The organism is Allobosea sp. LjRoot237 (assembly GCF_964253285.1).
GTDB lineage: Bacteria > Pseudomonadota > Alphaproteobacteria > Rhizobiales > Beijerinckiaceae > Allobosea.
Genome location: NZ_CAXUQP020000001.1, coordinates 57672 through 170313, shown reverse-complemented (window position 1 = coordinate 170313; position 112642 = coordinate 57672). Strand labels below are relative to the sequence as shown.

General features: G+C 66.5%; 104 protein-coding genes and 2 tRNA genes (2 of these 106 only partly in view). 47 read left to right on the top strand and 59 right to left on the bottom strand.

Features of this window, described 5'->3' with window-relative positions; translation table 11 throughout:
* Nucleotides 1-333: the 5' portion of an ROK family protein gene (locus tag ACSQ24_RS00780; RefSeq protein ID WP_436092847.1), read on the bottom strand. It extends 771 nt beyond the left edge of the window; 333 of the gene's 1104 nt are visible here — the first part of the coding sequence; the start codon lies at nt 331-333; its stop codon lies off the left edge, out of view.
* A 181-nt stretch (nt 334-514) separates the two neighbouring features.
* On the opposite strand from ACSQ24_RS00780, the gene ACSQ24_RS00775 reads away from it, so the two are divergent.
* Genes ACSQ24_RS00775 through ACSQ24_RS00765 form a run of 3 tightly spaced genes read left to right on the top strand, consistent with a single transcriptional unit; the run spans nt 515 to nt 3002 of the window.
* The gene (locus ACSQ24_RS00775) at nt 515-994 is read left to right on the top strand and encodes a DUF2938 domain-containing protein (protein WP_436092846.1); all 480 of its coding nucleotides are present in this window, start codon (nt 515-517) and stop codon (nt 992-994) included.
* Between the two features lie 39 nt (nt 995-1033).
* The gene (locus ACSQ24_RS00770; protein WP_436092845.1) at nt 1034-2269 is read left to right on the top strand and encodes an amidohydrolase family protein; all 1236 of its coding nucleotides are present in this window, start codon (nt 1034-1036) and stop codon (nt 2267-2269) included.
* A 7-nt stretch (nt 2270-2276) separates the two neighbouring features.
* Nucleotides 2277-3002 carry a hypothetical protein gene (locus tag ACSQ24_RS00765; RefSeq protein WP_436092844.1) on the top strand — a complete coding sequence of 242 codons (726 nt, stop codon included), beginning with the start codon at nt 2277-2279 and terminating at the stop codon, nt 3000-3002.
* Here ACSQ24_RS00765 and ACSQ24_RS00760 read toward each other — a convergent pair.
* On the bottom strand, nt 2999-3742 hold the full coding sequence (locus ACSQ24_RS00760; RefSeq protein ID WP_436092843.1) for an aspartate/glutamate racemase family protein: 744 nt from the start codon (nt 3740-3742) through the stop codon (nt 2999-3001). The genes ACSQ24_RS00765 and ACSQ24_RS00760 overlap by 4 nt on opposite strands.
* Nucleotides 3743-3966: 224 nt before the next feature.
* Between ACSQ24_RS00760 and ACSQ24_RS00755 the strand changes: the two genes are divergently transcribed.
* Complete coding sequence (locus ACSQ24_RS00755) at nt 3967-4155, top strand: DUF3008 family protein (RefSeq protein WP_436092842.1); 189 nt, start codon at nt 3967-3969, stop codon at nt 4153-4155.
* A gap of 54 nt (nt 4156-4209) precedes the next feature.
* Here ACSQ24_RS00755 and ACSQ24_RS00750 read toward each other — a convergent pair whose 3' ends face one another.
* From ACSQ24_RS00750 to ACSQ24_RS00740, 3 genes are all read right to left on the bottom strand, one after another.
* The gene (locus ACSQ24_RS00750) at nt 4210-4467 is read right to left on the bottom strand and encodes a hypothetical protein (protein WP_436092841.1); all 258 of its coding nucleotides are present in this window, start codon (nt 4465-4467) and stop codon (nt 4210-4212) included.
* Nucleotides 4468-4475: 8 nt separating this feature from the next.
* Nucleotides 4476-4703 (bottom strand): helix-turn-helix domain-containing protein, encoded by a 228-nt coding sequence (locus ACSQ24_RS00745; protein ID WP_436092840.1) that lies wholly within the window; start codon nt 4701-4703, stop codon nt 4476-4478.
* Between the two features lie 212 nt (nt 4704-4915).
* Nucleotides 4916-4992: transfer RNA gene (locus ACSQ24_RS00740), tRNA-Arg, on the bottom strand.
* Nucleotides 4993-5020: 28 nt separating this feature from the next.
* Here ACSQ24_RS00740 and ACSQ24_RS00735 point away from each other — a divergent pair.
* From ACSQ24_RS00735 to ACSQ24_RS00725, 3 genes are all read left to right on the top strand, one after another.
* Nucleotides 5021-5854, top strand: coding sequence for a hypothetical protein (locus tag ACSQ24_RS00735; RefSeq protein ID WP_436092839.1), 834 nt, complete (start codon nt 5021-5023; stop codon nt 5852-5854).
* 6 nt (nt 5855-5860) lie between these two features.
* A complete protein-coding gene (locus ACSQ24_RS00730) occupies nt 5861-7336 on the top strand; it encodes a M48 family metalloprotease (protein WP_436092838.1) in 1476 nt (491 codons plus the stop codon).
* Between the two features lie 74 nt (nt 7337-7410).
* A complete protein-coding gene (locus ACSQ24_RS00725) occupies nt 7411-8280 on the top strand; it encodes a dienelactone hydrolase family protein (protein ID WP_436092837.1) in 870 nt (289 codons plus the stop codon).
* Between the two features lie 63 nt (nt 8281-8343).
* Here ACSQ24_RS00725 and ACSQ24_RS00720 read toward each other — a convergent pair whose 3' ends face one another.
* The 5 genes from ACSQ24_RS00720 to ACSQ24_RS00700 all read right to left on the bottom strand — a co-directional run bounded on the left by ACSQ24_RS00720 (nt 8344) and on the right by ACSQ24_RS00700 (nt 14697).
* The gene (locus ACSQ24_RS00720; RefSeq protein ID WP_126115114.1) at nt 8344-8940 is read right to left on the bottom strand and encodes a CarD family transcriptional regulator; all 597 of its coding nucleotides are present in this window, start codon (nt 8938-8940) and stop codon (nt 8344-8346) included.
* Nucleotides 8941-9332: 392 nt separating this feature from the next.
* Nucleotides 9333-9668, bottom strand: a complete 336-nt coding sequence (gene fdxA / locus ACSQ24_RS00715; RefSeq protein WP_126115113.1) for a ferredoxin FdxA — start codon at nt 9666-9668, stop codon at nt 9333-9335.
* Nucleotides 9669-9827: 159 nt separating this feature from the next.
* A complete protein-coding gene (locus tag ACSQ24_RS00710; protein WP_436092836.1) occupies nt 9828-10139 on the bottom strand; it encodes an RNA-binding S4 domain-containing protein in 312 nt (103 codons plus the stop codon).
* Between the two features lie 24 nt (nt 10140-10163).
* A complete protein-coding gene (locus tag ACSQ24_RS00705) occupies nt 10164-13499 on the bottom strand; it encodes a helicase-related protein (RefSeq protein WP_436097795.1) in 3336 nt (1111 codons plus the stop codon).
* A gap of 307 nt (nt 13500-13806) precedes the next feature.
* Nucleotides 13807-14697 (bottom strand): alpha/beta fold hydrolase, encoded by an 891-nt coding sequence (locus tag ACSQ24_RS00700; RefSeq protein WP_436092835.1) that lies wholly within the window; start codon nt 14695-14697, stop codon nt 13807-13809.
* Nucleotides 14698-14887: 190 nt separating this feature from the next.
* Between ACSQ24_RS00700 and ACSQ24_RS00695 the strand changes: the two genes are divergently transcribed.
* Nucleotides 14888-16081 (top strand): hypothetical protein, encoded by a 1194-nt coding sequence (locus ACSQ24_RS00695; RefSeq protein ID WP_436092834.1) that lies wholly within the window; start codon nt 14888-14890, stop codon nt 16079-16081.
* The gene (locus ACSQ24_RS00690; protein WP_436092833.1) at nt 16078-16740 is read left to right on the top strand and encodes a hypothetical protein; all 663 of its coding nucleotides are present in this window, start codon (nt 16078-16080) and stop codon (nt 16738-16740) included. The genes ACSQ24_RS00695 and ACSQ24_RS00690 overlap by 4 nt, the downstream gene beginning before the upstream one ends.
* A 2-nt stretch (nt 16741-16742) precedes the next feature.
* Here the strand turns inward: ACSQ24_RS00690 and ACSQ24_RS00685 are convergent, their stop codons facing one another.
* Nucleotides 16743-17573 (bottom strand): DUF3108 domain-containing protein, encoded by an 831-nt coding sequence (locus ACSQ24_RS00685; RefSeq protein ID WP_436092832.1) that lies wholly within the window; start codon nt 17571-17573, stop codon nt 16743-16745.
* 253 nt (nt 17574-17826) lie between these two features.
* Between ACSQ24_RS00685 and rpmB the strand changes: the two genes are divergently transcribed.
* Entirely contained in the window at nt 17827-18114 is a 288-nt protein-coding gene (gene rpmB / locus ACSQ24_RS00680) for a 50S ribosomal protein L28 (protein ID WP_129157511.1), read from the top strand.
* Between the two features lie 258 nt (nt 18115-18372).
* On the opposite strand, the gene ACSQ24_RS00675 is transcribed toward rpmB, so the two are convergent.
* From ACSQ24_RS00675 to ACSQ24_RS00620, 12 genes are all read right to left on the bottom strand, one after another.
* Nucleotides 18373-19392, bottom strand: a complete 1020-nt coding sequence (locus ACSQ24_RS00675) for an esterase-like activity of phytase family protein (RefSeq protein WP_436092831.1) — start codon at nt 19390-19392, stop codon at nt 18373-18375.
* 181 nt (nt 19393-19573) lie between these two features.
* The gene (gene cobT, locus ACSQ24_RS00670; RefSeq protein ID WP_436092830.1) at nt 19574-21469 is read right to left on the bottom strand and encodes a cobaltochelatase subunit CobT; all 1896 of its coding nucleotides are present in this window, start codon (nt 21467-21469) and stop codon (nt 19574-19576) included.
* 25 nt (nt 21470-21494) lie between these two features.
* A complete protein-coding gene (locus ACSQ24_RS00665) occupies nt 21495-21977 on the bottom strand; it encodes a GNAT family N-acetyltransferase (RefSeq protein ID WP_436092829.1) in 483 nt (160 codons plus the stop codon).
* Nucleotides 21974-22414, bottom strand: coding sequence for a GNAT family N-acetyltransferase (locus tag ACSQ24_RS00660; RefSeq protein ID WP_436092828.1), 441 nt, complete (start codon nt 22412-22414; stop codon nt 21974-21976). Before ACSQ24_RS00660 ends, ACSQ24_RS00665 begins: the two co-directional genes overlap by 4 nt.
* A 12-nt stretch (nt 22415-22426) precedes the next feature.
* Nucleotides 22427-22777, bottom strand: coding sequence for a GFA family protein (locus ACSQ24_RS00655; protein ID WP_436092827.1), 351 nt, complete (start codon nt 22775-22777; stop codon nt 22427-22429).
* Between the two features lie 67 nt (nt 22778-22844).
* Nucleotides 22845-23834, bottom strand: coding sequence for a cobaltochelatase subunit CobS (cobS, locus tag ACSQ24_RS00650; protein WP_436092826.1), 990 nt, complete (start codon nt 23832-23834; stop codon nt 22845-22847).
* 157 nt (nt 23835-23991) lie between these two features.
* The gene (locus tag ACSQ24_RS00645) at nt 23992-25131 is read right to left on the bottom strand and encodes a glycosyltransferase family protein (RefSeq protein ID WP_436092825.1); all 1140 of its coding nucleotides are present in this window, start codon (nt 25129-25131) and stop codon (nt 23992-23994) included.
* On the bottom strand, nt 25128-26399 hold the full coding sequence (locus ACSQ24_RS00640) for a glycosyltransferase family 4 protein (RefSeq protein ID WP_436092824.1): 1272 nt from the start codon (nt 26397-26399) through the stop codon (nt 25128-25130). The genes ACSQ24_RS00645 and ACSQ24_RS00640 overlap by 4 nt, the downstream gene beginning before the upstream one ends.
* Nucleotides 26396-27061 carry a class I SAM-dependent methyltransferase gene (locus ACSQ24_RS00635; protein WP_436092823.1) on the bottom strand — a complete coding sequence of 222 codons (666 nt, stop codon included), beginning with the start codon at nt 27059-27061 and terminating at the stop codon, nt 26396-26398. The genes ACSQ24_RS00640 and ACSQ24_RS00635 overlap by 4 nt, the downstream gene beginning before the upstream one ends.
* Before the next feature lie 89 nt (nt 27062-27150).
* The gene (locus ACSQ24_RS00630; protein ID WP_436092822.1) at nt 27151-28890 is read right to left on the bottom strand and encodes an adenylate/guanylate cyclase domain-containing protein; all 1740 of its coding nucleotides are present in this window, start codon (nt 28888-28890) and stop codon (nt 27151-27153) included.
* 76 nt (nt 28891-28966) lie between these two features.
* Nucleotides 28967-29416, bottom strand: a complete 450-nt coding sequence (locus ACSQ24_RS00625; RefSeq protein WP_284172448.1) for a cyclic nucleotide-binding domain-containing protein — start codon at nt 29414-29416, stop codon at nt 28967-28969.
* The gene (locus ACSQ24_RS00620; RefSeq protein WP_436092821.1) at nt 29413-32151 is read right to left on the bottom strand and encodes an ABC transporter transmembrane domain-containing protein; all 2739 of its coding nucleotides are present in this window, start codon (nt 32149-32151) and stop codon (nt 29413-29415) included. The genes ACSQ24_RS00625 and ACSQ24_RS00620 overlap by 4 nt, the downstream gene beginning before the upstream one ends.
* Before the next feature lie 320 nt (nt 32152-32471).
* On the opposite strand from ACSQ24_RS00620, the gene ACSQ24_RS00615 reads away from it, so the two are divergent.
* From ACSQ24_RS00615 to maiA, 15 genes are all read left to right on the top strand, one after another.
* Nucleotides 32472-34355 (top strand): ABC transporter ATP-binding protein, encoded by a 1884-nt coding sequence (locus tag ACSQ24_RS00615; protein ID WP_436092820.1) that lies wholly within the window; start codon nt 32472-32474, stop codon nt 34353-34355.
* Entirely contained in the window at nt 34355-36268 is a 1914-nt protein-coding gene (locus ACSQ24_RS00610) for an ABC transporter substrate-binding protein (RefSeq protein ID WP_436092819.1), read from the top strand. Before ACSQ24_RS00615 ends, ACSQ24_RS00610 begins: the two co-directional genes overlap by 1 nt.
* 5 nt (nt 36269-36273) lie before the next feature.
* Nucleotides 36274-37272: an ABC transporter permease gene (locus tag ACSQ24_RS00605; protein ID WP_436097794.1), complete on the top strand. Its 999-nt coding sequence runs from the start codon at nt 36274-36276 to the stop codon at nt 37270-37272.
* A gap of 2 nt (nt 37273-37274) precedes the next feature.
* On the top strand, nt 37275-38447 hold the full coding sequence (locus ACSQ24_RS00600; protein ID WP_436097793.1) for an ABC transporter permease: 1173 nt from the start codon (nt 37275-37277) through the stop codon (nt 38445-38447).
* Nucleotides 38448-38475: 28 nt separating this feature from the next.
* Entirely contained in the window at nt 38476-39822 is a 1347-nt protein-coding gene (locus ACSQ24_RS00595; protein WP_436092818.1) for a glycosyltransferase family 4 protein, read from the top strand.
* On the top strand, nt 39819-40610 hold the full coding sequence (locus tag ACSQ24_RS00590; protein ID WP_436092817.1) for a polysaccharide deacetylase family protein: 792 nt from the start codon (nt 39819-39821) through the stop codon (nt 40608-40610). The genes ACSQ24_RS00595 and ACSQ24_RS00590 overlap by 4 nt, the downstream gene beginning before the upstream one ends.
* 93 nt (nt 40611-40703) lie before the next feature.
* Nucleotides 40704-41984: a glycosyltransferase family protein gene (locus ACSQ24_RS00585; RefSeq protein WP_436092816.1), complete on the top strand. Its 1281-nt coding sequence runs from the start codon at nt 40704-40706 to the stop codon at nt 41982-41984.
* 99 nt (nt 41985-42083) lie between these two features.
* Nucleotides 42084-43319, top strand: a complete 1236-nt coding sequence (locus tag ACSQ24_RS00580) for an amidohydrolase family protein (protein ID WP_436092815.1) — start codon at nt 42084-42086, stop codon at nt 43317-43319.
* A 48-nt stretch (nt 43320-43367) separates the two neighbouring features.
* Complete coding sequence (locus ACSQ24_RS00575; protein WP_436092814.1) at nt 43368-44168, top strand: ABC transporter permease; 801 nt, start codon at nt 43368-43370, stop codon at nt 44166-44168.
* Nucleotides 44168-45223: an ABC transporter ATP-binding protein gene (locus ACSQ24_RS00570; RefSeq protein WP_436092813.1), complete on the top strand. Its 1056-nt coding sequence runs from the start codon at nt 44168-44170 to the stop codon at nt 45221-45223. Before ACSQ24_RS00575 ends, ACSQ24_RS00570 begins: the two co-directional genes overlap by 1 nt.
* Nucleotides 45224-45257: 34 nt before the next feature.
* Nucleotides 45258-46316: an ABC transporter substrate-binding protein gene (locus ACSQ24_RS00565; RefSeq protein ID WP_436092812.1), complete on the top strand. Its 1059-nt coding sequence runs from the start codon at nt 45258-45260 to the stop codon at nt 46314-46316.
* The gene (locus ACSQ24_RS00560) at nt 46313-47182 is read left to right on the top strand and encodes an ABC transporter permease (RefSeq protein ID WP_436092811.1); all 870 of its coding nucleotides are present in this window, start codon (nt 46313-46315) and stop codon (nt 47180-47182) included. The genes ACSQ24_RS00565 and ACSQ24_RS00560 overlap by 4 nt, the downstream gene beginning before the upstream one ends.
* Nucleotides 47183-47261: 79 nt before the next feature.
* Complete coding sequence (locus ACSQ24_RS00555) at nt 47262-47450, top strand: twin transmembrane helix small protein (RefSeq protein ID WP_436092810.1); 189 nt, start codon at nt 47262-47264, stop codon at nt 47448-47450.
* Between the two features lie 101 nt (nt 47451-47551).
* Nucleotides 47552-48157 carry an acyloxyacyl hydrolase gene (locus ACSQ24_RS00550; RefSeq protein ID WP_436092809.1) on the top strand — a complete coding sequence of 202 codons (606 nt, stop codon included), beginning with the start codon at nt 47552-47554 and terminating at the stop codon, nt 48155-48157.
* A 38-nt stretch (nt 48158-48195) separates the two neighbouring features.
* The gene (gene maiA, locus ACSQ24_RS00545) at nt 48196-48828 is read left to right on the top strand and encodes a maleylacetoacetate isomerase (protein WP_436097792.1); all 633 of its coding nucleotides are present in this window, start codon (nt 48196-48198) and stop codon (nt 48826-48828) included.
* Between the two features lie 6 nt (nt 48829-48834).
* Here the strand turns inward: maiA and ACSQ24_RS00540 are convergent, their stop codons facing one another.
* The gene (locus ACSQ24_RS00540) at nt 48835-49086 is read right to left on the bottom strand and encodes a hypothetical protein (protein ID WP_436097791.1); all 252 of its coding nucleotides are present in this window, start codon (nt 49084-49086) and stop codon (nt 48835-48837) included.
* A 111-nt stretch (nt 49087-49197) separates the two neighbouring features.
* On the bottom strand, nt 49198-50067 hold the full coding sequence (gene bla / locus ACSQ24_RS00535; protein ID WP_436092808.1) for a class A beta-lactamase: 870 nt from the start codon (nt 50065-50067) through the stop codon (nt 49198-49200).
* A gap of 189 nt (nt 50068-50256) precedes the next feature.
* Between bla and ACSQ24_RS00530 the strand changes: the two genes are divergently transcribed.
* Entirely contained in the window at nt 50257-51147 is an 891-nt protein-coding gene (locus ACSQ24_RS00530; RefSeq protein ID WP_436092807.1) for a LysR substrate-binding domain-containing protein, read from the top strand.
* An 80-nt stretch (nt 51148-51227) separates the two neighbouring features.
* Here ACSQ24_RS00530 and ACSQ24_RS00525 read toward each other — a convergent pair.
* Both ACSQ24_RS00525 and cpdR read right to left on the bottom strand, forming a co-directional pair.
* Nucleotides 51228-51302 (bottom strand) — tRNA-Val (locus ACSQ24_RS00525).
* Nucleotides 51303-51437: 135 nt separating this feature from the next.
* A complete protein-coding gene (cpdR, locus tag ACSQ24_RS00520; protein ID WP_038363805.1) occupies nt 51438-51797 on the bottom strand; it encodes a cell cycle two-component system response regulator CpdR in 360 nt (119 codons plus the stop codon).
* Nucleotides 51798-52084: 287 nt separating this feature from the next.
* On the opposite strand from cpdR, the gene ACSQ24_RS00515 reads away from it, so the two are divergent.
* Together ACSQ24_RS00515 and hisN are read left to right on the top strand one after the other, a co-directional pair.
* Nucleotides 52085-53002, top strand: coding sequence for an N-formylglutamate amidohydrolase (locus ACSQ24_RS00515; protein ID WP_436092806.1), 918 nt, complete (start codon nt 52085-52087; stop codon nt 53000-53002).
* Nucleotides 53003-53356: 354 nt separating this feature from the next.
* Nucleotides 53357-54139, top strand: a complete 783-nt coding sequence (gene hisN / locus ACSQ24_RS00510) for a histidinol-phosphatase (protein ID WP_436092805.1) — start codon at nt 53357-53359, stop codon at nt 54137-54139.
* Here the strand turns inward: hisN and ACSQ24_RS00505 are convergent.
* On the bottom strand, nt 54044-55114 hold the full coding sequence (locus ACSQ24_RS00505; RefSeq protein ID WP_436092804.1) for an alpha/beta fold hydrolase: 1071 nt from the start codon (nt 55112-55114) through the stop codon (nt 54044-54046). The two genes, hisN and ACSQ24_RS00505, sit on opposite strands and share 96 nt — an antisense overlap.
* 176 nt (nt 55115-55290) lie before the next feature.
* On the opposite strand from ACSQ24_RS00505, the gene ACSQ24_RS00500 reads away from it, so the two are divergent.
* Nucleotides 55291-55749 carry an Hsp20 family protein gene (locus ACSQ24_RS00500; protein WP_436092803.1) on the top strand — a complete coding sequence of 153 codons (459 nt, stop codon included), beginning with the start codon at nt 55291-55293 and terminating at the stop codon, nt 55747-55749.
* A gap of 207 nt (nt 55750-55956) precedes the next feature.
* On the opposite strand, the gene ACSQ24_RS00495 is transcribed toward ACSQ24_RS00500, so the two are convergent.
* Both ACSQ24_RS00495 and ACSQ24_RS00490 read right to left on the bottom strand, forming a co-directional pair.
* Nucleotides 55957-56760 (bottom strand): hypothetical protein, encoded by an 804-nt coding sequence (locus ACSQ24_RS00495; RefSeq protein WP_436092802.1) that lies wholly within the window; start codon nt 56758-56760, stop codon nt 55957-55959.
* 100 nt (nt 56761-56860) lie between these two features.
* A complete protein-coding gene (locus ACSQ24_RS00490; RefSeq protein ID WP_436092801.1) occupies nt 56861-57919 on the bottom strand; it encodes a threonine aldolase family protein in 1059 nt (352 codons plus the stop codon).
* Between the two features lie 677 nt (nt 57920-58596).
* Here ACSQ24_RS00490 and gltB point away from each other — a divergent pair.
* Together gltB and ACSQ24_RS00480 are read left to right on the top strand one after the other, a co-directional pair.
* The gene (gene gltB / locus ACSQ24_RS00485; RefSeq protein WP_436092800.1) at nt 58597-63348 is read left to right on the top strand and encodes a glutamate synthase large subunit; all 4752 of its coding nucleotides are present in this window, start codon (nt 58597-58599) and stop codon (nt 63346-63348) included.
* Between the two features lie 4 nt (nt 63349-63352).
* Nucleotides 63353-64777 (top strand): glutamate synthase subunit beta, encoded by a 1425-nt coding sequence (locus ACSQ24_RS00480; protein WP_436092799.1) that lies wholly within the window; start codon nt 63353-63355, stop codon nt 64775-64777.
* Nucleotides 64778-64974: 197 nt separating this feature from the next.
* Here the strand turns inward: ACSQ24_RS00480 and mutT are convergent, their stop codons facing one another.
* The 5 genes from mutT to ACSQ24_RS00455 form a co-directional block, all read right to left on the bottom strand.
* On the bottom strand, nt 64975-65379 hold the full coding sequence (gene mutT / locus ACSQ24_RS00475) for an 8-oxo-dGTP diphosphatase MutT (RefSeq protein ID WP_436092798.1): 405 nt from the start codon (nt 65377-65379) through the stop codon (nt 64975-64977).
* A gap of 8 nt (nt 65380-65387) precedes the next feature.
* Nucleotides 65388-65894 carry a carboxypeptidase regulatory-like domain-containing protein gene (locus ACSQ24_RS00470; RefSeq protein ID WP_436092797.1) on the bottom strand — a complete coding sequence of 169 codons (507 nt, stop codon included), beginning with the start codon at nt 65892-65894 and terminating at the stop codon, nt 65388-65390.
* Complete coding sequence (locus ACSQ24_RS00465; protein WP_436092796.1) at nt 65891-66832, bottom strand: DMT family transporter; 942 nt, start codon at nt 66830-66832, stop codon at nt 65891-65893. The genes ACSQ24_RS00470 and ACSQ24_RS00465 overlap by 4 nt, the downstream gene beginning before the upstream one ends.
* Complete coding sequence (argJ, locus tag ACSQ24_RS00460) at nt 66801-68051, bottom strand: bifunctional glutamate N-acetyltransferase/amino-acid acetyltransferase ArgJ (RefSeq protein ID WP_436092795.1); 1251 nt, start codon at nt 68049-68051, stop codon at nt 66801-66803. The genes ACSQ24_RS00465 and argJ overlap by 32 nt, the downstream gene beginning before the upstream one ends.
* 241 nt (nt 68052-68292) lie before the next feature.
* The gene (locus tag ACSQ24_RS00455) at nt 68293-69132 is read right to left on the bottom strand and encodes a peptidylprolyl isomerase (RefSeq protein WP_436092794.1); all 840 of its coding nucleotides are present in this window, start codon (nt 69130-69132) and stop codon (nt 68293-68295) included.
* A 308-nt stretch (nt 69133-69440) separates the two neighbouring features.
* On the opposite strand from ACSQ24_RS00455, the gene secA reads away from it, so the two are divergent.
* Nucleotides 69441-72287 carry a preprotein translocase subunit SecA gene (gene secA, locus ACSQ24_RS00450; protein ID WP_436092793.1) on the top strand — a complete coding sequence of 949 codons (2847 nt, stop codon included), beginning with the start codon at nt 69441-69443 and terminating at the stop codon, nt 72285-72287.
* 102 nt (nt 72288-72389) lie between these two features.
* On the opposite strand, the gene ACSQ24_RS00445 is transcribed toward secA, so the two are convergent.
* Nucleotides 72390-73595, bottom strand: coding sequence for an MFS transporter (locus tag ACSQ24_RS00445; protein WP_436092792.1), 1206 nt, complete (start codon nt 73593-73595; stop codon nt 72390-72392).
* Between ACSQ24_RS00445 and ACSQ24_RS00440 the strand changes: the two genes are divergently transcribed.
* Complete coding sequence (locus ACSQ24_RS00440) at nt 73594-74520, top strand: AraC family transcriptional regulator (protein WP_436092791.1); 927 nt, start codon at nt 73594-73596, stop codon at nt 74518-74520. The two genes, ACSQ24_RS00445 and ACSQ24_RS00440, sit on opposite strands and share 2 nt — an antisense overlap.
* 90 nt (nt 74521-74610) lie before the next feature.
* Here the strand turns inward: ACSQ24_RS00440 and ACSQ24_RS00435 are convergent, their stop codons facing one another.
* From ACSQ24_RS00435 to ACSQ24_RS00420, 4 genes are all read right to left on the bottom strand, one after another.
* Nucleotides 74611-75522, bottom strand: coding sequence for a TorF family putative porin (locus ACSQ24_RS00435; protein ID WP_436092790.1), 912 nt, complete (start codon nt 75520-75522; stop codon nt 74611-74613).
* Nucleotides 75523-75736: 214 nt separating this feature from the next.
* Nucleotides 75737-77158, bottom strand: a complete 1422-nt coding sequence (locus ACSQ24_RS00430; RefSeq protein WP_436092789.1) for a L,D-transpeptidase family protein — start codon at nt 77156-77158, stop codon at nt 75737-75739.
* 198 nt (nt 77159-77356) lie between these two features.
* Complete coding sequence (locus ACSQ24_RS00425) at nt 77357-78310, bottom strand: acetyl-CoA carboxylase carboxyltransferase subunit alpha (RefSeq protein WP_436097790.1); 954 nt, start codon at nt 78308-78310, stop codon at nt 77357-77359.
* Nucleotides 78311-78419: 109 nt separating this feature from the next.
* Nucleotides 78420-79190, bottom strand: a complete 771-nt coding sequence (locus ACSQ24_RS00420) for a class I SAM-dependent methyltransferase (RefSeq protein ID WP_436092788.1) — start codon at nt 79188-79190, stop codon at nt 78420-78422.
* 174 nt (nt 79191-79364) lie between these two features.
* Between ACSQ24_RS00420 and gloB the strand changes: the two genes are divergently transcribed.
* From gloB to ACSQ24_RS00405, 3 genes are all read left to right on the top strand, one after another.
* Nucleotides 79365-80129: a hydroxyacylglutathione hydrolase gene (gene gloB / locus ACSQ24_RS00415; protein ID WP_436092787.1), complete on the top strand. Its 765-nt coding sequence runs from the start codon at nt 79365-79367 to the stop codon at nt 80127-80129.
* Nucleotides 80130-80289: 160 nt separating this feature from the next.
* The gene (locus ACSQ24_RS00410; protein WP_436092786.1) at nt 80290-80748 is read left to right on the top strand and encodes a cupin domain-containing protein; all 459 of its coding nucleotides are present in this window, start codon (nt 80290-80292) and stop codon (nt 80746-80748) included.
* A 2-nt stretch (nt 80749-80750) separates the two neighbouring features.
* Nucleotides 80751-81527 carry a GNAT family N-acetyltransferase gene (locus ACSQ24_RS00405; RefSeq protein WP_436092785.1) on the top strand — a complete coding sequence of 259 codons (777 nt, stop codon included), beginning with the start codon at nt 80751-80753 and terminating at the stop codon, nt 81525-81527.
* A gap of 4 nt (nt 81528-81531) precedes the next feature.
* Here ACSQ24_RS00405 and yddG read toward each other — a convergent pair whose 3' ends face one another.
* From yddG to ACSQ24_RS00390, 3 genes are read right to left on the bottom strand one after another with little or no spacing between them, the layout of a single operon-like run.
* The gene (gene yddG / locus ACSQ24_RS00400) at nt 81532-82419 is read right to left on the bottom strand and encodes an aromatic amino acid exporter YddG (protein WP_436092784.1); all 888 of its coding nucleotides are present in this window, start codon (nt 82417-82419) and stop codon (nt 81532-81534) included.
* 52 nt (nt 82420-82471) lie between these two features.
* Nucleotides 82472-83488: a dipeptidase gene (locus ACSQ24_RS00395; protein WP_436092783.1), complete on the bottom strand. Its 1017-nt coding sequence runs from the start codon at nt 83486-83488 to the stop codon at nt 82472-82474.
* 10 nt (nt 83489-83498) lie between these two features.
* A complete protein-coding gene (locus tag ACSQ24_RS00390; RefSeq protein WP_436092782.1) occupies nt 83499-84665 on the bottom strand; it encodes a pyridoxal phosphate-dependent aminotransferase in 1167 nt (388 codons plus the stop codon).
* Nucleotides 84666-84709: 44 nt separating this feature from the next.
* Here ACSQ24_RS00390 and ACSQ24_RS00385 point away from each other — a divergent pair, with 44 nt between their 5' ends.
* Both ACSQ24_RS00385 and ACSQ24_RS00380 read left to right on the top strand, forming a co-directional pair.
* Nucleotides 84710-85381 (top strand): GntR family transcriptional regulator, encoded by a 672-nt coding sequence (locus ACSQ24_RS00385; RefSeq protein ID WP_436092781.1) that lies wholly within the window; start codon nt 84710-84712, stop codon nt 85379-85381.
* 106 nt (nt 85382-85487) lie between these two features.
* Nucleotides 85488-86684 carry an MFS transporter gene (locus ACSQ24_RS00380; protein ID WP_436092780.1) on the top strand — a complete coding sequence of 399 codons (1197 nt, stop codon included), beginning with the start codon at nt 85488-85490 and terminating at the stop codon, nt 86682-86684.
* 27 nt (nt 86685-86711) lie between these two features.
* Here ACSQ24_RS00380 and ACSQ24_RS00375 read toward each other — a convergent pair whose 3' ends face one another.
* The 4 genes from ACSQ24_RS00375 to ACSQ24_RS00360 form a co-directional block, all read right to left on the bottom strand.
* The gene (locus ACSQ24_RS00375) at nt 86712-89849 is read right to left on the bottom strand and encodes an autotransporter outer membrane beta-barrel domain-containing protein (RefSeq protein WP_436092779.1); all 3138 of its coding nucleotides are present in this window, start codon (nt 89847-89849) and stop codon (nt 86712-86714) included.
* A gap of 387 nt (nt 89850-90236) precedes the next feature.
* A complete protein-coding gene (gene phbB, locus ACSQ24_RS00370) occupies nt 90237-90959 on the bottom strand; it encodes an acetoacetyl-CoA reductase (RefSeq protein ID WP_436092778.1) in 723 nt (240 codons plus the stop codon).
* 39 nt (nt 90960-90998) lie between these two features.
* On the bottom strand, nt 90999-91214 hold the full coding sequence (locus ACSQ24_RS00365) for a DUF1737 domain-containing protein (RefSeq protein ID WP_436092777.1): 216 nt from the start codon (nt 91212-91214) through the stop codon (nt 90999-91001).
* A gap of 13 nt (nt 91215-91227) precedes the next feature.
* The gene (locus ACSQ24_RS00360; RefSeq protein ID WP_436092776.1) at nt 91228-92406 is read right to left on the bottom strand and encodes an acetyl-CoA C-acetyltransferase; all 1179 of its coding nucleotides are present in this window, start codon (nt 92404-92406) and stop codon (nt 91228-91230) included.
* 250 nt (nt 92407-92656) lie between these two features.
* Here ACSQ24_RS00360 and phaR point away from each other — a divergent pair, with 250 nt between their 5' ends.
* Nucleotides 92657-93235, top strand: a complete 579-nt coding sequence (gene phaR, locus ACSQ24_RS00355) for a polyhydroxyalkanoate synthesis repressor PhaR (RefSeq protein ID WP_436092775.1) — start codon at nt 92657-92659, stop codon at nt 93233-93235.
* Nucleotides 93236-93287: 52 nt separating this feature from the next.
* On the opposite strand, the gene ACSQ24_RS00350 is transcribed toward phaR, so the two are convergent.
* On the bottom strand, nt 93288-94982 hold the full coding sequence (locus ACSQ24_RS00350; RefSeq protein ID WP_436092774.1) for an EAL domain-containing protein: 1695 nt from the start codon (nt 94980-94982) through the stop codon (nt 93288-93290).
* Between the two features lie 166 nt (nt 94983-95148).
* Between ACSQ24_RS00350 and ACSQ24_RS00345 the strand changes: the two genes are divergently transcribed.
* A complete protein-coding gene (locus ACSQ24_RS00345; RefSeq protein ID WP_436092773.1) occupies nt 95149-95364 on the top strand; it encodes a hypothetical protein in 216 nt (71 codons plus the stop codon).
* A gap of 76 nt (nt 95365-95440) precedes the next feature.
* On the opposite strand, the gene rpmF is transcribed toward ACSQ24_RS00345, so the two are convergent.
* Both rpmF and mtgA read right to left on the bottom strand, forming a co-directional pair.
* Nucleotides 95441-95626, bottom strand: coding sequence for a 50S ribosomal protein L32 (rpmF, locus tag ACSQ24_RS00340; RefSeq protein WP_057189713.1), 186 nt, complete (start codon nt 95624-95626; stop codon nt 95441-95443).
* Nucleotides 95627-95778: 152 nt separating this feature from the next.
* Entirely contained in the window at nt 95779-96480 is a 702-nt protein-coding gene (gene mtgA, locus ACSQ24_RS00335; protein WP_436092772.1) for a monofunctional biosynthetic peptidoglycan transglycosylase, read from the bottom strand.
* Nucleotides 96481-96567: 87 nt separating this feature from the next.
* Between mtgA and ACSQ24_RS00330 the strand changes: the two genes are divergently transcribed.
* Nucleotides 96568-97521, top strand: a complete 954-nt coding sequence (locus ACSQ24_RS00330) for a polyprenyl synthetase family protein (protein WP_436092771.1) — start codon at nt 96568-96570, stop codon at nt 97519-97521.
* Nucleotides 97522-97770: 249 nt separating this feature from the next.
* Here ACSQ24_RS00330 and ACSQ24_RS00325 read toward each other — a convergent pair whose 3' ends face one another.
* From ACSQ24_RS00325 to ACSQ24_RS00315, 3 genes are all read right to left on the bottom strand, one after another.
* On the bottom strand, nt 97771-99753 hold the full coding sequence (locus ACSQ24_RS00325) for a potassium transporter Kup (protein WP_436092770.1): 1983 nt from the start codon (nt 99751-99753) through the stop codon (nt 97771-97773).
* Nucleotides 99754-99905: 152 nt separating this feature from the next.
* Complete coding sequence (gene ispG / locus ACSQ24_RS00320) at nt 99906-101183, bottom strand: flavodoxin-dependent (E)-4-hydroxy-3-methylbut-2-enyl-diphosphate synthase (RefSeq protein ID WP_436092769.1); 1278 nt, start codon at nt 101181-101183, stop codon at nt 99906-99908.
* Nucleotides 101184-101250: 67 nt separating this feature from the next.
* Nucleotides 101251-101784, bottom strand: coding sequence for a transcriptional repressor (locus ACSQ24_RS00315; protein ID WP_436092768.1), 534 nt, complete (start codon nt 101782-101784; stop codon nt 101251-101253).
* 117 nt (nt 101785-101901) lie between these two features.
* Here ACSQ24_RS00315 and ACSQ24_RS00310 point away from each other — a divergent pair, with 117 nt between their 5' ends.
* The 4 genes from ACSQ24_RS00310 to ACSQ24_RS00295 all read left to right on the top strand — a co-directional run bounded on the left by ACSQ24_RS00310 (nt 101902) and on the right by ACSQ24_RS00295 (nt 105042).
* Entirely contained in the window at nt 101902-102687 is a 786-nt protein-coding gene (locus ACSQ24_RS00310; RefSeq protein ID WP_436092767.1) for a 3-hydroxybutyrate dehydrogenase, read from the top strand.
* Complete coding sequence (locus ACSQ24_RS00305; protein WP_436092766.1) at nt 102684-103751, top strand: patatin-like phospholipase family protein; 1068 nt, start codon at nt 102684-102686, stop codon at nt 103749-103751. The genes ACSQ24_RS00310 and ACSQ24_RS00305 overlap by 4 nt, the downstream gene beginning before the upstream one ends.
* A gap of 138 nt (nt 103752-103889) precedes the next feature.
* Complete coding sequence (locus ACSQ24_RS00300; protein ID WP_436092765.1) at nt 103890-104600, top strand: L,D-transpeptidase; 711 nt, start codon at nt 103890-103892, stop codon at nt 104598-104600.
* 226 nt (nt 104601-104826) lie between these two features.
* A complete protein-coding gene (locus ACSQ24_RS00295) occupies nt 104827-105042 on the top strand; it encodes a DUF1059 domain-containing protein (RefSeq protein WP_436092764.1) in 216 nt (71 codons plus the stop codon).
* Nucleotides 105043-105059: 17 nt separating this feature from the next.
* On the opposite strand, the gene ACSQ24_RS00290 is transcribed toward ACSQ24_RS00295, so the two are convergent.
* Both ACSQ24_RS00290 and ACSQ24_RS00285 read right to left on the bottom strand, forming a co-directional pair.
* Nucleotides 105060-105731, bottom strand: coding sequence for a class I SAM-dependent methyltransferase (locus ACSQ24_RS00290; protein ID WP_436092763.1), 672 nt, complete (start codon nt 105729-105731; stop codon nt 105060-105062).
* Nucleotides 105728-106891, bottom strand: coding sequence for a glycosyltransferase family 4 protein (locus tag ACSQ24_RS00285; RefSeq protein ID WP_436097789.1), 1164 nt, complete (start codon nt 106889-106891; stop codon nt 105728-105730). Before ACSQ24_RS00285 ends, ACSQ24_RS00290 begins: the two co-directional genes overlap by 4 nt.
* Nucleotides 106892-107023: 132 nt before the next feature.
* Here ACSQ24_RS00285 and ACSQ24_RS00280 point away from each other — a divergent pair, with 132 nt between their 5' ends.
* A complete protein-coding gene (locus ACSQ24_RS00280; RefSeq protein WP_436092762.1) occupies nt 107024-108448 on the top strand; it encodes a M20 family metallopeptidase in 1425 nt (474 codons plus the stop codon).
* An 82-nt stretch (nt 108449-108530) separates the two neighbouring features.
* On the opposite strand, the gene ACSQ24_RS00275 is transcribed toward ACSQ24_RS00280, so the two are convergent.
* On the bottom strand, nt 108531-108839 hold the full coding sequence (locus tag ACSQ24_RS00275) for a hypothetical protein (RefSeq protein WP_436092761.1): 309 nt from the start codon (nt 108837-108839) through the stop codon (nt 108531-108533).
* A 199-nt stretch (nt 108840-109038) separates the two neighbouring features.
* Between ACSQ24_RS00275 and ACSQ24_RS00270 the strand changes: the two genes are divergently transcribed.
* The gene (locus ACSQ24_RS00270; RefSeq protein WP_436092760.1) at nt 109039-109566 is read left to right on the top strand and encodes a hypothetical protein; all 528 of its coding nucleotides are present in this window, start codon (nt 109039-109041) and stop codon (nt 109564-109566) included.
* Nucleotides 109567-109570: 4 nt separating this feature from the next.
* Here ACSQ24_RS00270 and ACSQ24_RS00265 read toward each other — a convergent pair whose 3' ends face one another.
* From ACSQ24_RS00265 to ACSQ24_RS00255, 3 genes are all read right to left on the bottom strand, one after another.
* A complete protein-coding gene (locus ACSQ24_RS00265; RefSeq protein WP_436097788.1) occupies nt 109571-110890 on the bottom strand; it encodes a TRAP transporter large permease in 1320 nt (439 codons plus the stop codon).
* An 8-nt stretch (nt 110891-110898) separates the two neighbouring features.
* Nucleotides 110899-111492: a TRAP transporter small permease subunit gene (locus ACSQ24_RS00260; RefSeq protein WP_436092759.1), complete on the bottom strand. Its 594-nt coding sequence runs from the start codon at nt 111490-111492 to the stop codon at nt 110899-110901.
* 83 nt (nt 111493-111575) lie between these two features.
* Nucleotides 111576-112642: the 3' portion of a TRAP transporter substrate-binding protein gene (locus tag ACSQ24_RS00255; protein ID WP_436092758.1), read on the bottom strand. 49 nt of this gene lie beyond the right edge of the window; the window shows 1067 of its 1116 coding nt (coding positions 50-1116); its start codon lies beyond the right edge, outside the window; its stop codon occupies nt 111576-111578.

Below are 112642 nucleotides of genomic sequence, written 5' to 3'. Positions count from 1 at the left end.
GCGGCGGATCACGAAGGCGAGGGACTGGGCAAAACGCTCGACCGCCGAGAGCACCAGCGCCGCCTCGCGGGCCGACCCCTCGGTGATGAGCTTGTCGAGCTCCGACTTGCTCGGCGTCTTGCCGGCGTCCGCCAGCGGATCCTCTCCCGCCTCGGCGAGATGGCCGCGCAATTCGGCGAGATGGTCCATGAAGGCACTGCGACTCGCCTTGTCGCCAAGGAAGCCGTCGGCATCGCGGATTTCGAGATTGTAGCTGGTGACGACGACGGAGGGCAGCTCCTGCGCCCCATGAGGCCCGTTCGCGCTCGCCTTGCTCGCCGTCGCCACTGCCATCGCTTCGCCCCAGCCTTGAAAGCACGCGGAGAGAACGAGCAAGCGCCCCAGCGGTTCCTGCGCCGCACCGCCGCATGGCCCGCCTGCGCTACGGGCAGGCGAATTCAACCTGCTGGCGATTGACCGCGCCTAGCCGTTTCGCCTCCATAGCCGTGGTCGGTTCGCGGCCGGGGGGACAGATATGCTCGAAGTGATCAGCCGCTCGCTCGTGATCGGCATCGGCGCAACCGCGCTGCTCGACCTCTGGGCGCTGTTCCTCAATCGCGCTTTCGGCATACCGCTCGCGAACTGGGCTGCGGTCGGGCGCTGGTTCGCCTATCTGCCGCGCGGCCGCTTCGCGCATGACACCATCGCTGAGACGCCGCCGGTGCAAGGCGAGCTCGCCACCGGCTGGATCATGCACTACCTGATCGGCGTCCTCTTCGCCGCGATCGTGCTGCTGCTCTGGGGCCTGGACTGGGCGCGCAACCCGACGCTGCTGCCCGCCCTGATCGTTGGTGTCGTCACCGTCGGCTGCGGCTGGTTCATCCTGCAGCCCGGCATGGGCTTCGGCCTCGCCGCGAGCAAGCGGCCCAACGCCAATCAGGTCCGGCTGATCGGCTTGATCAACCACATCGTCTTCGGCTTCGGGCTCTGGCTCATAGCGTTCCTGACCCGCTGAACCCCAACGATCAAAATTTCATACGCAAGGACCTGACCGATGGCCGCGACCCTGTTCCACAACGCCCGCATCGTCGACGGCACCGCGCCCGAGCCCGCAGCGCCGGTCTCCGTCCTGGTCGAGGGCGGGCTGATTCGCGAGGTCGGCAAGACCGTTCGCTCCGACAAGGCCCGGGCGATCGACCTCAAGGGCCGCACGCTGATGCCCGGGCTGATCGATGCCCATGTCCACGTCATCGCGGGCCTTGCCGATCTCGGCCGCAACGCCGCCCTGCCCGATTCCCTCGTCACCGTGCGCTCGCTGGTGATCATGCGCGAGATGCTGCTGCGCGGCTTCACCACGGTGCGCGATGTCGGCGGCGCCGATTTCGGCCTGAAGCAGGCGACCGAGGAGAACGACTTCCCGACACCGCGCCTCGTCATCTCGGGCAAGGCGCTCAGCCAGACCGGCGGCCATGCCGATTTCCGCGGCCGCTACGAAGACAGGCTCGCGCCCGGCACGCGCCATCGCCTCGGCGCGCTCGGCCGCATCTGCGACGGCGAGGCCGAGGTTCGTCGCGCCGCCCGCGAGGAACTCAAGGGCGGCGCCGATTTCATCAAGATCATGGCCAATGGCGGCTGCGCCTCGCCGACCGACCCGATCCATTTCCTCGGCTTCTCGATCGGCGAGCTCGAAGCGGTGGTGGAAGAGGCCCGCATGGCCGGCACCTACGTCTCCGCCCATGTCTATACCGACGAGGCGATCCGCCGCTGCGTCGAGGCCGGCGTCCACTCGCTCGAGCATTGCAACCTGATCCAGGCGGAGACCGCAAAGCTCGCGGCCAAGAATGGCGCCGTCGCGGTGCCGACGCTCGTTACCTATGACAAGCTCGCCAGCGAAGGCGGCAAGCTCGGCTTCCCGCCCGATTCCGTCGCCAAGGTCGAATATGTTCGCGCCGCCGGCATGGAATCTCTTGCCATCATGAAGAAGGCCGGGCTCGCCATGGCCTATGGCAGCGACCTGCTCGGCGAGATGCATCGCCACCAGTCCGAGGAATTCGTGATCCGCGGCCGGGCCCTGCCGGCGCATGAGGTGATCGGCGCCGCCACCCATGTCGCAGCCAAGCTGCTGAAGCTCGAAGGCAAGATCGGCACGGTCGCACCCGGCGCCTTTGCCGACCTGATCGTTGTCGATGGCGATCCGCTGAAGGATCTGGCGCTGCTGACCCGCCAGGGCCGGCACATGCCTGTCATCATGAGGGCCGGCGCCTTCATCAAGCGCGGCCGGCTGGATTGACGCGTCGATGAAGCCATGGACGCAGCTCGACGCCGCGCAGATTCCTGGCGGCGGCACCCTCAAGCTCATGCGCCGCGGCGAGAACGAGTTCTCGATCACGCTCGGCCATAACGAGCTGATGAACTCGCGCCTCAAGGGCTCGGAGGAGGCGCTGGCGACGCTCGCCATCGAGAGGATCGGGCAGCGCCCAAAGCCGCGCCTCCTGATCGGCGGGCTCGGCATGGGCTTCACGCTCCGGGCTGCGCTCGCCGCGCTTCCGGCAGATGCCGAGATCGTCGTTGCCGAGCTGATCCCGGCGGTGGTCGCCTGGGCGCGCGGTCCGCTCGCCGCGCTCTTCGCCGGCTGCCTCGACGATCCCCGCGCCAGCGTGCAGGAAGCCGACGTCGCGGCGGTCATTCGCGAAGGGCGCGACCGCTACGACGCGATCCTGCTCGATGTCGACAACGGGCCGGATGGGCTGATGGTCGAGGCCAATGACCGCCTCTACGACCATGCCGGCCTGTCCTATGCGAAAGCCGCCTTACGGCCGGGTGGCGTGCTCGCCATCTGGTCGGCCGGACCGGACCGCAACTTCACCCAGCGCCTGCGCCAGGCCGGCTTTATGGTCGAGGAGAAGACGGTGCGCGCCCGCGCCGGAGCCGGCGGCGCCAAGCATGTGATCTGGTTGGCGAACGCAGCCGGCACCACTTCGACCGCGCGGCCTCCGCGGCCTCCGTCGAAGCGGCGCCGTTAAGGCTCGCCCAGCAAACGCGCCAGGCTGGGCGAGAGCCCGACATTCGGAACGGCCGCTGGCAAGGCGAGATCGCCCCGGCTCGGCTTTGGCGGCGGGTTGCGTGCCGCTTCGAGCACGGCGGCGAAGCCGGCTTCAGTCGAGCAGATCACCGGTACGCCGACATGAGGCTGGACTCGGATTGCGAGACCCGCAAGCCCGGCGCCGCCCAGGATCACCGCCTGCGCCCCATCGCGCATGGCCGTTCGCCGGCAGGCGTCCGTCAGCAGCGCGAGCGAGCCATCCGGATCGGCGGCGATGTCGCCGCCGGTCGGCGCCACCGTCTCGATGGCGGCGAGCCGGCCGTCCAGCCCGAGCGCAGCAGTGAACTCGGTCAGGATCGGCCCCCAGCGCTCACCGCCCGTCACGATCGAAAAGCGCCCGCCCTGCGAAGCCGCCTGGTGGCAGGCGGCCTCGGCCATGCCGATGACAGGCACGCCGGCGAGTTCCTTCAGAGCCATCAGTCCGGGATCGCCGAAGCAGGCGAGGTAGACCGCATCGCAATCGGCGCCGTGCTCGGCAAAGGCGTCGAGCGCCGCATGGCCGGCGATGGCGCCGGCGCTGCGGCTGGAAATATAGCGCGCCCCAAAGCGACCGGTGGCCGGCTTCAGCGTCACGCCGGCGGGCGTCAACGGCGCCAGCACGCGCAGGACCAGCTCGGTCATCTCGGAACTGGTGTTCGGATTGAGGACGAGGATGCGCAAGATGATCCCGAGACGAGTTGGCTGACGCTGGCGGCCTTCACCCAGCCGCGTTCGTCGAGCTTTGCCGTGCCCGGCGCTCCACGGCAAGAGAGAGCGACACGCATCCATGGCATGATCGCTACACGACGCCGGCTGTCCTTTAAGCCATCGGGCTCCCCCGCCCGGAACCATCGCGCTCCGATCGGGTTGCAGGCTCAACCGACCTCACATCGGGAGACTGGACGATGCCAGCCAAATCGAAGGCACAGCAGAAGGCAGCCGGAGCCGCGCTCGCCGCAAAACGTGGCGACATCCCCAAGAGCGAGCTCAAGGGCGCTTCGAAATCGATGGTCAAGTCGATGAGTGAGAAAGAGCTCGACGAGTTGGCCTCAACCAAGCGCAAGGGCAAGCCGGAACACGCGGCGAAGGATTAAGAAAGAACCGGCCTCGCCGGACGGTGCCGCCCGACTTGCCTGTCGCTCCGATTGTCAGGTTTCGCCACCGTCCCGGGACTGCATGCATAGCAGGCCCTGCTCGATCGCGGCGCGCGCCGCTTCAAACGCAGCCGTATCGCCGGGCAGCTCGCCCTGTTGCTGTTCGAGCAGCAGCAGCGCGGTCTCGTAGAGCTCGCGGACATCGCCCGCCCGCAGGACCCGCTTCTGGACCAGACTGCGCAACAGGGCCGCCATCGTGGCCGACAGGATGAGGTCGCTGGCAGCCGTTCTACCGCCTGCGGGGAGTGCCATCGGCCTACTCACGTGACGGGCGATGACGGCGGCTCGGGAATATCATGACCATCCGCCGCATAAGCGTTGATCTTGTTGCGCAGCGTCCGGATGGCGACACCGAGAATGGCTGCGGCGTGCGTCCGGTTGCCGCCGGTCTCCCGCAAGGTCGCCAGGATGAGATCGCGCTCGACCTCGGCGATCGGCAGACCGACGAGTTGGTCCAGAGCGGCTTGCTCAGGTTGTGGCTCGATCATGGCCAGTGGTCCTCTCCGTGCCCCCTAATGGCCCCGGTGGACAGCGACCAGAGAACCTCCTCAAGGTTAATGAAAGGTAAAGCGCCGGTCACGATGGCGGATCGCGCCGGCACCACGGAGGCCGAAGACCGGGATAGGCGAGGGCTGGCAAGCGGCGGTCCCACCACTCGTGCGCCAAACGATTCGCACAGTGGCGATCGATGGAGCCCCGATGGCGTCCCGGAAGGGATTCGAACCCCTGACCTACGGTTTAGGAAACCGTTGCTCTATCCTGCTGAGCTACCGGGACGCACGTTCTTGCGTTTAGCATAAAGCCGATGCGGGTGAAGCCTTCGTTTGCAGCGATCGTATCGTTCCTTGCCGGCATGGCAGCGTCGATCGCTGTGACACAGGCCGCGGATGACGTTTGCGCGACGCCAGACGCAACTGAAGCGGTCAGCCTCGCTGGTCTCGATCGGCATGGCGACGTGCTGCTCGCCGACGGTCGGAGCGTCAGGCTGGCCGGTCTCGCGCCACGGCAGAACGATGCCGAACGCGAGCGCTTCGCTGCGCAGCTGACGCGTTGGCAGGGTCACGCGTTCCGGTTGGCGCAGCTCGGCGGTGCGGATCGCTGGGGCCGTCTCCCCGCCCGCCTGCTCGCAGCAGAGGACGCCACCAATCCATTCGCCGGCCAGCCCGACCTGACCGCTGCCCTCCTCGCCGGAGGCGCCGCACTGCGCCTTGCCGAGCCGGGCCTTGCCGCTTGCAACGAACTCTGGCGGAAGGCCGAACCGCGGCAGATGGTGACGGGTAAGCCGGGCAGTCCTCCGCTAGCGGCAGCGCAGGGAGGTTTTGCCGCAGTGGCGTTCCCGGTCGTCGACGGTCATGATGCCGCCGCGATGAAAGCGCAGGCGGGCCGGATCGTTGTGGTCGAGGGGCGTATCGCTGCTGTCGGAGAGCGGGCGCAGCGAACCTATCTCAATTTCGAGCGGCGCCGCGGCACCGGCGGCAGCATCGTCCTGTCGCGCGCGCTGTGGCGTGAATTGCAGCGCAGCGGCTGGACCGCCGCGACGCTGACGGGTAAACGCGTGCGCGTACGCGGCGTGATCGAGGGGCGCGATGGCCTCCTGATCGAGGCCGAGACACGCAGCGCACTGGAATTGATCGACTAGGGGCAGATGCGGAGACTTCAGCGACATCGTCAGCCGTTCCGGGGGCGTCTCGCCGCCGCGGTGCTACCGGCCCTGTTGCTGGCGGCCTGTTTCGGTGACCAGAACTCCGTATTGGCGCCGCTCAACCAGCCCGGCGGCGAGCCGGCGCCGCGGGTTGCCAGCCTGCAGCGCGGCACCGATCGCGAGCATCAACGCCTGCTCGCGGCTTTCGGCGGCGAATATCGCGCACCGCAGGTCAAGGCTGTGCTCGAGGAGATCATCGCCCGCCTCGCCAAGGCCGGTGAAGGCCAGATCGGCACCTATGAGGTGACGATCCTGAATTCGCCGATCGTCAACGCCTTCGCCTTGCCGACGGGGCGGCTCTACGTCACGCGCGGCCTGCTCGCTCTGGCGAACGACTCGGCCGAGATCGCCTCGGTGATGGCGCACGAGATCGCCCATGTCACCGCGCGCCACGCCGTCGAGCGCGCCGAAATGGAGGCGGAATCGGCGCTGGTCAGCCGGGTCGTGGCACAGGTGCTCAACGACCCGACGACCGGGGCGGCGGTGCAGCAGAGTTCGAAGCTCTCGCTCGCCCGCTTCTCGCGACAGCAGGAGCTCACCGCCGACCAGATCAGCGTGCGCAACATCGCCCGCGCCGGCTACGATCCCTATGGTGCCGGCCGCTTCCTGGTCTCGCTCGGCCGCAACACCAGCTTCCGCGCCGGCCGGCAGAGCAGCGGCGACAAGAAGCTCGACATCCTCTCGAGCCATCCCTCGACACCAGAGCGCGTCGCCGCCGTCACCAACGGCGCCCGTCAGATCGGGGCCCCGGGCATCGGCGAGCGCGAGGCCTCGCGTTGGCTCGCTGCGATCGATGGCGTCGCCTTCGGCGACGACCCGGCCGACGGCGTGGTGCGTGGCCGCCGCTATCTCAACAGCGCGCTGCGCATCGCCTTCACAGCGCCTGATGGCTTCGAGCTCGAGGCGGCACGCGAGATGGTCGTCGGCGTCAGCAGTGACGGCACGCAGGCGCTGCGCTTCGACTCGGTCGCGCTGAAAGCCGGTCAGACGCTCGAATCCTATGTCGCATCGGGCTGGATCGACGGCGTCGCCACCGCCGAGGTCCAGTCGCTCACGGTCAGCGACCTGCCTGCGGCCGTGACCTCGGGCAAAGGCGCCGACTGGACCTTCCGCCTCGCCGCGATCCAGGCCGGGCCGCGCGTCTATCGCTTCATCCTGGCGGCCAAGGGACAGAACGATCCCGAACGCGCCATGCGTGCCCTGCTCGACAGCTTCCGCAGTCTGAGCGCCAGCGATGCGCAATCGGTCAGCCCGCTGCGGATCAGGCTGGTCACCGCCAGCGCCGGCGACACGCCCGTCAGCCTCGCCGAGCGCATGGCCTCGACCGACCGGCCGCTCGAGCAATTCCTGATCCTGAACGGGGTGGAGCGCAGTACGAAGCTGACGCCCGGACAGCGTTACAAGATCGTGAGCGAATAGCCCGCCTCGCCGGTCTGACCCGCCTTCGCGCCTTGTGCTAGCCTGCCGCCATCCGTCAGGACAGGGAGGCAGCCATGGCGCTCGATCGCCGCATCGTCGAACTCTACGACGAATACACCCACAAGCCGCTCGACCGGCGCAGCTTCATGAACCGGCTGGTCGCCATCGCCGGTTCCGCGGCGGCGGCCGAGGCCGCGCTCTCGCTCCTGGAGCCCAACTATGCCCAGGCCCAGCAGGTCACGGCGGACGACGCCCGCATCGAAGGCAAGCGCATCGACGAGACTATCGGTGGCGTGAAGCTCAAGGGCTATCTCGTCACACCGAAGACGCAGGCCAGGCGCGGGGGTGTCCTGGTCATTCATGAGAATCGCGGGCTCAACCCGCATATCGAGGACGTCACCCGGCGCGCGGCGCTGGCCGGTTTCAGCGCGCTCGGGGTCGATTTCCTCACCCCGCTCGGCGGTACGCCGGCCGATGCCGACGCGGCGCGTGCGCTGTTCCCGCAGCTCAAGCCGGAGGATGTCATCGCGCAAGGGCGCGCGGCACTGGCCTTCTTGAAGGCGCGGCCGGACGCCACCGGCAAGGTCGGCGCCGTCGGCTTCTGCTGGGGTGGCGGCGCGGTCAACGACCTCGCCGTCAGTGCGCCGGAGCTCAATGCCGGCGTCGTCTTCTACGGTCGCTCGCCCGACCTCGCCAAGGTGCCGCAGATCAAGGCGCGGTTGCTGATCCAGCACGCTGCGCGCGACACTCGCCTTGTCGAGGGACTACCCGCTTATGAGGCCGCGCTGAAAGCGGCCGGCGTCAATTACCAGGCGATCGTCTACCCTGACGTCGACCACGCCTTCCTCAACGACACCAGCGCCGAACGCTACAACGCCGCTGCGGCCAAGCTCGCCTGGGAGCGGACGGTGGCCTTCCTCGCGGCCGAGACAGGGGCCGCCTGAAACAAAAAAGCCCGGCGGAGCGATCCGCCGGGCTTTGTGTAGCTTGTTCTGGAAAAGGCGCCCTCAGGCAGCCTCCTCCTGAAGATCTTCGTCGCCCTCTTCGGCCTCGGCCGCCTCGGCGGCCTCACCCTTGCCGGCGCGGCGCGGCGACTTGGCGAGCTGGCCCTCGATCTTCTTCAGCGCTTCGGTCTCGGTGATCTCCTCGACCACCGCGATCTCGCGGGTCATCCGGTCGATCGCCGCCTCATAGAGCTGGCGCTCGGAATAGGACTGCTCGGGCTGCGCTTCGGAGCGATAGAGATCGCGTACCACCTCGGCGATGGCGACGAGATCACCCGAATTGATCTTGGCTTCGTATTCCTGGGCCCGGCGCGACCACATGGTGCGCTTGACCCGGGCGCGGCCGGTCAGCGTCGCCAGCGCCTTGCCGACGATCTCGGCATCAGCGAGCTTGCGCAGACCAACGCTCGCCGCCTTGGCGGTGGGCACGCGCAGGGTCATCTTGTCCTTGGCGAAGCTGACGACGAAAAGCTCGAGCTTGAAGCCAGCGACTTCCTGCTCCTCGATCGCCGTGATCTGACCGACGCCATGGGACGGGTAGACGACGAACTCGCCCGTCCTGAAGCCCTGGCGCACAACAGTCTTCTTCGCAGTGGACATGCCGTTTCGACTCCTGATTTCCCCGCGGGACGCGGAGACGCGACTTTTCGCCGCTGGTCGGAATGACCGGCGGCTCTCTGCCTGACACGACGGGAACGACCTTCTGGTCTTCTTTCCCCGACGCAACACGCTCCCTCAGTCGATCGTTTCTTGCGAACCACCAGACACGAAGACAGCGACACGCCGGACATTCTGACCGGTGTGCGTTGCTGCCGTCTCAGGGGGTGCCCCGTTTGTGTGACCTCGCAGGGGCAGGCGGAACGAACTCGACTGTGGCTTGTGGATACCACAAAAATCGCGCCGAATCAAAGGTAAACGGAATGCAAACCCCGCCGGACCGCGCGGCGGCCGGTTATGGTTGACCTAAATCCGGTTCTGACGAAGCGTAAGCTTCAGTCGCCCTCGCCGGGCTCCGGCGACAAAAGCTCAAGCTTGCCCGGCACGCCGTCGAACTCCTTGGCGTCCGCGGGCGAATCCTTCTTCTGCGTGATATTGGGCCAGCTCGCGGCAAACTTCGCATTGAGCTGCAGCCAGTTGTCGAGACCTGGCTCGGTGTCGGGCTTGATCGCCTCGGCCGGGCATTCCGGCTCGCAGACGCCGCAGTCGATGCACTCGTCCGGGTGGATGACGAGGAAGTTTTCGCCTTCATAGAAGCAGTCGACCGGACAAACCTCGACGCAGTCCATGTATTTGCACTTGATGCAGTTCTCGGTGACCACATAGGTCATGACGCTGTCCTTCCGATCGGCCGGCGCTTTTTAGAGCCGGTCGAGAGAATGTTTCAAGGCCCTGTCACGACCGGAAACGAGATCGAACTTCCGTCGAAACCAGCGTTTCGAGAAGATTTTTCGCGGGCGGGCCAGCGCTCGCCACATCTGTCACGCGCTCTATCCCGCAGGCTCGTCGGGCGCAAGCGGCGCATCGCCGCGCTCGGGGCCACCCAGGACCTCGTATAACGTCTGCGCCTGTTCATAGGAGCCCCGCCGGGCTGCGAACGCGATCGCACGCACCACCAGCGTCGCATGCGGCAAAGCGAGCGTCAGCACATCGCCGAGCTTGAGGCCGAGAGCCGGATTCTCGACGCGCTTGCCTGCGACCCGGACATGCCCGTCCTCCACCAGCCGCACGGCAGCCGGGCGAGTCCGCGCGAAGCGCGCGAACCAGAGCCATTTGTCGAGGCGTTGCCGATCGTCCCGCAAGCGGAAACCGCGCCTTTCTCGCTATCAGTTCTTGCGCCCGTCGTTGCCTTCGAGCTGTGCCTTGAGGGCCAGGAGCTTGGCGAAGGGCGAATCCGGATCGGGCTGGCGTTCGGCCGGGCGCGGCCGGGCCGGCTGCTGGAAGCGCTGCTCCTTGCCGCCGCGCTCGTCGCGACGCGGGCCGCCGCCGGGGCGACCGCCATCGCGCTTGAACTCCGGCCTCGGGCCACGGTCCGGGCGTCCGTCGCGGCCCTGCTGGGTATTGCGGCCAGCTGCCTCTTGCGTCGCAGGCTTGGCCTCGCCGCCGCCAGCCGGGCGCGGGCCGTTCCAGCCGCCTTCGCGCCAGCGATTGCGGTTCGGCCGCTGACCACCCGGCTTGCCCTCGCCGCCTTCCGCAGGAGCAGCCTCGGCGCCGGCACGTCGCTCGGGCCGCCGGCCGCGCTGGCCCTGCTCGGGACGCCGCCCACCCTGATGGCGATGCGGCCGCCAGATCTCGATCAGCTCCGGTTCCGCCGGCGGAGCCGTTTCGACTGCCACGGCAGGCTCGGCCGCCGCGGTGTCGATCTCGGCCTGAGGCGCGGCTTCCGTCGCGGGCTCGTCGCTCGGCAATGCCAGGGTCGACATCGCATCGGCCGGCACCGGTTCAACCGGGTTGACCGGCTCTTCATCGATTGCGGGCGCGGCAGCGAGTTCCGCGTCGGTCAGGACCGGAACATCAGCCGTTTCGCTTGCTGGCGTTACGACTTCAGCGCCTTCGCTCGCGACCTCGCCATCGGACGATGGCGCTTCGTTCAACGCGTCGACCTGCTCGGTCGCCAGGACCGTGCCAGCTGCGGGCGCCTCCACGTCCGGCGCAACGGCGACGACAGGCGCTGGCGCGACGGCGAGCGCCGCGGTGATCGCAGGTCCGGGCCGCTTCTGCGAGACATAGCCGAGCGAGCGCAGGATCGAGGCGAAGTCCTCGCCGGCGCAGCCGACGAGCGAGGTCATCGCCCCGGTGGCGACGAAGCCATCCTGGTCGGCGGCGCCCGCCGGCGGCTGGCCGAGCGTCAGGCCCGGACGATAGGCGATCGCGGGCCGGATCAGGTCCGCCAGCCGCTCCAGAATATCGACGCGCACGGCACGCTCGCCGCAGACGCGGTAGCCGGCAGCGCGGTAGAGCCCCTTGGGCACGTCCTTGTTGGCGGGAAACGAAGTCCGGCCGGACGAGGCGAGATGGGAGATGTCGTCGAGCCCGGCTGCCTCGGGATTGCCGTGCTTCAGCGCCCAGAGCTGGGCGGCAAGCGCGCGCGGCGCCGGCTTCAGCAGGGCCGGGACATAGAGGTGGAACGCGCCGAAGCGGATGCCGAGCTGGCGCAGCGCCGCCCGGCCTTCCTGGTCGAGCGTCTTCATCTCCTCGGCGACCTTGGCGCGCTCGAGCACGCCGAGCGCCTCGGCCGCCTGATAGGCGATGCCGCGGGCAATGCCGGCAGCGCTCTCGGCGTTCTCCAGGATCTGGAGCGGGCCGAGCAGCCTAGTGATGTGGTGCTTCAGCCAGGCCAAAAGCCTAGTCTCGATCTGCTCGCGGGCCTGTGCCGGCAGATGGTCGTCGACCATCAGGCGCAGGCGCGGCTCCAGCACCTTCTCGCCGGCGGTCAGGCGCGCCACCGGCTCGCCGATCCAGCGCACCAGCCCGTCATGCGAGAGCACGAAGGCGTCGTCGCCGGCCAGCACGACGCGCGAGGCGCGCGCCTCGAGCTCGCCGGCCAGCGCCTTCAGCGCCGCCGCGTTCAGCGCCTTCGCTTCCGGCCCACCCGCCTTGGGATCGGCCGTGAAGCGAAAGCCTTGCAGCAATCCGACATGCTGACCCTCGACCAGGACATCGCCGGTCGCGGTGACTTCGGCCTCCAACATTGCATTCTCCCGCAGGCGACGCATCAACACGCTCGTACGCCGATCGACGAATCGGCTGGCAAGCCGTTCGTGCAAAGCGTCCGACAGCCTGTCCTCTACAAGACGCGCCACCCCCTGCCAATGCTCAGGATCGGGCAACCAGTCCGGCCGGTTGGCAACATAGGTCCAGGTCCGGACCTGGGAGATGCGGGCCGAGAGCGTATCGATCTCGCCATCGACGCGGTCGAGGGCAGCCAATTGGCCGGCATACCAGTCCGGATCGAGCCGGCCATGACGCATCAGACGCAGATACAAAGTCGTCGCCAGCTCGGCATGCTGCATCGGCGCAATCTTACGGTAATCCGGCAGCCCGCAGACTTCCCAGAGCCGCGATACGGCCGGTTTGCCTTGCGCCAGTCGCGACACATCCTGATCGCGCGCCAGGATTTCCAGCGTCGTCATGTCCTCGGCGATCAGGGCGCGGGTCAGCCCTTGCTCCTGCGGCTGGATGTTGAGGCTATCGATCAGCCCGGGAATCGAACGCTGATCGAGATCAGAATTGCGCCATTGCACCTGCCGAACCGATTCGAAGCGATGGTCCTCGATCGCCTCGACCAGCTCCTGCTCGAAGGGCGGCGAGCGCCCGGTCGTGCCGAAGGTGCCGTCGCGCAGATGCCGGCCGGCGCGGCCGGCGATCTGGCCGAACTCGGCCGGGTTGAGCTTGCGATAGTGATGGCCGTCGAACTTGCTGTCACCGGCGAAGGCGATGTGGTCGACGTCGAGGTTGAGCCCCATGCCGATCGCATCGGTGGCGACGAGATAGTCGACATCGCCCGACTGGTAGATCTCGACCTGGGCATTGCGCGTGCGCGGGCTGAGCGCACCGAGCACCACCGCCGCCCCGCCCTTCTGCCGGCGGATCAGCTCGGCGATGGCGTAGACCTCCTCGGCCGAGAAGGCGACGATCGCCGAGCGCCGCGGCAGGCGGGTGATCTTGCGGTCGCCGGCGAAGGAGAGCTTCGACAGGCGCGGGCGAGAAACGACGTTGACGCCGGGGATGAGCTGCTCGATCAGCGGCCTCATCGTGCCAGCGCCGATCAGCATCGTCTCCTCGCGGCCGCGATGATTGAGGAGGCGATCGGCGAAGACATGGCCGCGATCGAGATCGGCGGCGAGCTGGATCTCGTCGATGGCGACGAAATCAACGGCGAGATCGCGCGGCATCGCCTCGACCGTGCAGACCCAAAACCTCGGCCGCTCCGGCTTGATCTTCTCCTCGCCGGTGATCAGCGCGACCGCCTGCGGCCCGACCTTGTCGACCACGCGCTGATAGACCTCGCGCGCCAGCAGGCGCAGCGGCAGGCCGATCATCCCCGTCGGATGTGCGACCATGCGCTCGATGGCGAGATGGGTCTTGCCGGTATTGGTCGGGCCGAGCACCGCCGTGACACCGCGGGCGCGGATCGAAGGCGGAAGGGAACGGGGCTGGATCAAGACGCTGGAGCTTTCCTGCAGTCCGGGCGGGGCAAGCCCTACTGGTTCAGGCCGCCCAAAGGCAACCCGATCCGTGAACAGAACGAGTCCGGAACGAAGCGGGGGCGAATCGCTGACTCCCACAGAATCAGGTTTCGTTCACGGCGAGATATTGCGGCAAGCGATTCAAAAACCACAAGATTTTGAATCGTCTTCATTGTCCATCCTTCGCCGACTTGCGCGCGCGAGGGCCGCTTTCGCCTATGTAGGCCGTCATGGCGACAGAACGAGGGGCAAGGCGACGATTGCTGCAGGCGGACTTCGGTCAGTCGCCGAAGACCTCGGCCAGGACCTGCGCCGCTTCGCCCGGCGCCTCGACATGGACGAAATGGCCGGCGCTCTCGCAGAAGCTGACTTCCACATCGTCGAAATAATGCGACAGGAAGGCGGACCATTCGGACTTCAGGATCGGGTCGTGCCGGCCCCAATGCACCCGGGTGCGCTGATGGATCGGCACGGATGGCGCCGGATGGCCGTCGATCGCGGCGATCCGCGCGGCGTTCTGGCTGCGATACCAGTCGAAGCCGCCGCGCAGATTGCCGGGCTTCATGAAATTCTCGACCCATAGGTCGAAGACCGGCGCGAAGGCCTCCTTGCGGTGGCACCAATGCGTCAGGAAATGCCCGAGATAGAGGGCGCAGGCTTCGCGGCTCGATCCGATCAGCTGCTCGGCCAGCGGCAATTGCTGGAAGGACTGGTACCAGATCTCGTTGACATGGCCGTCCCGGACCCAGGCCGAACCGACGCTCGGCGTCGGGCAGTTGAAGAACAGGAGCTTCTCGACCCGCTGCGGATGGCGCCGGGCCAGCCCCTGCGCGACATAGGCGCCGACATCGTGTCCGACGACGCCGACCGGGCCGAGACCGAGCGCCTCCAGCAGCGCCGCCATGTCGTCGGCATGGCTGTTGGCGCCGACATCGCTGCGTGGCGCCGAGGATTTACCGCTGTCGCCGAAGCCGCGCAGATCAGGCGCGATCAATCGGAACTCGCCATGCAGCCGGTTCATCAGCGGCAGCCAGCTCATCCAGAATTCCGGCCAGCCATGAAGCAGCAGCACCGCCGGCCCGTCGCCGACCTCGGCGACATGCAGGACGGTGTCACGCACGACGACCTGGCGATGCCTGAGGCCGGGAGGCAAGGCAAAATCGCTGGACATGACGGCTCCGGAGGCGAATCGCCGGGAAGGCTACCCCGTCGCCCGGAGATCCCGCAATTCGTCGAACGGCAAAGCCTCCATGCGGTGCTGGTCGGATCGTGGCTGAAACGCAGGCGGGGATAGAGAACGATCTTATCCCCGGCGGTTCCGGCGGCCTCAGAATGGCGCACTTCAAACCAGGGAGCACGCCATGCCGGATCTGCCGCATCGTTCAGCCAGTGACAGTGCGCGTTGGCGCGAAATCGTGCTTCTGCGTCGTAGGCTCGTCTCGCTGAAGGCGCAGACACGGCTGCTTCGGCACGAACTCGCCCGCAAATACAATCCCGACCAGCCGCGCGTGCCGGCCGGCAGTGCAGGTGGTGGGCAATGGACCAGCGGCGGAGGCGGCGGCGATCCGACGCTGACGGGCACCGACTGGCTGGGCGATCTCGGCAATGCCCTGTCGACAGCACTGAGCTTCAGCGACGTCGTCGCCGATACCAGCGGCGAGGAGAGCTGGGCCTTCTATCAGGACGCCACCCGCCCTGACGGCTCGTTGGCCGAACGCGCCGTAGTCAATCGCGACGGCTCGACCATCCAGTCCGAATTCGCCGAGCCTGACAAGCCGAGCGACTGGGACGAGCGCCACACCGTCACTGTGCCCGAAGGCGGCAAGACCACCTTCGAGACCGCGGGCAGCACCCAGACGATCCGGGCCGGAGGCCCGGATGGCGAAGTCGTCTCGCGCTCGACCTGGACCGAGCGCGGGCCGGAGCGGGATGCGACGGTGCAGCAGGCGTTTGCTCCGGCGATCGTGCTCGCTCCGGCCGCCGCGGAGATCACAATCACGACCGCGCTGACACTCTTCACTTGGCTGTCGGCGCGAAACAAGATCGATGGGCTACAGGCCGTCGCCGGCTTTAGCGCGCGGGAATTCCAGGAGGGTGCAAGCAGTTCACCAAGGCTGGATTTCGTCGCCAACTTGACCGAGCAAGAAGCCGACCGAGCTTGCAACCGCCGGAATACGGTCCAAGAGCTATTGGACGAAGCAGCTCGCGACGCCGGAAGCCCAAGCAACTACCCGAATCCTGGAGCTTACGGATCCGCCGTCCATACCCGTGTCAAACGAGGAGTCGACAAGGAAAACGACCCTGATTTTCGAGCCGAGATTTCTGCGTTTAGAGAGGAGGTGGCTGGTGATGGCGCGAGACGCTACGGTCTCAAAGACACACTGCGGGCCGACGTCGTCGAAAGGGCCAGCGAGACGACTGCTTGTGGCTACGATCTTAAGACCGGCAACGCTATACTTGGGCCAAAGCGCGCCGCTGAATTAGTCGCTTTGATGAAACGCCTCTATCCGAGCGCCCAACGATTCATCATCATGCAAATGAAGCCACGCAAATGACGACAGCCCGGCAGATTCGCCAACTCTTTGCGCCGTTGCTCGCCGAAAACTCAGACATCGTCTTTCATAAGAACTATATCTACCTCAAGCCGGTGAGACACATGCACCGGTGCATCGGCATCGGTCGATCAGGCGGCCGCGACGCTTTCATCGTCACAGCCGCAGTCAATTTTACATTCAATTTGTCGGGCGTGATCTGGGAATGGCCACTCGGCATTCGAGGTCATGGCTGGTGCTGGAGCGATCCGGATATGCCAGATTTGTTCAAGCGGTTGGTTGGGCAGGCTCTTTCGCAGCTGCATGCCATCGTCACGCTGGAGGATTTTGCCGCGTTTGCTTCGCGCGACAGAACTTTCATCACGAGCCCGCTTTACGCGCACAAGGATTGCCAACTCCGCGTCGACATCGCCCTAGGCAATCTCAGCAAGGCGCTTGCCGATTGTCGCGAGCTCGATCGGCTACGCGGCCCGCCACCCCACACGGAATATTTCGCGCGGCTCTGGAGCAGGGTCGTAGACCCTGTTCTGCCTCTGCTTGAACGGGGGGATGTCGCCGGCCTGACTGGCCTACTGCGCGAATGGCAAGCGACCTATATCAAGGCTGAAGGTCTGGAGCCTTCTTTCGAACCCACGCCCTTCCCGCTCGAACTCGCAGCCTGACCTCAATTCCGCGTCGTCGTCGCTGTCACGCCGGGATCGACCTTGAAGCTCGAGGCCTCGATCACCGCGGTGCCGATCATCGTCTTCACCGAGATGCGCACCGGCAGCATCATGTTCGTCCCGGCGACGGGGGCGAGCCAGGTCGAGATTTCCTTGTTCTCGGCCATGAACTTGGTCGAGGGGCGCAAGCTTCGATGGCCGGCGATCGGGACATAGCGCGCCTGGCAGACCGAGACCGGGCCGCTATAGCCGTCGATCTTGACCTCGCGGGTGCCGGAATAGCTCAGCTTGATGTCGTAACGCGCCGCGCCGTCGAAGATCGCCAGCGTGCGGTTGCAGGCGGCCGCGCCGCTGCCGCGGCCCGAGACCTCGACCGGCATCAGGAAGGCGCTGAGCGGGTCCATGATGTTGCGCTGGTGCTCGTCCTTGAGCGGGACGCGGTCGGGCTTGGCGTCGATCGGCGGCTCGATCGCCAGCGCCTGCACGGCGTTGCGGTCGAGCGCCATGCGCACGGTGCGGCTTTCGCTGGAATTGGCCGAGGAGACGGCGAAGGTCGCCGGCGACAGCCTGCCGCCGTTGAGGTTGCCGGTGGCGGCGCCCGAACCGCGCCCGCCGGTGAAGCTGCCGACGAGCCCGGTCAGCTTGGCGTTGGCGTCGAGCTTGTAGCTGGCGCCGTCGACACCACCGGACAGATTGGCCTTGCCAAGCGACAGGCCGAGCAGCGTGACGTCATAGGTCGCGTCCAGCGACGCCGCATGCGTAGCCGGCGCCGACAATGCGAGCATCAGCGCTGCGAGGCGCGCACTGCTGGCGGACGACGGAGAGAGCTTCATCGGGAGGCTCCGGGCGCGAGTGATGCTCGTCGCATGCACTGGGATTCGGTCCGAATCGTGACTGGCTTTGCACCAGCTTGGCGGGATAATGGTTACCGAGATGTTTCCGGCAGCAATCTGCGCTGTCGCCTTGACGGGCCGCCAGCCGGCGGCTATAGACCCGCCACTTCAATTTGACTTCCGGTGCTTGCCTGCCGGCACGTCGCGTGTCGGCAATTTGCGTTGAGCATTCGGAGATTTTGGGAACACGATCATGGCCCGCCGTTGCGAACTGACCGGGAAAGCCACCCAGACCGGCCACCTCGTCAGCCACTCGAACCGCAAGACCAAGACGGTCTTCCGGCCGAACCTGGTCAACGTCACGCTGCAGTCCGATGCGCTCGGCCGCTCGGTCCGCCTGCGCGTCTCGGCCAACGCCCTGCGCACCGTCGATCATCGCGGCGGCCTCGACGCCTTCCTGGTCAAGGCTCCGGCCGGAGAGCTCTCGCCGGGCGCGCTGACGCTGAAGCGCGACATCGAGAAGAAGCTCGCCGCCAACTGAGCGGACTTTCCCCTCGGGACTGAACGAAGCGGCCGCAAGGCCGCTTTTTTCGTTTGGGCTCTTGTCAGCGGAGCATGCGCAACCTGCCCCCTCTCCCCTGCGGGAGGGGGCCGGGGTGAGGGGTCGCGCGACGCCTATCGCTGGCTCATTGCTCCTTCGTTCTCAGAGCCTTCCAGACCTGAACGACCCCTCATCCGGCCCTTCTGGCCACCTGCTCCCGCAAGGGGAGAAGGGAAGGGTCGAGCATGACGCGTACTGTTATTGCGCCAGCTCGAATTCCAGCAGCACCGTGCGCTGCAGGAAGGTCGAGAAATTATCGTCAGAGATCAGGGTGATGACCGTCCGCCCGTTCTCCTGATGGACCGCCATCCCCTCCATGTTGTCGATCTCCTGGCCGAGATCGGCCTCGATCAGGAGCGGTCCGTCCAGCTTCGCGCCCAACCGGATCGTGCCGCCGGCGATGCGGCGGATGCGCAGGCCGACGCCGCGCAGCGGCTTGTACCAACGCTCCAGCAGCAACATGTCGCCGCCCGGCAGGAAGGCGAGGTCGGTGATGTCGTAGCCGTCGCGGCGGGCTACCTGCAGCGTGCCCGGCTGGCGCCCGCCGATGATGAAGCCCGTGGTCGGCTCGTCCTCGCGGCCGGAGCGCTCCGAGATCGCGATCAGCGCCCCGGCGAGCGGGTGGCCCGCCGGCAGCACGCCGAGCGCCTCCACTCCGCGATTGCTCGGCAGGCGCTTCAGCGCCGGCGTCGTCGGCACGAGTTGCGCTCGCGCCTCGACGCCATAGCGGGCGAAATCGAAGCGCAGGATGTCATGGGCGCGCTCGACGCCGATGAAGGCGATGCCGCCCTGCATGGCGAGCGATTCGGTGTCGTAATAGCGCGAGCGGTGCAGTGGCTTGCCGGACGCCCCAAGAATCGGCGCGAGCTCGGCCTCTTCCAGCCCGCTAAGCTTGCCAGCACTGCGTGCGAGCCTGGCTGTCAGCCAGAAGCCGTTGTCGGTGATGGCGACGATCCGCGCCCCATCGGGCGAACGCCACAGCCCCGAGAAGCCGCCGAAGCGGGGATGACTGCCCGAGAGCTGGAGTCCGCCGCGGAAGACCAGCTGGCCGAAGCGGGTCTTCGCGGCATTGCCGGGCTCGAAGCTCGTGATCCGCCGCGCCGAGACGCTGACCGGAACGCGCGCCGGCTCGAGGCTCTGCGCTCGCGCAGGCAGACTGAGCGCTGTTGCGCCAAGTCCGGCAACGAGCCCGCGGCGCGTAAAAGACGTCGATGTCATGCGCAAGCGGCGAAGGACAAGCGCGGGAGCCCTCCCCCCTTGTGGGGGAGGGTTGGGAGGGGGGTGACCGGGTGAGCGTTGAATAATCGCCGGCGATCAACCTCACGGCTGACTACCCCCCTCTCTAACTCTCCCCCACAAGGGGGGAGAGGACGGGTCGCGGTTCCATCGCTCACAAGGCTCATTGCAGGCGGCGCGAGCCCCGCGAGCTGGTCCCGGCGGCGTCCTCCTCAAACAGCTCCGCCAGCTTCTCGGTCATCACGCCGCCGAGCTCCTCGGCATCGACGATGGTGACGGCGCGGCGATAATAGCGCGTGACGTCGTGGCCGATGCCGATCGCGATCAGCTCGACCGGCGAGCGCGTCTCAATCTCGGCGATGATGTGGCGCAGATGGCGTTCGAGATAGCTGCCGGCATTGACCGAGAGCGTCGAATCGTCGACCGGCGCGCCGTCCGAGATCACCATCAGGATCTTGCGCTGCTCCGGCCGGCCGAGCAGGCGCTTATGCGCCCAGTCCAGCGCCTCGCCGTCGATGTTCTCCTTGAGCAGCCCCTCGCGCATCATCAACCCTAGATTCTTGCGCGCCCGGCGCCAGGGCGCGTCGGCGGCCTTGTAGATGATGTGCCTGAGATCGTTGAGGCGGCCGGGATTGGCCGGCTTGCCCGATTGCAGCCAGCTCTCGCGCGACAGCCCGCCCTTCCAGGCGCGCGTAGTGAAGCCGAGCAGCTCGACCTTGACGCCGCAGCGCTCCAGCGTCCGCGCCAGGATGTCGGCGCAGGTCGCCGCGACCGTGATCGGCCGGCCGCGCATCGAGCCGGAATTGTCGATCAGCAGCGTCACCACCGTGTCGCGGAAATTCGTATCCGATTCCTGCCGGAAGGAAAGCGGCTGGAACGGGTCGATGATGATGCGCGGCAGCCGCGAGGGATCGAGCGCGCCCTCCTCCAGGTCGAACTGCCAGGAGCGGTTCTGCTGCGCCATCAGACGTCGCTGCAGGCGGTTCGCCAGCCGGGCGACGACGCCCTGCAGATGCGCCAGCTGCTTGTCGAGATAGGCGCGCAGCCGCGTCAGCTCCTCGGCGTCGCAGAGTTCCTCGGCGGTGACGATCTCGTCGAACTTCTGGGTATAGGCCTTGTAGTCGGTCTGCGGCCGGTCGTTGGCGCGGCTGTCGCGCGGGCGCGGCGCCTCGCCGGCTTCTTCGGCCTCGGAGTTCTCGTCTTCCTCGTCCCAGTCGCCGGCTGGCGCGTCGGCAGCCTCGGAGGCGCCCTCCTGCAGCTCCTCGGCCGCGTCCTCGCTGGTCTCGGTCTCGGAGCGCTCGCCCTGGCTCTGCTGCTCGGCCTCGCCCTCTTCCTGCTGCTGCTCCTCGGAGGACTCGTCCTGATTGTCCTCATCCTCGTCGGATTCGTCGCCCTGGCTCGATTGCTCGGCCATGTCGAGCGAGGCCAGCATGTCGCGCACGGTGCGGGCGAAACCGCGCTGGTCCTCGATCGACTTCGACAGCCGGTCGAGATCGCCGCCGGCCTTGGCCTCGATCTGCTCGCGCCAGAGCTCGACCAGCTTCTCGGCCGCCTTGGGCGGCTTCAGGCCGGTCAGCCGCTCGCGCACCATCAGGGCGAGCGCATCCTCAAGCGGCGCATCGGCCCGGTCGGTGATCTCCTCGTAGCGGCCGCCGCGATGATAGCGGTCTTCCAGCATCGCCGAGATATTGCTGGAAACACCGCTCATCCGGCGTGAGCCGACGCTCTCGACCCTGGCCTGCTCGACCGCGTCGAAGACGGCGCGGGCCGCATCGCCCTCGGGCGCGGCACGGCGATGGATCGCGGAATCGTGGCAGGCAAGGCGCAGCGCCATCGAATCGGCATGGCCGCGCAGGATCGCGACATCCTGGATCGTGAGCTTGCGCGGTGGCTCCGGCAGGCGGGCGCGCTCGCCGACCAGAGAGGGTTTGTCGGCGGCGAAGACAATCTCCATCTCCGGCTTGCGCGCGATCGCCTTCATCGCGCCGGAAACCGCGCGCTTCAGCGGCTCGGCCGGCGCTTCCTTCGGGGTCCCGGGCTTGCGGTTGGAGATGCTCACGACTGATCCTCGACGCGCTGCATGGTCAAAGCACCTTCCTGAAACGGAACCACGTCATGCCCGCTTCAGGACAGTCTTCGATCTGCCCATACGCAAAATAACCGTGCATCTTATAGAAGGCCGGCGCCTGGAACGAAAACGTATCGACGAGGACGCCCCTGGCCCCACGGCTTCTCGCCTCCGTTTCCGCCCGCTTCAGCAACGCCGTGCCGAGTCCACTTCGGCGGAACCGCTCATCCACCCAGAGCAGGCTGATGTGCATCCACTCGCCGATCGCCTCCGCCATCAGCCCGCCGCGCACGCTTCCATCAACATTCGCGGTGGCGGCAAATGCCTTGGGTGAGCGGCCGTGCATATGCTCCCGATTGAAGCCCTCGAGGCCTGCTGCAATGATTTTTTTTGCGGCGCCATAGGTGGTCTCGATCTGGACGAAAACAGCGTCGGACATGGCGCGCTGCTCGGCCGGCGCCTGCTCGATCTGCCTCAGCTCGCGATCGGGGATGCTCATAGCGCCTTCATGAAGTGATGGAAGGTCTGGCCGGCCACCGGATAGTCGTCCATGCGGCCGCATTCGCGATAGCCCATGCGGGGATAGAAGTCCGGCGCCTGGATGCTCATCGTGCCGAGATAGACGCCGCGCGCGCCGAAATCGCGTGCCGCCTGCTCGGCCATCGCCAGCAGTGCCTCGCCATGGCCGGCGCCGCGATGACCTTCGTCGATCCAGAACAGATCGACATAGAGCCACTGCCATTTGAGCTCGCCGACGAGGCCGCCGACCATGGTGCCGCTTTCGTCGCGCAAGCTGAGCGCGAGCGGCTGCGTGTTGCGCGGCCCGACCCTGGACTCGTTATGCGCGGCAAGACCGCGCAAGACGACCTCGCGCGTCGCGGCAAAATCCGCCTCGCGCTGGATCGTGGCTCGCTTGCTCTCGGCGGCGATGCTCACTGGCGTGCTCCTTCAGCGCGACCGCCCGTCATACATCGTCGAATTGAGCTCGGTCGGCTCGACTCCGGCGAGGCAGCGCGCGTTGATCGCGACCATCGGCGTGCCGTCCGGCAGGCCGGCGCGCGCGAAGGATTCGATGCCGCAGCTCTCGCAGAACAGGTGCTGGATTGTCTGCTTGTTGAAGCGATACTCGGACAGCGCATCCTCGCCCTTGGTCAACGTGAAGTTCGTCGCCGGAGAGAAGGCCAGCACCGAGCCGCGGCGCTGGCAGTAGGAGCAGTTGCAGGTGATCGTCTTGGCGAGGTCGACCTCGACCTCGTAGGCGACCCGTCCGCAGTGACAGCTTCCTTCGTACCGGGCCATGCTCGGCCTCCTGCTAATTGAGCAAGTTCTGATCGCAAAAGTGGTTTCCACTTTTGCGGAACGTGCTTCAGCTCAGAACGACGTTGACCGCGCTCTCCGGCAGCTCCTTGCCGAAGGAGCGCTGGAAGAACTCCGCCACCAGCGCACGCTCCATCTCGTCGCACTTGTTGAGGAAGGTGACGCGGAAGGCGAAACCGATATCGCCGAAGATCGCCGCGTTCTCCGCCCAGGTGATGACCGTACGCGGGCTCATCACGGTCGAGAGGTCGCCGTTCATGAAGGCGTTGCGGGTCAGGTCGGCGACACGGACCATCTTGTTGACGATGTCCTTGCCCTCCGGCGAAGCCTGATAGTGCTTCGACTTGGCGAGCACGATCGCGACCTCGTTGTCGTGAGGCAGGTAGTTCAGCGTGGTGACGATCGACCAGCGGTCCATCTGGCCCTGGTTGATCTGCTGGGTGCCGTGATAGAGGCCCGAGGTGTCGCCGAGGCCGACCGTGTTGGCGGTGGCGAACAGGCGGAAGGCGGGGTGAGGACGGATGACGCGCTTCTGGTCGAGCAGCGTCAGCTTGCCGGACTGCTCGAGCACGCGCTGGATCACGAACATCACGTCGGGGCGGCCGGCATCGTATTCGTCGAAGACGAGTGCGATGTTGTTCTGCAGCGCCCAGGGCAGGATGCCGTCCTGGAACTCGGTGATCTGCTTGCCTTCCTTCAGCACGATCGCGTCCTTGCCGACGAGGTCGAGGCGCGAGACATGGCTGTCGAGGTTGACGCGGACGCAGGGCCAGTTGAGGCGAGCCGCGACCTGCTCGATATGGGTCGACTTGCCGGTGCCGTGATAGCCCGAGATCATCACGCGGCGGTTATGGGCGAAGCCGGCGAGGATCGCGATCGTGGTGTCGCGGTCGAACCGGTAATCCGCGTCGAAGTCGGGGACATGCGCCTCGGGCTTGGAATAGGCCGGCACCTCCAGATCGCTGTCGATCCCGAAGACCTGACGCACGGACAACTTCATGTCCGGCATTCCGGGGGCGGAGGCAGTCGTCGTTGTCATCGTTCTTCTCCGGGCGCAGGACAGGGGCCGGCAGAAGATCCGGTGTCCTGGAGCCGACCGAAAGGGAGGCGTGTGGAACTTCCTTAGATCGAAAGCGGCGGAGCGGCAATTCGCAAGAGGCATGCCGTCCCTTCGCCGGCATGCATACGCGCACGGCTCAGGCGCGGTTCGCGAGCAGCCGTGTAACTGCCGCGACACTCCCTGCCGCCCCATCGAGATCGACCCGCGCCGCCGGCGGAGCGCCTCGCGCCAGCGCCGTTTCGATCGCAGCGGCCAGAGCCTGCTGCCCCTCAGCGAGGTTCACAACGCGCGCCAGCCCGGCCTGTGCGAGCGCGGCGGCACGCAGCGCCTGCTCGGTTTCATTGCCGGCGTCGAACGGAACGAGCAAGGCCGGCCGCCCGGCCTGCACCAGATCGAGCGCCGTGTTGTAGCCGGCCTGGCTGATGGAGAGGGCGCAGCTGGCGAGCAGCGCCGGGAAATCCGGCCGCGCCCGCTCGACCTGGGCATTGGCCGGAGCCGATTGTCGCAGCCTGGCAAAATCGGTCTCGGCAACGCCACGACCGATGAGGAGATGGAAGGAATGCTGCGGCAGGAGTTGCGCGGCCGCGAGAACGGTCTCGAACAGTGGCAGCGCCGCCGCCGAGCTACCACCGGAGACGAGGATCGCACCCGACGGACCTGAGACCGCCACCGGCAAGGCGGGCCTCTCCGCCAGATAGCCCGTATAGACCAGCTTGCCCGCAATCTCCGGCGTCACCGGCCAGGAGGCTTTGAGCGGCAGGACAAGCGGGTCGCCATGCACCAGGACGGCATCGAACAGCGTAGAGATCCGCTCGGCCGCCTCGGCGAGCCGCTCCGGCCGCTGCGGCGCGACCAGCACATCGCGGATCGACGACAGGACGAGCGCGCGCGGATTTGCCATCCGCGCCGCCTCGATCAGCGCCAGGAACTCGCCCGCAAGCTGGCGCCGGCCGAAGGGAAAATGCTCGGTGACGACGATATCGGGCGACAACTCCTGCGCCAAGGTCGCGAGTTGCTCACGGCGCGCGGCAAGCCGCTCCGGCGTCGCAGTGTGGCCGTTCTCGTCGAGCAGGTTGCGGAAATCCGTTCCTTCGGTGCGCACCGACGGCAACTGCGCGAAGCGATAGCCCGCCGCAGCCTTGCCGTCGGGCATGCCGCCGCTGGCGAGCGTGACCTCATATCCCGTCCCGGCCAGAGCCCGCGCCAGCTGCCGCGCCCGCACCAGATGGCCGATGCCGAGCAGATGCGTGACCGCGATCAGGATGCGCGCGCTCATGGCGCGCCGCCGCTCTTGCCCGCGACCGCCGCCAGCAGCGCCCGGTGGATCCGTTCCAAGCCGGCCTGCGCCGAGAACTCCGCTCCGAGCCGTGCGAAGGCGGCCGCGCCCAGCTTGGCGCGCCACTGCGGATCGCGGGAGAGCCCGTCCAGCGCCTTGGCCAAAGCCGTGACATCGCCCGGCCGCAACAGCAGCCCCTCGCGCCCATGCCGAACGAATTCCGGGATGCCAGCGAAATCGGTCGTGACGATCGGCAGAGCCTGGCTCGCCGCCTCCATCACCACATTCGGCAAGCCGTCGCGGTCACCGTTCTCCGCCTGTTTCGACGGCAGCACGAAGAGATCGGCCTCACGCAACGCCGCGATCACCGCATCCTGAGCCTGCGGCCCGCGCCAGTCGATCCGCGCGGCGAGGCCGAGCGTTTCGGCCTGCGCCTTCAACGCTGCGAGCATCTCGCCACCGCCGATATGGACGAGCCGCCAGTTCAGATCCGCCGGCAGGATCGCGAGCGCCGCGAGCAGGTCGTCGAAGCCCTTCTTCGCCACCGCCCGCCCGATCGTGACGAAGCACAGCGGATTGGCCCGATCGGAACCATCACGCTCCGTTCGTACTTCGGGCGGCGGCGGAAAACGCGCCAGATCGAGCCCGTGATAGAGCAGCGCGATCTTGTCCGGCCTGTCCGCGAGACGCGTGAGCTCGGCATGGCCGTCGCGGGTGCAAGTCACGGCCCAGCGCGCGTCGGCGATCTTCTCGCGCTTCTCCCAGTCGGGCGTCGTCCAGATGTCCTTGGCATGTGCGGAAAACGACCAGGAGAGGCCCCGGCTCAGCGCCGCATAGCGGATCACCGAGGCCGGCGTGTGCAGGTAATGGACATGGAGATGGCGGGTACTGGCCGGCAGTTCGCGAGCCATCACACAGGCCTGGCCGAAGCGGCGCAAGCGGTTGCGCGTGCGGTCGCGGGCGAGGTCCCGCAGGAAGACACCGAGCAGCCTGACGATACTCGGCCGTGCGAAGGCGCGCGCCATGCCACGCAGGACGCGCGGCCAGTCGTCGTGCAGATATTCCGGCAGATAATGCAGCGGCGCCGTGATCTCGCGATGCATCAGGTGCCGCGCGCCATCGGTGGGATGACGCAGCGACCAGATCGCGAAGGACAGGCCGAGCCGCTGCAGGCCGAGCAGCTCCTGGGCGATGAAGGTCTCCGACAGGCGCGGATAGCCCTTCATCGCGATCGCGACCGCCGGCCCGGCGGGCTCCTCGCTGCTCATCTGCGGCCGATCAACATGAAACGGGTGTAGTTCCTGGTGGGCAGCGCGCCGGCGAACCACAGTTCCGAAAGCCCGGCCTGCGCCTTGAACGCGTCGAGCGAAGGCACGCAGCTGCGATGATCCGGCTCGCGGACATAATCGTTGGATTGCAGGAGCAGCGGCAGCCCGGCGGGAAGGCCGGCAATCCAGCCCGGTACGTCGTCGAGATGCTCGCAGCTGGTGTTGATCACCAGCCCAGGGCGGCCGCCCTCCACCCGCTCGAAATCGAGCCCCATCATGTCTGCCGTCACCGCCCGGAAACGGCCGGAAGCGACATGGCGGTGATTGAGCGTCTCGGCCACGGGCGCGCAGTCCGGATCGATGTCGAGGCTCTCCACACGCGAGATCGCGAGGCGCTGATCCGCCAACAGCATGGCGCCAAGCACGCCATGCCAGGCCCCGAGCACCCAGACCGGCCCGTCCGGCTTCGGCAGAACTTTGGCAAGCGTCTCGACCAGCCAGCGCTTCGAAGCGATCTGCTTCGGATTGAAGGCGATCGAGATGTCGGCGCGCACGCCCTTGCCGACCAGCCGGGCGAGGTCGGCGACGATCGCATCGCCGGTCAGCGCCGCGACGCCGCGCAGGATGTCGTGCAGCGCCTCGCGGGAAATCTCGTCGGTCATCGAAGCTCTGGGCTGTCAGGCAGATTGTGAGGCGGCCGGACCATAGGCAGGAGCCCTGGCAATTGCCAGCGCCGGCTCGCGGCGCCCGGCTAGCTGGAGCTGCTCCCATCTGTAGTTGTCGGGGCCTTCTCTTTCGCCACTGGGGGCGCGCCTTCAGCCTTTTGCGGCGTGGCCTTGCTGTCAGATTCCCCGTCCGGCTTGGGCTCGCCGGCCGGCGTGCTGCCGAAGCCGTAGACCTGCATCGGCTTGTCGCGCCCCTTGACCGCGATCTTGTGCGGGACGGTGTCGCGATAGCTGCGCCCCGTCGCGCTCACCGTCTCGGCCGAGACGACGATGTCGGACAAAAGGCGCCGGGTCGCCGCTTCAAGCTGGCTGGCGATCATCACCGTCTCGCCGACCGTGATCTCGCGCCGCCCCATGCTTTCGTTCTCGACCGCTCCGACGATCGTCTGGCCGCCATGGATGCCGATGCCGATGCGCAGCGGCAATGGCAGGGCGTTGGCATATTCGCGGTTGAGCGCCTCGACGGCGCGGACCATGTCCCCAGCCGCTGCGATCGCCGCCGCCCCCGCACGCGCCGGTGTGGTCTCAAGGCCGAACACGGCCATCAACCCGTCGCCATAGATCGCCTCGATGCGCCCGCCATGCGCCGCGATCGCCTGGGACATCTCGTCATAGAAGCGGTTTAGCAGGCTCATCAGCTCATGCGGCAACTGCCGCTCGGAGAGCGCGGTGAAGGCTCTGAGATCCGCGACCATCACTGTCAGGCCCTTCTTGCCGATGCGGTCATCGGAATCGAGAGCGCCGGAGGGACCGGCACCGCGCTGCTTGGCGGCGAGCAGGATCTGGACCTGGAGATCGCGCTTCGGCCGGATCTGGCAAGCGAGCCGGACATGATCGCCGGCCGAGATCCGGCGCAGGAGCCGGGCCTCGTTCGGGCCGGGCGGTGGCAGGTCATCGGCACCGTCCAGCACCAGCACGCGGCAGGTGGCGCAGCGCGCCCGCCCGCCGCAGAGCGCGGCATGCGGAATGCCGAAGCGGCGGAAGATCTCGAGCAGGGTCGGGCCGGGAATGACGCGACGCACGCCATGCCCGACGAAGCGCACCGCGATGGCGCCGAGCGCCCGCGCCCTGAGCTCGCGCAGCACGACGAAGCCGGCAAAGCCGCCGATCAGGCCAAAGAAGCCGCGCTTGGCCCAGGTCACATGCAGGTTGAACGCATCGACCTGACGGGCCGTGTAGAGTTCCGGCGGCAGCGCCATCATCTGCGCCTCCCGTCCGGCCACCGAGAAGCCGATGATGGCCAGCAGCGGCACCAGGATCGCGACCAGCAGGAACGGATCGCGCCAGCGCGCATAGGCGTCACGCGCCCGGAAGGTGAAGTGCAGGCCGATCACGCCATGCGTCCAGACCAACAGCAGCAGCAGGCTCTGTGACAGGGCAAGACCAGGCCAGAGTCGGCGCAGGACAGCATGGTAGCTCTCGTCCTGGCCGAACAGTGATCCCTGCACCCGGGTGCCGACGATATGGTCGATCAGGAAGATCGGGATCGCGACGCCGAGCACGATCTGGATCACTTCGCGCGCCGGCATGCGGAAAGTGCGCCGCTGCGCCACGCGCAGCAGGGCGAAGACGGGATGGACGACGAGCGCTCCGTAAAGCAAAACCGTGCCGATCCAGCTGTGCCAGAACCAGTAGCGCCAGTCCTGCACCGCCTCCATCGTCGCGACGCCGAAGATACCGAGCGCGTGATTGAGGAAATGCGTGGTCGCGAAGACCATCAGGATGCAGCCGGAGGCGAAGCGCACGTCGCGGCTCAAGGACGACATCTGGTCGAAACCAGAACTGACGGGCCTGCCCCCGGCTGGCGTGCTCGGAACCGCTGTCATCGGCGCACCCGGCGCTTCAATGTGTCTTCTCGCCGTGCAGGACGGAATCCGCCAGGCGATAGAGCCGCCCGGCGAGATCGCGCGACAGCGCGACGGAGAATTCCGGAATGTTGTCGAGCAGCTCGAAGAACAGCGCCCGCGGCAGCCGCAGCGCGACCACATCAGTCTTGGCGGCGGCGCGGGCGGCATTGGTCTGATTGCAGAGCAGCGGCACGTCGCCGATGATGCTGCCGGTCGCGAGCCGGAAGGATTTTTGCCTGCCGTCGGAGAAATCGTGCGAGAGCTCGACCTCCCCTTCCAGGATGCAATAGACCTCCTCGGGCTTTGCGCCTTCCTCGGTAATGACCGTTCCGGCCGGAAAATAGAGCCGTTCGCCCATCAGGGCGAGCAGCTTCAGCCGCGGCCCCGGCAACCCGCGGAACAGGGGGATCGATTTCAGGCAGCCGATATCGCTTTCGAGCGTCATGTCCTCGCCTCGATCGGAACCGCCCCATTGGAGGGCAGCATCTCGTCCTGCGGCTCATCCGCCTCGTCGATGGCTCTGCCCTTGCTATTCACCCGGGCCACGGCTCCGTTGAATACAATCTTCTCAGGGATATCGGCAGCCAACCCCTGGTCGGTCAAGAGCAGGAACACTGTCTTGTCATCGCAATAGCTCCCGATCCGCCTGATCAGGTCGCCCGGATCAGCGCAGGTGACGGCAAAGGCGTCGAGATCGAGCACCAGGATATCCGGCTGTTTGATCAGCGCCTGGGCCAGCGGCACCATGAGGCGCAGGCGCAGCGGCAGCAGCCGGCCGCGCAGGCCGACATCGGTGTTGAGCCCCAGACGATAGGCCGCCGCGTCGAGCCCGGCGCGCGACAGCGCCGCCCGGGCGATCTCCGCCACCTTGCGTCCGGCGTCGGGAACGCCGAAGCCAATGCGCCCGAACAGCAGATTGTCGCGCACGCTCGCGCCATGGATCACATCGGCCGGATCGTAGAATTCGATCTCGTCGGCCTTCTCGCCGGGAAGATAGGTCTTGAAGGAGTTCCTGGCGCGCAGCACCCGTCGCTGCAGGGCGATGTCGAGCAGATTGAGCCGGTGCTTTGGCTCGACATAGCCGAGCGCGAGCGCGACCAGCTCGCGCTGCACAGTCGGGTCGAGCGGGCTGCGCCTGTCGTGTCGGCGCAGGGCCTCGGCCAATTCGCCGAGCTTCTCCAGATCGACCTCGCCGCCGAAGGCATAGCGCTCGAACAGGACATGGCCCTGCGGCAGGCCGGCGAAGATCTCGACCAGTGTCGAGGCGATGCGTCCGCCAATCTCGGCCAGCGGCTCATCGAGCGCCTCGGCCTGCAGCACCGAGCGGGCGTAAGGATCATCGAGCAGGAAATCGGCCGGTTGACGGCCATTGCGCATGGCGCCGAAGACCAGGTTCTCGGCGATCGTCACGTTGGCGTTGTAGCGCTCGAGATCGAAGGTCTCGATCAGCCCGGCGAGCTTGGTCTTGGTCAGTTCGGCCGCCACCACCTCGCGCGCTTCGATGATGCGTTCGGCCGCGCCCTCCGGCAACGGAGCGATCACCTTCGCATCGAGGCCGAGCTCGTAGATCTCGTCGGCGCAGCCGAGCGTGTCGAGTATCGAAAGGAGGCGCTCCTCGAGTGCCTCCTCTCCATCGAGGCCCGCGCCTGCATAGTCGTTCCAGTCCGCCGCGAAGGGCAGCGGCGTGTTCCCGGCGCGCAATGCCTCGATGAAGCGGCGGTGCTCCTCGTGGTCGACAACCTCGTCCGGCTTCACAACCGGGCGCCTGCGCTTCAGCGGCAGCAGGATGTTGTCGCGCAGGGAGCCGTTGATGATCTCGACCTCGGGGCCGGCATAGCCGATGAAATGGCTCGCGCGCTCGACGCTGATGGCGGAGAGCGGCTCCTTGTCGATCATGACGCGCCCGCCATAGCTCATGGTCTGCCGGCCGAGGATGCGGCCGAGCGTGTCGCGGCCGCCGCCAGCCCCCCCGATCAGCGCAACCACTCCCGGCCGGCGCAGGGTCAGGCTTAAGGGCGCCAGGAGTGGCTGACCGCGATTGTCGACCATCTCGACCTTGTCGAGCCGTATCTCGCCGCGGGACGGCAGCCGCGCGATCTCGCCCTTCTCCTCCAGCGTGACCACCTCGGTCGGGCTGAACTGCGAGATCACCTGCTCGTATTTGATGGTGACGTCGTTGCGCTGCTGTTCCCAGTCGATCAGCTCCTTGATCGGCGGCGGCAGGTCACGATAGGCGGCGATCACCGCGACGAGCTGGCCGATGTCGAGCCTGCCCTGCAGGGCGAAGAAGCCGCCGATCGCGTAGAAAAAGAACGGAGTGACCTGCGCCAGCAGGTTGTTCAGGAACTTGACGGCGAATTTGCGCTTGTAGAGCGCATAGCGGATGTCGAACAGCGTGCCGAGCCGTCCGGCGATATCCGACTGGATATAGGAGGTCGCGCCATTTCCCTGAATGGTCGGTCCGGCATCGACGATCTCGCCGATCCGCCCCGCGAGCTGGCGCGACGCGATCTGGCGCTCGCGGCCGAGGCGGAGCTGCTCCTTGCGCAGGATCGGGATGATCACCGCCTGCATCAAAACGATGATCAGCGCGATCGAGCCGAGCCAGACGCTCTGCATCATGATGAAGGCGAGCGCGGTCAGCGCCTGGCTGAGCAGGAAGGCCGGCTGGATGAAGGCATCGCCGACGAAGCCGCCGATCGGCTCGACCTCGTCCTTGATCATGCTCGCGGCCTCAGCCGGCTTGACCGCGCGGATATCCTCCGGCCGGAAGCGCATCAGCTGGCTGAACAGATCGTAACGCATGCGCCTGAGCATGCGCTCGCCGAGCACGCCCTTTTGCAGGTTGACGACGTATTTGAAGCCGCCGTTGATCAGGACGAGCACGAGGAAATAGAAGCTCAGCGTCAGCAGCAGGCCGAGCTGGTTGACCTTGAAGCCTTCGGAGATCTGGAAGCCGCCGCCGCCGAGGAAGTCCGGCAGGTGCAGCGCCCAGTCGAACACCGTCGCCGTCGTCTTGCCGTCCTTGAAGGCGCCGCCCTGGATCGCATCGTTGACGATGCGCTTGGGCACGTCGAACGACGCCCAGTTGAACGGGATCGAGACAAGGATGACGAGCAGAACGATGATCTGCTCCCGGCGGCTCTTCTGCCAGACGTAACGGAAGAGGCTTCTCTCCAAGGGGCTTTCCCATCCCGCATCCGGAAGAGCGGAAACTCTGCCGGCTTGCCCCCATATGTGGGCAGTTCACGACGCGGCGCAACATGCCGCGGGACTCGACAAGTCCGGCGATTTCAAGTTCGGTCGAAGCAGGTGGCACTGCCGGGATTGTCGCTATGTTACGCGGTCGTCATTGATTGGAGACAAGGACGACTGGGACGGAAGGAGAAAGAACCGCGCCGTAGCGGGCAAGGCGGCTTCAGCGACAAATCGATCCGGATGACGGCGCAGATCGTGCATCCGGCAACACGGACATCAGGGGACGACGGCGTCAGCCGCAGATGAATATTCTCGAGATCAACGACTTGCGGATCGGCTTTACCGTTCACGGCTTCGCTCGCGATGTCGTGAAGGGCGTCGACTTCCGCATTCCCGCCGGCAAGACCGTCGCGCTCGTCGGCGAGTCCGGCTCGGGGAAATCGGTGATCTCGCAGGCGATCATGGGCCTCCTGCCGCGCGCTGGCGCCATTACCGGCGGGAGTATCCTGTTCCGCGATCCAGAGACGCCCGACGCCGTCATCGACATCGCCACCCTTCCCGCCGAGGGCAAGGAGATCCGCGACCTGCGCGGCGGGCGGATCGGCATGATCTTCCAGGAACCGATGTCCTCGCTCTCGCCGGTCCATACGATCGGCAACCAGATCGAGGAAGCGCTGCAGCTGCACCGCCCGATGCCAAAACCGGAAGCACGTGCGCTGATCGAGGCCATGCTGAAGCGGGTCGGCTTCAAGGACCCTGCCCGCGCCTATGGCTTCTATGCTTTCGAACTCTCAGGCGGCCTGCGCCAGCGCGCCATGCTCGCCATGGCGCTGATCTGCCAGCCTGCACTGCTGATCGCCGACGAGCCGACGACGGCGCTCGACGTCACTATCCAGGCCCAGGTGCTCGACCTGATGCGCGATCTCCAGGCCGAGATGGGCATGGCGATCCTCTTGATCACCCATGATCTCGGCGTCGTCGCCAACATGGCCGACGAGGTCGTGGTGATCTACCACGGCGAGATCATGGAGAGCGGCCCGGCCGAGGACATCTTCCGCCGTCCGCAGCACCCCTATCTCAAGGCGTTGCTCAAGGCCTCGCCGCATTTCGACATGCAGGAGGGCGAACGCCTGGTTGCCCTGCGCGAGGCCCGCCCGCGCCCGCCGGCAGCGCCAAAGCCGGCATCAGCACAACAAGCTACAGGGCAGCAAGCGCCGCTGCTTGCCGTACGCCATCTGCGCAAGACCTATACGACCAATTCCAGCCGCTTCTTCGGCAAGGGCACGACCTCGACAGTCGTCGCCGTCGACGATGTCAGCTTCGATATCGAGCGCGGCGAATGCCTCGGACTGGTCGGTGAGAGTGGCTGCGGCAAGACCACGCTCAGCAAGCTGATCATGCGGGCGCTGACACCGGATTCAGGCGAGATGCGCTTCGACGACGGCAAGGACTGCATCGACCTCCTCTCGCTGCAGGGCGAGGCGCTGCGCAGTTTCAGGCCGAAGCTGCAGATGATCTTCCAGGACCCGGTCTCCTCGCTGTCGCCGCGCATGACCGTGATGAACCTCCTGCGCGAGCCGCTCGTCATCCACGAGCGCGGCGACGGCGCCGAGCAGAAGGCGCGGGTCAAGGCGCTGATGGATGATGTCGGGCTCGATCAGCGCTTCCTCTCACGCTATCCGCATTCCTTCTCCGGCGGCCAGCGCCAGCGCATCGGCATCGCCCGGGCGCTCGCGCTCGACCCTGAGCTGATCATCTGCGACGAGCCGGTCTCGGCGCTCGACGTCTCCGTCCAGGCGCAGATCCTCAACCTGCTCAAGGATCTGCAGGCCGAGCGCGGCCTGACCTTCCTGTTCATCTCGCACAATCTCGCCGTGGTGAACTACATGGCCGACCGTATCGCGGTGATGGCGAACGGCCGCATCGTCGAGCTCGCACCGCGCCACACCCTGTTCACCGCGCCGGTCCACCCCTACACCAAGGCGCTGCTGAAATCGGTGCCCTTCGCCGATCTCGACCGCAAGCTCGACTTCAAGCTCGCGGCCCCCGGCGGCGCCTCCGACACGCGCCACTGGCCGGCGGGATTCAAGCCTGATCCGGATGGCGAGCCGCTCGCCCATCTCGATCTCGGCGCCGGCCATCTCGTCCTCGCCAAGCCCGGCGCCAATGTCAGGGAACTCGCCTGATGCGGATCGCGCGCAGGAGCTTCCTCATTGGGGCGGGCGCCGCCCTGGTCACGCCTCGGCTGGGCTTCGCCGGCGTCGGGACCCTGATCGACAGTCCTGCGCTCGCTGCCAAGGTCACCGCCGGCGAACTGCCGCCGCTCGCCGAGCGCCTGCCAAAATCACCGCGATTGATCGAGGTGGCTGCCATGGGTCGTGCGCCCGGCCGGCATGGCGGCACCATGCGCATGCTGATGGGCGACCAGCGCGACATCCGCATGATGACGATCTACGGCTACACCCGCCTCGTCGTCTATGATCACAAGCTCGAACTCGCGCCCGACCTGCTCGAGGGTTTCGAGGTCGAGCGCGGCCGCGTCTTCACCTTGCGGCTGCGCGCCGGCCATCGCTGGTCCGATGGCCACCCCTTCACCGCCGAGGACTTCCGCTACTGGTGGGAGGACGTCGCCAACAACAAGCGCCTCTCGCCGGGCGGACCGCCGCAGGCGATGCTGATCTCCGGCCAGCCTTGCCGCTTCGAGGTCCTCGACGAGGTCACGCTGCGCTACAGCTGGGCCGAGCCGAACCCGGTCTTCCTGCCCGCGCTCGCCGGCGCCCAGCCGCTCTACATCGCCATGCCGGCGCATTATCTGAAACAGTTCCACCAGCGCTATGCCGGTAAGGAAGAGCTGGAGCAGAAGATCAAGACCGCTCGCGTCAAGGACTGGGGCTCGCTGCACGAGCGCTTCTCGCGCCAGTACCGGCCGGAGAATCCCGATCTTCCGACGCTCGACCCCTGGCGCAACACCACGGCGATCCCGGCCGAGCGCTTCACCTTCGTTCGCAACCCCTATTTTCACCGGATCGACGAGAACGGTCGGCAGCTACCCTATGTCGACGAAGTCACGCTGACGATCGGCAGCTCGGCCCTGATCCCCGCCAAGACCGCCGCCGGCGACTCCGACCTGCAGGCCCGCTATCTGCGCTTCGAGGACTATACCTTCCTCAAGGGCGCTGCGAAGCGGATGAACTTCGAGGTCAAGCTGTGGAAGCGGGCCGAAGGCGCCTCGTTCGCGCTGATGCCCAACTTGAATGCGATCGATCCGATCTGGCGCGACCTCAACCGCGATGTGCGCTATCGCCGCGCGCTCTCGCTCGCGATCAATCGCCGCGACATCAACCGCGTCATCTTCTTCGGCCTCGCCAAGGAGAGCGGCAACACCGCCTTGCCCGAGAGCCCGCTCTATGATGCGGCGCTGGCGCAGCTCAACATGACGCCGGATCTCGCCGAGGCCAACCGCCTACTCGACGAGATCGGCCTTTCCAAGCGCGATGGCGAGAAGATTCGCCTGTTCCCGGATGGGCGGCGCCTGGAGTTCACCATCGAGACCGCCGGCGCCTCGACCGAGGAGACCGACATCCTCGATCTGATCAAGCAGGACTTCATCGCGATCGGCATCAAGATCCACCCGCGCTCGAGCCAGCTCGACGTCTTCCGCCGCCGCATCCTCGCCGGCCAGACGATCATGTCCGGCTGGACCGGCATGGACAATGCGCTGGTCGCGGCCGAGATGGAGCCCGACGCGCTGGCGCCGACCTCGCCCGCCCAGTTCAACTGGCCACGCTGGGGCCAGTATTTCGAGAGTGGTGGCCGCGAAGGCGAGGCGCCCACCATTCAGGAGGCGAAGCAGCTGGTCGAGCTCTACCGGGGCTGGCGGCATTCGACGACGCACGAGGAGCGCCGGGAGATCTGGCAGACAATGCTGAAGATCAACGCCGAGCAGTTGTTCACGATCGGCGTGGTCAATGCCACGCTGCAGCCGATCGTGATCGCGAAGGCACTGCGCAACGTGCCGGACAATGGCCTCTACAGCTTCGAGCCGGGCGCCTTCTTCGGCCGCTACATGCCGGACACGTTCTGGTTCGAGGGGAAGTAGCCGTGCTGCTGAAGTACATCTTCAAGCGCATCCTGGTGATGATCCCGACGCTGTTCGTCACCAGCGTCCTGATCTTCACCGTGATCAACCTCCCCGAAGGCGACTATTTCGAGACCATGGTCGCCGAGATGCAGGCCCAGGGCGAGAAGGCGGATATGAGCCGCGTCGAGTTCCTGAAGAAGGAGTACGGCTTCGACAAGCCGCCGGCCGAGCGCTATTTCTGGTGGGTCACCGGCCTCCTGCACGGCGACATGGGCTACTCCTTCGAGTACCAGTTGCCGGTCCGCGATATCGTCGGCGACCGCCTGCTCCTGACGATGATAGTCTCCTTCTTCACCATCATCTTCACCTGGATCGTCGCCTTCCCAATCGGCATCTACTCGGCGACGCACCAGTACAGCTGGGGCGATTACGGCCTCACCTTCATCGGCATGCTCGGCCTCGCCATACCGCATTTCCTGCTGGCGCTGATCTTCCTCTACTTCGCCAATATCTGGTTCGGCACCTCGATCGGCGGCCTGGTCGACCCGCAATATCTCAATCAGCCGATGAGCTGGGCCAAGTTCAAATCGGTACTTGAGCACCTCTGGATTCCGGTGATCATCATCGGCGCCGGCGGCACCGCCGGCATGATCCGCAAGCTGCGCGCCAACCTGCTCGACGAACTCCAGAAGCAGTACTACGTCACCGCCCGCGCCAAGGGCCTGCCGCCGGGCAAGGCGCTGCGCAAATATCCGCTGCGGATGGCGCTCAACTTCTTCATTTCCGACATCGGCGACATCCTGCCCTCGATCGTCTCCGGCGCCGAGATCGTCGCGATCGTGCTCTCGCTCCAGACCACCGGCCCGCTGCTGATCCGGGCGCTGCAGAGCCAGGACATGTATCTCGCCGGCTCGTTCCTGATGTTCCTCTCCTTCCTCACCGTGATCGGCGTGCTGATCTCCGACATCGCGCTTGCCATCCTCGACCCGCGCATCCGGCTGCAGGGGACGGCGACCAAGTGACGATGCCTCCCGCCCCGCCCACCTCCGAGCCGCTGCCGCATCGCTGGTCGACTGCGCCGTTCGAGCCTTATGCGGTCGAGAAGATGTCGCCGGAACAGGAGCGCGTCTATCTCGCACCACAGTGGAAGCTGATGTGGTGGAAATTCCGCAAGCACAGGCTCGCGGTGATCTCCGGCATCGTCATCCTGCTGATGTATCTCTCGGTCGCGATCTGCGAGTTCCTGGCGCCCTATCACTACACGACCCGCAACACGGACTTCATCCGTGCCCCCCGTCAGGAGGTCAATTTCTTCCACGAGGGCAGGCTCATTGGCCCCTTCGTCTATCCGTATGTCCAGCGCCTCAACATGGAGAACCTGAAGCGCGAATACGACGTCGACGAAACGAGGCCGCAGAAGATCCGCTTCTTCTGCCGCGCCGACTCCTATGATTTCTGGGGCCTCGTCCCCGGCAATCTCCACCTGATCTGCCCGCCCGAGGGCGGCACGCTCTATCTGCTCGGCACCGACCGGCTCGGCCGCGACATGTTCTCGCGCATCCTCTATGGCGGACGGATCTCGCTGACCATCGGCCTGCTCGGCGTCAGCGTCTCTTTCGTGCTCGGCATCATCATCGGCGGCATCGCCGGCTACTACGGCGGCAAGATCGACCTCGTCGTGCAGCGCATCATCGAGATCGTGCAGTCACTGCCGCATATCCCGCTCTGGCTTGCGCTCGGCGCGATCATGCCGCCCTCCTGGAGCCCGCTCCTGGTCTATTTCGGCATCACCGTGATCCTCGGGCTGATGGACTGGACCGGGCTCGCCCGCGCCGTCCGCTCGAAGCTGCTGGCGCTGCGCGAGGAGGACTATGTCGTCGCCGCCCAATTGATGGGCGCCAAGCCCGCCCGCATCATCGGCCTGCATCTCGTGCCCGGCTTCATGAGCCATCTCATTGCGGCCGCGACGATCACCATCCCCAAGACCATTCTGGGCGAAACCGCGCTGTCCTTCCTTGGTCTCGGCCTCAGGCCGCCGATCACCAGCTGGGGCGTGATGCTGAACGAGGCGCAGAACATCAACGTCGTCGCGCTCTATCCTTGGCTGCTCTACCCGTGTGTGCCGGTGATCGTCATCATCCTCGCCTTCAACTTCCTCGGCGACGGCCTGCGCGACGCAGCCGATCCGTACCGCTGAAGCCCGCTCGCCCCTCGCAAGACCAGCCGTGAAGATCGCTTTCCACACACCGCTGAACCGCTATGGCGACGGCGCCCCCTCCGGCGATCGGCTGATGGCGCGCCAGCTGGTGACGCTGCTGGACAGCCTCGGCCACACCGTCGAGATCGTCCCGGCCGAGCGCAGCTTCATGCGCGAGTCAGACCCGGTACTGCTCGCCGCTCACAAGGATGCGGCGCAGAGCGTGATCGCGTCGCTGACGGAACGCTGGCAGGCGCCGGACGCCCGGCCCGATCTGTTCTTCACCTATCACTGCCACTACCGGGCACCCGACCTGATCGGCCCCGCCTTGGTTGAGCGCTTCGCCCTGCCCTACCTCGTCGCCGAGGCCAGCGATGCGCAAAAGCGCTTCGACGGGCCTTGGACGGAGGCGGCCGCGCTCGCCCGCGACGCGATCCTGCGCGCCGATCTGCATCTGTGCATGACGGTGCGTGACCGCGAGGGCCTGAGCCGGCTCATCCCAGAGCCGGAGCGCCTGATCGACCTGCCGCCCTTCCTGCTCAACCTTGCCGATGTGCCTGAGCGCGCGGACAGGACCCGGGCGGGCGTGTACAAGGCGGCGTTCGGAGCCAAGCCCGATCCTCTCCCCCCTTGTGGGGGAGAGCTAGAGAGGGGGGTAGCCAGCCGTGAGGCTGATCATCGGCGAAGTCTCGACGCCGCTCACCCAGTCACCCCCCTCCCAACCCTCCCCCACAAGGGGGGAGGGCTTGAGCCCGTCACCAGCGGCAGTGCTTCACCCCCCGCCTTGCCACAAGGGATTCTCGTCCGCTTGATCGCTATCGCGATGATGCGCCAAGGCAACAAGGCCGCCAGCTATCTCTTCCTGGCCCGCACGCTCGCCCGCATCACGGATCTGCCCTGGACCCTGACCCTGATCGGCGATGGGCCCGAGCGTGCTGCCATCGAAGCCGCCTTCGCTGGCTTCCCACCCGGGCGCATCCGCTTCCTCGGACGCCGCGAGCGCGCCGAGATCCTCGCGCAACTCGCCTCTCACGACCTCTTCGTCTGGCCCGGCCTGAACGAGGCCTATGGCGTGGTCTATCTTGAAGCGCAGGCCGCAGGGCTCGCCGTCGCCGCGCTCGACAGCGGCGGCGTACCCGCCGTGGTCGCTCGCGACCGCTCCGCCCTGCTCGCGCCGCATGGCGATGAAGCCGCGCTGGCGGCGACGATCGGGCGGTTGATCGGCGATCCCGGCTTACGCGCTAGCATGGGTGCGGCAGCGCAAGTGTTCGCGCGCCAGGAACGCAATGGCGACGGCGCCCGCAAAATCCTCGCCGGCGCGCTGGATGCCGCCATCGCCCGGCACCGCCGCAGGATCCTGGAGACCGTGCTGTGACCGAGGACGCAGCCTGGTCTGCTCTCTTCGCCGAACTCGACAGTTGGGCCGCCGCCGGCAAGCGCCTCGATCTGTGGCTGCGCGACGATGACGCGACCGTGCCCAGCACGCAGCTCGACCGGCTCGCGGCCCTCTCCGAACGCTTCGCGATTCCGGTGCTGCTGGCCTCGATCCCGCTGCTGGCACAGGAGACGCTGGCAAGGCACCTGGAGACTGCACCGCTGCTGCGCCCCTGCCAGCACGGGACCTGGCACCGCAACCACGCACCCGCTGGCGAGAAGAAGAGCGAGTTCGGCCTTCACCGGCTACTTCCCGAGATTCTTGCCGAGATTACCACCGGCCGCCAACGGCTGCGGGATCTCGTTGGTAGCGCCTTCCTGCCTGTCTTCGTGCCGCCATGGAACCGAGTTGATCCAGTGGTCGCCGCAGAACTACCCAGCCTCGGCTTCACTGGCCTCTCTTGCTTCCGCAATTTTACCCTCGGACCGGCCGGCGGTCCGCGTCTCGTCAACACCGACCTCGACCTGATCGATTGGCATGGCGGCCGCATCGGCCGGCAGCCCGGCGATCTCCTGGCCGAGATGGTCCAGTTGCTCGCAAGCCGCCGTACGAACCCGGAATCGAGCCAATCCTTCGGCGTGCTGCTGCACCATCACGATCACGACAATACGGTGTGGGGCTTCCTCACGAATCTGCTGGCTCGCCTGTCCGGTCACGCAGCCGTCGCATTCTCCGGTCCCGATGCACTCTTCGGCGCTGCAACGGACTTGGCAATGGACTTGGATTGACGCGCCGGCAGCGCTATGGTTTTGGCCAGTTCGGGTGCGTTCTTGCGTCCCCCGGAGGCCATCTGACCTTCCAGTAGAGGACGCGACGCACGCATGGGCCTCAGTCTGATCGATGATAGCGGGGCGCGCCGTCCGCCATGCAGTCCGCATGCACCGCGCGTCCTGATCTATAGCCACGACACTTTCGGTCTCGGCCATATCCGCCGCTGCCGGGCGATCGCCAATTCGCTGGTCGCGAGCTACCCTCATATATCAGTGATCATCGTCTCCGGCTCGTCGATGATCTCGAGCTTCCAGTTCGGCGATGGCGTCGATTATGTCCGCATTCCCGGCATCGAGAAGCAGAATGACGGCCGCTATCTGCCGCATCATCTCAACCTCGAGCTCGCCGACACGATCCGGCTGCGCACCGACCTGATCAAGCAGACGGTGCTCTCCTTCGACCCGGACATCGTCATCGTCGACAAGGAGCCGATCGGCCTACGCGGCGAGCTCATCCCGTCGCTCGAGATCCTGCGCCGCCGCGGCGCCCGTATCGTGCTCGGCCTGCGCGACGTGCTCGACGAGCCGGCGAAGCTGCATGAAGAGTGGCGCCAGAGCGGCGCGCTCGACGTGCTCGCCAACACCTATGACGACATCTGGGTCTACGGGCTGGAGAGCATCTATCGGCCCCTTGATGGACTGCCGAACCAGCCGCTCTTCGCCGACAAGATCCGCTACACGGGCTATCTCAAGCGCGCCGTGCCCTCGCCGATGCCGCCGAACCGGCATCCGCGCATCACCAAGGGCCCTTTCATCCTGGTGACGCCCGGCGGTGGCGGCGACGGCGCCGGCGTTATCGACTGGGTGATTTCCGCCTATGAGACCGACTCGACCATCGAATTGCCGTCGCTGATCGTCTTCGGCCCGTTCCTTTCGCGCGAAAAGCGCAAGGAGTTCACCGAACGCATCGCAAAGCTGCCCAAGCTGGAGAGCATCGGCTTCGAGCCGCGCCTCGAACTGCTGATGAACCGGGCCCACTGCGTCGTCGCCATGGGCGGCTACAACACGTTCTGCGAGATCCTGTCCTTCGACAAACCCGCGCTGATCGTGCCGCGCGTCCGGCCGCGGCTGGAGCAGGCGATCAGGGCCGAGCGCGCCGACAATCTGCGCCTGATCGACGTGCTGCTCGACCCCACCCAGACCGGTGAGAGCACGCGCGACCCGTGGCAGATGGCGAAGGCACTGCATGCGCTGCCGAAGCGCATGCCGCCGTCGCAGGCCTTCCTGCCGGACCTGCTCGACGGCCTGCCCGCGATCAACCGCATGCTCGCCCACGATCTCTCGTTGCCGGTTCGCGGCCGGGCGCTGGCGCAGAACGCGGCGGCAGGCTGATCGCGAAAGGCGGTCCGGACGCGCCATTGCGCGCGTGGCGCGATGGACAGGGCTCGCGAAGCCCATAATATATCAGGAGTACCGTTCGGAGACGCCGCCATGACGCAGGTCCTGTTCCGCAATTTCGCGATGCTGGAGCCAGGTCATGGCGAGCTGCGCAAGGGCCATGAACTGCTGGTCGAAGGCGAGCTGATCCGCGAGGTCTCTGACAAGCCGATCAAGGCCGACAAGGCTGATGTGATCGACTGCGGCGGGCGCACCCTGATGCCCGGCCTGATCGACAGCCATGTCCACGTCATGCTCTCCGAGGTCTATATACGCCTGCTGGAGAATGTGCCGCTGACGCTCGCCACCGCCCGCGCCGCCCGCCTGATGAGGGGCATGATCGACCGCGGCTTCACCTCGGTGCGTGACACCGGCGGCGCCGACTGGGGCATCAAGGAAGCGGTCGAGAAGGGCGACATCGCCGGCCCGCGTCTGTTCATCGCCGGCGCCGCGATCGGCCCGACCGGCGGCCATAGCGACCCGCGCCGGCGCACCGATTTCGGGGGTCGCTGCCATTGCTGCAATGCCATGGCCTTCACGATGAACATCTCCGACGGCGTCTCCTCGGTGATCAAGTCGACCCGCGAGCAGATGCGGCTCGGCGCCGACCACATCAAGATCATGATGTCAGGCGGCGTCGCCTCTCCCTACGACCCGCTCGACTCGATGCAGTTCACGGTGGAGGAGGTCACCGCGGCCGTCACCGAGGCCAAGGCCTTCGGCCGCTATGTCTGCGCCCATGCCTATACGCCTGAGGCGATCACCCGCGCCGCGCAGTGCGGCGTGCGCGCCATCGAGCACGGCAACCTGATCGACGACGCCTCGGCCAAGCTGATGGCTGAGAACAACATGTTCCTGACCGCCAACCTCGTCGCCTATTACGCGATGAAGGAGCGCGCCGCCGAGTTCGGCATGAATGCCGAGATGCTCGCCAAGAACGATCTCGTCATCGATGGCGGCCTGAAATCCCTTGAGATCTGCAAGCGCGCCGGCGTGCCAGTGGCCTATGGCTCCGACCTGCTCGGCCAGCTCCAGGTAGACCAGTCGCGCGAATTCCTGCTGCGCCGCGAAGTGCTCTCGCCGATCGAGATCATCCGTTCGGCGACCACGGTCGGCGCCCAGCTGCTGCGCATGGAAGGCAAGCTCGGCACGCTGCGTGCAGGAGCTTATGCGGATATCATCCTGGTCGACGGCGATCCGCTGAAGAGCCTGGAGCTGTTCCAAGATCAGGGCGCGAAGCTGCCTGTGATCATGAAGGGTGGCGCGTTCCATAAGAATACGCTGCACTGAGAGCGGGCACGAGACGATGAAGAGGGCAGCGATTTGAGCGCCGCGCGATTGAGCCTGGGACGCATCGCGCTGAACGGCGCCGCCACGCTCTCGCTCGGCTTCATCCTGATGCCGCTGTTCTTCGTCTTCTGGCTCGCCTTCTTCCGCCAGGAGATCCCCTCCTTCCCACCGGAGGGCTATTCGCTCAAATGGTTCCAGGCCGCGGCGAACAACAAGCCTTTCGTCGACGGCTTCCTGCTCAGCCTGCAGGTCGGCGTGTCGGCGACCCTGATCGGGCTCGGGCTCGGCGTGCCCGCGAGCCTTGCCCTGATGCGCCACCGCATCGCGCTCGGCCCCGCCATCAACACGCTGCTGCTGCTGCCGCTGGTGATGCCAGGCATCGTGCTCGGCACCTCGCTCTATGTCTTCCAGATCGAGACCGAGATCGCGACCGGCCTGCCGGTGCTGGGCTCAGCTGGCGGTCTCGTCGCCGCCCACAGCCTCGTGGTCATTCCCTGGGTGGTGAAGCTGGTTACCGCGAGCCTGGCCGGTTTCGACCGCACCATCGAGGAAGCCGCGCAAAATCTCGGCGCCGGGCCCTGGACGACCTTTCGCCGCGTCACCTTGCCGAGCATCCGGCCCGGCCTCGTCGCCGGCTCGCTGTTCGGCTTCGTCACCTCCTTCGGCAATCTCGAGATGAGCCTGTTCCTGGTCGGACCGGGCCGCACGACCTTGCCGATCGCGATCCTGCAATATCTCGAATGGAAGATCGATCCGACGGTCGCTGCCGCCTCGGTCATCCAGATCGTCCTGATCGGAGCTGCGATGATCATCACCGACCGTTACGTCAAGCTGAGCCGGGTGGTCTGATGGCCCGATTGTCGATCGAGCATCTGCGCAAGGTCTATGGCGAGTTCACCGCCGTCGACGATTGCAGCATCGACATCACTGACGGCGAGTTCCTTGTCCTGCTCGGCCCCTCCGGCTGCGGCAAGACCACGACCTTGCGCATGGTCGCCGGTTTCATCCAGCCGACGGCGGGCAAGATCACCATCGGCGAGCGCGACGTCACCAACCTGCCGCCCTGGAAGCGCAATTGCGGCCTGGTCTTCCAGTCCTATGCGCTCTTCCCGCATATGACCGTCGCCGAGAACGTCGCCTTCGGCCTGGAGATGCGCAAGATCGCGCCGGCAGATCGCGGCCCCCGCGTTACCGAGGCGTTGCGGCTCGTCCGCCTGACCGGTCTCGACGAGCGCTATCCGCGCCAGCTCTCTGGCGGCCAGCAGCAGCGCGTCGCGCTCGCACGCGCGCTCGCCGTGGAGCCCGATGTCCTGCTGCTCGACGAGCCGCTCTCCAATCTCGACGCCAAGTTGCGCCAGGAGGTCCGCGTCGAGATCCGCGACCTGCAGCGCAAGCTCGGCCTGACCACCATCATGGTCACGCACGACCAGGAGGAGGCTCTGACCATGGCCGACCGGCTGGTCGTGATGGAGAAGGGCAAGGTCCGCCAGATCGGCACGCAGCGCGAGCTCTACGAGAAGCCAGCCGACCGTTTCGTCGCCGGCTTCATCGGCCGCAGCGCCTTCCTCGATGGCGCGATGGCGCAGGCCGGACGCTTCCGCAGCGGCGGCGGCCTCGACATCAGCTGCCAGGCGACCGCCGCCGGTCCGGCGACATTGGCGCTCCGGCCGGAGCGCCTCGCCATCGGCGCGGAGGCCGAAGCTTGCGCCAATCGCTTCCCGGCGCGGGTCGAGCACGTCTCCTATCTCGGAGCGCTGCTCGACATCGATGTCCGGCTGACCGAGCAGGACCGCATCCTCCTGCAGGTATCCAACCGCCCGGACGCGGCCGAGCCGAAGCCGGGCGACATGATCACGATAGGCTGGGCCGAAGACGCCGGGCTCGTCTATCCGCGCGAGCCTTGAACCGGCTCGACGGGCGTCCAACAGGGGAACGAACATGAAAAAGATCGACAGACGCGATGTCCTTAAAGGCCTGGCTGTTGGCGCCGGCGCTGCGGTTGCAATGCCGGCGCTCGGCGGTCGCGCCCAGGCACAATCGGCCGGCAAGGTCGTGGTCGGCACCTGGGGCGGCGACTATGCCCGCCTCCTGACCAAGAACATCGAGGAGCCGCTGCTCAAGCCCAAAGGGCTCGAAGTCATCCAGGCGCAAGAGGGCGACGCACCACGCCGCGCCAAGATGCTGGCCGAGCGCCGCCTGCCGCGCGGCACGGTCGACATCCAGGGCTTCTCGGCCGCCAACATGTTCGAGATGAACGAGGCCGGCGTCACCGAGCCGCTCGACTACGCCAAGATCCCGAACGCCAAGAATCTGCTGCCGACGATGAAATATCCGTACGGCATCGGGCACATCTATTCCGGCAACGTTGTCATCTACAATCCCAAGCTGATCAGCCCGGCCCCGACGGGCTTCAAGGACTGGCTCGATCCGAAATGGGGCAACAAGATCGGCTTCATCGACATCCAGTACCAGGCGATCATGATCGCCGCCTCGATGGCCGCCACCAACGGCGCCAGCATGAACGATCTCGACAAGGCCAAGGAGGTCCTGCTTGCGGTCAAGAAGGCCGGCGCCCGCGTCTACCCGACCAATGAGGCCTTCGCCCAGGCGATGAAGAACGAAGAGGTCGGCATCAGCGCGATCTGGAAGGCGCGCGTGGTGCAATGGCAGAACGCCGGCATCCCCTGCGAGGCGGTCTCGCCGGTCGAGGGCATCCCGGCTTACGTCTCGGGCTTCGTCATCGCCAAGAACGCGCCCAACAAGGACAACGCCTACGCCTACATGAACGCCATGCTCGCCAAGGAGCCGCAGGAGGCCTTCGCCGTCGACATGGGTTATAACGGCACGGTTTCCGGCCTTTCCGTCGCGCCAGACCTGCAAAAGCGCATCGGCTTCACGCCCGATGAGGAGAAGCGCATCAAGGATCTCGACTACGCCTTCCTCGCCAAGAACGATTCCGCGATGAAGGAGTGGTGGGACAAGGTGTTCAAGGGGTGAGCATCGCCCCCGAACCTGTCGCGGGTGCCCGCACCAATCTCGCCGGGATGCTCGTCGTCCCGGCGACGATCTTTGTCGCGATCGGGCTGATCGGCCCGGTTGCGATCCTGTTCCGCTATTCGCTCAACCAGTTCATCCCCGGCCAGTTCATGGTCGACGGGCTGACGATCGAGAACTACGTCAAGTTCTTCACCGACGGTTTCTATCTCAACGTGCTCTGGCGCACGGTCCGCGTCGCGGTGATCTGCACGATCATCTGCCTGATCATGGGCTTCCCGCTCGCCTATGTGCTGGCGCGCACCGAAAGCCGCTTCAAGAACCTGCTGATCATGCTGGTGGTGCTACCGCTCTTCGTCGGCAACGCCGTGCGTGCCGCCGGCTGGATGACCGCCTTCGGCAGCAAGGGCGCGCTCAACGCCTCGCTGATGGGCCTAGGGGTGATCGACCAGCCGCTCGAGATCATGTTCACCGAGACCGCCGTGATCATCGGCATCATCGCGGTCAACCTGCCCTTCATGGTGCTGACGCTGCAGAGCGTGATCGAGGGCATCAACCGCAATGTCGAGGAGGCCGCCTTCAGCCTCGGCGCCGGTCCGACCGCCATGTTCGCCCGCGTGCTCTGGCCGCTCGCCATGCCCGGCATCCTCGCCGGCACGATCCTGACCTTCATCCTGGCGATGAACGCTTATGCCACGCCGGTCCTGCTCGGCGGCCCGAAATTCCAGACCATGGGCCCGCTGGTCTACGGCCAATTCGCTCAGCAGAACAACTGGCCCTTCGGCGGCGCTATTTCCTTCATCCTGATGACGGCGACGCTGCTCCTCACCGTCGCCGCCAACCTGATCGTGCAACGGCGCTATCGCTAGGCGGTTTTCTCCACGGCTGTGGCGCTTGGCCGCCACGGCCGCGCTAGTCAACAAGCTCCGCGAGGATTAAAGCACGGCGATGAACGTCTCCTCCGCCATCGTCCCGATCGCCGTCGGCGCCGTCGCCGTCGTGCTGCTGCTCGGCCTGGTCAACATGCTGCGCGGCGGCAGCGCCAACACCTCGCAGAGGCTGATGCGGCTGCGTGTCGTGCTGCAGTTCGTCGCGATCCTGGTGATCCTCGGCGTGCTCTGGTGGCGCGCTGGCTGATCATTCTGCGGTGGGCAAGGACGACATCGTCACATTGCAGCCACCAGTTTCTGCGCTTTTCTAATCTTTAAAAGCTCCGCCGAAAGTCGAAATCGCCTGCCATGGTTCGCGTCGCGTCGCTGTTCGTTGCCTTGTCGGTCCTCTCCACGCCCACTCTGGCGCAGAGCGACCGCGGCAGCAGCCGCGCGCTCGGCTATGCTCCGGCGACGGAGGCGCCCGCCCCGGCCTGGGAGGCGCGGTTCGGGCTCGGCGCCGCCAATCCCGGCGGGCGCGAAAGCGGCCTGCTCAACTTTGGCGGCGAGGTTCTGACGCCGCGCGTCGCCACGTTGAACGACCGCCTCGCCGATGCCTTCGTGCCGCGCTTCCATCTCGGCTCCAGCCTCAATGCCAACGGCACGCAATACGCCTATGCCGGCGCGACCTGGACCTTTGACGTCTCGCAATCGGTTTTCCTCGAGGCGAGCCTCGGCGCTGCCGTCAACAACGGCAAGGCAGGCTTCGTCGTTCCCGAGAACCGTCTGAATGTCGGCTGCAATACCGGCGCGCGCAGCGCCGCCGCCCTCGGCTTTCGCCTCAGCGACCGCTGGAGCCTGATCGCGACGATGGAGCATTTCAGCACCACGGGCTGCTCCGACAATCCGGTCGCGAATGCCGGCAGCCCGCGCGGCCCCTCGAATTTCGGCGCCCGCCTCGGCTATACCTTCTGAAGTCGGCCGTTCGGAGCCGACCCATGGGAGGCGGCATGATGAAGCTGCATGGCTATTTCCGCAGTTCGGCCGCTTGGCGCACGCGCATCGCGCTCAACCTCAAGGGCATCGCCGCCACGCACGTCTCGCACCATCTGCGCCATGGCGAGCAGCGCGACCCCGCCTATCTCGCGCTCAACCCGCAGGGGTTGGTGCCGACGCTGGAGCTCGACGACGGCACGGTGCTGACCCAGTCGCTAGCCATCATCGAATGGCTCGAGGAGACTTATCCTGAGCCCGCATTGCTGCCGATGGATCCGGTCGCGCGCGCCAAGATTCGCGCCTTCGCACAGGCGATCGCCTGCGACACCCATCCGGTGCAGAATCTGAAGGTGCTGAATAGGCTGCGCGAGCTCGGCCATGACGGAGCTGCGGTGCTGGCCTGGGCAGCGAGCGTCAATGTCGACGGACTGTCGGCCTGCGAGCAGCTCGCGGCGAACAATCCCGGCTCATTCTGCTTCGGCGCAGAACCGAGCCTCGCCGATATCTGCCTGGTGCCGCAACTCGGCAATGCCAGGCGCTTCAAGATTGATGTCACCCAATTCCCGCGCCTGCTGCGCGCCGAAGCCGCGGCGATGGAGCTCGCCGCCTTCCGCGATGCGGCACCCGACCATCAGGCCGACGCGGAATAGCTGCGCTCACCAGCGTCGATAAGGCCACGGTCCCCAATAGGGCCCGTAAAAGCCCGAACTCTCCAGCCGCGCGCGCCGCGAGGCCGAGCGATCAAGATCGACCTCCATCAGGCAGTTGGCAAAACCTTCCGCTCCCTTGCGGAAGCCATAGGACCGGCAGCGCTCCTCATCGAAGACGCGCTGCTCGGCGGCGGTCATGCAGCCGCCGAGCGCGGCTGCCAGCCCCAATGCGATCAGCCATGTCGCACGCATCGTCAGATCCTCCAGGCCGTGCGGATTCGGAAGGATCATGCCATGAAAGCGGCGTTTTGGCGTCACCTTTGAAACCTGGCCGAAGATCGCCTGCGGTTTCGGGCGCTTTTCTGCTGTTCAGAGCGAAGTCGCCAGCCGCCCGACCTCGGCCAGCACGGCCTCGCGTTCCGGAAAAGTCCCTCGCGACTCCGCATAATAGGCGGTCACGATCAGCGGCGCCCGCCCCGGCGGCCAGATCACGCCGACATCGTTGACCACGTTGTTGTTGCCGGTTCCGGTCTTGTCGCCGACGCGCCAACCCTTCGGCGTCCCCGCCCGCAGACGCTTGTCGCCGGTCTTGTTGGCGACGAGCCAGGCCGTCAGTTGCTGGCGCGAGGCCGGTGACAATGCACCTCCGAGAACGGTCTGGCGCAGTACGCTGGCCATGGCGACCGGTGTCGTCGTATCGCGCGGATCGCCGGGGATGGCCTCGTTGAGCTCCAGCTCACGCCGATCGAGCCGCGAGGCCTCGTCGCCCAGCGAGCGCATGAAGCCGGTCAGTGCCTGCGGGCCGCCGAACGAATCGAGCAGCAGATTGCCGGCCGTGTTGTCGCTCAGTGTCACCGCCGCATCGCAGATCTCGGCCATCGTCAGGCCCTTCTCGACATGTTTCTCGGTCACCGGCGAATAGGTGACGAGATCGGCCTTGGTATAGCCGACCCGCCGATCGAGGCTTTCCTCGCCGCGATCGATCCGCGCCAGCACGAAGGCCGCGGCGACGAACTTGAAAGTGCTGCACATTGCGAAGCGTTCCTCGCCGCGATGAGCGACGACGCGGCCAGTGCCGCTGTCGAGGATCGCGACCCCGAGGCGTCCGCCATGCTTGCGGTCGAGCGCGAACAGCGCCTCACGCACCTCATCCTCGCGCCCTTGTGCGAAGGCGGACAGGCCGCCCAGCATCGGTGCGCTCATCAGGGAGCCGACCAGCAGCTCTCGGCGTCGGATCATCGTTTTCTCCATGCGGAAGCCGTCGCACGAGCGGCATGCTCGCGCGGGAGGGGAATCGGGTCTGGCGAAGTCATCGCGAGGAACGGGAGGCCTACCAAGCGCGTCGTCCGGCCTCTTGTCGCCGCGAGCTTGCCCAATCGCAAACGATGATATCTCTACAGAGCCATTAGATTATCTAAGGCTCTTGCTATGCTCCGCCCGCATTTGCCCCTGAACGCGCTGCGCGCCTTCGAGGCCTCGGCCCGCCATCTCAGCTTCACGCGGGCAGCGATCGAGCTCTGCGTTACCCAGGCCGCGATCAGCCATCAGGTGAAGGGGCTGGAGGAGCGGCTCGGCGTCGAACTCTTCCGCCGCCTGCCGCGCGGCCTTGCCCTGACGGACGAGGGCCGCAGCTTACTGCCGACGCTGCGCGACAGCTTCGACCGCATCGCCGGCCTGCTCGAACGCTTCGAGACCGGGCGCCCGGTCGAGGTCCTGAATGTCGGCGCGGTCGGCACCTTCGCGCTCGGCTGGCTGCTGCCGCGCCTTGCCGGTTTCCGCCAGGCTCATCCTGAGATCGACCTGCGCCTCACCACCAACAACAACCGCGTCGATCTCGCCGCCGAAGGGCTCGACTACGCGCTCCGCTTCGGCGGCGGCGCCTGGCATGGCACGGCGGTGCTGCGCCTGTTCGACGCGCCGATGACGCCCGTATGTGCCCCCGCCTTGACCGCGGTCCTGCGCCAGCCTGCTGATCTCGCGGACCAAGTCCTGCTGCGCTCCTATCGCGCCGACGAGTGGAAGCTGTGGAGCGAGGCGGCGGGGATCGAGCCATTGCATGCGCGGGGCCCTGTCTTCGACACCTCGATCGCCCTCGCCGAGGTCGCCGCCGCCGGCGAAGGCATAGCCCTCGTGCCGGCATTGCTGTTCTCGCGCTACTTCGACGACGGCAGGCTGGTCCGCCCCTTTCCGATCGAGATTTCGCTGGGCAGCTACTGGCTGACCTGGCTGCAGTCGCGCTCGCTGACGCCGGCCATGCTCGCCTTCCGTGATTGGCTGCACGAAGAAAGCCGCGTGCAGATCGCGTCGCGGGCGAACTGAGCCGCCGAGCAAATCGAACCAAAAAGCAAAACGGCCGCCCGGGTGGGGCGGCCGCTTGTCCTTGAAATCCAAGGAGAAAATGGTGGGCGCGACAGGGATCGAACCTGTGACCCCTACGATGTCAACGTAGTGCTCTCCCGCTGAGCTACGCGCCCGTTTCGCCCGAAGGCGTCCGGAACGACACCAGCCCGAGGGCGGCATCGCTGCGAGGTGGAGGGGCTATAGCGGACGTGTGCGCGCCTTGCAAGGCGCTTCGTCGGCTTCTTTGCAGGAAGCCGGCGCCAAAGCCGTTACGCCGCCAGCAGCTTCTCGACCTCGTTCACCAGCTCGCGCAGATGGAAGGGCTTCGACAACACCTTGGCGTCTTTCGGCGTCTGCGAATCCGGGTTGAGCGCGACTGCCGCAAAACCGGTGATGAACATCACCTTGATGTCGGGATCGAGCTCGGTGGCGCGCCGCGCCAGCTCGATGCCGTCCATCTCCGGCATGACAATGTCGGTCAGGAGCAGTTCGAACGGCTCCTCGCGCAGCCGGTTATAGGCCGATAGTCCGTTGTCGAACGAGGCGACGTCATAGCCTGCATTCTGCAGCGCCTTCACGAGGAAGCGGCGCATGTCGTTATCGTCTTCGGCCAGGAGAATCTTCGTCATGGCGCCTTGCTTCATCCGTGATGTTGCGCCGAGCCCACGCCACCCCGCCCCGTCTGGCTGGAAGTCGATTCGCTCGCTTCGTCCCTCGTACCGGGTGGCTGTCCCTGCCATTCCGGGCTTCGCCGGTCCAGCCCAGCGCACGCGAACTCACCGCCCGCGTACATCAAGTTGGATCAACCAGTTCTATTTGGCGACATTACGGTAAACAACGAGTGAAGGCGGGTTGCAGGAATGACGATAGGGCATCCCCTTCAATCGGCTTCGGCTTTGTGCTTGAGTTCAGTGACATGACCCAGCCAGCCGGATTTCCGTTTTCCCCCGATGACGTGATCGCCGAGATCGAACGGCCGTTCACGCTCTACCAACCGGCGCTGCAGGTCGTACCCGTCATTGTCGACGTGCCCCATGCCGGGCGGCGCTATCCGCGCGCCTTCGTCGATGGCGCCCGCCTGCCGCTCAGGGCGCTGCGCCGGTCCGAAGACGCCTATGTCGATCTGCTCTTCTCAGGAGCCGTCGCGCTCGGCGCGCCGCTGCTGGTGGCCGAGTTCCCGCGCGCTTTTCTCGACGCCAATCGCGAGCCCTACGAACTCGACCCGCGCATGTTCGAGGGCCGGCTGCCCGGTTTCGCCAATACCCGCTCGCTGCGCGTCGCCGGCGGCCTCGGCACGATCCCGCGCATCGTCGGCGAGGCCTATGAGATCTATCCGGGCCGCATCCCGGTCGAGAGCGCGCTGACGCGGATCGAAGAGCTGTACCGACCCTATCACGCGGGCCTGCGCCATCTGGTGAACCGGACGCAAGCCAGCTTCGGCAGCTGCATCCTGGTCGACGCCCATTCCATGCCCTCGACTGGGCTCGATCGCGATGGCATCGCCAAGGCCGACATCATCCTCGGCGATCGTTTCGGCACCAGCGCCTCGAGCTTCGTCGTCGATGCGGCGGAAGAAGCCTTCGCCCGCGCCGGCCTCAAGGTGACGCGCAATCGCCCCTATGCAGGAGGCTTCATCACCGAGCATTATGGCGCGCCCGGCTCCGGCGTGCATGCGCTGCAGATCGAGGTCAGTCGCGCGCTCTACATGAACGAGGCGACGCTCGAACCGAGCAACGGCTTCTCCGCCCTTCAGCAGGTGATCAGCGCCGCCATGGCCGAATGCTTCGCGCGCTGGAGTGGCTGGAGCGACGATTGGCGCCAGGCGGCGGAGTAAGCCTCCGGCTACCGTCAACACCTTGCAACCCCCAAAAAGAAAAAGGGCCGCGCACTTTCGTGGCGGCCCGAAGTCTAGGGAGGAAACGCCCAAGGAGGGCAACGAAGGTTTGAAGCGATCTCCCCTTCGCACTGCACAATAACGCGTTGCATCGCAAAATAGCAAGCGATAGCAGCCAGAAAGCAATGCGCTGCACGCATATCGCTGCAGCATTTTTGCTCTAGGGTGAACGATTTCGCGGAACGGGATCGAGTTGAACTGTCCTCACTCCGCCAACGCCGAAATCGCGGCGCTTGTCATCTGGCTCGTCCCGCAGCATGAAGACGGCCGCCGGTGGAGCCGAAGGAACCCTTGATGAGCGCGGTCGATTTCGCTGAGTTCGTCGCCCGGCTGGCGACGCTGTCGGGCCAGGCGATCCTGCCCTTCTTCCGCGCCAGGCATACGACCGAGGACAAGTCCGGCGGCGGCGTCTTCGACCCCGTCACCGAGGGCGATCGCGCCGGCGAGGACGTGATGCGCAACCTTATCAAGCGCACCTTCCCGGCCCATGGCATCCTGGGCGAGGAGTTCGGCGCCGAGAATGCCGATGCCGACTATGTCTGGGTGCTCGACCCGATCGACGGCACCCGCGCCTTCATCTCCGGCATCCCGGTCTGGGGCACGCTGATCGGGCTGACCCGCAAGGGCGTGCCGGTCTACGGCATGATGAACCAGCCCTTCACCGGCGAGCGTTTCTCCGGCGACGGCCGCGTGGCACGTTATGAGGGGCCGAACGGCCCGCGCCCGCTCCACACCCGGCAGGTGACGAATCTCGCCGAAGCGACGCTGATGACCACAAGCCCGCATCTCTTTGCGGACGGGCAGAAGGGCGCCTACGACCGCGTCGAGAGCGCCGTGCGGCTGGCCCGTTATGGCTGCGACTGCTACGCCTATTGCATGCTCGCCGCCGGCCATGTCGATCTCGTCATCGAGAGCGGGCTGAAGCCCTACGACATCGTCGCGCTGATCCCAATCATCGAGGGTGCCGGCGGCATCGTCACTTCATGGGACGGCGGCAGCGCCGCCCAGGGCGGCACCATCCTCGCCGCCGGCAACAAGACGCTGCACCAGGCTGCCCTCGGCCTGCTCAACGGCTGAAGTCGGCGCGGCAGGCTTTTCGCCCGGCAGATCCTCGCCCGGCACGAAAGCGTCGAAAGCAGCCCAGAACTGCGCCCGGATCGCGTCGCTCTCCATCAGGATCTCGTGGCGTGCCGTCGGCAGCACCAGGGCTGAGCCGGTCTTGAGCCGCGCGGCGAAACGCTCGATCGCCGGACTCGACACGACGGGATCGCGCCCGGCGGCGATGATCAGCGTCGGCACCCTGACTTCGAGCGGGGCGCGCGGCTGCGCCAGGCGGTCCATCAGCTGAAACGCGGCATGGACCCAGCCGACACTGGGGTCGCCGACCGCGAGTTCGCGTGCTGCTGCGGACAGAGCGGCATTACGGGCATAACGGACGGGATCGGAGCTCAGCCGGTTGCCCTCGAACGGCTTGGTGCCGATCGCCGTGTCGCCGCCGCCCGGCACGAAAGCCTTGCCGAAGCCAAGCCAGTACAGCACCCGCGCCAGCCAGCGGGCGCCGCGCGGATTCTCGATCATGCTGATGCCGAGCATCGGCGCTATCGCAACCAGGCGCGCGACCGGCAGCGCCTCCCGGCGCGCCGCATCGAGGCAAAGCGCCGCCCCCATCGAATGGGCCAGCGCGAAATAGGGCGCAGGAAAGCGTTCCTGCATCTGCGCCACGACCAGAGCGAGATCGCGCTCGTAGTCGCGGAGCCGGCCGACATGCCCCCGGCGCTGCCGGCCGGTAAAACGCTGCGAGCCGCCCTGCCCGCGCCAGTCGAAGGTCAGGACATGGAACCCGCGCCGGCGCAGTTCGGCGATCGTCTCGCTGTAGCGCTCGATGAACTCGGCCCGCCCCTGTGCAAGGAGGATTGTGCCCTTGTCCCGCCGCACGCTCGGGCGCCAACTCGCCAGGCGCAGGCGCGCGCCATCCATGGTTTCAGCAAACCAGACCTTGCCGTGACCCGGCACCGGATAATCCGGCTGGTGGAAGAATTCGGCCTCGGTCATCGGTGCTCCGGGCAGGCTCATCGCTTCGTTATGCCCAGCCGAGCCCGGTCTTGAAAAGCCGAAAATGCCACCCAGATCATTGTTGCGCAGGCCCTCAAGCGGCTGCGCAAGCCTAACCGGAAGCCCGCGCTCACAATGAGGCGGGTGATCAACTGTCGCTTCTTAGGAGGACAATCATGCGTTCCTACGACCTTTCTCCACTCTATCGTTCGACCGTCGGCTTCGACCGCCTGTTCTCGCTGCTCGACCAGGCGACCAGCGTCGATGCGCCGAGTTACCCGCCCTACAATATCGAGCGGACATCCGAGAACGCCTATCGCATCTCGATCGCTGTCGCCGGCTTCGGCGAGCAGGATCTCGCGATCGAGGCCAAGGAGAACGCGCTGACCGTCCGCGGCGAGAAGAAGGTCGCCGAGGAAGCCGAGAAGCGCGAGGTCCTGCATCAGGGCATCGCCGCCCGCGCCTTCGAGCGCCGCTTCCAGCTCGCCGACTATGTCCAGGTCACCGGCGCCAGCCTCGAGAACGGGCTGCTCCATATCGATCTGGTCCGCGAGATCCCCGAGGCCAAGAAGCCGCGACTGATTCCGATCGGCGCGCAGGGCGCCAAGGTGATCGAGGCCAAGAAGGCAGCGTAATCGCCGCATCAGAGGCAACATCGCCAGCCTGAAACAAGGGAACCTCCTCGGGAAACCGGGGAGGTTCTTTGTATTTGCCCTCAAGGTCATCGCGGCCGAAGCGTAGCGGAGAGCCGGAATCCATGCCTGAGCCTTTCCGAATGAGGTTCAGGCATGGGTCCCGGGTCTCCCTTGGGTCGCCCGGGACGACGTCGAAACCTGACTGGCTCAGTTCGGCGGATTGACCGGCGCGATCGGCGTGTCCGGCTTCGGCTGTGCCGTCTTCATCTCTTCGATCTGCACCGGCGGCAGGGTCGTGTCAGGCGTCGGGATGCCGCTGGGACGCGCCCGCGCCAGTGGCGGCGGGCGGTCGGGCTCATCGGCCCCGCGGACATCCTGCGGGTTCACCAGCTTCGGCTTGCCGATATCCTTCGGCGCGACCGCCGGCACGGCAACCGGCTTCGCTGGAGCAGCATCGGGCTTCGGTGCAGCCGGAGCGGGCGGGGCTACAGTCGCGGGCGCGCTCGCCTCAGCCGGCGGTTGGGCAGGATTCAGAACAGCCGGACGCTCCGGCGGGCGCGGCGTCAGCTTCTTCGGAGCCGGACGCTCCTCCTCGCGCGGATCGAGCCCGACGGTGCGCGGCGGTGGCTGCAGCACGATCCGGTCGATCAACTCGCCGTTGCGGTCGATGACGAGCCGCAGCCGCGATCCGTTTGCCGCCAGACCGTCGACGACGATGGCCGAGCGGGTCCGCACCGTCCGCTGCACCTCGCGCAGGCCGAATTCCTGTATCGCGATCCGTTCGATTGCCCGCAGCGGAATCGGCTGAGCCCGGCGCGGCGCATAGTCGTAGCGCGGGCCATAATCGTCATCATAGTCATAGCCATAACCGTAGCGGCCGTAGCCGCCGTAATCGTCGAGCTGCGCCAGAGCCGGGCCGCTCGCACCGGCCATCACGGCCAGGACGGCGAAGCCGACCAGCCCGCGGCGCAAGCGACGCGGCGCGGCGGCGGGCGAAACCAAGACTGCCATGATCTGTCCTCTATCAGACGAAAATCGCAGTCTTCAGTTCTCGATAAGGATTGCGGCGCGCTTGCGGCGTGAATCCGCTCGGAACGAGCGCTTTTGACGCTCAGACTGCCGCCAGCACGGCAGCGAGCCGGTCGACGTCCTCGGCTCGCGTCGCAAAGGAGCAGACGAAGCGCCCGACGACCTCGCCCGTCCGAAGACGTCTCTCTTCCGGCAGTGCCGTATCGGACCAGGCGATGTACTGCACGCCTCCCGCCGCCAGCGCGGCCTGCGCCTGCGGCGGCAGCACCAGGAAGACCTCGTTCGCCTCGCAAGCCCAGGCCAGCTTGAACTTAGCTTCGGCCTCAACGGCTCGGGCGAGACGGCTGGCCATCGCATTGGCATGGCGAGCGAGATCGAGCCAGTGGCCGTCAGCCAGCAGGCCCTCGAACTGCGCCCCGATCAGCCGGCCCTTGGACAGGGTGTGCCCAGCCCGCTTGCGCCGCCACAGCATCTCACCTGCATTGGCCGGATCGAAAACGATCACCGCCTCCGCGGCGAAGGCACCGTTCTTGGTGCCACCGAAAGAGAGCACGTCGACGCCCGACTTCCAGGTGATTTCGGCGGGCGTGCAGCCGAGCGCTGCGACCGCATTGGCGAAGCGGGCGCCATCCATGTGCAGCTTCAGCCCACGCGGCACGATCGCCTGCTTCAGCTCCGCGATCTCGGCCGGCGTGTAGACCAGCCCGCACTCGGTCGCCTGCGTGATCGACAGCATCTGCGGCTGCACCTGGTGCAGGGCGCCCGCCCGCATGCGCGCGAGCTGGTCGGTGACGACCGCAGGAGTGAGCTTGCAGCCATCGCCCGGCAAGCCGACGATCTTCGCCCCGCCGGTGAAGAACTCGGGCGCACCGCATTCGTCGGCGGCGATATGCGCCTCATTGTGGCAGAGCACCGCGCCCCAGGGCTGGACCATACCAGCCAGCGCCAGAGCATTCGCCGCCGTGCCTGTCGTGACGAGGAAGACGGCGACCTCGCGCTCGAACAGCTCCGCGAACAAGCTCTCGACCCGCTTCGTCCAGGCGTCATTGCCATAGGCCGTCGCAAAGCCGTCATTGGCGGCCGCCATCGCCTGCATCACCGGCGCGCTCGCTCCGGCCAGGTTGTCGCTGATGAAATTCATGGAGCTGGTATCCGGCGGACCGCTGCGAAGGCCCTGACGGATACGCACGCTCCCGCCACAGCGCAATCGACGCTGGAGCCCGTTCCGGTCTGCTTGCACCGCAAGTCGATCGGTAAAACGGTCTCTGATTTGCCGAACGGTCTCTGATTTAAAGTGAGAGCTCGACCTTGGCTGCCGACAACTTCCGGCTTGGCTTGTTGGCCGCAGTGATGCGAAAATGTCTAGACCCAGACACAAATAGCAACAAAATGTCGTTGCGACGCAAAAACGGCGCTTGTGCCCAGATTGGAATTCTGGCAAGGTCAAGGCAATAGGACAGCGATGCTGTCCCATTTTCGGAGCGGGCCTCGCCGAGGCCCCGGCGCAGGCGGATGGAGCGGATGATGACGGGAGGTACGGCAAACAAAGCCAAAGCCAACCGTACGACGCGCGCCGCCCGCAAAACGGCGGCGTAACCGGGCGCGGCAGGGCTTAGGCCCGAGGCGCCTGCGGAGGACGCGGGCGCAAGACCAGACCAGCGCAAGCAACCTTCGCAAACTGACGATAAAGCCGAACCGGCCCGATCCTTGCTCGGCAAGGAGAAAGCCGAAACGGCAGCGGCGCGGCGACGCGCGGACTTTGGCTGGCTCCCGAGCGGATGCTTCGGGGCCCAAGGCGGCGGATGGGCGGAGGTGACGATGAGCGAAGGCAGGAAGGCGAGCGCGATGGCCAGGACCACTGCTGTGGCTACCACTGCTGAGGCCGCCATCACGACGACGGCCGCTTTCGAGCGTTTCCCCGAAGTGCGCGACCCGGCCATGCCGCCCCGCCAGGGCCTCTACGATCCCTCCTACGAGAAGGATTCCTGCGGTGTCGGCTTCATCGCCGACATGAAGAACCGCAAGAGCCATGCGATCGTCGCGCAGGGCCTGCAGATCCTGCACAACATCGACCATCGCGGCGCGGTCGGCGCCGATCCCAAGCTCGGCGACGGCTGCGGCATCCTCACCCAGATCCCGCATCGCTTCTTCAAGGAGGAGTGCGCCCGGATCGGCATCGAACTGCCCGAGCCCGGCCATTACGCCATCGGCCAGTTCTTCATGCCGCAGGAGGCCGACAACCGCGCCGTCTGCGAGGAGATCGTCGCCCAGACGGTCGAGGAGGAGGGGCTGATCTTCCTCGGCTGGCGCGACGTGCCGGTCGACAACAGCGATCTCGGCGAAGCGGTCAAGGAGACAGAGCCCTGCCATCGCCAGATCTTCGTCGGCCGCCCGGCCGGGATCACCGACGAGGACGAGTTCGAGCGCCAGGTCTATGTCCTCAGAAAGTCAGTCTCGAACAAGGTCTACAAGCGCCATGACCGGGCGACCGCGACCTATTACCCGGTCTCCTTCTCCTGCCGGACCATCGTCTACAAGGGCATGGTGCTGGTCACCCAGCTCGGCGCCTATTTCAAGGACCTGACCGACGAACGCTTCGAGAGCGCGCTCGCCCTCGTCCACCAGCGCTTCGCCACCAACACCTTCCCGTCCTGGCGCCTCGCTCACCCCTACCGGATGGTCGCCCATAACGGCGAGATCAACACGCTGCGCGGCAACGTCAACTGGATGGCGGCCCGCCAGGCCTCGGTCGATTCCGAGCTGTTCGGGGCCGACATCTCCAAGCTCTGGCCGATCTCCTATGAGGGCCAGTCCGACACCGCCTGCTTCGACAACGCCCTCGAATTCCTGGTCCAGGGCGGCTATTCGCTCGCCCATGCCATGATGATGCTGGTGCCCGAAGCCTGGGCCGGCAACCCGCTGATGGATGACAGCCGGCGCGCCTTCTACGAGTACCACGCCGCGCTGATGGAGCCGTGGGACGGCCCCGCCGCGATCGCCTTCACCGATGGCCGCCAGATCGGCGCGACGCTCGACCGCAACGGCCTGCGCCCCGCGCGCTATCTCGTCACCGATGACGGGCTCGTCGTGCTCGCCTCGGAGTTCGGCGTGCTGCCGATCCCGGAGGAGAAGATCGTCCAGAAGTGGCGGCTCCAGCCCGGCAAGATGCTGCTGATCGACCTCGATCAGGGCCGCATCATCGGCGACGACGAGATCAAGAGCACGCTCTGCCTCGCCAATCCCTACAAGGACTGGCTGAAGCGCACCCAGATCGTGCTCGAGGAGCTGCCGCCGGTCGAGGCCCGCGCCTCGCGCACCGACGTCGCCTTGCTCGATCGCCAGCAGGCCTTCGGCTATACCCAGGAAGACACCAAGATCCTGATGGCGCCGATGGCGGTGACCGGCCAGGAAGCCGTCGGCTCGATGGGTACGGATACGCCGATCTCGGCGCTCTCCTCGAAGTCGAAGCTGCTCTACACCTATTTCAAGCAGAACTTCGCCCAGGTCACCAACCCGGCGATCGACCCGATTCGCGAGGAGCTCGTCATGAGCCTCCTCTCCTTCATCGGGCCGCGGCCGAACATCCTCGACCTCGAAGGCACCTCGCGCCGCAAGCGCCTGGAAGTGCGCCAGCCGATCCTGACCAATGACGATCTCGAGAAGATCCGCTGCATCGGTCACTACGAGGATCGCTTCGACACCAAGACGCTCGACATCACCTATCCGACGCGCGAGGGCGCGGCCGGCATGGAGGGCGCGATCGCCCGCCTGTGCGAGCGCGCCGAAGCGGCCGTCCATGGCGGCTACAACATCATCATCCTCTCCGACCGGCAGGTCGGCTCCGACCGCATCCCGATTCCGGCCTTGCTGGCGACCGCAGCGGTCCATCATCACCTGATCCGCAAGGGCCTGCGCACCTCGGTTGGCCTCGTCATCGAATCCGGTGAGCCACGCGAGATCCATCACTTCGCTTTGCTCGCCGGCTTCGGCGCCGAGGCAATCAATCCTTATCTCGCCTTCGAGACCCTGGAGGCGCTGTACGAGGCCGGCGAGTTCCCGCCGGAGGTCGACCGCTACGAGGTGGTCAAGCGCTTCATCAAGTCGGTCGGCAAGGGCCTGCTCAAGGTCATGTCCAAGATGGGCATCTCGACCTACCAGTCCTATTGCGGCGCCCAGATCTTCGACGCGGTCGGCCTGCGCAGCGACCTGATCGAGACCTATTTCACCGGCACCATCTCCTCGATCGAGGGCGTCGGCCTCGCCGAGATCGCCGAGGAGAGCGTGCGCCGCCACCGCGACGCCTTCGGCGACTCCCCCGTCTATCGCGACTCGCTCGACATCGGTGGCGAGTATGCCTTCCGCATCCGCGGCGAGGCGCACGCCTGGACGCCGGAGAACATCGCGCTGCTCCAGCATGCCGTGCGCGGCAATGCGCGCGACAAGTTCAAGGCCTATTCCGAGCTGGTCAACGACCAGACCGAAAAGCTCTCGACCATTCGCGGCCTGTTCCACGTCAAGATGGCGCAGGAGCTGGGCCGCGAGCCCGTGCCGCTCGACGAGGTCGAGAGCGCGGTCTCGATCGTCAAGCGCTTCTCCACCGGCGCGATGTCCTTCGGCTCGATCAGCCATGAGGCGCATTCGACGCTGGCGCTGGCGATGAACGCCATCGGCGGCAAGTCGAACACCGGCGAGGGCGGCGAGGAACCGGAGCGCTTCAAGCCGCTGCCGGACGGGCGCTCGATGCGCTCGGCGATCAAGCAGGTCGCCTCGGGCCGCTTCGGCGTCACCACCGAATATCTCGTCAACTCGGCAATGATGCAGATCAAGGTCTCGCAGGGCGCCAAGCCCGGCGAGGGCGGCCAGCTGCCCGGCCACAAGGTCGATGCGCGCATCGCCAAGGTCCGGCATTCGACCCCGGGCGTCGGCCTGATCTCGCCGCCGCCGCATCACGACATCTATTCGATCGAGGATCTCGCCCAGCTGATCTTCGACCTGAAGAACGTCAATCCGGCCGCCGACGTCTCGGTCAAGCTCGTCTCCGAGCTCGGCGTCGGCACGGTTGCCGCCGGCGTCGCCAAGGCGCGCGCCGACCACATCACCATCGCCGGCTATGAGGGCGGCACAGGCGCCTCGCCGCTGACCTCGATCAAGCATGCGGGATCGCCCTGGGAGATCGGCCTCGCCGAGACCCACCAGATCCTGGTGATGAACAAGCTGCGCGGCCGCATCGCCCTGCAGGTCGATGGCGGGCTGCGCACGGCGCGCGACATCATCATCGGTGCGCTGCTGGGCGCCGACGAGTTCGGTTTCGCCACGGCGCCGCTGATCGCCGCCGGCTGCATCATGATGCGCAAGTGCCATCTCAACACCTGCCCGGTCGGCGTCGCCACCCAGGACCCGGTATTGCGCAAGCGCTTCAAGGGCGCGCCCGAGCACGTCATCAACTTCTTCTTCTTCCTCGCCGAGGACGTGCGCGAGATCATGGCAGAGATGGGCGTGAAGAGCTTCGACGAGCTCGTCGGCCGCTCCGATTGGCTCGACAAGAAGGAAGCGATCGACCACTGGAAGGCTAGGGGGCTCGACTTCGCCCGCATCTTCCACAAGCCGGAAGCCGGCGCGGGCGTCGCCATCCGCAATGTCGAGCGCCAGGTCCATCCGATCGAGTCGGTGCTCGACCGCACGCTGATCGCCAAGGCGGGCGCCTCGCTCGACACCGGCGCTCCGGTGGTGATCGAGAGCGCGATCCGCAATGTCGACCGCTCGACCGGCGCGATGATCTCGGGCGAGATCGCCAAGCGCCATGGCGGGCTCGGCCTGCCGGACGACACGATCACGGTGAAGCTCACCGGCACAGCCGGCCAGAGCTTCGGCGCCTGGGTCGCGGCCGGCGTGACGCTCGATCTCACCGGCCAGGCCAACGACTATGTCGGCAAGGGCCTGTCGGGCGGCAAGCTGATCATCCGGCCCGACCCGAAGTCGCGCGCCCTCGCCGAGGAGGCGATCATCGTCGGCAACACCGTGCTCTACGGCGCGATCTCCGGCGAATGCTACTTCCGCGGCGTCGCCGGCGAGCGCTTCGCCGTGCGCAATTCCGGCGCGATCGCAGTGGTCGAGGGCACCGGCGACCATGGCTGCGAATACATGACCGGCGGCGTCGTCGTCGTGCTGGGTGGGACCGGCCGCAACTTCGCGGCCGGCATGTCGGGCGGCATCGCCTATGTCCTCGACGAGGACAAGAGCTTCGCCAAGCGCTGCAACCTCTCCATGGTCGATCTCGAACCGGTGCCGGAAGAGGAGGAGCTGACCCAGCGCCTCTACCATCATGGCGGCGACCTCGAGTTCAAGGGCCGCATAGACGTCATGGCCAACATGTCCGGCTACGACGCCGAGCGCCTGCACCAGCTCATCGCCAACCACTTGAAATATACGGGGTCGGCACGGGCGCAGGCGATCCTGGAGAACTGGGCGGAGTACCTGCCCAAATTCGTCAAGGTCATGCCGGTCGAGTACCGGCGCGCACTACTGGAAATCGAGCGGGCCCAGGCCGGCATCTCGGTCGCGGCGGAGTGAGACGATGGGCAAGGTAACCGGTTTCCTAGAGATCGACCGCCGCGACCGGAAGTATCTTCCGGCCTCGGACCGTATCCGCAACTACAAGGAATTCATCATCCCGCTCGGTCGGGAGGCGACCCGTGACCAGGCGGCGCGCTGCATGAATTGCGGCATCCCGTATTGTCACAATGGCTGCCCGGTCAACAACCAGATCCCGGACTGGAACGACCTCGTCTACAACGACAAGTGGCAGGAAGCGCTCACCAACCTGCACTCGACCAACAACTTCCCCGAGTTCACCGGCCGTGTCTGCCCCGCCCCTTGCGAGGCCTCCTGCACGCTGAATCTCGAGGACACCCCGGTCACGATCAAGTCGATCGAATGCGCGATTGTCGACAAGGGCTGGCAGGAGGGCTGGATCAAGCCCGAGCCATCCGCGACCAAGACAGGAAAGAAGGTCGCGATCATCGGCTCAGGCCCGGCGGGCCTCGCCGCAGCCCAGCAGCTCGCCCGTGCCGGCCATGAAGTCCATGTCTATGAGCGCCAGGGCCGCGCCGGCGGCCTGCTGCGCTACGGCATTCCCGACTTCAAGATGGAGAAGTCGCATGTCGATCGGCGTGTCACCCAGATGGAGGCCGAGGGTGTCGTCTTCCATTACGGCGTGAATGTCGGCATCGACATCGATCCGCAGGAATTGCTTGCAGAGTACGACGCGATCGGCCTGACCGGCGGCGCCGAGAAGCCGCGCGACCTGCCGATCGAGGGCCGCGACCTCGACGGTGTCCAGTTCGCCATGGATTTCCTGCCGCAGCAGAACCGCCGCAATGGCGGCGAGCCGGACACGACGGGCAATGCCCGCCCGATCCTGGCGGGCGGCAAGCATGTCGTCGTCATCGGCGGCGGCGACACCGGTTCGGACTGCATCGGAACCTCGGTGCGCCAGGGCGCGCTCTCGGTCACCCAGCTCGAGATCATGCCGCAGCCGCCGGAGAAAGAGAACAAGGCGCTGACCTGGCCGAACTGGCCGCTGAAGCTGCGGACGTCCTCCAGCCATGAGGAAGGCGCCGAGCGCGACTTCGCCGTCGGCACCGTCAAGTTCACCGGCGAGAACGGCAAGGTGAAGACGCTGCATTGCGCCAAAGTCGATGCCCAGTTCAAGCCGATCGAAGGCAGCGAGTTCCAGCTCAAGGCCGATCTCGTCCTGCTCGCCATGGGCTTCGTCTCGCCGGTGCATGACGGCTTGCTCGCCAAGCTCGGCGTCAAGATCGACGGACGCGGCAATGTCGAGGCCAACATGCTGGCCTACAAGACATCGATCGAGAAGGTCTTCGCTGCCGGCGACATGCGCCGCGGCCAGTCGCTGGTGGTTTGGGCCATCCGCGAGGGCCGCCAGATGGCGCACTCGATCGACAAGCACCTGATGGGCGAGACCATCCTGCCGCGCTGAGGGGTTAGGTGACACGCGCGGGGAACCCCTCTCCCGGATGGGAGAGGGGCAGGGGTGAGGGACCGCCGCTGATCATTGAGGCGACGCGGCACTGTTGCGTCTTCTGCGGTTAGGGCAGGCCCTCATCCCTGCCCTTCTCCCACACGGGAGAAGGGTTCCCCGCGCCCTTCACCTAGGCTTGCGTCCAAAGCCGAGGCTCACGCCCCCAACAAATCCACCAGCGGCGGGATCAGTGGCTCGTCGGCCGGCGGCATGGCGAGGTCGCGCAGCTTGCCGGGGCGGACCCATTTCAGCGCCTGCCCTTCGCCCGAGATCACCGTCCCTTCCCAGCGCCGGCAGATATAGAGCGGCATCAAGAGGTGGAATTCGGGATAGGCGTAGCTGGCGAAGGTCAGCGGCGCGAGGCAGGCTTCCTTGACCGTAATGCCGAGTTCCTCGGCGAGCTCGCGGATCAGCGCCGGCTCCGGCCGCTCGCCCGCTTCGAGCTTGCCCCCGGGAAATTCCCACAGACCCGCGAGCGACTTGCCTTCGGGACGTTGGGTGACGAGTACGCGATTATCCGGATCGACCAGCGCGCAGGCGACGACGAGCAGCAGCTTCACAGTTAAGACTAATGTCCCGAGAGGATGACCTCGACCGGCTCGGTTTCCTTGCCGGTCAGCGTGACTTCGTCATAGACCGAACCGCCCTCGCGGAAAATCGCATCTTCCTCGCCCCAGATCACCTGAGTCGAGACGAAGTAGGTCCCGGGCGCGACCTTGTCGAAGCTGAAGCGCCCCCTGGCCGTCGATTTGGTGGTTCGGGTGAACTGCGCATAGAGCGGATCGACCTGGCCGTGCGGATAGCGCCAATGCGGCAGGTACTTGGTCCTGACGAAGATGCTGCTGAAGCGTTCGCGGGCATAGGCCGTCGCCGGGATCAGCCTGACGACCTCGCCGGCGGCGTTCACGACCTGGCCTTTTTCGCGCGTGCGAAAGGCGTGGCCGACGATGATGCCGGTCCCCGGCTTTCGGATCACCGCCGCCTCCTCGGCCGAGAAGGACGACGTCGTCACCGGCCCCGGCACACAGGCACCCAACAGGGCCGCAAGGCCCAGCACGCATGCTATCCTCTTCATCTGGCTCGTCCCCCCGCCGGCGCCGTCGATACCAGAAAGACGCCGGCGAGGATGATGCAACCTCCGATAACTTGCCGCAACTCCAGCGTTTCGCCGAGGACGAGCACACCCATGACGGCAGCGACCGCCGGCACCAGATAGCCGGTCATCGCCGCCCGCGTCGGCCCGGCGGCGCGGATCAGCCGCATGAAGAACGTCACCGGCATCGCCGTCGCGAGCACACCGAGCGCCAGTACGGCCTGCCAATGCGGCAACAGGGCCGACAGCGCGCCCCAGCCGGAGAAGACCAGCGTCAGCAGCAGCGCCCCCGAGCCCGAGACCATCTGCTGGCCGAGCGCCAGCCGGATCGGATCGCCCGACTGTGGCGGCACCGCACGGACGTAGAGATTGGCGCAAGCATAGGAGAGGGTCGCACCGACCATGGCGAGGAGGCTGAGCGCCGTGCCGCCGCCCTCGACCAGGCGCGGCCCGATCAGGATGGCGACGCCGGCCATGCCTATCGCGATACCAACAAAGCGGCGCGGACCGAGACGTTCCTCGGCGAAGAGGAGATGCGCGAACAGCGCCGTGACCAGCGGTCCCGCCGCCTGGATCATCGCCGCCGGGCCGCTGGCAAGCTGGATCAGCGCATAGGCGACGAGCACGTTCGGCAGCCAGCCATTGGCCGTACCGAGCACGAGCCAGTGGCGGATTTCGTGCCGGCGTGGCAGCGGGCTCTGGCCGCGCGCCGCAACGAAGAGCGCCAGCGTCGCAGCGCCGAGCAGGCCGCGCCCGGCGGCGATCGCCCAGGGCGAAACTTCGCCGGCCAACAGCTTGATGAACAGGTAGCTGCTCCCCCAGAGGAACGAGCAGGCGGCGAGGTTGCCGACGATGAAGGCCTTGCTCGGCCCCGCCGGACCGGCAGGCTCAGGAGCGATAGTCGCCGTTGATCTCGACATAGGCCTTGGTCAGGTCGCAGGTCCAGACGGTGGCCTTGCCGCGGCCGAGGCCGAGATCGGCGGTCATGACGATGTGCTCGCCCTTCATGTAGTCGGAGACGGCCTGCTCGTCGTAAGCAGCGGCGCGTGCACCCGCTTCCGCGACCTTGATCGCGCCGAAGGAGATGTCGAGCTTGTCGCGATCGGCAGGTTCGCCGGCCTTGCCGACCGCCATGACGATGCGGCCCCAATTGGCGTCCTCGCCGGCAACCGCAGTCTTGACCAGCGGCGAGTTGGCGATCGACAGCGCGACCTTCTTGGCCGAGCGCGCCGACTGCGCCCCGACGACCCGGACCTCGACGAACTTGCGGGCGCCCTCGCCGTCCTTGCAGACCAGATGCGAGAGCTCGAGCAGCAGCGCGTTCAGCGCGCGCTTGAAGCCGGAGAGCCGGTTATCGCCGGGATCGGTGATCTCCGGCACGCCGCGCGCCTTGGCCTTGCCCGTCGAGAACAGCATCAGCGTGTCGGAGGTCGAGGTGTCGCTGTCGACCGTGATCGCGTTGAACGAACCCTTCACACCCTTCGACAGCAGCGCCTGCAGCACGGGCGCCGCGATCGGCGCATCGGTGAAGACGAAGGAGAGCATCGTCGCCATATCAGGCGCGATCATGCCGGCGCCCTTGGCGATGCCGGCGATCGTGACCTCGTGCCCGTCGATCTTGGCCTTGCGCGCGACCGCCTTCGGGAAGGTGTCGGTCGTCATGATCGCCTTGGCCGCATCCGCCCAGGGGCCGTCGGCAGCGCGCTTGGCGCAATCGGCCAGCACGCCCTCGAACTTGGTCGCGTCGAGCGGCTCGCCGATCACGCCGGTCGAGGCAATGAAGACCTCTCCCGCCTTGCAGCCCGCGGCCTTGGCCGCGATCTTCGCGGTCAGCGCAACCGAGTCGCGGCCTTTGAGACCCGTGAAGGCATTGGCGTTGCCGGAGTTGACGACGATGGCGCGCGCCGTACCCTGCGCCAGATTCTCCCGGCACCAGTCGACTGGCGCCGACGGGCATTTAGAGCGGGTGAAGACGCCGGCGGCCTGCGAACCCTCGTCGAGCAGGACGAGGAGCACGTCGGTACGGCCCTTGTAGCGGATGCCGGCTTCCGCGGTGGCGAAGCGCACGCCCGGCACGGCCGGAACCTTGGGCTGGCGCTTCGGCGCGAGCGGAGAAACGGGAACATCCTTGCCGGCCATCGTGCGCATCTCCTAGTGAGGCGCAGTGGATGTGCCGCAGCGGCCGGGGGAAGGCAAGCGGCTTCCCTTCTCCCCTTGCGGGAGAAGGTGGCTCGGCGAAGCCGAGACGGACGAGGGGTCGCGGCAAAGATTGCCGCGACCCCTCAAGCACATTCAACGATATAGGACGGCGCGACCCCTCATCCGCCCCTTCGGGGCACCTTCTCCCGCAGGGGGAGAAGGGGAGCGCGCCACGGCCCGATCAGGGCTTCTTCGGCTCGGCCGGGGTCACCGGAGCAGCCGGCTTGTCGAGGCGCTCCACCTTGGCCTTCTCGCGCAGCGCCACGATGAGGTCCTGCTGCGCCTTGCGGACCAGATACTGGTCGATCTGCGGCTTGACCTCGTCGAAGCTCGGCAGCGGCTTGCTGCGCTTGTCCTCGAGCTTGATGACGTGCCAGCCGAACTGGCTCTTCACCGGCTCGGAGACTTGGCCCTTCTCGAGCTTGAAGGCAACTTCGGCGAATTCCGGCACCATCCGGTCCTTGGCGAACCAGCCGAGATCGCCGCCCTCCTTGCCCGAGCCCGGATCCTTGGAGAGCTCGGCGGCGACCTTGGCGAAGTCCTCGCCCTTCTTCACCCGCTCCAGCGCCGCCTTCGCCTGCGCTTCCTCCGGCACCAGGATGTGGCGGGCGTGGACCTCTTCCTCCGGCTTCATCGCCTTGACGGTGTCCTCGAACAGCTTCTTGGCCGCCTCGGGGGTTGCCGCCTTCTTGGCCTCGACCGTCAGGTATTCGTCGAGCAGCAGCTTGTCGCGGTTATAGGCGAGGCGTTTGGCGAATTCCGGCCCCTCGCCGACTTTGGCCGCCGCCGCGGTCTTGGCGCCGAGCTTGAGGTCGACCAGGTAGTTGATCAGCTCCTCGCGCTTGCGCTCCTCCGGCATCTGCGCGGTGCGCTCGCCGAGATCGTCTTCCGCAAGCTTGAGGTCACCTTCGGTGATGGTGATGCCATCGACCTTGGCGACGGGCTTGTCCTGTTGCGCAAGGGCCGGCACGGCGGCCAGCGCGAAGCCAAGCGACAGCATGGCGAGACGGGAGGACAACATCGGTGCGGCCTTTCGACTGGACGGCGCGGAAATCGATCTCGCCGGCTGAGTGCCAGCAGAACGCGACCTTGGCAAGGCTGGGCCTCGCACATCAACGCGAGCCGACCTCTCAGGTTCAATCCTCTGCAACGCCGTGGCGCCGGGCCGAGCCTCTTGGAACCGGCATGGCCGGACCCTACATGCGCGCGGACAAGCGCGTGCTGGACCATGCGCCTGCGCACGTCTAAACACGCGCGTGAAATTCTGAAGGTTACCGCTTTCGGCTGCGCCTGCTGGCGCCGGCCGGATTCGCCATTGAAAGGCCAGACATGCTTGGCGCGCTTGCAAAGAAACTCTTCGGCTCGTCGAACGATCGGCGGGTGAAGGGCTACCAACCCCGCGTCGCCGCGATCAACGCGCTCGAAGCCGAGGTGGCGCAGCTCTCCGACGAGGCTCTTCGCGCCCGGACCGAAACCTTCAAGCAGCAGCTCGCCGACGGCGCCAAGCTCGACGACCTGCTCGTTCCGGCCTTCGCCACGGTGCGCGAGGCGGCCAAGCGCACGCTCGGCCAGCGCCATTTCGACGTTCAGCTGATCGGCGGCATGGTGCTGCACGAGGGCGCCATCGCCGAAATGAAGACCGGCGAAGGCAAGACACTGGTCGCGACCTTGCCGGTTTATCTCAACGCGCTCGCCGGCAAGGGCGTCCATGTCGTCACCGTCAACGACTACCTCGCCCGCCGCGACGCCGAGTGGATGAACCGGATCTACAGTTTCCTCGGCCTCTCCGTCGGTATCATCGTGCACGGCCTCGATGACGAGGAACGCCAGCGCGCCTATGCCTGCGACATCACCTACGGCACCAACAACGAGTTCGGCTTCGACTATCTGCGCGACAACATGAAGTACGAAGTCGCGCAGATGAGCCAGCGCGGCCACCATTACGCGATCGTCGACGAGGTCGACTCGATCCTGATCGACGAAGCGCGTACGCCGCTGATCATCTCCGGCCCGCTCGACGACAAGTCGGACCTCTATGTCGCGATCGACAAGGTCCTGCCCGGGCTGGTCAAGACCGATTACGAGGTCGACGAGAAGCAGCGCACCGTGGCGCTGACCGAGGCCGGCAACGAGCATATCGAGGAGTTGCTGAGGGCAGCCGGACTGCTCAAGGAGGGCGATCTCTACGACTCCGCCAACGTCACTCTGGTGCACCATGTCAACCAGGCCTTGCGGGCGCACGCCCTCTTCAGTCGCGACAAGGACTACATCGTCCGCAATGACGAGGTCGTCATCATCGACGAGTTCAGCGGCCGCATGATGCCCGGACGCCGCTATTCCGAAGGCTTGCACCAGGCGCTCGAGGCCAAGGAAAACGTCACCGTCCAGCCCGAGAACGCGACGCTGGCCTCGATCACCTTCCAGAACTATTTCCGCCTCTACAAGAAGCTCGCCGGCATGACCGGCACGGCCGCGACCGAGGCCGACGAGTTCGAGCAGATCTACAAGCTCGAGGTCGTCGAGATCCCGACCAATGTCCCGGTCGCCCGCATCGACGACGATGACGAGGTCTATCGCAGCTTCCCGGAGAAGGTGAAGTCGATCATCAAGGAGCTCGACCGCGCCAGCGAGCGCCTGCAGCCGGTGCTGGTCGGCACCGCCTCGATCGAGAAGTCCGAGCTCGTCGCCGAGATGCTGGTGGAGGCCGGTTTCAAGCAGATCGACTTCTCGCAACCCGACGCGCTGGACAAGCTCTACGCCGCCGCCCGCTCGGGCAAGAGCGCCAAGCAGTTCGCCGTTTTGAATGCCCGCTTCCATGAGCAGGAGGCCTTCATCGTCGCCGAGGCCGGCGTGCCCGGCGCGATCACCATTGCGACCAACATGGCCGGCCGCGGCACCGACATCAAACTCGGCGGCAATGTCGAAATGCGCGTCGCGCACGAGACCGCCGGTATGGAGGACGGGCTGGAGAAGCAGGCGAAGATCAAGGCGATCGAAGAGGAAGTCGCGCGCTTCCGCGAGATCGTCCTCAACGCCTCCGAGACCATCGAGCTCGAGCCGGCCAAGGGCTCGCGCCCGGCCAAGACCACGACCCGCCCCGGCGGCCTCTACATCATCGGCACCGAGCGCCATGAGAGCCGGCGCATCGACAACCAGCTGCGCGGCCGCGGCGGCCGCCAGGGCGATCCGGGCCGCTCGAAGTTCTTCCTGTCGCTGCAGGACGATTTGATGCGCATCTTCGGCTCCGACCGGATGGACGGCATGCTGCAGAAGCTCGGCCTGCAGGAGGACGAGGCGATCGTCCATCCCTGGATCAACAAGGCGGTCGAGAAGGCGCAGGGCAAGGTCGAGGCGCGCAACTTCGACATCCGTAAGAACATCCTGAAATACGACGACGTCATGAACGACCAGCGCAAGGTCGTGTTCGAGCAGCGTCGCGAGTTCATGCGGGCGGAGAGTGTGCGCGAGACCATCGACGACATGCGCCAGGGCGTCGTCGAGGACACCGTCTCACGGCGCATCCCCGAGGACGCCTATCCCGAGCAGTGGGATGCCGCCGGCCTGCGCGAGGACGTCGCGACCTATCTCAATCTCGAATTGCCGATCGAGGACTGGGCCAAGGAAGAGGGCATCGCCGACGCCGAGTTGCGCGAGCGCATCCGCAAGACCGCCGATGACGACTACACGGCGCGCATCGAGCGCAACACCGAAGAGGTGATGACCTATATCGAGAAGCAGGTCCTGCTGCAGACGCTTGACCATCTCTGGCGCGAGCACCTCGTCACGCTCGACCATCTGCGCCAGGTCATCGGCTGGCGCGGCTATGCCCAGCGCGACCCGCTGAACGAGTACAAGCAGGAAGCCTTCGAGCTGTTCGACGGGCTGATCGGCCGTCTGCGCGAACAGGTCACCGGCAATCTGATGCGCGTCGAGGTCCGCTTCGAGGCGCCGCCGGAAGAGGGTCTTGACCTCGCCCAGGGCAGCGGCGGCGCCCTGCCGCCCCCCCCGGCCGGCTTCCTCAGCGGTCAGCCGCAATTCGCCGCGACCGACGGCGATCTCGCCGTCGCCGAGCGCAACCCGGCCGATCCCGAGAGCTGGGGCAAGGTCGGGCGTAATGAGCCCTGCCCGTGCGGCTCCGGCAAGAAGTACAAGCACTGCCACGGCCAGTTCGTCTGATCGCAGCTTTCGTCCCGTCCAAGACGTAGAAAAGGGCTCCAGCCATCGGCTGGAGCCCTTTTTCATATCTGCAGTCTGATCGACGGATGGCCTGAGCAATGCCTATTCCCGCCCCTGCGGCGGCAGGCGCGGCAGCAGGATGGTCAGCAGCCCCAGCAGCGGCAGATAGGAGCAGACCTTGTAGACGAAGGTGATGCCGTAAGCATCGGCGAAGCCGCCGAGGAAGGCGGCGCCCAGCCCGCCCGCGCCGAAGGCGAAGCCGAAGAACATGCCGGCGATCAGGCCGACGCGTCCCGGGACTAGTTCCTGCGCGAAGACCACGATCGCCGAGAAGGCCGAGGCGAAGATCAACCCGATCACCGCGCTCAGCACGCCGGTCCAGAACAGATTGGCGTAAGGCAGCAGCAGCGCGAACGGGATGACGCCGAGGATCGAGAACCAGATCACGAAGCGCGCCCCGAAACGGTCGCCGATCGGCCCGCCCGCGAAGGTGCCGACCGCCGCCGCCCCCAGGAACAGGAACAGCATCAGCTGCGCGTCGCGGAAGCCGAGCTGGAACTGCTCGATGACGTAGAAGGTGAAGTAGCTCGATATGCTCGCCATGTAGACGTTCTTCGTCGCGGTCAGCAGGACCAGGACGGACAAGGCGAAGGCGACGCGCCGACCCGGCAGCGGCAAGGCGCGGCTCGCGGCCGGGCGGCCGGCTTGGGCCCGGCGATGGGCCGCATACCAATGTCCGACCCGGGTCAGGACGACGACACCCGCCATGGCGATGACCGAGAGCCAGGCGACGCTGCCCTGGCCGAAGGGCAGGACGATGAAGGCGGCGAGCAGCGGTCCCAGCGCCGAGCCGAGATTGCCTCCGACCTGGAACAGCGACTGCGCCAGACCGTGCCGCCCGCCCGAGGCGAGCCGGGCGACCCGCGACGCCTCCGGGTGGAAGATCGCCGATCCCAGGCCGATGAGGCAGGCCGCCACGACCAGCACCGCGAAGTTATGGGCATTGCCGAGCAGGATCAGGCCGCCGAAGGTCGAGGCCATTCCGGCGGGCGCCGAATAGGGCATCGGCCAGCGATCGGTCACCATCCCGACGACCGGCTGCAGCAACGACGCCGTGACCTGGAAGGCCATGGTCAGCAGGCCGATCTGGACGAAGTCCAGCGCATAATTGGCTTTGAACAGCGGGTAGAGCGAGGCCAGCAGCGACTGCATCACGTCGTTCAGCAGGTGGCAGAAGCTGACCGCCAGCAGAACGGAGATCGTCGTCTTCTCGAAGCGGGGCCGGCTCCCCTCGATCGTTGCAACCATGGCGGTGTTCCTGAGCGCAGACTGTGTTGGTGCTCCTTCTACAAGGCTTGCCTGTGACCTTCTTTCGTGTTTCGGTCTATCTCTTTCGTGTTTGGGCCAATCGATGAGAAAGCTGCTACGGCAACAGGTCGAGGCCCTCCATGCCGATCATCGCCAACTTCACGGCACGGTTGCCGATGCCGATGCCGATGTGCTGGTCCGCATCTCGGACAACCCCGCTGGCTATACGATAGCGCCACATAGCCATCGCCAAATCCAACTCCTCTGCGCTTTCTCCGGCGTGGTCCAGATCAACACCGAGCGCGGCAGCTGGATGATCCCACCGGGCCATGGCTTGCTCATCCCGGCCCGGCTGCAGCATTCGGTGGAAGTGCTGAGCGATGTCAGCATCAAGTCGGTCTATCTGCTCACCGGGCAGGACGACCTGGCGGAGCGCATGCTTCAGGTGCTCGGCGTCACCGATCTCGCGCACGCGCTGATCGTCGAGGCGATCCGCCTGAGCGATGCTCCGCCCGGCACCCGCAAGCTCGCGCTCGTCCTGGAATTGCTGACGGCGGAGATCGCCGCGCTCCCCATTCGGCCGCTCGGCCTGCCCTTCCCGGCCGACAGGCGCCTCGCCGCTCTCTGCCGCGCCTATATGGCCGCGCCCTCGGTCAATGAGCGCCTCGACGACTGGGCCGCGAAGCTGGCAATGAGCCGGCGGACCTTCACTCGGCTTTTCCAGCGTGAGACGGGTCTCAGCTTCGTCGCTTGGCGCCAGCAGGCCAGCCTGTTCGCCTGCTTGCCCCGGCTGGCGGAAGGTGTGCCGGTCACGCAGGTCGCCATGCTTGCGGGCTATGACAATGTCGCGGCGTTCACGACGATGTTCAGGCGGCGGCTGGGCACCGCGCCGCGCAACTACATGAGAGCCTCATTGGCGCGGTAGCTGCTCAAGCTGAACAATTCCGGTCGCATAAATGGAAAAGGCCGCTCTCGCGAGCGGCCTTACCCAACCAAGTCTGTCCGATCAAAGCTCTTACTTCGGCGCGAAGATGCCGACGCTGCTCGCGGTGATATCGAAGGAGAGCGTCGCCACCACGGTCGGGTTGCACCACTTCGAGCGCCCCGTGCCGGCGGTAATGCCGCGCGGATCGGCCGTCAGCAGGAAGCAGTCGCCCTTCGACAGGCTGGTGTCGTGATAGCGCAGATCAGCCGTCAGGTTCTTGTAGGTATAGGACAGGCCGGCGTTCCAGTAGGTGTAATCCGGCAGGTCGGTCGGTGGCACCGTCGACCAGATCGCGAGATTGGTGGTGCCGAGCCAGTAATGGCCGAGCTCGCCGGAGACCGACAGGCCCTCGAGGAACGGCAGGTTGTACTTCGCCGTCACCGAGCCGTAGGTGCCGGTCGCGCCGGTGCCGAGCCAGTCCCAGGCGTAGAACAGGTTGGCGCCGACGATCAGCTTGTCCTCGAAGTTGTAGCTGACCTTGCCGTAGACCTCGGTGTAATCGGTGTTCTTAGGCGTCCAGAACACGCCGGCCGTGTCGATATAGGCCTTTTCGCCCGGATAGTAGTACTGCCAGACACCGAGATCGACGGTGACCGGGCCGAACTTGGGCCGGATGCCGCCGTAGAAGTCGATTTCGGCCGGCGGGCTGGTCGCCAGATCGACATTCGAGGCGTAGACGCCGACATAGAACAGATTGTCGTAGACCTGCAGTTCGGCGCCGCCCTGGATCGCCGGCTTGCGGTCGGTCTGCGAGATGCCGCGGAAATTATAGTCCGTCATGCCCTTCACGCTGACGGCGATGTCGAACCAGGTGATGCTCGGCGCGACCGGCACCGGTGGCGCGCCCTTGCGGCTCGGCAGATCCGAGGCGAACGCAGAAGCTGTGAGCGCCATCGACAGCGCAAAGCCCGTCAGCAAGCCGGAAGTGTTCAAGGCAGCCATCGCGAACTCCATCAAGGTTCCTGCACGATTCTCGTCATGCATTCGCCATGATTAAGCCGCCGCGGGCGCAGCATCGGCAAGGCGAGGTTTTTTGCAACCTGCCCGCGCAATGAGCAATGCTGGCGGATTTCGCTGTTTAGACGCCTACAAAAGCGCCCGCCGCCATCGCTGGCCGCGGGCGTGACTTTTTTACATCAAGCGATTGCGGGGCCGCTCAGCGCGCCACGGGCTGGCTCGCATAGGAGGCGTCGGGCTGCAGCTGCGACGTCCGCAGGGTCGAAGCCCGGCGCGGCGGCAATGGCGCGGTCACCGTCTGCGGCGTCTCGGGAACGACGGAGGCGACCGGCGCCTGCTCCTTCGACTCGGAGGAGCTGCCGAGCAACGGCACGAAGCTCAGCGCCCGCTGGTAGAAGGAGGGCTGTGCTGGCTCGGCCGCCGCCGTCTGGATCGGGGCAGCAGTCGCGGCGCCCGGCATCACCTTGGCGACCTGCGTCGCTGCCTCGCTCGACCTGGTGACAGGAGCAGCCGGTTTCGCCGGCGCGGCTGCGACGACGGTTGCCGACTTGGCATCGGCTGCCGGTTGTTCGGCGGCACCACGGACGGCGGCGAGCACTGCGTCGTTGTCAGCCGATTCAGCCCGGACAGTCGCCTTCGTACGTCCCTTGTCGTCGAGCACGACGACGCGCGGGCCAATCAGCGAATCGACGCGGCTGATGCCGACGTCACGCGAGCCCCAGGCGACCGACCTGTTCATTGAATCGGCGCCGGACTGGGCCAGCTGGCGCTTGAACGAGGAATGCTGGTCGCCGTCGTCATAGATCAGCTTGATCGCCGGCGTGCCCTTCGAGACCAGCGCCGCGACCTGGATCTCATCCTGTTGGCGCTTTTCGGCAAGCGCCTGCGTGATCGACGAGTCGACCTGGGTGCCGTCGCGGTTGAAGGCATAGCGCCCGCCAGCCACCGAGACCGAAGGCTCGTCTTTGGCCACCTCGAAATAGTCCGAGCCTTCCTTCAGGTTCTTCCAGAAGGCGATGTTCGGGTCGAGCCGATGCTTGGCGAGGTTCTCTGGCGTCATCCGGAAGGGATAAGCCTGCATCTGCACGGCCTTCTGCCCACCATTCTGCGCCTCGCGCACCAGCGCGTAGAGCTCGCCGATCTGGTCGTCGGTCATCGAGTAGCAGCCGGCCGAGGAACAGGCGCCGTGCACCATCAGATGGGCGCCGGTCCGGCCATGCGCGCGGTCATAGGCGTTCGGATAGCCCATGTTGAACGAGACGTAGAACGATGAGTTCGGGTTCATCTGCGCCGGGCTGATGGCGTAGAAGCCCTCAGGCGCCATGCGGTCGCCCTCGCGCACCTTCGGGCCGAGCTGGCCGGACCAGCGGCACATCGGATAGGTCTTGAGCAGCGCGTACTTGCCGTCGGCGCGCTTCTTCCAGACCTCGACCTCCGACTCCTTCTTGTAGGAACGAATCACGATGGGCTGGCTCTTGCTCATGCCCTTCTCGGACATCAGCGTGTAGGTCGCAGACGGAATCGGAATGTTATGGCGCGCGGAGCCGCGATAGCGGTCCTCTTCGCAGGCTGCCAAAGTGAGGCCAAGGAGCGCCGCCAGCGCGAAATGTCTCACAGCCACGTCGTCAATCCCATCTCGCGCGGACGCTCGGACCCGACAATGCCCGATACAACGCGGCCAAATTATGCCCGTTGCTCGGTTGTAGGACCGTTAGCCTTGACCGTTCCTTACCACAGCGAGCCTGCAGATGGCCATATGGTGAAGCCGCGGTAAAGCCCCCGCCGGACCATCTGCGAAGCTCAGTACACTTGAGCCCGGCTATAGCGTTCGGCCGATCGCCAGATACTTCTGCGCCCGCCGGTCGACGATCTCGTCGGCGCTCAGGCCGGCAAAGTCGGACAGCGCCGCCTCAATCGCCGAGCCAGCCCGCTCGATCGCAGCCTGCGGGTCACGATGGGCGCCGCCGGTCGGCTCGGTGACGATCTTGTCGATGACGCCGAAGCGCAGCAGGTCCTGGGCGGTGATCTTCATGCCGGTCGCGGCATCCTGGGCGCGGGCGGTGTCGCGCCAGAGGATCGAGGCCGCGCCTTCCGGCGAGATCACCGAATAGATCGCGTGCTCCAGCATCAGCACCTTGCTGGCGGCGGCGATGGCGATCGCCCCGCCGGAGCCACCTTCGCCGATCACCAGCGCGACGCTCGGCGTGCGCAGCGCAAGGCAGGTCTCGGTCGAGCGTGCGATCGCCTCGGCCTGGCCGCGCTCCTCGGCCTCGATGCCGGGATAGGCGCCGGCAGTGTCGATGAAGCTCAGCACCGGCAGGCCGAAACGGTCGGCCAGCTCCATCAGGCGCACCGCCTTGCGGTAGCCTTCTGGCTTCGGCATGCCGAAATTGTGCTTGATGCGGGTCTCGGTCGAGTTGCCCTTCTCCTGGCCCATGACACAGACCGGCTCGCCACGAAAACGGCCGAAGCCGCCGACGATCGCCTCGTCCTCGCCGAAGGCGCGGTCGCCCGCGAGCGGCGTGAACTCGTCGATCAGCGCCGAGCAGTAGTCGAGGAAATGCGGGCGCTGCGGGTGGCGCGCCACCAGCGTCTTCTGCCAGGGCGTGAGAGTGCCATAGAGATCCTTCAGCGCCTGCGAGGCCTTGCCCTCAAGCTTGCTGATCTCCTCGGCGAGCGAGTAGCCGTCGCCCTTGCCGTCGAGTGTACGCAGTTCATCCGCCTTCGCCTCAAGCTCGGCGACCGGCTTTTCGAAATCGAGATAGCTTCGCATCGACATCCAGATCTGGTCCCGCTTTCCCAGGGAAAAGGCGACAGCACGGGCCGCGGCGACGGAACGGTCAAAAAAGGCGGCGGACCTTGGCCGCGCCCCGGCGAAATTGTCAACCCGCCGGCCCGCCCCTATCATCCTGCCTTTGCAGGTGTGAAGAAGAGTGAGCCTGCGGCAGCAGCACCGGCCGGAAGGCGAAGCTGCGCCGCGTCGCGCGCAAGGGTGCGCGCCGGTAGAACTGCTTGGTTGCGTCGATGACGTAGACGCCGGCGAAGGGCAGCGCCAGGCCGGCGCCGACCTTCTCCCAGGCCATGGCCGAGCGCATGAACAGGCGTCGGCGCAGCGGCGGCACATAGAGTGCTTCGACCCAGTGCTCGGGCGAGAACATGGCGCGGCGCATCAGCGCCTCGATCTGCGAGCGGCTGAACGGCCGGCCATGGCCGAACGGCGTCGTATCCATCCGCGCCCACAAGCCACGTCGGTTCGGCACGACGACGATCAGGCGCCCGCCTGGGCTCAGCACCCGCGAGATCTCCTCGAGCAGATCCTCGGGGCTCTCTGTCTCCTCGAGCGCGTGCACCATCAGCACGCGGTCGATCGAGGCGGTCGGCAGCGGCAGCAGGGTCGGCTCGACCAGGGCCGAAGCCGAGAGACCGGGCGCGGGCCAGTTCACCACGCCTTGCGCTGCCGGCATGAAGGCGATGACCCGCTCGGTCTCGCCACCGAGCAGCGGCAGATAGGGCGTCGCGAAGCCCAGGCCCAGCAGGCGCTGGCGCCGGCAATCGGGCCAGAGTTTCAGCATCACCTTGCCGACGACCCGGCGCGCCACATGCCCGAGCGGGCTGGCATAGAAGGTGCGCAGGTCGACGACGTCCAAGGCCATGCCAACGGAGATGGCGCAGCGGCATCGGGAGCGCAAGGGAGCAAGCGAATGGCGAGTAGCGAATAGCGAATGGATATTGGGCCAAACGACGGAACGCTGTAGGAGGCAGGATCAGCCCCGGTTGGCGACCTCTATTCGCCATTCGCTATTCGCTACTCGCCCAGGGAGCTTCCCATGCCGCTCGACATCCATGTCTTCCGCACGCTCAGCGACAATGCCGGCGCGCTGCTGCGCGACCCCGGCACCGGTGCCTGCGCCACCGTCGACGTTCCCGATGCCGACGAGGTGCTCGCCGCCGCCAAGGCGAAGGGCTGGACGATCAACCAGGTGCTGGTGACGCACGAGCACGCCGACCACGTCCAGGGCATCGCCGCGCTGAAGCAGGCGACCGGCGCCAAGGTCTTCGCGCCAGAGGCCGCCCGCGCCGGCGCGCCGGTCGATGTCGTCCTCGGCGAGGGCGACCGCGTCGCGGTCGGCGGCTACGACTTCGAGACCTGGGCGACACCCGGCCACGCCGAGGGCCATGTCAGCCTCGTCAGCCAGAAGGCGAAGCTCGCGCTGGTCGGCGACGTCGTCTTCGTCATGGGCTGTGGCCGCGTCATGCCCGGCCGGATGGAGGCGATGTGGACTTCGCTGTCGCGGATCATGGCGCTGCCGGACGCGACCACGCTGATCACCGGTCACGACTACACGCTCTCGAACGCCCGCTTCGCCGCGGCGATGGACCCGAGCAACCCAGCCGTCGCCGCCCGCCTCGCCGAAGCCGAGGCGGCGAAAGCCGAAGGGCGCTTCTGGGCCGTGACCACGGTCGGCGAGGAGAAGGCGACCAACCCCTTCTTCCGCGCCGGTGAGCCGGCACTCGCCGCGACGCTCGGCATCGTCGGCAAGCCGGCGGGCGAAGTCTTTACGGCGCTGCGCGAGGCCAAGAACAGGTTCTGACAGTCCGCCTAACGACCCAGCCCTCATCCTGAGGAGCCGCGTGGCGGCGTCTCGAAGGATGCTCCAGCTGGTTCCGGAGCCTCCTGGAACATCCTTCGAGACACGATCTTCGATCGTTCCTCAGGATGAGGGCTGAGGAAAGACGATCATGGAAGACAGCATGAGCGCACAACTGCACGGCCTCAGCGCCGCCGAGGTCATCCGCCTGCTCGAGCTGAAGCCCCATCCCGAGGGCGGGCATTATCGCGAGACCTTCCGTGACCCCGCCGGACCGGAGGGGCGTGGCTTTTCGACGGCGATCTACTATCTGCTCGATGTCGGCGAGACCTCGGAATGGCATCGCGTCGACGCCGCCGAGATCTGGCACCACTATGCCGGCGCGCCTTTGGTGATCACGCTTTCGCCAAACGGGCACGACGCCTCGGCCCATCATCTCGGCAAGGATCTCGCCACCGGGCAACGGCCGCAGATCGTCGTGCCGGCCGGCCACTGGCAGAGCGCGACCTCGCTCGGCGCCTGGACGCTGGTCGGCTGCACCGTCGCGCCGGGCTTTGCGTTCTCCGGCTTCGAGATGGCACCGCCCGACTGGCGGCCGACGCCACGGCCCGCGGGAGGCTGATTGTGGACAAGCCCGTCATCGACATCCTTGGGATCGACCTGGCGCTGGTCGGAGCCTGCGAGACCCGTATCGTCAACGCCTGGCCGGCGCCGACCACGCTCGTCGTCGACCAATGGGTGGTCCGTTTCGCCAACGGCTACTCCGGCAGGGCCAACTCGGCCTCCTCGCTACGCGAGGGCGGCGACATGGACGAGGCGACGCTCGCCTTCGTCGAGGATCTCTATCGACAGGCCAGCCTGCCGCCGCGCATCCGCTTCACGCCGTTGGTCGCCGAGAGCGCCCGCCGGCGCTTCGCCGAGCGCGGCTACCGCATCGAGACCGCCTCCTTCGGCATGGTCGCCGAGCTCGATCCCGGCCTGCACCTGACCGATCCGGGGATCGTCGCGACGGCGCAGGCGGACGCTGCCTGGATCGATGGGGTCTGCAGCCACCAGATCGGCGCAAAGCGCAATCGCGACCACCTTTCCGCGATCGTCACCGGCGTGCGCCTGCCCGCCGCCTTCGCCACGCTGATGCATGAGGGGCGCCCGGCGGCCTACGCCATGAGCGTCGCCGAGCGCGGCATGGCCGAGATCGGCGCCGTCATCGTCGACGGGAATCTGCGCGGCAAGGGCCTCGGCAAGCGGCTGATGCTGGGGCTGATGGGCTGGGCGGCGGCGCAGGGCTGTGCCCAAGCCTATCTCCAGGTCGACCAGAGCAACGGCCTCGCCTTCGAGATGTACAGGCGGCTCGGCTTCCGCACGATCTATGCCTACGAGACGCGGATTCTCGATACCTGAGCACTCAGCCTCCGGCGGCCTTCGGCGCGGTAGTTTTCGCCGTCGGCCCGAAGCTCGCGACCAGCGCGCCGACGACGATCAGCACGCAGGAAATCGCCAACAGCCAGCTCGCCGGCGCGTAGCCGGCGATGACCAGGACCACGGTCGAGAGCACCGGCGCGGCATAGGAGGCGACGCCGAGCAAGGCGACATCGCCCTTCTTCATGCCGATGTCCCAGCAGATGAAGGCGAGCCCGATCGAGCCGAGGCCGAGGCCGAACACGCCGCCCCACTCGACGGGGCTCGGCAACCACAAGGTCGTCTCGAAGGCAAGGTGGCAGGCGAAGGCGGGAATGGCGCAGCCGAGCATGGTGATGGCGAGGCTCTCCGACGGTACCCCGGCGAAACGCCTGGACAGCACCGAATAGCTCGCCCAGACGAAGGCGCCGAGCGCCGCCAGCGCATGGCCGAGCTGGATGCCCGCGCCGCCCGAGCCTAGGCTGCCCGAGATCAGCATCGCCGTCGCCACGAGGCCGATCAGCGCCCCGATCAGGTGACGCGGCTTCAGGCCCCCGCCCGGCAGCAACGCCGCGAACAGCACGATCAGCAGCGGCCAGAGATAGTGAATCAGGTTGGCCTCGGCCGCCGGCGCCGTCTTCACCGCGGCATAATAGAGCGCCGTGTCGCCGAACGGGCCATAAAGCCCGAGCAGGAAGGAGGCCGGCGTCGGCCGCGCCAGATGCAGGCGGCCCCGCGCCGCGGCGATCGCCAGCACGAACAGCCCGCCTATGACGAAGGTCATGCCGACGAGCTGGAACGGCGGCACCCGCCCGGACATGGCGGTGAACAGCGCCAGCGTCGACCAGAGCAGGATGGCGACGAAGCCGGTCGCGGTGGCGGTGCGGGAGGTCATGACAAACGGGCTCGAAGGGTCGTGCCCGGTTAGCAGAGCTCCGGCTTCATGCCTATGGCGGGGATACCCCGATTGGAAGGGCCAGCCGCAAATAGTTCTCCCCTAGAATGCCGCGGATCTCGCTCGGGCCGAAGCCTTCCGCCTCCAGCGCGGCAACCAGATCATCGAGCTGCTCCGGCTGGAAGAAGTCCCAGGGCGGCTCCGGGTAGCCGCGCGGCCAACGGCCCTTGGCGGCATGGTAGAAGCCGTAATCGCTGCCTTCGAGGAACATGAAGTCGAGGCCGAGGCCGACCCGGTCCGGCCCGGCGAGCCCGGCAATATGGGCGAGATGCCGGGCCATCGCCTGCGGGATCTGCGGTCCGGCGACGCCCAGGAACATGCCGACGCCATTGACGCCGATATAGCCGCCGCGGGCCGCACAGGCCCTGATCTGGTCGTCCGTGATATTGCGCTCGTGGTCGAAGAGCGCCCGCGCATTGGAATGCGAGAAGATCGGCGGCAAACGCAAATCCGCCTCCAGCGCATCGAAGCTCGTCCGCGCGCCGCAATGGCTGAGGTCGATACGCATGCCGCACGCATCCATGCGCGTGATCAGCCGCCGCCCCAATGCCGAGAGCCCGCCATTGCGCGCCTCGTGGCAGCCATCGGCGAAGGGGTTGGCTTCGTTGTAGGCCAGGATAGCGCGGTCGATGCCGGCGGCGCAGAAGGCCTCGACCAAGTCGAGATCGGGCGCGAACGGCGTCGCTGACTGGAAATGGAAGGAAACCGAGAGCCGCCCCTCCGCCTTCGCCCGTCGGATCGAGGCCGCATCCGAAGCGATCGTCAGCCAGTCGCCCGCCGCCGCGATCTCGCGTCGCAGGAAACCGAGCCGCGCCAATGCCTCCACCGGCCCGTCAGTGCCGGCTGCGGCGGTGAGAGAGATGTGGTTGCAGCCTTGCGCATGAAAGCGCGCCAGCTGTTCACCCAGCCTCGCCCCTAGCGGCAGGAAGCTCTGCGCCCAGGGCAGCAGCCCGTCGCAGACGATCGCATCCTCAAGCTCCGGCCGCGTCCGGCGCCACTCCGTCATCATCTCGCGCTCCTCATAGACCGAGCGCAGTGCGGACGCGGTCGCCCAGCCCGCGCAGGCGTCCAACCGGCTCATTGGCGTAGACGAAGCGGATATATTGCGCGCCATGCGTCTCGCCCCAGCCGGCCATGGCGGTGGCACAGACACCCTGGGCGAGCAGCTTCTCGGACATCGCCGCACCGTCGAGCCCGAAATCCGAGACCCGCAGCAGCAACGACCAGCCGCCGCCCGGAACCCCGACCGGAAGCCCGCGCAGCTCCTCAAGCACGCAATCGCGCCGCGCCTGCAACTCGGCGACATAAGGCGCTAGCGTCGTCGCCGAATTCTCGAGCGCAATCGCGACCGCATCCTGCCCGATGCCGACCGGCACGACGACATTGGCGAGCGAGACGGCGACGAGATCGGGCATGAACTCGTCCGGCGCAACGATCCAGCCAACCCGCCAGCCGATCATGCGCAGCTCCTTCGCCGACGAGCCGACGGTGATCGTCCGCTCCGCCATGCCCGGCAGCCCGGCTGGATGCAGCACCGGCCGGCCATCGAAGACCAGCCGCTCCATCGCCGTGTCGACGATCAGCATGAGATCATGCGCGACGCAGAGCTCGGCAACGAGCGCCCAATCTCCCGCGTCGAGGCAGCCTCCTGACGGCATCGACGGCGACATCAGCAACATGGCGGTGGTCTTCGGCCCGATACTCGCTCGTAGCGCCTCGCGATCGAGTCGCCATTCACCGCCAGGCTCGAACATGAACGGCACGAAGCGCGGCACCCCGCCGGCAAGCCGCACCCGGTTGATCAGGCCGGCATAGGTCGGGTCGGTGACGATCACCTCGTCGCCGACCTCGATCGTCGCCAGCAAGACATTGAGGACGCCGGAGAGACCGCCCGCCGAGATCACGCAGTTGCGCTCGCCGCTGTAGCTCACGCCTGACATCGCCGAGACATGGCGGGCCGCAACATCGCGCAGATGCGCCTGGCCGACGAAGGGCAGATAGCTGTTGTCGGCATCCTCGCTGGCAGCGCGGACCGTGCGTGCGATCGCCTCGGCGTCGGGCAGGATATCGGTGTCGAGGTTTTCGAGCCGCAGGAAATCCTTGCCCGAGGCGTCGGCAATCGATCCCATGCGGTCGACGCCGATTCCGGCGATATGGCGCAGGCGTGACGGTCGTTGACGGGGCATATGGACACCTTAAATCATATATTATCTATGAAACCATACCGACCATGAGCTTGCAAGACCGGACCGACAGCGACCACTCGCTCACAGGGCGCATCGCGCGCAGCCTGGCGCAACGCATCGTCACGGGAACGCTGGCGCCCGGCGCGCCGGTGCGCCAGGACCATGTCGCCGCCGAATTCGGCGCGAGCCATGTGCCGGTCCGCGAGGCCTTCCGCACGCTCGAAGCACAGGGATTGCTGATCAGCGAGCCACGGCGCGGCGTCCGCGTCGCGCCGCTCGAACCCGACCTCGTCCTCGAAGTGACGGCGATGCGGGCAACGCTGGAGGCGCTGGCGCTGCGCCAGGGTTTTCCGCGATTGACGCCGGCCGATCTCGACGAGGCCGCTGCCGCTCTCGCCGAAGCCGAAGCAAGCGGAGAGCTGCTGGTCTGGCAGCGCGCCAACGAACGCTTCCACCGTGCTATCACGGCGCCCTGCCGCATGAAGCGCCTGCTGGCGACGATCGACGATCTGCATCGCGCCTCGGCGCGCTTCCTGTTCGCGACCTGGCGGGATCTGGACTGGCAGCCGCGCTCGGATGCCGAGCACCGGCAGATTCTCGACGCGCTTGCTCAGGGCCGGATCGAGGAGGCGGCGCGGACACTGGAAGCGCACATCCTCAATGCTGGCCAGGCCTTGGCCGAGAAGCTTCAGAGCGGCCCCACCGCCCCGCGCTGAAGGGATTCAGCCGAACCGGCTGTCCGGCTTCGGCGTGATGGCTGGCATGCATCGGGCGCTTCGCCAGGCAATTGACCATGCCCGCACGCGGGCGCAAGCGTCGGGCATGACCACGATCCCCCTGCCGAGCGCCTCCCGCCCGCTGATGCCGGTCCTGGCGGCGCTTAGCGTCGCCCATCTGCTCAACGACCTGATCCAGTCGATGATCCCGGCGGTCTACCCGCTGCTCAAGGACACCTATCAGCTCGACTTCGTGCAGATCGGCCTGATCACGCTCGCCTTCCAGGTGACGTCCTCGCTGCTGCAGCCGGTCCTGGGCTACCTCACCGACAAGAAGCCCTGGCCCTATGCGATGGTCGCCGGCATGGGCGCGACGCTGGCCGGCCTGCTCTCGCTCGCCTTCGCCCACAGCTACCCGATGGTGCTGGTCGCGGCTGCTTTGGTCGGCACCGGCTCGGCCGTCTTCCATCCCGAGGCGACCCGCATGGCCCGCCATGCCGCCGCTGGCCGTCAGGGCCTGGCCCAGGGCGTCTTCCAGGTCGGCGGCCATGCCGGCTATGCGATCGGCCCGCTGCTCGCCGCTGCCATCGTCGTGCCGAACGGCCAGCCGAGCCTGTCCTGGTTCTCCGGCATCGTGCTCGTCGCCATGCTGCTGATGGCCTGGATCGGCGCGCGCTATTCGGCGTTCCGGCGCGAGCAGGTCGCCTCAAAAAGCCATTCCGACGATGTCGCCTCGCATGGCATGCCGCGCCGTCGCGTCCTGCTGGCGATGGCGGTGCTGATCGTCATCCTGTTCTCGAAAAACGCCTATACGGCGTCCTTCACCTCCTACTACACCTTCTACCTGATCGAGCGCTTCCACGTGTCGCTGCAGCTCTCGCAGATCCTGCTCTTCCTCTATCTCGTCGTCGGCGCCGTCGGCGTGATCATCGGCGGCATGATCGGCGACCGCATCGGCCGCCATCGCGTGATCTGGCTCTCGATCCTGGGCAGCCTGCCCTTCGCGCTCGCCTTGCCCTATGCCGACCTCGCCTGGACCGTGATCCTGACCGTGGTGATCAGCTTCATCATGGCGAGCGCCTTCTCGGCGATCCTGATCTACGCGATCGACCTGGTGCCCCATCGGGTCGGGCTGGTCGGCGGGCTGTTCTATGGCCTCGCCTTCGGCCTCGGCGGTGTCGCGGCAGCCGGACTCGGCGCGCTGGCCGACAAGATCGGCATCATCCAGGTCTTTTCGCTCTGCGCCTGGCTGCCGGCCTTCGGCCTCCTGACCTTCCTGTTGCCGAAAGGGGCGCGGAGCTGACCGTCCGCCGACTCGCGGCTGCGCAGCTCACCAGGTTACGCGCATTCCGAGATTGCCGCGCAGGCTATGGCCTTTGTCGTCACCCAGCGCCGTCACATAGCCGCCGGTCGCGTAGAGGCTGACATTGGCGGTAATCTTGGCGACCACGCCGCCGCCGACCTCCAGCGAGGTCCCCCTGAACCGCGTCGGGATCACATCGGTCGCGTCGAACAGGACTTTGTCGGTGCGGCTGAAATTGTGCCAGAGATTCGCCGTCAGATAGGGCTGCAATTCGGCGCCGCCAAGCAGGAGGCTGGTCTGCAGGCGGGCGCCGATCCGCCCCGTGAGGCTGTCGCCATTCTCGAAGCTCACCGCCGAGAACCGATCGCGGGTCTGGTCGAGCGACACGTGCTGCCAGATCAGCTGCGCCTGTGGTTCGAGCACGAATCCCGCTCCGAGCGCGATCGGATAGCCACCCTCGAGCGAGGCGGTCACCGAACTGCCTTCGATATCGCCACGCACGCCGCGGTTGGAGCGGGCGTCGCCATCGAGCCAGCTGTGCATCAGCACGGCGTCGACATACCACCCTGTCGGGCCAAGATGCGTCCAATAGGCTCCGAGGCTCTTGGAATCGAGCGTGAGCTTGCCGGTCGGACTGCGCTGCTGGCCTATCGCGAAGCCGCGGATATCGCCCTCGGCCCGGCCATAACCGAAGAACAGGCCGAATCGGTCACGATGGCCGCTCGGGCGGTCGATCCCAAAGAGGTCGAGGCCGGTCTGGAGCCCCCAGATGCGGCCGTCGAATTCCGGATCGACGGTTCCCGACCAGCGCTGCTCCGTCCGCTCGCCGAAGACGCGCCCCCAGCCCGCGGCGAAGTTGCCCTGCCCGTTCAGCAGACTCTGCTCGCCGCGACGCTGATGGAAGGTGCCGAGCGTCGCGACGCCGAGACGTCGCGCCATCGCCGGCACGGCCGCGTAGGCGGCGACCTCGGGCCGATACAGCGGAATGGGCGTCGAGCCGGCAGGCACGTCGGGCAGCACCGGCGAGCCCGGCGCAGCTTCGGTATCCGAGCCTCCCGTCTCCGGAACAAGCGTATTGCGCAGATACCAGCTCTGGCTCGATCCACCGGTCGTGCTGCCATGGAACAGGATATACTCGTAGGCGCCGGCCGCGACCGAGCCCGCCAGCGAGAAGGCGCTCGCACTCGTCGTCGCCCCGTTGATGGCATCGACCACCAGGATGCCGTCCCCGGTCGTGGCGCCGCCCGGTCCGCCGACATTGGTGATTGCGAGCCGCGAGCTCCCGCTCGCCGCGCCGCCATTGATCACCAGCAGGTCGGACGGCGAACCGTCGCTGCCGAGATAGGTGTTGAGCCCGACGGTGCCGCCCTGGCCGATATAGTTGGATACGGTCAGGCTGTTGCCGATGCCGGCGCCGCCAACCTGCGCGAGGCCCGCATTGGTCAGCGTGCCCGCTATCGTGAAGTTGCCCTTGCCGGCTCCGGCAAAGGCGGCCACCGCGTCGGCCACCGCGATCGTGCCGGCATTGGTTACGGAACCTGCGACACGGCCATAGCCACCCAGCGTCGCGCCGGCCGCGACCGTGACGGGCCCTCCTCCCGCCAGCGCCGCACCGCGATTGGCCGCATCGCCGACCGCGAGCGTCCCGGCCGTGACGCTCGTTGCGCCGGCATAGGTGTTGACGGCGGTCAGCACCGTCGTGCCGGAACCATCCTGCGTGACCGCGCCAGTCCCGGAGATGGTGCCGGCGAAGGTGACCAGATCGGAGCGGTTGAAGGCCAGCGTGCCATTGTTGGCGACATTGCCGACGATGCTACCGCTCGTGCCGCCAGCGCCGAGTTGCAGCGTGCCCTGAGTGATGGTCGTGCCACCGGTATAAGTGTTGGTGCCGGTCAGGATCGTGGTGCCGGCGCCGGTCTTCTCGACAGCGCCGACGCCGCTGATTGTGCCGGCATAGGTGCCGACATCGGGTTGGGCGAAGCGGACCAGCCCGTTATTGGTGACCGCCGGCGTGATGCCCAGCGCCGGCCCCTCGAGAATACCTGCCGAATCGACGATCGTTTGCCCGGCGAAGGCGGAGTTGTCGCCGGTCAGCCGCAACGTGCCCTGCTGCACGTTGACCGTCTGGAAATCTGTCAGCGACCCGCTCAGGGTCCAGGTTCCCGGCTCGATCTTGTTCAGCTGCTCGAAGCCGGTGATGAGGCCGGCATTCATCGCCGTCGGACCGGCGCCGGCGAGCACCAGGAGGTCCGTGCCGTTCCCGCCGGTGATCCGCTGCGTCGCTGTGACGTTGGCGTCGCCGAGATTGCGCAGCGTCGCCGTATCGTCGCCATCGCCCATGTCGATCAGGCCGGCGATCGTGCCGCCTCCCTGCCAGAGGAAGGTGTCGGTGCCAGCGCTCATCCGGATCTCGCCACCGATGGCACCGCCCGTGACGGTGACACTGTCGGTGCCGCCGCTGACACTGATGTTGCCGCCGATCGAGCCGCCCGAGACGATGATCGTGTCATTGCCGAAACCGGTCACCAGATTGCCGATGATCCGGCCGCCCGACATGTCGAAGAGATTATTGTCGAGCTTCATGTCGACGCGGCCGATCGTGCCGCCGGTCATCGTCGCGACGTCGCCGTCCTCGAAGGCGCCAATGATGGTGCCGCCCGTCATCAGGAAGTTGTCGAGCCCGTCGCCCTGCGCCAGCGAGCCGATCGTGCCGCCATTCATGACGAAGATATCGATACCTCCGCCCTGGCTGACGGCGCCGTTGACGGTTCCGGCGTTGATCTCGAAGCGATCGGCGCCCGCCCCGGTCGTGACACCACCCGCCACCGTGACGGTGCTGCCGCCGGGCAGCGTGATCAGGCTGGTGCCGACTGTGTTCGTGTAATTCGCGATGGTGCCACCGTTGAAGGTGACCGTCTTGGTGCCGGCGCCACCGGTGAAGCCACCGCTATAGGTGCCGCTGTTGACAGTCAGCGTGTCGTTGCCAGCCTGGAGATTGACCGGCGCAGCGGTCGGGTCGGGCGCCGTGCCGGCATCGCAGACGACGATGTCGTTGCCCGCAGTTGTCGGGCCGCAGCCGGCCAGGGCGGCATCTGTATGGAGTGCGTAGATGACCAGCGACGAGGTCGACAGCAATGCGAGACAGCGCGCCCGTGCAGACTTCACCGGCTTCCCCCCTTTAATGGCCTGGCATGTGGAACGGCTTGCCGAACCTCACTTTCAGAACACGGCGACCATTGGTCGCATCGCGATAGTCGAAGCGATTCCCGCTCCAGGTCCAGCGAAGTTTCGGCGGGATGATTAAGGTGGCATTAACGCGGCCAGTGCCTGCGGCATGCTCGGCGATACCGGAAAGCGTTGGAATATTTAAACTTTTAAAAGAAACTCAACCGGCTCACGCCGAATCCGAACTGCGCTCAGGACATGGCTGAATTGCACGTGTTTTGAGGCATCGACGTTGGCGGCGCACGACCAGATTGCACTGTCAGCGACGGAAGATGCCGCCGCCACGTCGCCTACCCGGGGCATTGCGACGTGGCGATCTGGAAGGCCTCAGGCCATATACTGGCCGCCATTGACCGCGAAGGTCGCGCCGGTGGCGAACGCGCCATTGTCCGACGCCAGGAAGACGACTGTCTGGGCGATCTCCTCGGGCTTGCCGAGGCGCCCGACCGGGATGCCGGCGACGACGCGCTTCAGCGCCTCCTCGGGCATCGCCGCGACCATGTCGGTGCCGATATAGCCCGGCGTGATCGCGTTCACCGTGATGCCCTTGTTGGCGTTCTCCTGGGCCAGCGCCTTGACGAAGCCGATATCGCCGGCCTTGGCCGCCGAATAATTGACCTGGCCCATCTGGCCCTTCTGGCCGTTGATCGAGGAGATCACGATGATCCGGCCGAAGCCGCGCCCGCGCATGCCCTCGATCACCGGCCGCGTCATGTTGAACAACGAGTCGAGATTGGTGCGGATGACGGCCGACCACTGGTCCTTGGTCATCTTGTGGAAGAAGCCGTCCTTGGTGATGCCCGCATTGTTGACGAGGATGTCGACCGGCCCGACCTCGGCCTCGACCTTGGCGATGCCGGCAGCGCAGGCATCGTAGTCGCCGACGTCCCATTTATAGACGGGAATCCCGGTTTCAGCCTTGAACTTGGCTGCCGCCTCGTCATTGCCGGCATAGCTCGCGGCGACCTTGTAGCCCGCCTCGTGCAGGGCCTTGCTGATCGCCGCGCCGATACCGCGCGTTCCCCCCGTAACCAATGCAACCTTAGCCATCGTCGTCTTCTCCCTCTTAGACGCGGCTACGAGGCCGCGTTATTCTTTGCTGAGATCGAGACCGGGCTCGTAAGTCCGGTCGACGTCCTTGATGATCGCCTGGCCGCAGATCACCCGACCCGCTTTCGCGTCATAGGTCAGGGTCGGGTGGCCATAGAGGATCCAGCCCCGGCTCAACGCCTCCGAGACCCGATGACAGAACGAGGCGTCATCGGGGCCGGTGAGATAGCGGTAGAGCGTGGTCTGCTTCGGCATGGCGAGGTGCGGCTCAGCGCTCCACAGCCAGGGCGATGCCCATGCCGCCGCCGATGCAAAGCGTCGCGAGGCCCTTCTTGGCGTCGCGCTTGGCCATTTCGTGCAGCAGTGTCACTAGTACGCGCGCACCGGACGCGCCGATCGGATGGCCGATCGCGATCGCGCCGCCATTGACGTTGACGATGTCTGGGTCCCAGCCGAGATCCTTGTTCACCGCCAGCGCCTGCGCCGCGAAGGCCTCGTTGGCCTCGACGAGATCGAGATCGCCGACCTTCCAGCCCGCCTTCTCCAGCGCCTTGCGGGTCGCCGGGATCGGGCCCGAGCCCATGATCGCCGGATCGACGCCGGCGGTCGCCCAGGAGGCGATTCGGGCGAGCGGGATGAGTCCGCGCTTGCTCGCTTCCTTCGCCGTCATCAGCACGAGCGCGGCAGCGCCGTCATTGATGCCCGAGGCATTGCCGGCGGTCACCGTGCCGTCCTTCGAGAAGGCTGGCCTGAGCTTGGCCATCGCCTCGAGCGTCGCGCCCTCGCGGATATACTCGTCGGCGTCGACGACGATGTCGCCCTTGCGGGTCGAGACCGTCACGGGCGCGATCTCGTCCTTGAACCGGCCGGCCTTCCTGGCCGCCTCGGCCTTGTTCTGCGAGCCGACGGCGAACTTGTCCTGCTCCTCGCGGCTGATCTGCCATTTGGTCGCGACGTTCTCGGCCGTGGTGCCCATGTGATAGCCGTGGAAGATATCCCAGAGGCCGTCCTTGATCATGGTGTCGATGAACTTCACATCGCCCATCTTGGTGCCGGCGCGCATATGGGCGGCGTGGGCCGAGAGCGACATCGATTCCTGGCCGCCGGCGACGATGATATTGGCGTCGCCATTGGCGATCTGCTGCATGCCGATGGCCACCGCGCGCAGGCCCGAACCGCAGACCTGGTTGAGGCCCCAGGCGGTCGCGCCCTGCGGCACGCCGGCGTCGAACGCCGCCTTGCGGGCCGGATTCTGGCCCTGTGCGGCCGTCAGCACCTGCCCGAGGATGACCTCGTCAACCTCGCTGGCCTCGACCTTGGCACGCTTCAGAACGTCCTTGATCACCGCCGAGCCGAGATCGTGAGCTGGCGTGTTGGCGAAAGCGCCGGTGAAGGCGCCCACGGCAGTGCGCGCCGCGCCGACGATCACGATGTCATTCTCAGCCATGGGGCCATCCTCCGGTTCTCTTCCGCCGGCCATCCGGCCGTACGGTATGTCCCACCCACCTTCGAAGGGGCAGGCGACGCCGTCAAGACGGCTAAGCGGCCAAGCCCATCATCGAGGCAAACTCGGTGCAGCCCCGCCTTGCGCTCAAAAAACTTGCAGCAGGCAGCCGAAGAGCTATCGTCACATTCGGGACCGATTTCCGGCCTTGCCCGATCCCCGGGTTATGGCCGCAACAGCCGTGTGGGTGTCGATGGCCAGCGACAAAGAACCGACTGTCATCAAGAAATACGCCAATCGCCGGCTATACCACACGGGTACGAGCTCCTACGTCACACTGGAGGATCTGGCCGGCCTGGTGCGCAACGGCGAGGATTTCGTCGTCTACGACGCCAAGAGCGGCGACGACATCACCCGCTCGGTGCTGGCCCAGATCATCTTCGAGGAAGAGAGCAAGGACGGGCAGAACCTGCTGCCGATCGCCTTTCTGCGTCAGCTGATCCGCTTCTACGGCGACAGCATGCAGGCGCTGGTGCCGCGCTATCTCGAATTCTCGATGGACAATCTGACCCAGGATCAGAACAAGATCCGCGAGCAGATGAGCAAGGCCTTTGGCACTGGCGCCATCGACGCGCTCCAGGCCCAGACCCGCGCCAACATGGCGATGTTCACCGAGGCGTTCAGGCTGTTCAATCCGTTCGCCGCGGCAGCCGCTGCGAAAAGCCGCGGCGAGGCGCCCGCCAAGGGTGGAGAGAACGGCGAGCTTGGCGACCTGAAGCGCGAGCTCAACGAAATGCGTGAGCGGCTGGACCGACTCGCCAAGGAGAAATGAGGCCCCCCTGGTCGTCACCTCCGCTCGGCTGAACCGCCGAGCGGAAAGAGGCTCAGCCCACGGCCTGCAGCAGCGGCCTGTCGGGCGCGTCCTGGAGCCACAGCTCGGCCTTGCCGACCAGGTGACCCTGCAGATAGGTCACGCCCCAATCGCACAGCATCGACGCCTGCAGTTCGTCGTCGACCCATTCGGCGACCGTCTCGACGCCGAGATGATGGGCGAGTTCGAGCAGGGTGCGTACGAAGAAGCGATCATCGGTCGAGCGCCGCAGGTTCTGCGTGAAAGCACCATCGAGCTTGAGGATATCGATCGGAAAGGCGCGCAGGTGCCTGAGCGAGGTGTGGCCCGCGCCGAAATCGTCGATCGCGATGCGGGGGCCACATTGCTTGATCCGGGTGAGCAGCTTCGCCATCCGCGCCGGATCCTCGATCGTCGCCGTCTCGGTGACCTCGACGATCAGACGCTTCGCAGCAGCCGGGTTCGCCCCGACCCCTGCCTCGAAGCCCTCGATCCAGTCCGAGTCGGAAAGCGACCGTGGCGAGACGTTGATCGACAACACCGCCTCCGGCCGCTCCGCCAGGAACGACATGGCAAGCTCGAACACACGATGATCGAATAGGCCGACCAGCCCGCGTCTCTCGAGCAGCGGCACCAGCTCCGCTGCGGCGAGGAAACCGCCGACCTGCGGACGTTCGACCCGCAGCAGCGCCTCGCTGAAAGCGAGGGTACGGCCCTTGGCCGTCACCACCGGCTGGAGCGCCAGCCTCACCTTGCGCTCGTTGAGCGCGGCGACAGCCTCGATGTCAAGGCGCGGCGCTACCTCGCCCGTTTCGGCTGCGATAGGGCGTCGCGCGATGACCGCGGCGTCGCGGGCGCCCGCCTCGGCGCCGGCGAGCGCATTCTCGGCGGCCTTGACCAGCATCGAGCCATAGCGGGATAGGTCGGGAGCGATCGCGGCTCCGACGCGCAGCCGCGCCAGCGCGATCCCGCGCGAGGTCTCGACCGCCGAGCGCGCCACGGCCTTGATGAAGCGCTGTGCTGCCGCCTCGATCTGATTGGCCGGGCAAGCGCCGAGGAGGATGGCGAAGCGATTGCCGGCATAGTGCATCAGCTGGTCGCGCCGGCGCATCACCGAGTGCAGACGCTGCCTGACCTCTTCGATGATCTCCTCGGTGCCCTCATGGCCGAAATCGGTGTTGAGCCGCGCAAGCTCGCCGATCGACGCGACCAGCACGACGACGGATCGCTCCGCCGGAAGGTGCTCCGCCAGGGCTTCGTCGACACGCTCGACCAGGGCGTCGCGATCGCAGAGATCGCTGCCGGCCATGGTGAGCTCTTCCGGCCGCACTGCGCGCTCCAGCCTGAGCACGCCACGCGCGCTTGCCGGGCGGCCATCGATGCCGGCGAACCACCGCCCCGCATCCTCGATCCACATCTTGCGACCGGCGAGATCGGCGGCGTAGCGCGTGCGATAGATCGCTCCGTCGCCGAGATCCTGTCCGCCCGAGGAGAAGATCGCGTCATAGCGGCTCCGGCCGCTGCCGGGCTCGACCAGCCCGGCGAAAGCCAAGCCGCGTTCCAGCACCGCAGTTGGCACCGGTCCCAGCACCTCGGCTGCGTTAGGTCCCCAGCTCAGCGCGTCACTGCCGATGTCCCAGCTATAGGCGACTTCGCCGATCGAGGAGAGCAGGCTGCGCGGCTCGACGATCCTCTCGTCGCGGGAACCGAACAGGGACGGCGCAGGCATGGGTGCGGCTGCCTCGGGCGATAGGGAAGAAACCGCCCCGTTCTGGGTGTGGGGAATGAAGAACTGTACCGAAACGATGCATGTACCTGCGTTAACGCTGGGTTAAGATTGGCGTCCGGATTGCAAGGATTCGCTCTCGAACCCTCGAATGTTCCGGAGCAGCACAATGGTCGAACCAGAACGACCCGAGGCAGCCTTCGTCTACGAGGAGGAGCGCACCCCATGCGTCTCCGCCACTTTCCTCGTCCAGCTTGCCGCCAGTCACGCCGGAATCGGCCCGTTCGCCCGTCGCGATCGCGAAACCCCATTCATCGGCGCCCGCCGCTATTATGAAGGGATCGCGAGCCGCGGCCTGCCGCGCAGGCTCCTGCGCTCGGCCTGAAGCCCAAACGAAAAAGGCCGGCCTCACGGCCGGCGCTCTTCGATCTTGCTGACAGGGCCCGAATGGGCCCGTCGCATCAGGCCTCGGTCTTGGCCTTCAGCACCTGACGGCCACGGTACATGCCGGACTTCAGGTCGATATGATGCGGACGACGCAGCTCGCCCGAGTTCTTGTCTTCGATATAGGTGGGCTGCTTCAGCGCGTCGGCCGAGCGGCGCATGCCGCGCTTCGACGGCGAGGTCTTTCTCTTCGGAACGGCCATCGGTACTCTCCATCATGCCTTCGCGCGAGGCGGGGCTTCTCACCCGCACCACTGTCGCGACGACGTCACATCCGTGATGAGGGCTGGCCTTTACACGCTCGCGCGCGGCCTGGCTAGACCATGCTGCGGAAAAAGTGGCACCCGACCGCTCCTCAGGCAGGAAGCGCACAATTGCCGAGCGGCCCGAGCTGGTTCATCCGCCGCTGCACCCGCCCCGCCGCTGCCTGCAGGGCCCGGCTCGGCCGCGACGGATTGCGCAGGATCGGGTTCGGCAGCGCCCCTGCGAGCCTGGCGGCCTCAGCCGGACTCAAGCGCGAGGCGGACTTGCCGAAATGGCGCTGGGCCGCGGCTTCCGCACCAAAGACGCCGTCACCCCATTCGGCAATGTTGAGATAGACCTCGATCACGCGCCGCTTCGGCCAGGCGAGATCGATCGCCAATGCCATCGGCAGCTCCAGCCCCTTGCGCAGATAGGAACGGCTCGGCCAGAGGAAGAGGTTCTTGGCCGCCTGCATGGTCAGCGTCGATGCGCCGCGGCTCGGCCCATCCTCGTCCTGCAGCACCGCGTTGAGCTCGCCCCAGTCGACGCCGCGATGCGAGCAGAAGCGCTGATCCTCCGAGGCGATCACGGCCCGGATCAGATGCGGTGAGATCTGCGCCAGCGGCACCCAGTCGCGCTCCACCGCCCGGAAGGTCAGCCAGCGGCCGATCATCAAGGTCGAAGGCGCTGGCACGAAGCGATAGAGCAGCAGCAAAGCGACGAAGACGACCAGCAACGCCATCACCAGCTGGATCAGCGCACGGACGATCCGTCCCGCGAGACTCCCGCGTCGCGGAGCCGCATTGTCAGCCATGCGCGTCATTCCCCCACGCTTGACGATTACGGCCGCCTCCGGCAAGCCCCGCGCGCCAAACTCCGCCAGCCAACGCGAGACGTGATCATGAGTTCCGTGGAACGGACCGCCCCCGCCGCGGCTTTGGCCAGCGCCCTGACGGAAACGGCGGTGGCGATCGAAGCCTTGCTCGAAGCACTGCTGCAGGACAAGCCCGAGGCCGGCGAGATCCATCGCCCCGCACGGTTGCTCGCGGCGATGCGCCATGGCGCGCTCGCCGGCGGCAAGCGCCTGCGGCCCTTCCTCGTCGTCGAAACGGCGAAGCTCTTCGGCGTGCCGGTCGAGCAGGCGTTGCGCGCTGGCGCCGCCGTCGAGCTCGCCCATTGCTATTCGCTGGTCCATGACGATCTGCCGGCCATGGACGACGACGACACCCGCCGCGGCCGCCCGACCGTGCACAAGGCCTTCGACGAGGCGACCGCGATCCTCGCCGGCGACGGCCTGCTGACGCTCGCCTTCGATGTCATCGCCGATCAAAGGACGCATCCGGACGGGGAGACGCGCGCCGCGATCATCCTGCAGCTCGCCCGTTCGCTCGGCCTTGGCGGCATGGTCGGCGGGCAGATGCTTGATCTCGCTGCCGAAGGGCGCTTCTCCGACGACGGCGCTCCGGGCAGGCTCAGCGAGGCCGAGATCCGCCGGATGCAGGCGATGAAGACGGGCGCACTGCTCGCCGGCAGCGTCCTGATCGGCGCCCGCCTCGGCCAGGCCGACGCGACGCGGATGGCCGCACTGGAGCGCTACGGCAAGTCGCTCGGCGCCGCCTTCCAGGTCGCGGACGACATCCTCGACATCGAGGCGAGCCCCGAGCAGATGGGCAAGGCGACTGCCAAGGACGACGCCAAGGGCAAGGCCACGCTCGTCGCGGCGCTCGGCCTTCCCGCCGCCAAGCGCGAGCGCGACCGGCTCAGCGAAGAGGCGATCATGGCACTCGCCGAGTTCGGGTCGGAGGCGGCGATGCTGCGCGCGGCAGCGGAATTCACCGCACAGCGCAAGAGCTGAGATTGGGGACTACCAATTGCAAACGGCCGGACAGGTCCCCTTCCAGATTGCTCACCTCCTCATTTCCCCCCGCACCGTCATCCCGGATGGAGCGAAGCGGAACTCCGGGATCCATCGTAGAGCTCCGGAGCCCTCCGATGGATCCCGGAGCTGCGCCGCTTCGCGGCTTGTCCGGGATGACGCAGGAGAGTGAGGGCAGCGCCCGACTTGGCCGGGCAGCGCAGGCTTCGCCGAGAACGGCCGCCCGACCTACACCGTGACCTGAGTGCCGACCTCGACGACACGACCGGTCGGGATCTGGAAGAAGTTGGTGGCGTCGGTCGCGCTCTTGGTCAGGCCGATATAGAGATTGTCCTGCCAGATCGGCATGCCCGATTGCGGGGACGCCTTGATCGAGCGGCGCGACAGGAAGAACGAGGTCGACATGATGTCGAACTTGAAGCCCTGCTTGCGCAGGATGGCCAGCCCCTTCGGCACGTTCGGGCTCTCCATGTAGCCGTAGATCATCTCGACCCGCCAGAAATCGTCGGTGATGCGGGAGAGCCTGACGCGCTCGCTCTCGGCGACGCGCGGCGTATCGGCCGAACGCACTGTCAGGATCACATTGCGCTCGTGCAGCACCTTGTTGTGCTTGAGGTTGTGCAGCAGCGAGGCCGGCGCGGTCTCCGGATCGCTGGTCAGGAACACCGCCATGCCCTTGACCCGGTAGGGCGGGCTCTTGGTCAGCATCCCCACAAGTTCGAGCAGCGGAACGTCGGTCTTGCGGGTCTTGTCGAACAGGATCTTGGTGCCGCGCACCCAGGTCCACATCAGGAGGACAAGCGCCATGGCGAACAGCACCGGCACATAGCCGCCGCTGAGCAGCTTCAAGAGGTTCGCCGAGAAGAAGGCGACGTCGATGATGAGGAAGGGCAGGATCACCGCCACAGCGGCCGCCAGACCCCAGCGCCAACCGCGCCAGATCACGATGAAGGCGAGCAGCGAGTCGACCAGCATCGCGCCGAACACCGAAATGCCATAGGCGTGCGAGAGGTTGGATGAGGTCTTGAAGGTCCAGACCAGCAGCAGCACCGTGAACAGCAGCAGCACGTTGATGCGCGGGATGTAGATCTGCCCGGAGGTGTGCTCGGAGGTGTGGCGGATCTCGAGGCGCGGCAAGAGGCCGAGCTGGATCGCCTGGCGGGTCAGCGAGTAGGCGCCGGTGATCACCGCCTGGCTCGCGATGATGGTCGCGAGCGTCGCCATGATCACCAACGGCAGGATCAGCGCCGGCGGTGCCAGCTTGTAGAACGGATTGTCGATCGCGGTCGGGTCGGACAGGATCAGCGCGCCCTGGCCGAGATAGTTCAGCCACAATGCCGGAAAGACCAGGTAGATCCAGGCGCTGCGGATCGGGCCGCGACCGAAATGACCCATATCGGCATAGAGCGCCTCGGCCCCGGTCACGGCGAGACAGGCGCCGCCGAGCACCGCGAGCGACAACCCGGGATGGTCGAAGAAGAAGCGCACCGCGTAATAGGGGTTGACCGAGGCGAAGACGCCGAGATCGTCCGAGATGTGATAGATGCCGAGGCCCGCCAATGTCAGGAACCAGATCATCATGACCGGGCCGAAGAAATTGGCGACCTTGCCGGTGCCGCGGCTCTGCACCAGGAACAGGGCGATCAGGATCACTGACGCGATGGTGATGACGTAATCGTCGAGCACCGGCGTCACCAGCTTCAGGCCCTCGACAGCCGAAAGCACCGAGATCGCCGGCGTGATCACGGCGTCGCCATAGAACAGCGCCGCGCCTGCCATGCCGAGAAACAGTACGATGCCGCCGCGGGCGCGCCCGAGCGCACGCTGCGCCAGCGCCACCAGGGTGAGCGTGCCGCCCTCGCCATTGTTGTCGGCCCGCAGCAGCAGCACGACATATTTCAGCGTGACCACGAAGACGAGCGACCACAGGATCAGCGAGAGCACGCCGATCACCGCCTCGCGCGGCAAGGGGCCGGCCAGCGTGACCGCTGCGCCGCCATGCCCACCGGAGGCCGCGCCGGTCGCAGCCAGGATCGTTTCACGCAGCGCGTAAAGCGGGCTGGTGCCGATATCGCCGTAGACGACACCCAGCGCACCCAGGGCGAGCGCGGCATAGCTCTGCGTGGAGTGGCCGTTGCCGGCCGGCTCGTCGAGTCCGAAGCGGTCACCGTCCGGCTTGGAGGCCGGCGGGTGCTGCTGGTCATGACCCATCAAGTCGCTCCGCGGGTGCTGCGATGCAGCGAAAAGGCCGGGGCCTCTAGCACGGCATGTCTCACAGGCAAAGACGCTAGAGCATATGCCGCAGTGGTGGGAGCCACTTTCGGTCGGCGATCACCTTGAATCGATTAGATCGTTGGAAGCGCCTATTCGGCCGCTGCGGCCCGGGCGCCGTAGCGCCGCTCGACGTAAGTCTCGACCATCGTCTTGAACTCGGCGGCGATGGCGGGCCCGCGCAAGGTCGCGACCTTCTTGCCGTCGACGAAGACCGGCGCGGTCGGAACCTCGCCCGTGCCCGGCAGCGAGATGCCGATATCGGCATGCTTCGACTCGCCGGGACCGTTGACGATGCAGCCCATCACCGCGACGTTGAGCGCCTCGATGCCGGGATAGCGCGTCTTCCACTCCGGCATGGAGGTCGAGATCCAGCTCTGGATGTCCATCGCCAGTTCCTGGAACACCGTCGAGGTGGTCCGTCCGCAACCCGGGCAGGCTGCGACCAGCGGCACGAAGGCGCGAAAGCCCATGGTCTGCAGCAATTCCTGCGAGGCTTTCACCTCGAGCGTACGGTCGCCGCCCGGTTCCGGCGTCAGCGAGAAGCGGATGGTGTCGCCGATCCCGTCCTGCAGAAGCACGCCGAGCGCCGCCGAGGAGGCGACGAGGCCCTTGGAGCCCATCCCGGCCTCGGTCAGGCCGAGATGGATGGCGTAGTCGCCGCGCTCCGCCAGCATGCGGTAGACCGCAATCAGATCCTGCACGCCCGAGACCTTGGCCGAGAGGATGATCTTGTCCTTGGCCAGCCCGATCTCCTCGGCGCGCTCGGCCGAGAACAGGGCCGACTGCACCATCGCCTCGCGCATCACCGCGCGCGCATCGAGCGGCTTGCGCGCCGCAGCGTTGACGTCCATCAGCGAGGTCAGCAATTCCTGGTCGAGCGAGCCCCAGTTCGCGCCGATCCGCACGCTCTTGCCGTGCCTGATCGCGAGCTCGACGATCTGACCGAACTGCTTGTCCTTCTTGTCCTTGAAGCCGACATTGCCGGGATTGATCCGGTATTTCGCCAGCGCCTGGGCGCAGGCCGGATGCTCGGTCAGCAGCTTGTGGCCGATATAGTGGAAATCGCCGATCAGCGGCACGTCGATGCCGAGGATGTCGAGCCGCTCGCGGATATGCGGCACAGCCGCCGCCGCCTCGTCGCGATCGACGGTGATGCGCACCAGCTCGGAGCCGGCACGGGCCAAAGCGGCAACCTGCCCGACCGTCGCTGGAATGTCGGCGGTGTCGGTATTGGTCATCGACTGCACGACGATCGGCGCGCCGCCGCCGACCTGCACATGGCCGACCATCACAGGCACGGTACGCTTGCGCGGGGCCGGCGCGGCCTCAGGCCCCTCGGGCAGGCAAATCAGCGGCTGGTCACTCATGGAAGGATCCGGATCCTTGGCCGGCAGCGGCTCGTCGCGGTTGCACTGCGCCCTCGGTCGATGATCGTCAAGCTATCCCAGCGTCGCGGCAGTGCTCGCAGCGCCCGACGATCTCGACCACCTGATAGGAGGTCTGGAAGCGCCGGCCCTCGGCCATGCCTTTGATCGCCTGACGCATGGCGGGCGAGGCATCCTCGTCGACGCCGCCGCAGATCTCGCAGATCAGGAATGCGACCGCCTCGTTGGCGCCATGGCCGTGCGGGCAGGCGATGAAGGCGTTGCGCGAGCTCAGGCGATGCACGAAGCCCTGCTCGACGAGGAAGTCGAGCGCCCGGTAGATCGAGATCGGCGCCAGCCGGCGCCCGCCCGGCGGCGAGATCCGGTCGGCGAGGTCATAGGCGCCGACCGGCTTGTGGTCGGCATAGAGCGCTTCCAGCGCCTTGCGCCGGATCGGCGTCAGCCGCAGGCCACGCTCGCGGCAGACCGCCTCGGCCCGCGCCAGGCCGGTGGCGGCGTGGCGCGAATGATCATGGGCATGCTGGCATTGGCCATGCGCGTGGTCGTGATCGTGATGGTCGCTCGCAGGCTGCATTTTCGTCATGTTGCGTTGCAATAGCACATCGGGCACCGTCCCGGTGACCGACGCTCCCTCGCTGGCGCAATGCCAGCCTCCGCCGGTAAGTTAAGCGTTCTCAGGCCAAATGTCAGGAGCCGCCCCATGTTCCTCAAGGACCGTACCGCCCTCGTCACCGGCTCCACCTCCGGCATCGGCCTCGCCTACGCCCGCGCGCTCGCCGCCGAGGGTGCCAATGTCGTGATCAACGGCTTCGGCGAAGCGGACGCGATCGAGAAGGAGCGCGCCGGCATCGAAAAGGACTTCAGGGTCAAGGCGCGCTACTCGGCGGCCAATATGATGAAGCCGGACGAGATCGCCGCCATGGTCGCCGAGGCCGAAAAGGAGTTCGGCGCGATCGACATCCTCGTCAACAATGCCGGCATCCAGCATGTCGCCCCGGTCGACGAGTTCCCGATCGAGAAATGGGACCAGATCATCGCGATCAACCTGTCCTCGGCCTTCCACGCCACCCGCGCCGCGCTGCCGAAGATGAAGGCGAAGGGTTGGGGCCGCGTCATCAACACGGCTAGCGCCCACGCCTTCGTCGCCTCGCCGTTCAAATCGGCCTATGTCGCCGCCAAGCACGGCATCGCCGGCTTCACCAAGACGGTGGCGCTCGAGGTCGCGACCAACGGCATTACCGTCAACGCGATCGCGCCCGGCTATGTCTGGACGCCGCTCGTCGAGAAGCAGATCCCGGACACGATGAAGGCGCGCAACATGACCAAGGAGCAGGTCATCAACGACGTGCTCCTGCTGGCCCAGCCGACCAAGGAGTTCGTCACCGTCGAGCAGGTCGCGGCGCTCGCCGTCTTCCTCTGCACCGACGCCGCCAAGTCGATCACCGGCACGACCCTGCCGATGGATGGCGGCTGGACCGCGGCATGACCGGCCGCAAGCGCCGGCGTGTTCCTCAGGTCAAGGGCCTGGCGGGGCCCAAGGCCGAGAAGTCGGTCAACCTCGCGCTCCAGGGCGGCGGCGCGCATGGCGCCTTCACCTGGGGCGTGCTCGACGCGATCCTCGCCGATGGCCGCCTCGCGATCGAGGCGATGACCGGCGCCAGCGCCGGCGCGATGAACGCGGTGGTGCTGACCGAGGGCTGGCTCGACGGCGGCATCGACGGCGCCCGCACCGCGCTGGAGAATTTCTGGCGCCGGATCAGCGTCGACGGCAAATATGGCGGCTCGGAGCGCTCGTTGCTCGACACCATGCTCGGCGCCTGGACGGATGGGCGCCCGCCGGGGCTGATCTGGTTCGAGCTTCTGTCGAAGGTGGCGAGCCCCTACGACGTCAATCCGCTCAACATCAATCCGCTGCGCGGCGTGATCGCCGACCTGATCGACTTCGACAAGGTCCAGGGCTGCGCTGACGTCAACCTGTTCATCTCGGCGACCAATGTCCGCACCGGCAAGATCAAGATATTCACCCGCGAGGAACTGACCGCCGACCATCTCATGGCCTCGGCCTGCCTGCCGATGCTGTTCCAGGCGGTCGAGATCGACGGGCAGGCCTATTGGGATGGCGGCTATATGGGCAATCCGCCGCTGTTCCCGTTGTTCTACGAAGCAAGCGGCGACGATATCATGCTCGTCCAGATCAACCCGCTTGAGCGTCGCGAATTGCCGACCAACGCCCGGGCGATCCAGGACCGGCTCAACGAGGTCACCTTCAATGCCTCGCTGCTGCGCGAACTACGCGCCATCGACTTCGTCAACCGCCTGCTCGATGACGGCAAGCTCTCGACCGGCGACTACAAGCGCGTGCTGATGCACCGGATCGATGGCGGCCTGCCGCTGGCGCAGCTGACCTCTTCCTCGCGCCTCAATTCCGAATGGAGCTTCCTGCTCAGCCTGCGCGACATGGGCCGCACCGCGGCGAAGCGCTGGCTGAAGCGCAACTATGCCGCCATCGGAGTCCAGGGGACCTTGGATCTGAAGGAAGCGATTTCGTAAGACGTGAGGCCGCTAATGCGGTAAAGGCGCGAGCTTGCAAGCCAAGGCGCATAACGGCAATCTCCGCCGGCCAAGACGCTCAGCGGGGGATGCCGCAGTGTCGTCTCGTCGGCAGCAGGACAAGGGAAGTCCAGGACTATGATCATCGACGATAGCAACGCCGACGCCCGCAAGATGCACGAGATCGCTCTGCTCCAGCGTCGGACCGGACTTCTCAATCGCCGGTCGTTCCTGGCCGGCTCGGCCGCCGGTCTCGGCGCGCTCGGGCTCGGCGGTTGTGCGACCTCCGACGGCATGAGCCTCGCCGAGGCGCAGAAGCTCTACGGCCCGGTGCCCGAGGAGAAATTCCCGATCCCCGCGATCGACGTCACCCATGTCGACCCGAAATATTTCCGCAAGACGGTTCGCTACGAGACCAAGGAAGCGCCTGGCACGGTCATCGTCGATCCCGGCAATTACTATGTCTATCGCGTCGAGGACGGCGGAAACGCGACCCGCTATGGCGCCAATGTCGGCCGCGACGGCTTCCGCTGGAAGGGCGACGCCTATGTCGGGCGCAAATCCGAATGGGCGACCTGGACACCGCCCAAGGAGATGATCAAGCGCCAGCCCGAGGCGGCCAAATACGCCCGCGGCATGCCGGGCGGCCTCGACAACCCGCTCGGCGCGCGCACGCTCCATCTCTACCAGAACGGCGCCTACACGCTCTACACGATCTATGCGTCCCTCGACGCGGAATCGATCGGAAACGGCATCACCAGCGGCTGCATCGGCCTGCTCACGCAGGACATGATCCACCTCTACAACAACACGCCGGTCAAGACGAAGGTGGTCGTCCTACCGGCCTGAGGCGGCGGCGTCAGACCATGGTCCGGGCGCTGCCGGTGTTGGCAGCGCAGGTTCCTCTCCCGTCTCAATTCCGAGCCCAATGGTCGATGGCGCAATAGACCGAATAGTCACGCTTGCCGCCATCGTCGGGCTGCATATCGCTTTTGCGGCAATCGCGCCTGGGCGTATTGTGGACCGCAGCCCTTCGACTTGAAGGGTGCCGGATCTTCCAATCGGGGAGGACGCCATGGGACGCAAATTCATTGACTGCCGTGAATTCCCGAGCGAGATGAACTGCTCAATCGCGATCGGTGCCGATACCGAAGGCGAACTTCTGGAGGCGGCTGTCCAGCATGCCGTCACGGTTCACGGGCATCAGGACACGCTCGAATTGCGGGATCTACTCAGGAGCGTCATCAAGGACGGCATTCCCCCGGAGAAAGTGCCGAGCCGGGCCGCCTGAGCGGGAGCCTACGCCCTCTACCGCCCCTCGCCCGCCAGTCGCCACACCGAGCTCTTCTTGATCTCGGCATCCTCCAGCGCCCGCGTCACCGGCACCTGATAGGTCGCGACTTCGACGAGCCTGTCCTTGGGCAGATAGCTGCGGCCGGGATCGCCGATCAGCACGGCCGCGCCGCGCTGCGAGAGCCCCGAAAGCCAGTCGATCACCCGCGCCGCAAGCTCGCGCTCATAGCAGATGTCGCCGGCAAGGATAACCTCCCAGCCCTGGTCGATGCCGACGAGATTATCCAGCCGCGCGTCGACGGAAACGCCGTTCGCCGCGGCATTGAGGCCGATCGCAGCTGCTGCGAATGCGTCGATGTCGGCCGCGATCACCTGGCCCGCCCCTGCCTTCGCCGCAGCGATGGCGACGAGGCCGGAGCCGCTGGCGAAATCGAGCACGCGCCGGCCGCTGACGATCTCCGGGTGGTCGAGAATATAGCGCGCGAGCGCCTGCCCGCCGGCCCAGGCGAAGGCCCAGAACGGCGGCGGCAGGCCGATCGTCGCCAGCTCGTCCTCGGTCTTCTGCCAGAGCTCGGTCGCCTCCTCGGCGACGTAAAGCGAGATCTCCGGCGCATGGGGCACCGGCAGCAGCCTTGTATGGCGGCGGATGAAAGCCAGCCGGTCGCTTCTCGCGTCGACCGCGCTCACGCGACCAGATCCGCCTGATGCTGCCCGAGCAGCGAGCGGTAGAGCGCCTTCACCCCGTCCATGACATCGCGCTCGGTATAGCCGGCGAGCAGCCGTTCGCGAGCGCTTGCGCCCATGCGCTCGACCTGACCGGGCGAAGAAGCGAGCGTCATCAGCGCCTGCGCCAGCGCGGCTATGTCGTTGGCCGGCACGACGAAACCGTCCTGGCCGGTGCGGACGAAGGAGCGGCAGCCCGGCACGTCGGTGGTCAGCAGCGCCCGCCCGCAGGCGGCGCCTTCCAGCAAAGTGCGTGGCAGGCCCTCGCCGCCGCGCGAGGGCAGGCAGCAGACATGGTGCTTGCGCCAGACATCCTCGATATCGCGCGTCGGCCCGGCCCAGTCGATCCCCGGCCGCGCCGACCATTCCCGCAGGGTCGCCTCCGGCACCGCCTTGGGGTTGGAGGGGTCGGGCGCGCCGTGCAGCGTCAGCTCGACCCGCGCACCCTGCTTGCGCGCCAGCGTCACGGCCTCGACCGCGAGGTCGACGCCCTTCGACCAGAGCATGCGGGCGACGAGCGCGACCTTGAGCGGTGGCTGCAGCGGCATCGGCTCGGGCATCAGGATCAGCGGATCGACGCCGGCACCACCGACGATCGCGACCTTGCCGGCATCGGCCGGATCGAGCCCCAGCGTCAGCGGGTCGTCCGGATTCTCGAACAGGAACCGGACCTGTGGCCCGTCGATCGCCTGGCGCAGCCAGAGCTTCGCCGCCAGCCGCGCCGCATCGGCCGCAGCGCCCTCGCGCGCACCGAGGAAGCCGAGCCCGGTCAGCGCGTAGACCCGCCGCTCGACCCCGGCGAGCCGCCCGGCAAGGCCGGCGAGCGCGATCGGCTTCAGCGCGATGCAGTGCAGGATATCGGGACGTTCCCGCTCGATCAGGCGCTTCAGCGCCATCACCTGCTTGACCAGCACGACCGGCGAGAGCGAGCGCCGCTCCGCCTCGAGCGCGATCAGCCTTGCGCCGGTCGCCTCGATGGCGCGCCTGTGGTTGCGCTCCCTCGCGATCACGGCGACGTCGAGGCCCATCTCGCCCGCGGCCCGCGCCATCGGCAGGAAATGCGAAGCGAAGAACCAGTCCTCGGTGGCGACGAAAAGCAGCTTCTGGCGGGCCATGCCGCGCATCAGGCCGATGCCGCCGGGAAAATCAAGCGCCAAGGACAGCACTCGGCAGGGCTGCCATGCCTTGCGGTTGCTGGACGCAAGGCGCCACGCTTGCGAGAAAGGGACGAAAGCTCACCGATAGCGAGACTGACAATGGATAATCGCAACGACCTCTGGCGCCATGTCGACGCCAACAAGCAGCGCTTCATCGAGCTGAGCGACCGGGTCTGGGCGATTCCCGAGGTCTGCTACACCGAGAAGCGCTCGGTCGCCGAGCATGTCGCCGAGCTGCAGCATCAGGGCTTCCGGATCACCGAGAATGTCGCCGACATCCCGACCGCGGTGATCGGCGAGGCCGGCGAAGGCGGCCCGGTCATCGCCTTTCTCGGCGAATACGACGCGCTGCCGGGTCTGAGCCAGGAAGCTGGCGTCGCCAAGCATAGCGAGATCGAGACCGGCGGCCATGGCCATGGCTGCGGCCACAACCTGCTCGGCTCGGCCGCGCTGCTGGCCGCGACCGCGATGAAGGACTGGCTCGCCGAGAACAAGCTGCCCGGCCGCGTGCGCTATTACGGCTGCCCGGCCGAGGAAGGTGGCGCCGCCAAGGCCTTCATGGTCCGCGCCGGCGCCTTCAAAGATGCCGACATCGCCATCTCCTGGCACCCGAGCAGCTTCTGGGAGGTCACTCCGCCGCTCTCGCTCGCCAACACCCGTGCCGATTTCATCTTCACCGGCCGCGCCTCGCATGCCGCTGCCTCGCCCGAACTCGGCCGCAGCGCCCTCGACGCCGTCGAACTGATGAGCGTCGGCGTCAACTATATGCGCGAGCACATGCCGAGCGACGCGCGCGTCCACTACGCCCTGCTCGACACCGGCGGCATCGCCCCCAACGTCGTCCAGGCCCATGCCCGCGTGCGCTATTCGATCCGCGCCCGCGACCTGCCAGGGATGCTCGAACTGGTCGGCCGCGTCAAAAAGATCGCCGAGGGCGCCGCGCTGATGACCGAGACGACGATGGAGATGAGGATCGTCAGCGCCGTCTCGAACGTCGTCGGCAACGGCCCGCTGGAAAAGGCGCTACAAGGCATCATGGAGGATCTCGGCCCGCCGCATTTCGACGACGCCGACAAGGAGTTCGCCAGGCAGATCCGCTCGACCCTGTCGCAGAAGGACATCGACGCGATCTGGCGCTCGATCGGCCTGCCGAAGACCGATGCCGAGCTCGCCGACTTCACCGTGCCGCTCGACGCTCCCCGCAATCCGGCGATCGGCTCGACCGATGTCGGCGACGTCAGCTGGGTCGTCCCGACCGTGCAGGCGCATGCGCCGACCGTCGCGATCGGCACGCCATTCCACACCTGGCAGGTGGTGGCGCAGGGTAAAATGCCGGCTGCGCACAAGGCGATGGTCCAGGTCGCCAAGGCGATGGCGGCGACCGGCGCGGCGGTGCTGACCGATCCCCAGCTGATGGCGGCCGCCAAGGCCGACTTCCAGAAGCGCGTCGCAGCCGATGGCGGCTATACCTCGCCCGTCCCCGCCGAGGTGAAGCCGCCATTGACCATGTCGACCGGCGGCTGAATCGTCCTCCGGTACGAAAAAAGCCCGCCGGGCGAACCGGCGGGCCAGGATGTCGGGCCGGGGAGGAAGGCCCTTTGGGAACTCAGTAATAAGTGCGGCAGACGCGGCGGGTGCCGACATATTCGCCGTAGTAGTTGACGCGGTCGACGAGCTGGCAGCGGCGGACCGGTGCGGGAGCATAAGCCGGGGCATAGCCGTCATCGTAGTAGCCATAGGCCGGGCCGCTGGCGGCGCCGGCGGCGAGAGCGCCGAGGGCGAGGGCACCGACGATGCCGGCTCCGATCGCGGCGCCGCGATAGCGCGGGCGGGCCTCGGCATCAGCGGCGAAAACGGAAGCGCCCAGCGCCAAAGCGGCGACGGCGGCGGCGAAGCTCTTCTTGGTGCGGGTCATGTTCATTCTCCGAATGGATAGCCGGGTGGCGAACTGCTCGCCATGCTGCGGACTTGTCGGTCGCAGGACCGGAATCGCGCGGTTCGCATAAAAAATTCTCGAAATGCCGTCAGGTTCCGCTCGGCACTCGCGAACGACAGCTTGCCGGCTGGCGCTGGATGTCGTCGGATCGGCCGCTTCAGGATGGAGAAACCGCTCCATGACGATCGGACGGCTCGCTCTCGCCATCGGCTTCGCAATCCTGCTCGCGCCGCCGCTGCGCGCCGAGCAATGGGCGAGCAGCTACACGGCCCACGATTACGCGAAATGCCGCAAGGACAAGGGCAATGGTGACCCCATCTCGGTGCATCGCTGCCCCGGCAAGGCGGGCCTCACCGTGACCTGGACCGCCGGCGACGATTCATCCGCGGTCGAGTTCGGCGCCAAGGCGCTGCAGGAGACGATCTCGGACAAGGCTGCCTTCTTCGAGGTCGGCAAGACGATCGAATGGCGTGGGCCCAAAGGAGGCCGGCCGCAGGCGGCGATCGTGCGCTATGCGACCGGCCAGAGCATCGGCAAGCTCGATGGCAGCCGGCTCGTCGTCTACCGGCTCGCGCCGGACGGCGCCTCCTGCATCATCGGCAGCGTCGATGCCCGCAAGTCGGACGCGAATGCCGCGGCCCGTCGCCTGGCCAACGAGAAAGCGGCGGGCTTCCGTTGCGGGCAGGACGCCCGCTCCGAGGATTGAACTCTCAGCCGTAGAGATATTTCGGCAGCCAGAGCGCGATGCCGGGGAAGACGTAGACCAGCACCATCGCCACCAGCACGATCCAGAGGAAGGGCATCACGCCCGAGAAGATCTGGTTGATGGTGACATGCGGTGGCGCGATGCCCTTGAGGTAGAACGGCGCCATCGCCACCGGCGGCGACAGGAACGAGGTCTGGATGTTCAAGGCGATCAGGATGCCGAAGAACAGCGGATCGATCTTGAAGAACTCCAGCAGCGGCAGGAAGATCGGCACGAAGATCACGATGATCTCGGTCCACTCCAAGGGCCAGCCGAGCACGAAGATGATGATCTGCGCAACGATCAGGAACATGGTCGGCGACAGGTTGAGCGCCGTGACCAGGTTCTTGATCGGCTCGTGGCCGCCGAGGATGGCGAAGATCGACGAGAAGATGAAGGAGCCGACGAAGAGCCAGCAGACCATGGCCGAGGTCCGCGCCGTCAGGATCACCGACTCCTTGACCTTGGTGAAGGAGAGCGAGCGATAGGCCGCCGCCAGGATAAGGCTGCCGAGCGAGCCGATCGCGGCTGCCTCGGTCGGTGTCGCCAGACCAAAGAAGATCGCGCCCAGCACCGACATGATCAGGATGGTGAGCGGAAAGAAGCTGGTCAGCAGCGCCCAGACCACCGTCGTCCACGGCACGTCGGTCTGCTCCTTCGGCAGCTTGGGCGCCAGCGCCGGGTTGAGCCAGCAGCGGATCAGCACATAGAGCATGTAGAGCCCGGCGAGCAGCAGGCCGGGGAACAGCGCCCCCGCATAGAGCTTCGGCACGGAAACGCCGGCGGTCGCGCCGTAGAGGATCAGCATCACCGAGGGTGGGATCAGGATGCCGAGGCAGCCGCCGGCGCAGACCACACCGGCCGAGAGCCTGACGTCATAGCCGGCGCGCAGCATCGCCGGGAAGGCGAGCAGCCCCATCAGCGTCACCACCGCGCCGACGATGCCGGTCGCGGTCGCGAAGATCGCGCAGGTCGCGAGCGTCGCGATCGCGAGCGAGCCTGGCACATTGCCGAGCGCGAGCTGGATCGAGTGGAACAGCTTGTCGAGGATGTTCGCCCGCTCGATGATGTAGCCCATGAAGATGAAGAGCGGGATCGAGACCAGGACGTCGTTGGCCATCACCGAATAGGTGCGCTGGACCACTAGGTTGAAGACGATGTCGCCCATCGCCCAGTAGCCGAAGCCGACACCGAGAGCCATCAGCGTGAAGGCGATCGGGAAGCCGAGCATGATGAAGAAGATGAACAGGACGAGCATCACCACGCCCAGTTCCGGATTGCCCATGCCCAGCATCAGATCGCTTTCCCCGCATCGGGCGCACCCTGCGCAGCCGCGGCCTGCTCGAGAATGAGCTTCTCGGTTTCCTCGACGTCGTGCAGCCGCTGCGGCCACTCGCCGGTGCGCAGGCAGATGATGCAGCGCGCCACCTCGGCCATGCCCTGCAGCGTCATCAGCGCGCCGGCAATCGGGATCAGCGACTTGAAATGGTAGAGCGGCGGCCCGTTCGGCGAGTTCGAGGAATGCTCGCCGATCATCCAGGAGAAGGCCGCGAATTTGTAGCCGGCCCAGGCGAGCGCGATGATGCCCGGGAAGAAGAAGAGAAAATAGAGCGCGAGATCGAGACGCGCCTGCGCCCGCGAACTCCAGGCGCGATAGAGGAAATCACCGCGGACATGGGCGTTGCGGGCGAGCGCATAGGGCCCGGCCAGCATGAACAATGTGCCATACAGGATGTAGCTGACGTCGAAGGCCCATTCGGTCGGCGCGCGCAGCACATAGCGGGCGAAGACCTCGTAGCTGATCGCCAGCGTCAGGATCAGGATCGTCCAGCCGGCGAGCTTGCCGATGGCCGTGTTGAACTTGTCGATCGCCAGGATCAGTCCCATGCGCACCTGCTGTTGCTTCTCGGGCAAAGAACGCCCGCCACCGGGGACGATGGCGGGCGCGGCGTTGTCGAGGGCGACGGCCTTCAGGTCTTGAAGAAGTGGTTGAAGGCGAGGTCGCGCGAGGGTTCGTTCAGACGCTGATAGGAGACGGTGCGCTTGACCCAGTCCTTCTGGCTGTCGACCACCTTCTTGAAGAAGGGGCTCTCGCCGCCGAGCTTCTCCAGCACCTTGTCCCAGGCGGCGAGCTGCGCCTTCAGGATCACCTCCGGCGTTGCGACGATGTTGACGCCCTTGCCCCGCAGCATTTCGAGATCCTTGGAATAGCGGTCGAGCGCCTTCCAGATCATGTCTGAGGAGGCCGATTCGGCCGAGTACTTGATGATCGCCTTCTGCTCGGGCGAGAGCGCGTCGAACTTGGTCTTGTTGAAGAGCAGCTCGAAGCTCTCCGCCGCCTGGTGGTAGCTCTGCAGCATGTAGACCTTGGCGACATCCTGGAAGCCCAGAATCGAATCCGAGGACGGATTGTTGAATTCGGCGCCGTCGATGACGCCGCGCTCCAGCGCCGGCACGATCTCGCCACCCGCGAGAATGGTGACGGCCGCGCCCATCTCGCGCATCAGGTCGGCGGCGAGGCCGACGGTGCGGTATTTCAGCCCCTTGAAGTCATCGGCGGTCTTCAGCTCCTTCTTGAACCAGCCGAGCGGCTGGCACGGCATCGGGCCGGAGAAGAAGCCGACCAGATTGAGCTTGAGCTGGTTCTGGACGAGATCGTTGTAGAGATCATAGCCGCCGCCGTGATTCATCCAGCCGAGGAAGTTGGTGGCGTCCCAACCCAGCGCTGGCGGCGTGCCGAACAGCGAGAACGCCTTGTTCTTGCCGTACCAATAGGCCGAAACGCCGTGGCCGCCATCCAGGATGCCGGCCGCGACCGCGTCCTGCATCTGGAAGGCCGGCACGACGGCGCCGGCGGCGAGCACGTCGACTTTCAGCCGCCCGCCTGACATGTCGTTGATGCGCTTGGCGAAATCTCCCGCGAATTCATGGAAGATATCCTTGGTCGGCCAAGTCGACTGGAACTTCCAGGTCACGGTCTGCGCCCGGCTCACTTGCGGCATGGCGATCGCGCCAGCGCCTGCAAGCCCGGCCACTT

What these genes read in the sequence shown, in the direction of transcription:
- ACSQ24_RS00685 (WP_436092832.1), bottom strand. Translation starts at nt 17,573, where the DNA reads ATGAAGCTCTCTCCGTCGTCCGCCAGCAGTGCGCGCCTCGCAGCGCTG.
- ACSQ24_RS00350 (WP_436092774.1), bottom strand. Translation starts at nt 94,982, where the DNA reads ATGCCTGCGCCGTCCCTGTTCGGTTCCCGCGACGAGAGGATCGTCGAG.
- maiA (WP_436097792.1), top strand. Translation starts at nt 48,196, where the DNA reads ATGAAGCTGCATGGCTATTTCCGCAGTTCGGCCGCTTGGCGCACGCGC.
- ACSQ24_RS00275 (WP_436092761.1), bottom strand. Translation starts at nt 108,839, where the DNA reads ATGACCCGCACCAAGAAGAGCTTCGCCGCCGCCGTCGCCGCTTTGGCG.
- cobS (WP_436092826.1), bottom strand. Translation starts at nt 23,834, where the DNA reads ATGACAACGACGACTGCCTCCGCCCCCGGAATGCCGGACATGAAGTTG.
- ACSQ24_RS00580 (WP_436092815.1), top strand. Translation starts at nt 42,084, where the DNA reads ATGACGCAGGTCCTGTTCCGCAATTTCGCGATGCTGGAGCCAGGTCAT.
- ACSQ24_RS00265 (WP_436097788.1), bottom strand. Translation starts at nt 110,890, where the DNA reads ATGGGCAATCCGGAACTGGGCGTGGTGATGCTCGTCCTGTTCATCTTC.
- ACSQ24_RS00435 (WP_436092790.1), bottom strand. Translation starts at nt 75,522, where the DNA reads ATGGCTGCCTTGAACACTTCCGGCTTGCTGACGGGCTTTGCGCTGTCG.
- ACSQ24_RS00530 (WP_436092807.1), top strand. Translation starts at nt 50,257, where the DNA reads ATGCTCCGCCCGCATTTGCCCCTGAACGCGCTGCGCGCCTTCGAGGCC.
- ACSQ24_RS00610 (WP_436092819.1), top strand. Translation starts at nt 34,355, where the DNA reads ATGCGGATCGCGCGCAGGAGCTTCCTCATTGGGGCGGGCGCCGCCCTG.
- ACSQ24_RS00665 (WP_436092829.1), bottom strand. Translation starts at nt 21,977, where the DNA reads ATGAGCATCCCCGATCGCGAGCTGAGGCAGATCGAGCAGGCGCCGGCC.
- ACSQ24_RS00505 (WP_436092804.1), bottom strand. Translation starts at nt 55,114, where the DNA reads ATGACCGAGGCCGAATTCTTCCACCAGCCGGATTATCCGGTGCCGGGT.
- secA (WP_436092793.1), top strand. Translation starts at nt 69,441, where the DNA reads ATGCTTGGCGCGCTTGCAAAGAAACTCTTCGGCTCGTCGAACGATCGG.
- ACSQ24_RS00750 (WP_436092841.1), bottom strand. Translation starts at nt 4,467, where the DNA reads ATGGCACTCCCCGCAGGCGGTAGAACGGCTGCCAGCGACCTCATCCTG.
- rpmB (WP_129157511.1), top strand. Translation starts at nt 17,827, where the DNA reads ATGGCCCGCCGTTGCGAACTGACCGGGAAAGCCACCCAGACCGGCCAC.
- ACSQ24_RS00515 (WP_436092806.1), top strand. Translation starts at nt 52,085, where the DNA reads ATGACCCAGCCAGCCGGATTTCCGTTTTCCCCCGATGACGTGATCGCC.
- gloB (WP_436092787.1), top strand. Translation starts at nt 79,365, where the DNA reads ATGCCGCTCGACATCCATGTCTTCCGCACGCTCAGCGACAATGCCGGC.
- ACSQ24_RS00295 (WP_436092764.1), top strand. Translation starts at nt 104,827, where the DNA reads ATGGGACGCAAATTCATTGACTGCCGTGAATTCCCGAGCGAGATGAAC.
- ACSQ24_RS00770 (WP_436092845.1), top strand. Translation starts at nt 1,034, where the DNA reads ATGGCCGCGACCCTGTTCCACAACGCCCGCATCGTCGACGGCACCGCG.
- bla (WP_436092808.1), bottom strand. Translation starts at nt 50,067, where the DNA reads ATGATCCGACGCCGAGAGCTGCTGGTCGGCTCCCTGATGAGCGCACCG.
- ACSQ24_RS00325 (WP_436092770.1), bottom strand. Translation starts at nt 99,753, where the DNA reads ATGGGTCATGACCAGCAGCACCCGCCGGCCTCCAAGCCGGACGGTGAC.
- ACSQ24_RS00700 (WP_436092835.1), bottom strand. Translation starts at nt 14,697, where the DNA reads ATGTCCAGCGATTTTGCCTTGCCTCCCGGCCTCAGGCATCGCCAGGTC.
- ACSQ24_RS00695 (WP_436092834.1), top strand. Translation starts at nt 14,888, where the DNA reads ATGCCGGATCTGCCGCATCGTTCAGCCAGTGACAGTGCGCGTTGGCGC.
- ACSQ24_RS00410 (WP_436092786.1), top strand. Translation starts at nt 80,290, where the DNA reads ATGAGCGCACAACTGCACGGCCTCAGCGCCGCCGAGGTCATCCGCCTG.
- hisN (WP_436092805.1), top strand. Translation starts at nt 53,357, where the DNA reads ATGAGCGCGGTCGATTTCGCTGAGTTCGTCGCCCGGCTGGCGACGCTG.
- gltB (WP_436092800.1), top strand. Translation starts at nt 58,597, where the DNA reads ATGAGCGAAGGCAGGAAGGCGAGCGCGATGGCCAGGACCACTGCTGTG.
- ACSQ24_RS00380 (WP_436092780.1), top strand. Translation starts at nt 85,488, where the DNA reads ATGACCACGATCCCCCTGCCGAGCGCCTCCCGCCCGCTGATGCCGGTC.
- ACSQ24_RS00720 (WP_126115114.1), bottom strand. Translation starts at nt 8,940, where the DNA reads ATGTCCACTGCGAAGAAGACTGTTGTGCGCCAGGGCTTCAGGACGGGC.
- ACSQ24_RS00280 (WP_436092762.1), top strand. Translation starts at nt 107,024, where the DNA reads ATGGATAATCGCAACGACCTCTGGCGCCATGTCGACGCCAACAAGCAG.
- ACSQ24_RS00365 (WP_436092777.1), bottom strand. Translation starts at nt 91,214, where the DNA reads ATGCCGAAGCAGACCACGCTCTACCGCTATCTCACCGGCCCCGATGAC.
- ACSQ24_RS00395 (WP_436092783.1), bottom strand. Translation starts at nt 83,488, where the DNA reads ATGATGACGGAGTGGCGCCGGACGCGGCCGGAGCTTGAGGATGCGATC.
- phbB (WP_436092778.1), bottom strand. Translation starts at nt 90,959, where the DNA reads ATGGCTAAGGTTGCATTGGTTACGGGGGGAACGCGCGGTATCGGCGCG.
- ACSQ24_RS00465 (WP_436092796.1), bottom strand. Translation starts at nt 66,832, where the DNA reads ATGTCGAGATCAACGGCGACTATCGCTCCTGAGCCTGCCGGTCCGGCG.
- ACSQ24_RS00630 (WP_436092822.1), bottom strand. Translation starts at nt 28,890, where the DNA reads ATGTCGTCCTTGAGCCGCGACGTGCGCTTCGCCTCCGGCTGCATCCTG.
- mtgA (WP_436092772.1), bottom strand. Translation starts at nt 96,480, where the DNA reads ATGGCTGACAATGCGGCTCCGCGACGCGGGAGTCTCGCGGGACGGATC.
- ACSQ24_RS00615 (WP_436092820.1), top strand. Translation starts at nt 32,472, where the DNA reads ATGAATATTCTCGAGATCAACGACTTGCGGATCGGCTTTACCGTTCAC.
- ACSQ24_RS00645 (WP_436092825.1), bottom strand. Translation starts at nt 25,131, where the DNA reads ATGAGCGCGCGCATCCTGATCGCGGTCACGCATCTGCTCGGCATCGGC.
- fdxA (WP_126115113.1), bottom strand. Translation starts at nt 9,668, where the DNA reads ATGACCTATGTGGTCACCGAGAACTGCATCAAGTGCAAATACATGGAC.
- ACSQ24_RS00455 (WP_436092794.1), bottom strand. Translation starts at nt 69,132, where the DNA reads ATGTTGTCCTCCCGTCTCGCCATGCTGTCGCTTGGCTTCGCGCTGGCC.
- ACSQ24_RS00440 (WP_436092791.1), top strand. Translation starts at nt 73,594, where the DNA reads ATGGCGGTGTTCCTGAGCGCAGACTGTGTTGGTGCTCCTTCTACAAGG.
- ACSQ24_RS00690 (WP_436092833.1), top strand. Translation starts at nt 16,078, where the DNA reads ATGACGACAGCCCGGCAGATTCGCCAACTCTTTGCGCCGTTGCTCGCC.
- ACSQ24_RS00425 (WP_436097790.1), bottom strand. Translation starts at nt 78,310, where the DNA reads ATGCGAAGCTATCTCGATTTCGAAAAGCCGGTCGCCGAGCTTGAGGCG.
- ACSQ24_RS00735 (WP_436092839.1), top strand. Translation starts at nt 5,021, where the DNA reads ATGCGGGTGAAGCCTTCGTTTGCAGCGATCGTATCGTTCCTTGCCGGC.
- ACSQ24_RS00625 (WP_284172448.1), bottom strand. Translation starts at nt 29,416, where the DNA reads ATGACGCTCGAAAGCGATATCGGCTGCCTGAAATCGATCCCCCTGTTC.
- ACSQ24_RS00315 (WP_436092768.1), bottom strand. Translation starts at nt 101,784, where the DNA reads ATGACGAAAATGCAGCCTGCGAGCGACCATCACGATCACGACCACGCG.
- ACSQ24_RS00310 (WP_436092767.1), top strand. Translation starts at nt 101,902, where the DNA reads ATGTTCCTCAAGGACCGTACCGCCCTCGTCACCGGCTCCACCTCCGGC.
- ACSQ24_RS00675 (WP_436092831.1), bottom strand. Translation starts at nt 19,392, where the DNA reads ATGACATCGACGTCTTTTACGCGCCGCGGGCTCGTTGCCGGACTTGGC.
- ACSQ24_RS00390 (WP_436092782.1), bottom strand. Translation starts at nt 84,665, where the DNA reads ATGCCCCGTCAACGACCGTCACGCCTGCGCCATATCGCCGGAATCGGC.
- ACSQ24_RS00270 (WP_436092760.1), top strand. Translation starts at nt 109,039, where the DNA reads ATGACGATCGGACGGCTCGCTCTCGCCATCGGCTTCGCAATCCTGCTC.
- ACSQ24_RS00480 (WP_436092799.1), top strand. Translation starts at nt 63,353, where the DNA reads ATGGGCAAGGTAACCGGTTTCCTAGAGATCGACCGCCGCGACCGGAAG.
- ACSQ24_RS00360 (WP_436092776.1), bottom strand. Translation starts at nt 92,406, where the DNA reads ATGGCTGAGAATGACATCGTGATCGTCGGCGCGGCGCGCACTGCCGTG.
- ACSQ24_RS00330 (WP_436092771.1), top strand. Translation starts at nt 96,568, where the DNA reads ATGAGTTCCGTGGAACGGACCGCCCCCGCCGCGGCTTTGGCCAGCGCC.
- ACSQ24_RS00495 (WP_436092802.1), bottom strand. Translation starts at nt 56,760, where the DNA reads ATGGCAGTCTTGGTTTCGCCCGCCGCCGCGCCGCGTCGCTTGCGCCGC.
- argJ (WP_436092795.1), bottom strand. Translation starts at nt 68,051, where the DNA reads ATGGCCGGCAAGGATGTTCCCGTTTCTCCGCTCGCGCCGAAGCGCCAG.
- ACSQ24_RS00555 (WP_436092810.1), top strand. Translation starts at nt 47,262, where the DNA reads ATGAACGTCTCCTCCGCCATCGTCCCGATCGCCGTCGGCGCCGTCGCC.
- ACSQ24_RS00745 (WP_436092840.1), bottom strand. Translation starts at nt 4,703, where the DNA reads ATGATCGAGCCACAACCTGAGCAAGCCGCTCTGGACCAACTCGTCGGT.
- ACSQ24_RS00725 (WP_436092837.1), top strand. Translation starts at nt 7,411, where the DNA reads ATGGCGCTCGATCGCCGCATCGTCGAACTCTACGACGAATACACCCAC.
- ACSQ24_RS00490 (WP_436092801.1), bottom strand. Translation starts at nt 57,919, where the DNA reads ATGAATTTCATCAGCGACAACCTGGCCGGAGCGAGCGCGCCGGTGATG.
- ACSQ24_RS00445 (WP_436092792.1), bottom strand. Translation starts at nt 73,595, where the DNA reads ATGGTTGCAACGATCGAGGGGAGCCGGCCCCGCTTCGAGAAGACGACG.
- ACSQ24_RS00550 (WP_436092809.1), top strand. Translation starts at nt 47,552, where the DNA reads ATGGTTCGCGTCGCGTCGCTGTTCGTTGCCTTGTCGGTCCTCTCCACG.
- ACSQ24_RS00285 (WP_436097789.1), bottom strand. Translation starts at nt 106,891, where the DNA reads ATGCGCGGCATGGCCCGCCAGAAGCTGCTTTTCGTCGCCACCGAGGAC.
- ACSQ24_RS00655 (WP_436092827.1), bottom strand. Translation starts at nt 22,777, where the DNA reads ATGGCCCGGTACGAAGGAAGCTGTCACTGCGGACGGGTCGCCTACGAG.
- ACSQ24_RS00305 (WP_436092766.1), top strand. Translation starts at nt 102,684, where the DNA reads ATGACCGGCCGCAAGCGCCGGCGTGTTCCTCAGGTCAAGGGCCTGGCG.
- ACSQ24_RS00470 (WP_436092797.1), bottom strand. Translation starts at nt 65,894, where the DNA reads ATGAAGAGGATAGCATGCGTGCTGGGCCTTGCGGCCCTGTTGGGTGCC.
- ACSQ24_RS00500 (WP_436092803.1), top strand. Translation starts at nt 55,291, where the DNA reads ATGCGTTCCTACGACCTTTCTCCACTCTATCGTTCGACCGTCGGCTTC.
- ACSQ24_RS00600 (WP_436097793.1), top strand. Translation starts at nt 37,275, where the DNA reads ATGCCTCCCGCCCCGCCCACCTCCGAGCCGCTGCCGCATCGCTGGTCG.
- ACSQ24_RS00300 (WP_436092765.1), top strand. Translation starts at nt 103,890, where the DNA reads ATGATCATCGACGATAGCAACGCCGACGCCCGCAAGATGCACGAGATC.
- ACSQ24_RS00775 (WP_436092846.1), top strand. Translation starts at nt 515, where the DNA reads ATGCTCGAAGTGATCAGCCGCTCGCTCGTGATCGGCATCGGCGCAACC.
- ACSQ24_RS00765 (WP_436092844.1), top strand. Translation starts at nt 2,277, where the DNA reads ATGAAGCCATGGACGCAGCTCGACGCCGCGCAGATTCCTGGCGGCGGC.
- ACSQ24_RS00640 (WP_436092824.1), bottom strand. Translation starts at nt 26,399, where the DNA reads ATGAGCAGCGAGGAGCCCGCCGGGCCGGCGGTCGCGATCGCGATGAAG.
- phaR (WP_436092775.1), top strand. Translation starts at nt 92,657, where the DNA reads ATGGCCAGCGACAAAGAACCGACTGTCATCAAGAAATACGCCAATCGC.
- ACSQ24_RS00570 (WP_436092813.1), top strand. Translation starts at nt 44,168, where the DNA reads ATGGCCCGATTGTCGATCGAGCATCTGCGCAAGGTCTATGGCGAGTTC.
- rpmF (WP_057189713.1), bottom strand. Translation starts at nt 95,626, where the DNA reads ATGGCCGTTCCGAAGAGAAAGACCTCGCCGTCGAAGCGCGGCATGCGC.
- ACSQ24_RS00345 (WP_436092773.1), top strand. Translation starts at nt 95,149, where the DNA reads ATGGTCGAACCAGAACGACCCGAGGCAGCCTTCGTCTACGAGGAGGAG.
- ACSQ24_RS00730 (WP_436092838.1), top strand. Translation starts at nt 5,861, where the DNA reads ATGCGGAGACTTCAGCGACATCGTCAGCCGTTCCGGGGGCGTCTCGCC.
- ACSQ24_RS00260 (WP_436092759.1), bottom strand. Translation starts at nt 111,492, where the DNA reads ATGGGACTGATCCTGGCGATCGACAAGTTCAACACGGCCATCGGCAAG.
- cpdR (WP_038363805.1), bottom strand. Translation starts at nt 51,797, where the DNA reads ATGACGAAGATTCTCCTGGCCGAAGACGATAACGACATGCGCCGCTTC.
- yddG (WP_436092784.1), bottom strand. Translation starts at nt 82,419, where the DNA reads ATGACCTCCCGCACCGCCACCGCGACCGGCTTCGTCGCCATCCTGCTC.
- ispG (WP_436092769.1), bottom strand. Translation starts at nt 101,183, where the DNA reads ATGAGTGACCAGCCGCTGATTTGCCTGCCCGAGGGGCCTGAGGCCGCG.
- ACSQ24_RS00385 (WP_436092781.1), top strand. Translation starts at nt 84,710, where the DNA reads ATGAGCTTGCAAGACCGGACCGACAGCGACCACTCGCTCACAGGGCGC.
- ACSQ24_RS00565 (WP_436092812.1), top strand. Translation starts at nt 45,258, where the DNA reads ATGAAAAAGATCGACAGACGCGATGTCCTTAAAGGCCTGGCTGTTGGC.
- ACSQ24_RS00635 (WP_436092823.1), bottom strand. Translation starts at nt 27,061, where the DNA reads ATGACCGACGAGATTTCCCGCGAGGCGCTGCACGACATCCTGCGCGGC.
- ACSQ24_RS00755 (WP_436092842.1), top strand. Translation starts at nt 3,967, where the DNA reads ATGCCAGCCAAATCGAAGGCACAGCAGAAGGCAGCCGGAGCCGCGCTC.
- ACSQ24_RS00585 (WP_436092816.1), top strand. Translation starts at nt 40,704, where the DNA reads ATGGGCCTCAGTCTGATCGATGATAGCGGGGCGCGCCGTCCGCCATGC.
- ACSQ24_RS00420 (WP_436092788.1), bottom strand. Translation starts at nt 79,190, where the DNA reads ATGGCCTTGGACGTCGTCGACCTGCGCACCTTCTATGCCAGCCCGCTC.